The organism is Nonomuraea sp. NPDC049695 (assembly GCF_040674955.1).
In the GTDB taxonomy this organism is placed as follows: Bacteria; Actinomycetota; Actinomycetes; order Streptosporangiales; family Streptosporangiaceae; genus Nonomuraea; species Nonomuraea helvata.
This window is the reverse complement of record NZ_JBFANV010000031.1, coordinates 1-112,717: the sequence shown is the minus strand read 5'-3', so window position 1 is coordinate 112,717 and position 112,717 is coordinate 1. Positions and strand designations below refer to the sequence as shown.

Annotated in this window: 105 protein-coding genes, 2 tRNA genes and 1 pseudogene (1 of these 108 cut by a window edge); 58 read left to right on the top strand and 50 right to left on the bottom strand. The window is 69.6% G+C overall.

Going from position 1 to position 112,717, the window contains the following annotated elements:
* The coding region annotated (locus tag AB0J64_RS26215; RefSeq protein WP_364031815.1) for a hypothetical protein crosses the window boundary (this coding region is incomplete at its 3' end): on the bottom strand, positions 1-3,485 show 3,485 of its 4,416 nt. Its footprint begins 931 nt before the window's first position.
* Positions 3,486-4,974: 1,489 nt separating this feature from the next.
* Between AB0J64_RS26215 and AB0J64_RS26210 the strand changes: the two genes are divergently transcribed.
* The 4 genes from AB0J64_RS26210 (at position 4,975) to AB0J64_RS26195 (ending at position 12,560) form a co-directional block, all read left to right on the top strand.
* Positions 4,975-6,540, top strand: a complete 1,566-nt coding sequence (locus tag AB0J64_RS26210) for a tyrosine-type recombinase/integrase (RefSeq protein ID WP_364031812.1) — start codon at positions 4,975-4,977, stop codon at positions 6,538-6,540.
* 1,024 nt (positions 6,541-7,564) lie between these two features.
* Positions 7,565-8,344 carry a hypothetical protein gene (locus AB0J64_RS26205; protein WP_364031809.1) on the top strand — a complete coding sequence of 260 codons (780 nt, stop codon included), beginning with the start codon at positions 7,565-7,567 and terminating at the stop codon, positions 8,342-8,344.
* A 584-nt stretch (positions 8,345-8,928) separates the two neighbouring features.
* Positions 8,929-10,959: an AAA family ATPase gene (locus AB0J64_RS26200; RefSeq protein ID WP_364031806.1), complete on the top strand. Its 2,031-nt coding sequence runs from the start codon at positions 8,929-8,931 to the stop codon at positions 10,957-10,959.
* Positions 10,929-12,560, top strand: a complete 1,632-nt coding sequence (locus AB0J64_RS26195) for a UvrD-helicase domain-containing protein (RefSeq protein ID WP_364031803.1) — start codon at positions 10,929-10,931, stop codon at positions 12,558-12,560. Before AB0J64_RS26200 ends, AB0J64_RS26195 begins: the two co-directional genes overlap by 31 nt.
* A gap of 600 nt (positions 12,561-13,160) precedes the next feature.
* Here AB0J64_RS26195 and AB0J64_RS26190 read toward each other — a convergent pair.
* The 5 genes from AB0J64_RS26190 to AB0J64_RS26170 all read right to left on the bottom strand — a co-directional run bounded on the left by AB0J64_RS26190 (position 13,161) and on the right by AB0J64_RS26170 (position 17,940).
* A complete protein-coding gene (locus AB0J64_RS26190) occupies positions 13,161-13,670 on the bottom strand; it encodes a Pycsar system effector family protein (protein WP_364031800.1) in 510 nt (169 codons plus the stop codon).
* The gene (locus tag AB0J64_RS26185; RefSeq protein WP_364031797.1) at positions 13,667-14,428 is read right to left on the bottom strand and encodes a hypothetical protein; all 762 of its coding nucleotides are present in this window, start codon (positions 14,426-14,428) and stop codon (positions 13,667-13,669) included. Before AB0J64_RS26185 ends, AB0J64_RS26190 begins: the two co-directional genes overlap by 4 nt.
* On the bottom strand, positions 14,421-16,364 hold the full coding sequence (locus AB0J64_RS26180) for a hypothetical protein (protein WP_364031794.1): 1,944 nt from the start codon (positions 16,362-16,364) through the stop codon (positions 14,421-14,423). The genes AB0J64_RS26185 and AB0J64_RS26180 overlap by 8 nt, the downstream gene beginning before the upstream one ends.
* Positions 16,357-17,172 carry a hypothetical protein gene (locus AB0J64_RS26175; protein ID WP_364031791.1) on the bottom strand — a complete coding sequence of 272 codons (816 nt, stop codon included), beginning with the start codon at positions 17,170-17,172 and terminating at the stop codon, positions 16,357-16,359. The genes AB0J64_RS26180 and AB0J64_RS26175 overlap by 8 nt, the downstream gene beginning before the upstream one ends.
* Before the next feature lie 102 nt (positions 17,173-17,274).
* Positions 17,275-17,940, bottom strand: a complete 666-nt coding sequence (locus AB0J64_RS26170) for a Crp/Fnr family transcriptional regulator (protein WP_364031788.1) — start codon at positions 17,938-17,940, stop codon at positions 17,275-17,277.
* A 197-nt stretch (positions 17,941-18,137) separates the two neighbouring features.
* Here AB0J64_RS26170 and AB0J64_RS26165 point away from each other — a divergent pair, with 197 nt between their 5' ends.
* Both AB0J64_RS26165 and AB0J64_RS26160 read left to right on the top strand, forming a co-directional pair.
* Positions 18,138-18,401 carry a hypothetical protein gene (locus AB0J64_RS26165; protein WP_364031785.1) on the top strand — a complete coding sequence of 88 codons (264 nt, stop codon included), beginning with the start codon at positions 18,138-18,140 and terminating at the stop codon, positions 18,399-18,401.
* A gap of 419 nt (positions 18,402-18,820) precedes the next feature.
* Positions 18,821-20,038, top strand: a complete 1,218-nt coding sequence (locus AB0J64_RS26160) for a site-specific integrase (RefSeq protein ID WP_364031782.1) — start codon at positions 18,821-18,823, stop codon at positions 20,036-20,038.
* Between the two features lie 74 nt (positions 20,039-20,112).
* On the opposite strand, the gene AB0J64_RS26155 is transcribed toward AB0J64_RS26160, so the two are convergent.
* Positions 20,113-20,186: transfer RNA gene (locus tag AB0J64_RS26155), tRNA-Arg, on the bottom strand.
* Positions 20,187-20,240: 54 nt separating this feature from the next.
* Positions 20,241-20,975, bottom strand: coding sequence for a ZIP family metal transporter (locus AB0J64_RS26150; RefSeq protein WP_364031779.1), 735 nt, complete (start codon positions 20,973-20,975; stop codon positions 20,241-20,243).
* A gap of 90 nt (positions 20,976-21,065) precedes the next feature.
* On the opposite strand from AB0J64_RS26150, the gene AB0J64_RS26145 reads away from it, so the two are divergent.
* Together AB0J64_RS26145 and AB0J64_RS26140 are read left to right on the top strand one after the other, a co-directional pair.
* Positions 21,066-21,848, top strand: coding sequence for a phosphotransferase (locus tag AB0J64_RS26145; protein ID WP_364031776.1), 783 nt, complete (start codon positions 21,066-21,068; stop codon positions 21,846-21,848).
* Positions 21,832-22,767: a cobalamin biosynthesis protein gene (locus tag AB0J64_RS26140; RefSeq protein WP_364031773.1), complete on the top strand. Its 936-nt coding sequence runs from the start codon at positions 21,832-21,834 to the stop codon at positions 22,765-22,767. The genes AB0J64_RS26145 and AB0J64_RS26140 overlap by 17 nt, the downstream gene beginning before the upstream one ends.
* Positions 22,768-22,807: 40 nt before the next feature.
* Here AB0J64_RS26140 and AB0J64_RS26135 read toward each other — a convergent pair whose 3' ends face one another.
* Both AB0J64_RS26135 and AB0J64_RS26130 read right to left on the bottom strand, forming a co-directional pair.
* The gene (locus AB0J64_RS26135; RefSeq protein WP_364031770.1) at positions 22,808-23,041 is read right to left on the bottom strand and encodes a hypothetical protein; all 234 of its coding nucleotides are present in this window, start codon (positions 23,039-23,041) and stop codon (positions 22,808-22,810) included.
* An 89-nt stretch (positions 23,042-23,130) separates the two neighbouring features.
* Positions 23,131-23,925: an exodeoxyribonuclease III gene (locus AB0J64_RS26130; protein ID WP_364031767.1), complete on the bottom strand. Its 795-nt coding sequence runs from the start codon at positions 23,923-23,925 to the stop codon at positions 23,131-23,133.
* Positions 23,926-23,983: 58 nt separating this feature from the next.
* Here AB0J64_RS26130 and AB0J64_RS26125 point away from each other — a divergent pair, with 58 nt between their 5' ends.
* Positions 23,984-24,313, top strand: a complete 330-nt coding sequence (locus AB0J64_RS26125) for a DUF4326 domain-containing protein (RefSeq protein WP_364031764.1) — start codon at positions 23,984-23,986, stop codon at positions 24,311-24,313.
* Between the two features lies 1 nt (position 24,314).
* Here AB0J64_RS26125 and AB0J64_RS26120 read toward each other — a convergent pair whose 3' ends face one another.
* Positions 24,315-24,944 carry a hypothetical protein gene (locus AB0J64_RS26120; protein WP_364031827.1) on the bottom strand — a complete coding sequence of 210 codons (630 nt, stop codon included), beginning with the start codon at positions 24,942-24,944 and terminating at the stop codon, positions 24,315-24,317.
* Positions 24,945-24,965: 21 nt separating this feature from the next.
* Between AB0J64_RS26120 and AB0J64_RS26115 the strand changes: the two genes are divergently transcribed.
* Entirely contained in the window at positions 24,966-25,145 is a 180-nt protein-coding gene (locus AB0J64_RS26115; protein WP_364031761.1) for a hypothetical protein, read from the top strand.
* A gap of 74 nt (positions 25,146-25,219) precedes the next feature.
* Here AB0J64_RS26115 and AB0J64_RS26110 read toward each other — a convergent pair whose 3' ends face one another.
* Complete coding sequence (locus AB0J64_RS26110) at positions 25,220-26,779, bottom strand: ABC transporter substrate-binding protein (RefSeq protein ID WP_364031759.1); 1,560 nt, start codon at positions 26,777-26,779, stop codon at positions 25,220-25,222.
* 196 nt (positions 26,780-26,975) lie between these two features.
* On the opposite strand from AB0J64_RS26110, the gene AB0J64_RS26105 reads away from it, so the two are divergent.
* Positions 26,976-28,838: a nitrate- and nitrite sensing domain-containing protein gene (locus AB0J64_RS26105; RefSeq protein WP_364031756.1), complete on the top strand. Its 1,863-nt coding sequence runs from the start codon at positions 26,976-26,978 to the stop codon at positions 28,836-28,838.
* Positions 28,831-29,187, top strand: a complete 357-nt coding sequence (locus tag AB0J64_RS26100) for a DUF742 domain-containing protein (RefSeq protein WP_357608320.1) — start codon at positions 28,831-28,833, stop codon at positions 29,185-29,187. The genes AB0J64_RS26105 and AB0J64_RS26100 overlap by 8 nt, the downstream gene beginning before the upstream one ends.
* Here AB0J64_RS26100 and AB0J64_RS26095 read toward each other — a convergent pair.
* Entirely contained in the window at positions 29,165-30,571 is a 1,407-nt protein-coding gene (locus tag AB0J64_RS26095; RefSeq protein ID WP_364031752.1) for an MFS transporter, read from the bottom strand. The genes AB0J64_RS26100 and AB0J64_RS26095 overlap by 23 nt on opposite strands.
* 74 nt (positions 30,572-30,645) lie before the next feature.
* Here AB0J64_RS26095 and AB0J64_RS26090 point away from each other — a divergent pair, with 74 nt between their 5' ends.
* A complete protein-coding gene (locus AB0J64_RS26090) occupies positions 30,646-31,104 on the top strand; it encodes a MarR family winged helix-turn-helix transcriptional regulator (RefSeq protein WP_364031749.1) in 459 nt (152 codons plus the stop codon).
* On the opposite strand, the gene AB0J64_RS26085 is transcribed toward AB0J64_RS26090, so the two are convergent.
* The 7 genes from AB0J64_RS26085 to AB0J64_RS26055 are packed head-to-tail and all read right to left on the bottom strand — an operon-like array spanning position 31,097 to position 38,855.
* Complete coding sequence (locus AB0J64_RS26085) at positions 31,097-31,966, bottom strand: ABC transporter ATP-binding protein (protein ID WP_364031824.1); 870 nt, start codon at positions 31,964-31,966, stop codon at positions 31,097-31,099. The genes AB0J64_RS26090 and AB0J64_RS26085 overlap by 8 nt on opposite strands.
* Before the next feature lie 2 nt (positions 31,967-31,968).
* Positions 31,969-32,745 (bottom strand): ABC transporter ATP-binding protein, encoded by a 777-nt coding sequence (locus AB0J64_RS26080; protein WP_364031746.1) that lies wholly within the window; start codon positions 32,743-32,745, stop codon positions 31,969-31,971.
* The gene (locus tag AB0J64_RS26075; protein WP_364031743.1) at positions 32,742-33,584 is read right to left on the bottom strand and encodes an ABC transporter permease; all 843 of its coding nucleotides are present in this window, start codon (positions 33,582-33,584) and stop codon (positions 32,742-32,744) included. Before AB0J64_RS26075 ends, AB0J64_RS26080 begins: the two co-directional genes overlap by 4 nt.
* The gene (locus tag AB0J64_RS26070) at positions 33,581-34,597 is read right to left on the bottom strand and encodes an ABC transporter permease (protein WP_364031741.1); all 1,017 of its coding nucleotides are present in this window, start codon (positions 34,595-34,597) and stop codon (positions 33,581-33,583) included. Before AB0J64_RS26070 ends, AB0J64_RS26075 begins: the two co-directional genes overlap by 4 nt.
* Before the next feature lie 3 nt (positions 34,598-34,600).
* Complete coding sequence (locus tag AB0J64_RS26065) at positions 34,601-36,220, bottom strand: ABC transporter substrate-binding protein (protein WP_364031738.1); 1,620 nt, start codon at positions 36,218-36,220, stop codon at positions 34,601-34,603.
* Between the two features lie 21 nt (positions 36,221-36,241).
* Complete coding sequence (locus tag AB0J64_RS26060; protein WP_364031736.1) at positions 36,242-37,804, bottom strand: hydantoinase/oxoprolinase family protein; 1,563 nt, start codon at positions 37,802-37,804, stop codon at positions 36,242-36,244.
* Positions 37,797-38,855, bottom strand: a complete 1,059-nt coding sequence (locus tag AB0J64_RS26055) for a DUF917 domain-containing protein (RefSeq protein ID WP_364031733.1) — start codon at positions 38,853-38,855, stop codon at positions 37,797-37,799. The genes AB0J64_RS26060 and AB0J64_RS26055 overlap by 8 nt, the downstream gene beginning before the upstream one ends.
* Before the next feature lie 128 nt (positions 38,856-38,983).
* On the opposite strand from AB0J64_RS26055, the gene AB0J64_RS26050 reads away from it, so the two are divergent.
* From AB0J64_RS26050 to AB0J64_RS26030, 5 genes are all read left to right on the top strand, one after another.
* A complete protein-coding gene (locus AB0J64_RS26050; RefSeq protein ID WP_364031730.1) occupies positions 38,984-39,418 on the top strand; it encodes an RpiB/LacA/LacB family sugar-phosphate isomerase in 435 nt (144 codons plus the stop codon).
* Positions 39,419-39,433: 15 nt separating this feature from the next.
* Complete coding sequence (locus AB0J64_RS26045) at positions 39,434-39,655, top strand: hypothetical protein (RefSeq protein WP_344990663.1); 222 nt, start codon at positions 39,434-39,436, stop codon at positions 39,653-39,655.
* Positions 39,656-39,761: 106 nt separating this feature from the next.
* Positions 39,762-40,925 (top strand): amidohydrolase, encoded by a 1,164-nt coding sequence (locus AB0J64_RS26040; RefSeq protein ID WP_364031726.1) that lies wholly within the window; start codon positions 39,762-39,764, stop codon positions 40,923-40,925.
* Between the two features lie 27 nt (positions 40,926-40,952).
* On the top strand, positions 40,953-43,463 hold the full coding sequence (locus tag AB0J64_RS26035) for a Tex family protein (RefSeq protein WP_364031723.1): 2,511 nt from the start codon (positions 40,953-40,955) through the stop codon (positions 43,461-43,463).
* A gap of 138 nt (positions 43,464-43,601) precedes the next feature.
* On the top strand, positions 43,602-44,735 hold the full coding sequence (locus AB0J64_RS26030) for a hypothetical protein (RefSeq protein WP_364031720.1): 1,134 nt from the start codon (positions 43,602-43,604) through the stop codon (positions 44,733-44,735).
* Positions 44,736-44,869: 134 nt separating this feature from the next.
* Here the strand turns inward: AB0J64_RS26030 and AB0J64_RS26025 are convergent, their stop codons facing one another.
* From AB0J64_RS26025 to AB0J64_RS26015, 3 genes are all read right to left on the bottom strand, one after another.
* Positions 44,870-46,048, bottom strand: a complete 1,179-nt coding sequence (locus tag AB0J64_RS26025) for an MFS transporter (RefSeq protein WP_364031717.1) — start codon at positions 46,046-46,048, stop codon at positions 44,870-44,872.
* Positions 46,049-46,139: 91 nt separating this feature from the next.
* On the bottom strand, positions 46,140-46,610 hold the full coding sequence (locus AB0J64_RS26020) for an Rrf2 family transcriptional regulator (protein WP_364031821.1): 471 nt from the start codon (positions 46,608-46,610) through the stop codon (positions 46,140-46,142).
* Positions 46,611-46,625: 15 nt separating this feature from the next.
* The gene (locus AB0J64_RS26015; protein ID WP_364031714.1) at positions 46,626-47,378 is read right to left on the bottom strand and encodes a TetR/AcrR family transcriptional regulator; all 753 of its coding nucleotides are present in this window, start codon (positions 47,376-47,378) and stop codon (positions 46,626-46,628) included.
* A gap of 99 nt (positions 47,379-47,477) precedes the next feature.
* Here AB0J64_RS26015 and AB0J64_RS26010 point away from each other — a divergent pair, with 99 nt between their 5' ends.
* Together AB0J64_RS26010 and ilvD are read left to right on the top strand one after the other, a co-directional pair.
* Positions 47,478-48,698 (top strand): saccharopine dehydrogenase C-terminal domain-containing protein, encoded by a 1,221-nt coding sequence (locus AB0J64_RS26010; protein ID WP_364031711.1) that lies wholly within the window; start codon positions 47,478-47,480, stop codon positions 48,696-48,698.
* Positions 48,699-48,747: 49 nt separating this feature from the next.
* A complete protein-coding gene (gene ilvD / locus AB0J64_RS26005; RefSeq protein WP_364031708.1) occupies positions 48,748-50,397 on the top strand; it encodes a dihydroxy-acid dehydratase in 1,650 nt (549 codons plus the stop codon).
* A 382-nt stretch (positions 50,398-50,779) separates the two neighbouring features.
* Here ilvD and AB0J64_RS26000 read toward each other — a convergent pair whose 3' ends face one another.
* From AB0J64_RS26000 to AB0J64_RS25980, 5 genes are all read right to left on the bottom strand, one after another.
* Positions 50,780-51,145 (bottom strand): STAS domain-containing protein, encoded by a 366-nt coding sequence (locus tag AB0J64_RS26000; RefSeq protein WP_344990692.1) that lies wholly within the window; start codon positions 51,143-51,145, stop codon positions 50,780-50,782.
* A 41-nt stretch (positions 51,146-51,186) separates the two neighbouring features.
* Positions 51,187-52,164 carry a phosphotriesterase-related protein gene (locus AB0J64_RS25995; RefSeq protein WP_364031704.1) on the bottom strand — a complete coding sequence of 326 codons (978 nt, stop codon included), beginning with the start codon at positions 52,162-52,164 and terminating at the stop codon, positions 51,187-51,189.
* Between the two features lie 59 nt (positions 52,165-52,223).
* Positions 52,224-53,636, bottom strand: coding sequence for a methionine--tRNA ligase (locus AB0J64_RS25990; protein ID WP_364031701.1), 1,413 nt, complete (start codon positions 53,634-53,636; stop codon positions 52,224-52,226).
* A 163-nt stretch (positions 53,637-53,799) separates the two neighbouring features.
* Positions 53,800-55,110, bottom strand: a complete 1,311-nt coding sequence (locus AB0J64_RS25985) for an APC family permease (protein WP_364031698.1) — start codon at positions 55,108-55,110, stop codon at positions 53,800-53,802.
* A gap of 96 nt (positions 55,111-55,206) precedes the next feature.
* Positions 55,207-55,665, bottom strand: a complete 459-nt coding sequence (locus AB0J64_RS25980; RefSeq protein ID WP_364031695.1) for a universal stress protein — start codon at positions 55,663-55,665, stop codon at positions 55,207-55,209.
* Positions 55,666-55,749: 84 nt separating this feature from the next.
* Between AB0J64_RS25980 and AB0J64_RS25975 the strand changes: the two genes are divergently transcribed.
* Positions 55,750-56,115, top strand: a complete 366-nt coding sequence (locus tag AB0J64_RS25975) for a hypothetical protein (protein WP_364031692.1) — start codon at positions 55,750-55,752, stop codon at positions 56,113-56,115.
* Here AB0J64_RS25975 and AB0J64_RS25970 read toward each other — a convergent pair.
* Entirely contained in the window at positions 56,076-56,705 is a 630-nt protein-coding gene (locus AB0J64_RS25970) for a DUF998 domain-containing protein (protein WP_364031689.1), read from the bottom strand. The genes AB0J64_RS25975 and AB0J64_RS25970 overlap by 40 nt on opposite strands.
* 215 nt (positions 56,706-56,920) lie before the next feature.
* Between AB0J64_RS25970 and AB0J64_RS25965 the strand changes: the two genes are divergently transcribed.
* Together AB0J64_RS25965 and AB0J64_RS25960 are read left to right on the top strand one after the other, a co-directional pair.
* Positions 56,921-57,271, top strand: coding sequence for a MerR family transcriptional regulator (locus AB0J64_RS25965; RefSeq protein WP_364031686.1), 351 nt, complete (start codon positions 56,921-56,923; stop codon positions 57,269-57,271).
* On the top strand, positions 57,268-58,242 hold the full coding sequence (locus tag AB0J64_RS25960; protein ID WP_364031683.1) for an aldo/keto reductase: 975 nt from the start codon (positions 57,268-57,270) through the stop codon (positions 58,240-58,242). The genes AB0J64_RS25965 and AB0J64_RS25960 overlap by 4 nt, the downstream gene beginning before the upstream one ends.
* A 38-nt stretch (positions 58,243-58,280) precedes the next feature.
* Here the strand turns inward: AB0J64_RS25960 and AB0J64_RS25955 are convergent, their stop codons facing one another.
* Entirely contained in the window at positions 58,281-59,204 is a 924-nt protein-coding gene (locus tag AB0J64_RS25955) for a sensor histidine kinase (protein ID WP_364031680.1), read from the bottom strand.
* A gap of 185 nt (positions 59,205-59,389) precedes the next feature.
* Here AB0J64_RS25955 and AB0J64_RS25950 point away from each other — a divergent pair, with 185 nt between their 5' ends.
* A complete protein-coding gene (locus AB0J64_RS25950) occupies positions 59,390-59,944 on the top strand; it encodes a DUF1707 domain-containing protein (protein ID WP_364031677.1) in 555 nt (184 codons plus the stop codon).
* Here the strand turns inward: AB0J64_RS25950 and AB0J64_RS25945 are convergent.
* The 3 genes and pseudogenes from AB0J64_RS25945 to AB0J64_RS25935 form a co-directional block, all read right to left on the bottom strand.
* Positions 59,914-61,005, bottom strand: a complete 1,092-nt coding sequence (locus tag AB0J64_RS25945) for an aromatic ring-hydroxylating dioxygenase subunit alpha (protein WP_364031818.1) — start codon at positions 61,003-61,005, stop codon at positions 59,914-59,916. The two genes, AB0J64_RS25950 and AB0J64_RS25945, sit on opposite strands and share 31 nt — an antisense overlap.
* A gap of 85 nt (positions 61,006-61,090) precedes the next feature.
* Entirely contained in the window at positions 61,091-61,240 is a 150-nt protein-coding gene (locus AB0J64_RS25940; RefSeq protein ID WP_364031830.1) for a hypothetical protein, read from the bottom strand.
* A gap of 65 nt (positions 61,241-61,305) precedes the next feature.
* Positions 61,306-61,398 (bottom strand): annotated as a pseudogene (locus tag AB0J64_RS25935) (NAD(P)-binding protein); the annotation flags it as partial.
* A gap of 132 nt (positions 61,399-61,530) precedes the next feature.
* Between AB0J64_RS25935 and AB0J64_RS25930 the strand changes: the two are divergent.
* Complete coding sequence (locus tag AB0J64_RS25930; RefSeq protein ID WP_364031674.1) at positions 61,531-61,905, top strand: hypothetical protein; 375 nt, start codon at positions 61,531-61,533, stop codon at positions 61,903-61,905.
* 93 nt (positions 61,906-61,998) lie between these two features.
* Entirely contained in the window at positions 61,999-63,462 is a 1,464-nt protein-coding gene (locus AB0J64_RS25925) for a DUF2079 domain-containing protein (RefSeq protein WP_364031671.1), read from the top strand.
* Here the strand turns inward: AB0J64_RS25925 and AB0J64_RS25920 are convergent.
* On the bottom strand, positions 63,438-64,535 hold the full coding sequence (locus AB0J64_RS25920; RefSeq protein ID WP_364031668.1) for a glycosyltransferase: 1,098 nt from the start codon (positions 64,533-64,535) through the stop codon (positions 63,438-63,440). The genes AB0J64_RS25925 and AB0J64_RS25920 overlap by 25 nt on opposite strands.
* Before the next feature lie 38 nt (positions 64,536-64,573).
* Between AB0J64_RS25920 and AB0J64_RS25915 the strand changes: the two genes are divergently transcribed.
* The 3 genes from AB0J64_RS25915 (at position 64,574) to AB0J64_RS25905 (ending at position 69,961) form a co-directional block, all read left to right on the top strand.
* Entirely contained in the window at positions 64,574-65,392 is an 819-nt protein-coding gene (locus tag AB0J64_RS25915; RefSeq protein ID WP_364031665.1) for a PIG-L family deacetylase, read from the top strand.
* 48 nt (positions 65,393-65,440) lie between these two features.
* Positions 65,441-66,499, top strand: coding sequence for a lysylphosphatidylglycerol synthase transmembrane domain-containing protein (locus tag AB0J64_RS25910; protein WP_364031662.1), 1,059 nt, complete (start codon positions 65,441-65,443; stop codon positions 66,497-66,499).
* 66 nt (positions 66,500-66,565) lie between these two features.
* Positions 66,566-69,961 (top strand): BTAD domain-containing putative transcriptional regulator, encoded by a 3,396-nt coding sequence (locus AB0J64_RS25905; protein WP_364031659.1) that lies wholly within the window; start codon positions 66,566-66,568, stop codon positions 69,959-69,961.
* On the opposite strand, the gene AB0J64_RS25900 is transcribed toward AB0J64_RS25905, so the two are convergent.
* Positions 69,938-70,192 (bottom strand): hypothetical protein, encoded by a 255-nt coding sequence (locus AB0J64_RS25900; protein ID WP_364031656.1) that lies wholly within the window; start codon positions 70,190-70,192, stop codon positions 69,938-69,940. The two genes, AB0J64_RS25905 and AB0J64_RS25900, sit on opposite strands and share 24 nt — an antisense overlap.
* Positions 70,193-70,342: 150 nt before the next feature.
* On the opposite strand from AB0J64_RS25900, the gene AB0J64_RS25895 reads away from it, so the two are divergent.
* The gene (locus AB0J64_RS25895; protein WP_364031654.1) at positions 70,343-70,858 is read left to right on the top strand and encodes a VTT domain-containing protein; all 516 of its coding nucleotides are present in this window, start codon (positions 70,343-70,345) and stop codon (positions 70,856-70,858) included.
* Here the strand turns inward: AB0J64_RS25895 and AB0J64_RS25890 are convergent.
* The gene (locus tag AB0J64_RS25890) at positions 70,838-71,044 is read right to left on the bottom strand and encodes a YegP family protein (protein ID WP_364031651.1); all 207 of its coding nucleotides are present in this window, start codon (positions 71,042-71,044) and stop codon (positions 70,838-70,840) included. The genes AB0J64_RS25895 and AB0J64_RS25890 overlap by 21 nt on opposite strands.
* Positions 71,045-71,146: 102 nt before the next feature.
* Between AB0J64_RS25890 and AB0J64_RS25885 the strand changes: the two genes are divergently transcribed.
* On the top strand, positions 71,147-71,983 hold the full coding sequence (locus AB0J64_RS25885) for a serine hydrolase (protein WP_364031648.1): 837 nt from the start codon (positions 71,147-71,149) through the stop codon (positions 71,981-71,983).
* On the opposite strand, the gene AB0J64_RS25880 is transcribed toward AB0J64_RS25885, so the two are convergent.
* Positions 71,953-72,618, bottom strand: a complete 666-nt coding sequence (locus tag AB0J64_RS25880) for an MBL fold metallo-hydrolase (RefSeq protein ID WP_364031645.1) — start codon at positions 72,616-72,618, stop codon at positions 71,953-71,955. The genes AB0J64_RS25885 and AB0J64_RS25880 overlap by 31 nt on opposite strands.
* A gap of 43 nt (positions 72,619-72,661) precedes the next feature.
* Positions 72,662-72,841, bottom strand: a complete 180-nt coding sequence (locus tag AB0J64_RS25875) for a hypothetical protein (protein WP_364031642.1) — start codon at positions 72,839-72,841, stop codon at positions 72,662-72,664.
* 72 nt (positions 72,842-72,913) lie between these two features.
* Here AB0J64_RS25875 and AB0J64_RS25870 point away from each other — a divergent pair, with 72 nt between their 5' ends.
* On the top strand, positions 72,914-73,966 hold the full coding sequence (locus AB0J64_RS25870) for a LacI family DNA-binding transcriptional regulator (RefSeq protein WP_364031639.1): 1,053 nt from the start codon (positions 72,914-72,916) through the stop codon (positions 73,964-73,966).
* Here the strand turns inward: AB0J64_RS25870 and AB0J64_RS25865 are convergent.
* Positions 73,957-74,505, bottom strand: a complete 549-nt coding sequence (locus AB0J64_RS25865; protein ID WP_364031636.1) for a helix-turn-helix domain-containing protein — start codon at positions 74,503-74,505, stop codon at positions 73,957-73,959. The two genes, AB0J64_RS25870 and AB0J64_RS25865, sit on opposite strands and share 10 nt — an antisense overlap.
* Before the next feature lie 73 nt (positions 74,506-74,578).
* Here AB0J64_RS25865 and AB0J64_RS25860 point away from each other — a divergent pair, with 73 nt between their 5' ends.
* Together AB0J64_RS25860 and AB0J64_RS25855 are read left to right on the top strand one after the other, a co-directional pair.
* Complete coding sequence (locus tag AB0J64_RS25860; RefSeq protein ID WP_364031633.1) at positions 74,579-75,370, top strand: LLM class flavin-dependent oxidoreductase; 792 nt, start codon at positions 74,579-74,581, stop codon at positions 75,368-75,370.
* 99 nt (positions 75,371-75,469) lie between these two features.
* Positions 75,470-75,760 carry a hypothetical protein gene (locus AB0J64_RS25855; RefSeq protein ID WP_364031630.1) on the top strand — a complete coding sequence of 97 codons (291 nt, stop codon included), beginning with the start codon at positions 75,470-75,472 and terminating at the stop codon, positions 75,758-75,760.
* A gap of 3 nt (positions 75,761-75,763) precedes the next feature.
* Here the strand turns inward: AB0J64_RS25855 and AB0J64_RS25850 are convergent, their stop codons facing one another.
* Genes AB0J64_RS25850 through AB0J64_RS25835 form a run of 4 tightly spaced genes read right to left on the bottom strand, consistent with a single transcriptional unit; the run spans position 75,764 to position 78,514 of the window.
* Complete coding sequence (locus AB0J64_RS25850) at positions 75,764-76,201, bottom strand: group II truncated hemoglobin (protein WP_364031627.1); 438 nt, start codon at positions 76,199-76,201, stop codon at positions 75,764-75,766.
* A 49-nt stretch (positions 76,202-76,250) separates the two neighbouring features.
* Positions 76,251-76,883 (bottom strand): GNAT family N-acetyltransferase, encoded by a 633-nt coding sequence (locus tag AB0J64_RS25845; RefSeq protein WP_364031624.1) that lies wholly within the window; start codon positions 76,881-76,883, stop codon positions 76,251-76,253.
* A 58-nt stretch (positions 76,884-76,941) separates the two neighbouring features.
* Positions 76,942-77,751 (bottom strand): RNA methyltransferase, encoded by an 810-nt coding sequence (locus AB0J64_RS25840; RefSeq protein ID WP_364031621.1) that lies wholly within the window; start codon positions 77,749-77,751, stop codon positions 76,942-76,944.
* On the bottom strand, positions 77,744-78,514 hold the full coding sequence (locus tag AB0J64_RS25835; RefSeq protein ID WP_364031618.1) for a DUF4184 family protein: 771 nt from the start codon (positions 78,512-78,514) through the stop codon (positions 77,744-77,746). Before AB0J64_RS25835 ends, AB0J64_RS25840 begins: the two co-directional genes overlap by 8 nt.
* 144 nt (positions 78,515-78,658) lie before the next feature.
* Here AB0J64_RS25835 and AB0J64_RS25830 point away from each other — a divergent pair, with 144 nt between their 5' ends.
* From AB0J64_RS25830 to AB0J64_RS25780, 11 genes are all read left to right on the top strand, one after another.
* Entirely contained in the window at positions 78,659-79,297 is a 639-nt protein-coding gene (locus tag AB0J64_RS25830; RefSeq protein ID WP_364031615.1) for a hypothetical protein, read from the top strand.
* Positions 79,298-79,490: 193 nt separating this feature from the next.
* The gene (locus AB0J64_RS25825) at positions 79,491-81,263 is read left to right on the top strand and encodes a substrate-binding domain-containing protein (protein WP_364031612.1); all 1,773 of its coding nucleotides are present in this window, start codon (positions 79,491-79,493) and stop codon (positions 81,261-81,263) included.
* Positions 81,264-81,369: 106 nt separating this feature from the next.
* Positions 81,370-82,908, top strand: a complete 1,539-nt coding sequence (locus tag AB0J64_RS25820; protein WP_364031609.1) for a sigma-70 family RNA polymerase sigma factor — start codon at positions 81,370-81,372, stop codon at positions 82,906-82,908.
* Positions 82,909-83,185: 277 nt separating this feature from the next.
* Entirely contained in the window at positions 83,186-83,551 is a 366-nt protein-coding gene (locus tag AB0J64_RS25815; protein ID WP_344990809.1) for a hypothetical protein, read from the top strand.
* Positions 83,548-84,678 (top strand): GNAT family N-acetyltransferase, encoded by a 1,131-nt coding sequence (locus tag AB0J64_RS25810; protein ID WP_364031606.1) that lies wholly within the window; start codon positions 83,548-83,550, stop codon positions 84,676-84,678. Before AB0J64_RS25815 ends, AB0J64_RS25810 begins: the two co-directional genes overlap by 4 nt.
* A gap of 142 nt (positions 84,679-84,820) precedes the next feature.
* Complete coding sequence (locus AB0J64_RS25805) at positions 84,821-85,654, top strand: glycosyltransferase family 2 protein (protein ID WP_364031603.1); 834 nt, start codon at positions 84,821-84,823, stop codon at positions 85,652-85,654.
* Positions 85,655-85,666: 12 nt separating this feature from the next.
* The gene (locus AB0J64_RS25800) at positions 85,667-86,608 is read left to right on the top strand and encodes a glycosyltransferase family 2 protein (RefSeq protein ID WP_364031600.1); all 942 of its coding nucleotides are present in this window, start codon (positions 85,667-85,669) and stop codon (positions 86,606-86,608) included.
* On the top strand, positions 86,605-87,408 hold the full coding sequence (locus AB0J64_RS25795; protein ID WP_364031597.1) for a polysaccharide deacetylase family protein: 804 nt from the start codon (positions 86,605-86,607) through the stop codon (positions 87,406-87,408). Before AB0J64_RS25800 ends, AB0J64_RS25795 begins: the two co-directional genes overlap by 4 nt.
* The gene (locus AB0J64_RS25790; RefSeq protein ID WP_364031594.1) at positions 87,401-88,717 is read left to right on the top strand and encodes a hypothetical protein; all 1,317 of its coding nucleotides are present in this window, start codon (positions 87,401-87,403) and stop codon (positions 88,715-88,717) included. The genes AB0J64_RS25795 and AB0J64_RS25790 overlap by 8 nt, the downstream gene beginning before the upstream one ends.
* A gap of 8 nt (positions 88,718-88,725) precedes the next feature.
* The gene (locus AB0J64_RS25785) at positions 88,726-91,101 is read left to right on the top strand and encodes a hypothetical protein (protein ID WP_364031591.1); all 2,376 of its coding nucleotides are present in this window, start codon (positions 88,726-88,728) and stop codon (positions 91,099-91,101) included.
* A 71-nt stretch (positions 91,102-91,172) separates the two neighbouring features.
* Complete coding sequence (locus AB0J64_RS25780; protein ID WP_364031588.1) at positions 91,173-92,387, top strand: DUF418 domain-containing protein; 1,215 nt, start codon at positions 91,173-91,175, stop codon at positions 92,385-92,387.
* A gap of 5 nt (positions 92,388-92,392) precedes the next feature.
* On the opposite strand, the gene AB0J64_RS25775 is transcribed toward AB0J64_RS25780, so the two are convergent.
* Positions 92,393-92,842: an ATP-binding protein gene (locus tag AB0J64_RS25775; RefSeq protein WP_364031585.1), complete on the bottom strand. Its 450-nt coding sequence runs from the start codon at positions 92,840-92,842 to the stop codon at positions 92,393-92,395.
* Positions 92,843-92,922: 80 nt separating this feature from the next.
* Between AB0J64_RS25775 and AB0J64_RS25770 the strand changes: the two genes are divergently transcribed.
* Positions 92,923-93,867, top strand: a complete 945-nt coding sequence (locus AB0J64_RS25770) for a helix-turn-helix transcriptional regulator (protein ID WP_364031582.1) — start codon at positions 92,923-92,925, stop codon at positions 93,865-93,867.
* Entirely contained in the window at positions 93,857-94,069 is a 213-nt protein-coding gene (locus AB0J64_RS25765) for a DUF397 domain-containing protein (RefSeq protein ID WP_364031579.1), read from the top strand. Before AB0J64_RS25770 ends, AB0J64_RS25765 begins: the two co-directional genes overlap by 11 nt.
* A gap of 80 nt (positions 94,070-94,149) precedes the next feature.
* Here the strand turns inward: AB0J64_RS25765 and AB0J64_RS25760 are convergent, their stop codons facing one another.
* Both AB0J64_RS25760 and AB0J64_RS25755 read right to left on the bottom strand, forming a co-directional pair.
* Positions 94,150-94,494: a hypothetical protein gene (locus tag AB0J64_RS25760; protein ID WP_364031577.1), complete on the bottom strand. Its 345-nt coding sequence runs from the start codon at positions 94,492-94,494 to the stop codon at positions 94,150-94,152.
* Between the two features lie 219 nt (positions 94,495-94,713).
* Positions 94,714-96,102 (bottom strand): xylan 1,4-beta-xylosidase, encoded by a 1,389-nt coding sequence (locus tag AB0J64_RS25755; protein ID WP_364031574.1) that lies wholly within the window; start codon positions 96,100-96,102, stop codon positions 94,714-94,716.
* Between the two features lie 110 nt (positions 96,103-96,212).
* Here AB0J64_RS25755 and AB0J64_RS25750 point away from each other — a divergent pair, with 110 nt between their 5' ends.
* Positions 96,213-97,247: a transposase gene (locus AB0J64_RS25750; protein WP_364031571.1), complete on the top strand. Its 1,035-nt coding sequence runs from the start codon at positions 96,213-96,215 to the stop codon at positions 97,245-97,247.
* Between the two features lie 194 nt (positions 97,248-97,441).
* Here the strand turns inward: AB0J64_RS25750 and AB0J64_RS25745 are convergent, their stop codons facing one another.
* The gene (locus AB0J64_RS25745; protein ID WP_364031568.1) at positions 97,442-98,191 is read right to left on the bottom strand and encodes an SDR family NAD(P)-dependent oxidoreductase; all 750 of its coding nucleotides are present in this window, start codon (positions 98,189-98,191) and stop codon (positions 97,442-97,444) included.
* A gap of 41 nt (positions 98,192-98,232) precedes the next feature.
* A complete protein-coding gene (locus AB0J64_RS25740) occupies positions 98,233-99,261 on the bottom strand; it encodes a phosphotransferase family protein (RefSeq protein WP_364031565.1) in 1,029 nt (342 codons plus the stop codon).
* A gap of 299 nt (positions 99,262-99,560) precedes the next feature.
* Here AB0J64_RS25740 and AB0J64_RS25735 point away from each other — a divergent pair, with 299 nt between their 5' ends.
* Both AB0J64_RS25735 and AB0J64_RS25730 read left to right on the top strand, forming a co-directional pair.
* On the top strand, positions 99,561-100,502 hold the full coding sequence (locus tag AB0J64_RS25735) for a GNAT family N-acetyltransferase (protein ID WP_364031562.1): 942 nt from the start codon (positions 99,561-99,563) through the stop codon (positions 100,500-100,502).
* On the top strand, positions 100,499-101,620 hold the full coding sequence (locus AB0J64_RS25730; RefSeq protein ID WP_364031559.1) for a DegT/DnrJ/EryC1/StrS family aminotransferase: 1,122 nt from the start codon (positions 100,499-100,501) through the stop codon (positions 101,618-101,620). Before AB0J64_RS25735 ends, AB0J64_RS25730 begins: the two co-directional genes overlap by 4 nt.
* On the opposite strand, the gene AB0J64_RS25725 is transcribed toward AB0J64_RS25730, so the two are convergent.
* Positions 101,601-102,308, bottom strand: coding sequence for a hypothetical protein (locus AB0J64_RS25725; RefSeq protein ID WP_364031556.1), 708 nt, complete (start codon positions 102,306-102,308; stop codon positions 101,601-101,603). The genes AB0J64_RS25730 and AB0J64_RS25725 overlap by 20 nt on opposite strands.
* Positions 102,309-102,486: 178 nt before the next feature.
* On the bottom strand, positions 102,487-103,869 hold the full coding sequence (locus AB0J64_RS25720) for a PLP-dependent aminotransferase family protein (RefSeq protein ID WP_364031553.1): 1,383 nt from the start codon (positions 103,867-103,869) through the stop codon (positions 102,487-102,489).
* 71 nt (positions 103,870-103,940) lie between these two features.
* Here AB0J64_RS25720 and AB0J64_RS25715 point away from each other — a divergent pair, with 71 nt between their 5' ends.
* The 8 genes from AB0J64_RS25715 (at position 103,941) to AB0J64_RS25680 (ending at position 112,550) form a co-directional block, all read left to right on the top strand.
* On the top strand, positions 103,941-104,579 hold the full coding sequence (locus tag AB0J64_RS25715; RefSeq protein ID WP_364031550.1) for a pyridoxamine 5'-phosphate oxidase family protein: 639 nt from the start codon (positions 103,941-103,943) through the stop codon (positions 104,577-104,579).
* A gap of 42 nt (positions 104,580-104,621) precedes the next feature.
* On the top strand, positions 104,622-106,955 hold the full coding sequence (locus tag AB0J64_RS25710) for a protein kinase (protein WP_364031547.1): 2,334 nt from the start codon (positions 104,622-104,624) through the stop codon (positions 106,953-106,955).
* 106 nt (positions 106,956-107,061) lie between these two features.
* Complete coding sequence (locus AB0J64_RS25705) at positions 107,062-108,729, top strand: protein kinase (RefSeq protein ID WP_364031544.1); 1,668 nt, start codon at positions 107,062-107,064, stop codon at positions 108,727-108,729.
* A gap of 20 nt (positions 108,730-108,749) precedes the next feature.
* Positions 108,750-110,090, top strand: coding sequence for a hypothetical protein (locus AB0J64_RS25700; RefSeq protein ID WP_364031541.1), 1,341 nt, complete (start codon positions 108,750-108,752; stop codon positions 110,088-110,090).
* Positions 110,091-110,139: 49 nt separating this feature from the next.
* Positions 110,140-111,357 carry a DUF2510 domain-containing protein gene (locus AB0J64_RS25695; protein WP_364031538.1) on the top strand — a complete coding sequence of 406 codons (1,218 nt, stop codon included), beginning with the start codon at positions 110,140-110,142 and terminating at the stop codon, positions 111,355-111,357.
* Between the two features lie 68 nt (positions 111,358-111,425).
* A complete protein-coding gene (gene orn, locus AB0J64_RS25690; protein WP_364031535.1) occupies positions 111,426-112,019 on the top strand; it encodes an oligoribonuclease in 594 nt (197 codons plus the stop codon).
* A 68-nt stretch (positions 112,020-112,087) separates the two neighbouring features.
* Positions 112,088-112,163, top strand: a tRNA-His gene (locus AB0J64_RS25685).
* A 162-nt stretch (positions 112,164-112,325) separates the two neighbouring features.
* Complete coding sequence (locus AB0J64_RS25680; protein WP_364031532.1) at positions 112,326-112,550, top strand: helix-turn-helix transcriptional regulator; 225 nt, start codon at positions 112,326-112,328, stop codon at positions 112,548-112,550.
* The last annotated feature ends 167 nt before the right edge of the window (positions 112,551-112,717 follow it).

Sequence of the window (112,717 nt, the reverse complement as noted above, 5' to 3'; positions counted from 1 at the left end):
GGCTGCGTGGACGGCAACCTCCATAGTCCTGACGCCTGCTGTCCCGGGGAGGCCAGCATCTCCGACACCACCGGCTTGGAGGTGTCCACCCGTCCGGCCTGCCATTCCGACCACGGGCCGGCCACCTGGTCGCCGGTGGACACGCGCACGCGCCAGCGGACCAGCCAGCCGTCCCTTAGCTTGCCCGCCGTCACCGCGGGAGACTGCAGCCAACATTTGCTCGACGCGTAACAACCGCTGCTCGACAGCGTGCCGGTATCGGACCAGATAAGCCCGGAGCCCTGGCCGGCGGCCGACGGGTCGTGCTCGATCTGCGCCTCAAGGCGCAACTTGCGTGAATCGGGATCGCCGCCGTAGGCGTAGAAGGTCGGCTGCGTGGACGGCAACGTCCACAAGCCCGCTACCTGCTGTCCCGGGGAGGCCGTCGCCTCCGACACCACCGGCTTGGAGGTGTCCACGCGCGCGTACTGCCACTCCGACCACGGGCCCGACACCAGCGCGCCTGCGGTGGCGGTGGACTGCACCACCGCGCGCACCCGCCACCGGACGTGCCAGCCGTTCTGCAGCCCCGTCACCGCGGGCGACTCGTGCGAAGCCCAGCACGTCTGCCCCGTGAAACATGTTTCATCGAACGTCGTGCTCTGCCCGGACCAGATCAGCCCCGTACCCTGGCCGGTCGCCGCCGGGTCGTGCTCGACCTCCGCCTCCAGCACGCCAGGCCGCCGGTCCACGTCCGAGATCGCGGCGGTGAAGGACGGGCTGGTGGTCGGCAGTATCCACTTGCCCGTCACCAACTGGCCGACAGGCGCCGACACCATGCTCACTGCGGGCCCGGGCGGGATCGTCTTGAACACCGTCGTGTCCACGCGCGCCGACACCCACTCCGACCACGGCCCCGACGACCCGGACGTGGTGGTGGCGCGGGCCCGCCAGCGGATCTGCCAGCCGTCGGTCAGCTTCCCTGACGGCACGACCGCCCAGGCATTGGTGCCTGACACGTACGCCTTGTCCGAGGAACCGGACCAGATCAGCCCCGCCCCCTGAGCGGGAACGGCCGGGTCGTGCTCGACCTCCACGTTGAGCTTGCTCGACCGGTTCTCCGGATCGGTCACCTTCGCGAACAGCCACGGCGTCAACGTCCCCGCCGTCCACGACGCGGAACCGGGAAGGGCGGGATCCATGCCCAGTGACTGGATCGCCGGTTTGTTGAGGTCGATGGCGGCAGCGGTCCAGTCGGTCCATGGGCCGAGGGCGCCGGTGGCGGTCTCACCGCGTACGCGCCAGCGGACCTTCATCCCGTCGGTCAGCTTCGCGGCCGGGAGCTGCACCCAGGCGTTGCCACCCGAAGCGTACGCGGTGGCGCCCTTGCCCTCCCAGATCAGGCCCGTACCCTGCGCCGGTACGGCCGGATCGTGCTCGACCTGCGCCCACAGTTTCGAAGCACGCGAATCAGGGTCGCTGACCTTGGCGTACACCCACGGCGTCACCGACGACGCCGTCCACGACGTCGCACCCTTGGTCGCCGGAGTCAAACCGGCGTCGGAGGCAGCGGGCTTCGTCACGTCCACCACGGCGCTCTGCCAGGGCGACCACTCGCCCTCCACGCCCGCCGTCGTCACACCGCGCGCTCGCCAGCGAACCTTCATGCCGTCCGTCAGCTTCGCTGCAGGCACCTGCACCCAGGCATTGCCGCCCGAAGCGTAGGAGGTGGTGGCCTTGCCGGACCAGATCAGTCCCGTGCCCTGCGCCGGTACGGCCGGATCGTGCTCGACCTCCGCGCCCAGCACCAGCTTCGAACCGCCGGCATCGGTCACCTTCGCGTACAACCACGGCGTGACGGACGCCAGCGTCCACGAGTCCGTCCCACGCGTCGCAGGCACCGCACCCAGACCGTTACCCGCCGTGCCGCTCACCGCGACCGTCGACTCCTGCCACTCCGACCACGGACCGGCCACCCCATCGGAAGCCGACACCCGCACCCGCCAACGAACCAGCCAACCATCCTTCAACTTGCCCGACGCCACCGCAGGCGTCTGCAGATAACACCTACTGGTCGTATAACAACCACTGGACGACAACGAACCAGAACCCGACCAGATCAGACCCGTACCCTGCGCCCCGACCGACGGATCGTGCTCAACCTGCGCCTCCAGACGCAACGCCCGCGAATCCGGATCCCCGCCGTACGCGTAGAAAGTCGGCTGCACGGACGACAACGTCCACAACCCCGCCACCTGCTGACCCGGGGAAGCCAGCATCTCCGACACCACCGGCTTGGAGGTATCCACCCGTCCGGCCTGCCATTCCGACCACGGGCCGGCCACCTGGTCGCCGGTGGACACGCGCACGCGCCAGCGGACCAGCCAGCCGTCCCTTAGCTTGCCCGCCGTCACCGCCGCAGTCTGCAACCAGCACTTACTCGTCGTGTAACAACCACTGGACGACAACGAACCAGAACCCGACCAGATCAGACCCGTACCCTGCGCCCCGACCGACGGATCGTGCTCAACCTGCGCCTCCAAGCGCAACGTCCGCGAATCCGGGTCGCCGCCATAGGCGTAGAAGGTCGGCTGCGTGGACGGCAGGCTCCAGATCCCGGACGTCAACTGTCCGGGGGAGGCTATCGCCTCCGAAACCACCGGCTTGGAGGTGTCCACCCGCGCGGACTGCCACGCCGACCAGGCACTCACCACGCCGCCGGACGTGAGCACCCGCACCCGCCAGCGAACCAGCCAGCCGTCCTCCAACTTGCCCGACGTCACCGCCGGAGTCTGCAACCAGCACTTACTCGTCGTGTAACAACCGCTGGACGAAAGGTCGCCGCTAGCGGACCAGATCAGACCCGTACCCTGGGCGGCGACCGAAGGGTCGTGCTCGACCTGAGCCTCCAGGCGCAACGGCCGCGAGTCCGCGTCCCCGCCGTACGCGTAGAAGGTCGGCTGCGTGGATGGGAACGTCCACAATCCCGTCACCTGCTGGGCCGGAGAGGCTGACATCCCCGACACCGCCGGAAGCGCGGCGGCCTGCGTCCGGGTGGCCTTCGCCTCGTTCTGCGTCGCGCTCCCCAAGGACACCCTGTGCATGGCAGCGCTCTCGGCGTGAACACGGGTCTGTCGTCTGTCGTTCTTCGTTGGTGCAGATGCGGCGGGATCGGAGGACGAGTCCCAGGTCAGCGGCGGCGGGCTGTTCAGCCCGTCCGTGGCCGGCTCGTCGAGCACCTCGTGCGCCTTCTCCAGCGGGAGCGAGTCCTTGGGCCGCCTCCCGCCGACGCCCTTCGTCTTGTCCTCGGTCTTCTGCTTCGGCTGCGTGGCGGCCGGGCCGACGAGGTGCGGCAGGTTCGCCGCGGTTCCGGACTGCTGGACGGGGACCGCTCGGGCGGAGCCTGAAGCTGGGGAGCCGGGGATCGCCAGCCGGTTCGGCGCCGGGTCCACGACGACCGCCTGCGCCTGCAGCGCGAGAATCCCCGGCATGAGGATCACGGTCACGACCACGACGAGGCGGCTCAGCCACCGCGATAGTCCATTTCGTCCGATGCCGAACCGAGTCCGGCCCAACACACCCGCACCTGTCCGAGCACGCCGCATGGCCACGCCCACGCTCCCCGCAGACCAGGCGCATCCCCGTAAGCGCCGCATAAAGAACGCCACAGATATACACAGAAAAGTCGAATCAGGAATAGGCCTTGACAAGGTGATCACTGTTGGTGCAGCGGGCCGGAAATAGTCCCAGCGAAGGGGATTCGGCCAGCTCATGCACAGGAGGCCCAAAACAGCAGTGTGACGTAGATCACACAGGAAGTCTTGATTTCCTAAAGGATGTAGACGAATTGTAGACGAATTCTGTAGCGTCACCGTCACCATGCGTCTCACATGGCCAGCACTCGCGCCTGCGCAAGGGACTCCGGGGCAGGCGACCAGGCAAGAAAGCGCGGCGCGTCATTCTGGCGAGAAGCGGCTGAGGCGTTCGTGTAGAGATCGAAGCATTCGGTCCCCGCCCTTACCGGCTACTCACGGCAAGGGCGGGGACCGATTTTCTCTACGGCATCGAGGATCATGCGAGCAGGTCAAAGCCGTTTCGAATTCCTTTGTCGTCGCTCCCGTTTATTGCCCAGCGAGAAGAACTACACAGGCAATTAACTACTTGGGTCGACGACTACAGCTTCCGGCTCGCTCGCCCACCTTCCCGTTACTCCGGCCGCGCGGGGCGAGACCCGAGACAAGGGCACCTTCTCCCTCAGGATGCTCGGCTCGTACGTGGCACCGCGCGGCCGCGTACTCCAACTGTGGTGCAACGACGCCCCTACTCGCACCAAGACCGTACTCAACCGGGCCCTGGCCTACACCATGGCGACCCGCCGGACCGTGCCAGACGTGACGTGAGCGCCCCATCGGACCAGCAGCGACTGCCCGGTCATTCCAGGCCGGCGCCCTGGAAACGGCTTCTCATCTCGCTCGCACGCATTGGCGCGTTCCTGCGGCGAAAGCCGTCCTTGCTCTGTGGCGACTCGAAGCGAAGATCGCTGAGCCGACGGCGCCGTGCGGAGACCGCCGGCGCCGCCGGCCCGGCGTTGACCGTCGGATTCGGCCTTGACCATCGCCATCCAGGTGGGCGTCGATACGCCCTGTCCGGCACGGCCATCGATGCGGCGGGATGACGACCACAGGCGTGCTCGCCCGATCACGCCACCGCATCGGCCGCGCCGGACGCGAACACGGCGACCCGGCGCTCCACGCCGTACGGACGGCGGCACGGGCGACAGGACCGCCGAGCACTCGTAGCCAGCCACCACCGGGGCCATGGCTGAACGGGAAAGCGCGGGATGCGTGTCTGGAACAGGACTACCGAAGGCGCGCCCTTCGAACAGGGCGATCAGTCCTTTCACCGGCCGCTTCCAGGCTGAGCACCACCCCGCCCCTGCTCACCACCCCACCGGCCCCGCCCGACAGCACCAAAGAGAACAGGACAGGCACCACCATGGCCGAGGGACGCACCTTCAAACGCTGCTCCTGCCGCGACAGCGACGGCAAGGAACTCGAGCAGAAATGCCCCAGGCTCCGCCGTTCCGACGGCGGATGGAGCTACCGGCACGGCATCTGGAACTACCAGATCGAACTCCCGCCCAGCCCCGACGGCAAGCGGCGCGGACCGCTGCGCCGCGGCGGCTTCGCCACCCAGGACGCAGCCAAGGACGAACTCGGCCACGTGCGCGACCTGCTCGCACTGGCCGACTTGCGCGAGCCCGCCACCCGCACCCAGATCGCCGACCTGATCAAACGCACGCTGGCCGAGACCAACACCCTCCCGAACGCGGAAACCATCCACCGAAAGATCAAGACCGGGCAGCATCTGACCCAGGAGATCACCGTCGAGCAGTGGCTGACGGAGTTCCTCAACCGCAAGCGGAAGATCGAGGAGACCACCCGACGCTCCTACGAAGGCCACATCCGGCTCTACCTGACGCCGTATCTGGGACAGCTGCGGCTGGATCAGCTCAAGGTCAGCGACATCGCGTTGATGTTCGAGCAGATCGAGGAGTTCAACGACACCATCACCGAACGCCGCGCCGACCCCAATCCGCAGGTGCGCGAGAGCGTCAAGTACCAGCGGCCGATCAGCATCGCCACCATGCACCGCATCCGCGCCACCCTCCGGCACGCCCTCAACATGGCCATGCGCCAAGACCGGCTCATCGACTTCAACCCCGCCGCCGTCCTGGAGATGCCCGCCCACACCCGGCCAAAGCCGCTGGTATGGACCGACGACCGCGTCGGCGCCTGGCAGGCCGACTACCGCAGCTACCGGGAGAGGGAAAAGCAACGCCGGGGTGGACGGCGGGTCGATCCGATCGACGCTTACACCAGCGTGCCGCGCCCCTCCCCGGTCATGGTGTGGACGCCAGCGCACACCCGCTTGTTCCTCGAAGAGGCCCAGCGTCACCGCCTGTTCGCCCTCTACCAGCTGATCGCACTGCGCGGCCTGCGCCGGGGCGAGGCATGCGGACTCCGCTGGAAGGAGGTCGATCTCAACGGCAACACTCTGACCGTGAACTGGCAGCTCGTACAGCTGGCCTGGGAAGTTCACGAGGGCACCCCAAAGACCGACGCCTCGGTCCGGACGATCGCCCTGGACACCGACACGTCCCGAGTGCTGCGTGCCCATCGGCAGCAGCAACTGCAGGAACGGCTGGCCATGGGCAAGGCCTGGGCCGACACCGAGTTCGTGTTCACCCAGCCCGACGGTAACCGATTGCATCCCCAGCACGTCTCCGACCAGTTCCTGTGGCTGGCCTACCTCGCCGGCCTGCCACCCATCCGGCTCCACGACCTCCGCCATGGCGCGGCCTCGCTGATGCTGGCCGCCGGGGTGGAGATGAAGGTGGTACAGGAAACGCTGGGCCACACCTCCAGTGCGTTCACCGCCGACACCTACACTTCCGTCTACCCGCAGGTGGCCACGGCTGCGGCCGAGAAGACCGCCGCCATGCTGTTCGGCAAGAAAGACCAGGCCCAGCCCGGGCAAGTCATCTCGCTGAGGAGCTGACAGTCGGATTAAGCATCCGGCCCCGCGTTCGCCGCCTGCTCGCGGCGAGTCGGGGCCGCTGCTCTTGTACCGAGTGGGAGGACGGCAAATGGATCATGGTGTGTGCGTGTGTGGGGTTGGTGCGCGCGAGCACGTACGGAGCACGCAACCGCTAGACCAAAATTCTAGAACACATCCGATTCCGCATAACCGCAGGTCAGACCATGATCAAAGCGCGCCCTGCAGCATTCGAACCTGCGACCGTCGGATTAGAAGCAAGATCCCTAAGTGCCGCGCCGTGCCGCTGGGTGACGTTTCGTGCCACCTCAATGCGTTTTGCGTGGCGGGCAATGCCGGGCTCTGACGGCGTGTGACGGGGCGTACGAGCACGCACCGAGCACGGCGGACAGCCTATTCGATCATTGCATCGTGGCGTCCGTACGCAAGAGCACGGGACAACACATAGAGACGATAAGCGCTGTGCTCGATACGTGCTCCAACCTCCTGAACGGCTCGCCAGGTGGGCCCTTGGGCAGGAGACTAGTTTGCGACCTGCCTGGAGACGGACTCCGGCTTTACCGACAGTGAGCGTGCCAGCATCATGATTGCCACCGCACCGCCCAACGCAGTCACCTGCGGACAGCCTAGGCTTGTCGGGGATTGAGGTACGGAGGCCCGGCTTTCAATGCGCCCCCGCGGACAGCGCGCTCGACCCGGCCGGCCTCCTTCCCATCGCGGCAGATCAGATACCGGTAGCCGAGATGCTCATGAACGTAGGTTTTGGTCAGCTGGTCCAGGCTGAGGCGGCCAAGGCCAATGTCGGCCTGCTGCTCGGGTGTGAGAGCGGGGATGACGAAGCGGTCGCAGACGTAAGAGCCTGCTGACAAAGGGATTTGGTGTCGCGATTCCAGCCAGGAGACCGCCGGAGCCCGGTGGGAAGCCATCCGGCCCGGGGTGTGCGGGTGGGTTGAGAATGTCAACCGCGCAGCGTTATCGAACCTACCATCGAATAATTTCGATCCAGCTAGCGCTAGCATGGCGTGCCATGTCGATCACCGAGGAGACGATCACAAGACTGCGGGTCGCGGCTGCCGCCGGGGACCCAGATGCCGCTCGCGAGTTGGGCCGCCTGTTGTGCATGCTCAGGACCGACTCCCTGGAAGAGGCCATGGACGCTGATTTCCTGGCTACGTGGCCGGAGGAACCCTGGCTACGCGCCGCCCTGCGCGCCCGCCCTGATGATCAGCTCGCCGCCGTCCTTCTGGCTGGGCGGCTCGTTCAGCAAATCGCTTTCTGGCAGATCGATGACGACCACGCGATGGCGCATGGCGAGGACGACGACACGCTCGCCCGCAGACACGACGAAGCACACGCCCTGTACGCGATAGTGCTGAAGACCGATCCCGGCAATGCCGCCGCGCGCGCCGGGGTCGCCACCCTGAACGCCTGGACCGACGACACTGGCGCCTTCGAGAAGGAACCGCCCTTCTCGTATTACGAGCTAATCATGGAGGCGGGATCGGGCTCGTTCACCCATTCCGAGCATGTGGTCGCCACCGATCCAGACGAGGTGCGCTGGGCTTGCTCCTGGCTCGTGGCTCCGATGGTGGCACAGGTAGAGGGGCCTCCCTTCGGGGTGGACCTCGACCTGTTCACCTACTCGGATGGGCGATTCGACAGCGTCGTCCATCTTGGCCGGCATCTGCACGCCGATGGGACGCTGGACTGGGACGCGATCGAGATCCCGCCGCTCACGGGCGATCCACTCCCCGTCGGCCACCCAGTCGGCATCGGCCACTACGGCTACTTCTGCGACTGGGGGTAACTTGTCATACAAGGTCTGATCTCGCGTTCCACGTTCCCGCTCGAGCTCCGGCACCAAACTCTTTGTCGGCAGGCTCTAAATGTTGAACTGGTCCCCCGAGCGCCTCCCCGACGCGTGCGCCTTCAGCCGTGTCCGCAACCCCAGCGGCTTCTGAATCTGGCCGGGCTCGGCCACCAGGTGCCCTGCTTTCGCCCTCGCCCGCTCATCCCGGCATACAAGAACACATCTCCCCGCCACACGGTGTACGCCCCGGCAGCCAGGCGAGGAATCTGGTCGTTCGGCCACTCGGAGAACTTGAAGAGTGGCCCCTCCTGCAACTCGTTCACCTGCCTGAAGGTACAACTCCGTCACACGATACACATACACCTATTCCGCCCTAATGGTGATCGGCGGCATCATCGCAGCTCACTCTAGGGGCCGCGGTGGTTGCGACGTCATCATCGCCGTACCAGCAGGCTCGATTGCCATCTGAGGGCGCTCTGGGCTCTTCAGTCCCTACGTCATCGCAGGCTTTTATACTTCTCACAAGCACCAGCTATTTCAGGGCCAGCCAAAACGGCCAAGCAGGGACATCCAGGACAAAGATGCGACTTGTATGCGCCAAAGTCACGAACTTCCGCGCCCTCGAATCGGTGATGATTCGCATCGATGACGCGACCACACTCATCGTCGGAAGGAACAACAGCGGCAAGACTTCCTTCGTCGAGCTCTTCGAGAGGTTCTTTGGCGGCGAGCGGCCACGTTTCACGCTGGACGACCTACCGACCTCCCAGATCGACGCCCTCAAGCGCGCTGTCCGCACCTACCGGCAGGCAGAGCGTTTCAGGGATTCAGACCCGGTACAGGCCAGTGCGCTGACCGACCGAGCGATCAAGCTACTGCCGAAGATTCTTTTCCGGCTCACCATCGCCTACCGGGAAGATGAGGACCTTTCAGCAATCAGCGCGATCATCATCGACCTGTCCGAAGACTGCCACGAAGCCGAAATCGAGGCGCGGTTCGAGGCGCGGAGTGCTCTGGACTTTCTCAGGACCGCCATTAAGGCGAAGGCCGACGACAAGCAACTCGCGAAGTATTTCCAGCGCCACTTTCACGCGACATTTTATGCAGTTGGCACAGGCTCGGCAACGGGGACCGAACTTCCCATCGAACGGGCGCTGGCAAGGCAGATCATCTCAACGATGTTTGTCTTTGCCCAGGTCAAGTTCGACGACGTCTCCGCCGACCGGACCAGAAAGCTGTCACGCACCTTCGAGAAGTTCATGGAGACCTACCACCAGGACGAGCAAACAACCGTCGCCAAGTTCGAAAACGCTCTCCTGGGGATGGCTAGAAGACTCGACAGCAACTACGACGAGATCTTCGCTCCGGTCCTTTCCTGGATGGACGCCTTCGGCAAAGGCATCTTCGGCCCGGGACAGCGGCCCCGCATCGTCTCAGAGCTTGACCCCGTGTCCATCGTCAAGAACACCACGCGCATCACCTATGCCAGCAGCGACGGCAGCCGGCAATTGCCGGAAGCGCACAACGGGCTCGGCTACAGCAAGCTGGCTTTCACCGTGCTCCAAGTCATCAGCTTCCTGGAGTCCCATCGGCGCGCGTCACCCAAACCCGCTGTGAGCCTGCTCTTCGTCGAAGAGCCAGAAGCCCATCTCCATCCTCAAATGCAGGAGGTCTTCGTCCGAGGCATCAGAGACCTTCTGGAAGATCAGGACGCAGAAGGCGTTCAAGTCATCGTGACCACACACTCGTCCCACATCGTCGCCAGCGGCCATTTCGAGGCAGTGCGCTATTTCGACTGCACCGGCCCCACACTCGTTGTGAAGGACCTAGCGGAGTTCCGCCATACTACAAAACCCGTACCGGCGGAGGAGACCATGCGTTTTCTCGCCAAGTACATGGTGCTGCACCGATGCGACATGTTCTTCGCTGACAGCGTCATCCTCATCGAGGGGGCGACGGAACGACTCCTCATGCCGGCCATGATCCGGATCTGCGCCGAGCAACTTCGCCGCGACTACGTGTCCGTGGTCGAGGTGGGCGACGCCTATGCCCACCGTTTTCGCGAGCTCCTCACTTTCCTCGGCGTGCGCACCCTGATCATCACGGATATCGACTCTGTCCAGCCGCTTGAGAGCGTCGACAAGAACGGCAGAAAGCGGACGACGTATCTGACCTGCCGGACGGAGACCGGTGGCGCGGTCACATCAAACGCCACGATCAAGGACCGGCTGCCCAACTTGTCGACTATCGACGCGTTGCTCGCCACCACGGCCGAGCAACGCACCTTCGATCGCGTGCGGCTGGCTTACCAGGTGCCCGAAGCACCTGGTATGCGTTGTGGGAGGAGCTTCGAAGAGGCCTTCATCCTCGCCAACGCCGAAATCTTGGCCAAGAACCTCGACCAGCTCGCGCTCAAAAGCACGTTCGAAAGACACCTGGAAGATCCCATCACCGCTGAGGACATCCTTCAGAACGCTTTCGAGATCGCTGCCTCCCTAAATGAGAAGAAGACCGACTTCGCGTTCGACATTCTCATGCTGGATGGCTGGAACGTTCCCCGATACATTATCGAAGGGCTGCAGTGGCTGATCGCGACGTCACCGAACGGGTAATCCTCGCCCTGGACGAGCGGCGTAGCTTTCTCGTCGACGCGGGTGCGGGTTCGGGGAAAACCTACACGCTTGTCCAGGCGCTGCGACACCTCCTCACCGAGCGCCGCGCCGACCTGGAGCGAACCAGCGGCAGGATCGCGTGCATCACCTACACAAACGTGGCGAAGGACGAGATCCGCGACCGGATCGGCGCCGACCCCCTCGTGATCGTCGCAACGATTCACGAGTTTCTCTGGGCTGAGATCGAGCGGTTCCAGACACCGTTACGCGCGGCGCTCATCGCCAGGAACGAGGAGTTCGACGACCCTCAGGATCTGCAGACTCTTACGGAGAGCACCAAGATCCGATACGTCCAGCTGGGCCGGAACCTCGCCCAGGGCCTGATCTCACACGACGATGTCCTGGCTCTGTCCCACCGACTCGTGTCCAGCTCGCCGAAACTGGCACGAATCATCGCCGACCGGTTCCCCTACATCCTCGTGGACGAGTATCAAGACACCTCTCCCTTGACTGTGGAAGTCCTACTCGACCACCTGGCTGGCGCCGTCAGCCGGAGATGCACCATCGGACTGTTCGGCGACTCGATGCAGAGGATCTACCGGACAGGCGTGGGCGAAGTGACGGGCTACCCTGAACTTGAACGCATCACCAAAGACGAAAACCGCCGCTCCGCTCAATCGATCATTAACGTCCTCAACGCCATGCGTCCTGAGCTGCCGCAAAAGCCAGTCGGCCCGCCCCGTAATGGAGAGACTCAGCTCTTCCTGCAACGGGACGTCCCGAAGGAGAAGCGCCTCGAGTCGGCGCTCACCCGACTCAACGACCTTGGTTGGACGTCGGCGACTGCCAAGCGGCTCTACCTGACTCACCGGGCCATCGCCCGGGATCTGGACTACTCCGACCTCAACGAGGCTTATCGAAAGGCCGGCCGGCAGGACGCCCTGCACGACGCGACTGACCTTCTGATTCGCCATGCCCTCGACATTGAGGCCTTTTGCACCGCCTTCGAGTCCGAGGATCACGCGTTGCTGGCCACCCTGCTCGCCAGCAGGAATGTGAAGATCACCAAGCATGCGGACAAGGGCAGAATCTCCGACGCCCTTCAAAGGGTGGTCACCTCACGCGCGACCATGACTATCGGCGCGGTCTTCGATCACGTCCACGAGTCTGGATTGCTGCTGAAGCCCGCGGAGGTCAGCGCGCGCGAGCGGAGCATCATGGCCAAGGACCTCGACAAGCGCGCTCAGCGGAGGGCAGACCTCGCCCGCGCCGTGCTTGCTTGCCCCTATAAGCAGGCCATGGCCTATGGCCTATACAAAAACGAGGAAACACCGCTTGCCACGCAACATGGCGTCAAGGGCGCTGAGTTCGACGACGTCGTGGCCGTGATCGACGACAAAGCCTGGACCATGTACAGCATGAACGAGATGCTGACTGACCCTTCCGGCGTTAAGGACCGCATCGTCCGTACGAAGAACCTCTTCTATGTCTCATGTTCCCGTGCCAGGAACCGCCTTGCCGTTGTCCTCCTGAGTGACCTGTCTCCGGCAGCAGAGCACACAGCACGCACCTGGTTTGCTGGGGGCATGATCCATCCCTGACAGAAGGCCACTTTCGGCTAAGTGCAAACAACATCTCGATACATGGACTGGAACCGAGCTTGCTGGAGGCCGGGGCACCAAAATCTCCACGAAACCGGACTGGTTCAATCGGCGGTCGCGGCAGAGCGTGCAGGGCACGCATGGTCAGGCCGAAGCCTTCCGGCGTGGGCGTTGTGCCTTCAGCGTGAGGGACATAATGCCGGGCGGTGGCATACCAGCCATCCACACTGACCGGCTGGCGTACGGGCAGGGCATGATCGTGGGAAAGCCGTGCGTGGCGAGCCAGCGAGTGACGGTCACAGCGGCGTGCAAATGCCGGGCGATCGCGTTGTTGCCGGGGCGTGACGCAGCCGCAGCACCGCGTCAAGGTCAGGCACATGATAGCCCGTCTAGGCCGAGGATCGTGCACGAGGGCCTGGACGGGAGGTGTGCTGGTCGAAACCGGGACAGTCGTCACGTCCGTGCTGCCGGTCAGTTCTCCAGGTCGGCGCGCAACATATCGGTGAAGTCCCGTACGGCCGTCAGCCGCGCGTGGGGTTTGAGCCGGTCGGCGAAGTCGCGGACGTGCGCGACTGAGCGGGCGGAGGTGTGCTTGGAAGCTCAGCGGGAGATCGCGGAGCCGATGACGGACACGGCCATGAACACCGCCCAACCGGACGCCATCAGCCACAGGCCTCTGTTGAGGTGTCCGTACTTGACCTGGCACAGTCGGCTGACGTGCCAGATCTGGTCCGCGAGCCCATCCAGCCAGTCATCCTGGCGCCGCCGCAACACCGTCGAGAGCTCGCCGGGACCGGACAGGCTGCGGACATCGGCGAAATAGGCGATCCGGGCGCCGAACGGCCCGCGCCGGCGGGAGGCTCGGGGTTTGATCGCCGCGATCAGGAAGCCTGAGCTGACCACGACCGTAAGAACTGCACCCCACCAGAGGATCGCGAGGAACGTGTTCGCGGCGGCGGGGTCGCCGCCGGCGGTGAGCTTGTTCAGCACCGCGCCGACGCCGACGCCATTCACCGTCAGGAGGATTCCGGCCTTGACGTCGGCACGGCTGAGTTCTTCCCTGGCATGTTTCAGGATCGTGGCCGCGTGCGCGGGCGGGTCGCCGGTCATGATGCCCCGTTGAGTCGGGCGGTGGACAGCAGGCGCTCGGCCAATTCCGGCCGCTCGTAGTTGGTGAAAACCTGGGCGAGTTGCGAGATGAGGTACTTTCTCGCCTCCGGGGTCAACCCGCGAACGAAGGCTTCGATGATCGCGGCGGCCTCGTTGCGGGCCGAACCCGCATCGGCGGCCTCTTCGAGGAGTCTTACTGCGGTCTCGAAGGGGTCGGCCTTGCCGCTGGTGGACATGGCAGCAAGGTCAGCCAGGCGGCTGGGGTCTTCGCCCACCCACCACATGCGAGCCATGGCGGGGCTCGCCAGGAAGTGATCTCGTAAGAAGCCGAGCCGCCGGGCCTGCTCCCGGTACTCCATCCGGGCGAGCGTCGTCTTCTGGACGGCCTCCTGGAGCGATCGTGCCGTCTCCATAGCGCTTGCGCCGGCGCTGACCCGCGCCCGGACCCGATCGAGCCGGACGTGCAGGTCGGGCATGGCGACGACCGATTCGCGGTTCAGCTCGATGGTGATCTCAGCAGCGGCCCTGTCCAGATCGAGGACGGACAGCTTGCTGCTGACGACGCGGGCATGGCTCTCCAACTTTCGGTAGACCTGGGCCTCCTGAGCGGGCTGTTGGTGATCGAGCTGACCGTGGACCTCGATGGTCGCGTCGAAGCAGGCACCATCGAGCTCGCTGGGGAGCCGCGTGCGGTATATGTACTCGTTCGAATGGCTCGCCCTGGCTCCCAGCAGTTGTTGCAGGAAGTCCCTAATCACCGACCTGCGCCTCCTGCTCCATCTGGAGCGCGAGGTCGATCGACTCCCTGGTCGAGGTTCCGCTCCTCGCAAGGACGGCGTCGATGACCTGGTGGAAAACGTGCTGGCGTGGGGGCTCCGCCTCGTCCGAAGTTTCGCGTGCCCACTTGAAGACGGCGATGACCAGGAGGCTCTCCTCGACCGCGCTACTGGGAACCGCCCCGAGCACGGTTACCACCGTGGAAAGAGGCGCCTTTGCCTGGGCGGCCGCTTCCAGCCAGTGGGAGACACCCGATCGTATCTCCGCCTCGGGAAGGGGGCTTCGCAGCAGTGACCTCCAGGCCACCGCCAGCGCCAGCTCCCACCCCAGGTCGACGTGCTCGAGTAGCAGGAGCCGGCCGTCGGGATCCTGCAGCAGCAGGACCTTGAGCAGGGCTTCGGCTGCGACGCTTCGTCGCGGTTCCGGCTCGGATCGGTCGAGCCAGCGTACGAGTTCGTCAATGAGCTCTCGGCGGAGTCGCAGGTTCGTCGCCAGGCCTGCCAGGCCGTCCACCAGGTTCTTCCTGATGTCGATGACGTCGGTGAGCGAGACGTGCTTGAGCCGGGTCAGCGCCACGCGAGGGAACGCTTCGGCCAGCGGGCCGGTGCAGGTGGCTACTACTGCGGCGGGACGCCGTGGCGGGGACTGCCGGGACCACTGATAGAGCGTACGGCGAGCGGCGCGGCCGAGTTCGTCGCTCAACGCCGCCCGTGTGAGAAGGGCGACCCCGAGGCCGAAGGTCGCCGTCCCGTCCAGGAATCCGGTCGCCAGCGTGTTCAGCATGGCGAAATGACGCTGACGGATGGCGAGGTCCGCCACCCGCTCGGCGATCAGCGCTCCGTCGTCCGGCAGCTGCTGCGCGAGCTTGCCGAACCAGTCCTGAAGATCCTTGTGCAGCTGCGGCCAGTGGCTCCAGACGAAATCGAGGGTCGAGGCGCCGAACGCCGTTCGTGAGAACACGACACGGCCATGGTCGTAGCCGGCGGAGATGGATTCCAGGCGTTTTTTCGTGCTGGGCCCAACCAGTCCGTGTCCGGCCTCCGGGCGGAGCTCGAGGATTTCAGAGAGCATCCTGGCCGCGGTGAAGACCGACGACGACGTGCTTCCCTCCAGCACCGCGGCGGCCAGCCGGAGTGCTCGCGTCCTGCCTTCCTCGTCCTCCTTTTCGCCTGGCACGGTGGAGAAGATGTGCTCCAGTTCGGCTTCCCAGTTGGTGTAGGCGCCGAGCGCCTCGTCCACCAGGTGCTCGCTGAAGTGGCCTGCCTTGGACATGGCCTCCGCGGCCAGCCTGGCGAGTCGTACGGCGTCACGAGGACCGGCCGGCGACAGGCACTCCTTGATTTTCGGGTGGGTGCTCCAGCCGCCGGCTTCGGTTTCACCCAGGGAGACCGTTAGATGCTTGCCGAAGATGTCGATGGCAGGGGCGGAGACGATGGGGAGCTCAGGAACCCCGTCAAGGGCGACGCGCCGCCAGACGTCGGCGGTCACCCGGATGACGATCGGCAGCCTTCGCTCGCGTGCCGATCCGATGCACGCCTGCAGCGGCTTGGAACTGCCGGCCAGGTCGTCGGCATGGACGATGTAGCCCATATCCGGCGGTCCGAGGAGTTCCCCCGCGTCGTCCTCGTCGAGAGGGACTTCGCGCGGCTGGAGGCCGAGCCCGGCCAGCAGGTTGATCGCGGTGATCCGCCTGCCGCTCCCCTTGGGTCCCACCAGCGCGACGACTCCATACGTCTTGAGACGCTCGGTGAGAGCCTCCATGCCGGCTGTCGGCACGAACATCGCCCGCTGCCGTTTGATCTCTTCCTGGTCGAGCGCGATGGACCGGATCATCGAGCTGCTCGTGTAGATGCGATCCGCGACGTACGCGGTCGTGACGGGAGCCTGAAACACTGCTGCTGCCGTCGTCTCACTCACTGCGGTCTCCCTTGGACTCGCGGCCGAAGAAGTCGGTGGGAAGCGTCTGGCTCACCTGCATGTAATGCGCGGTGTTGCTCTGGCCGACGGGGGCTTGGAAGACCGCCAGCGGCGAGCCACCGGCCTTCTCCGCCTCCGCGGCGGGAACGGCGGGCCGGTCCTGGGTCCGGGCTTGCCAGGAGGGGCGCGGAACGTACAGCCAAGCGGGCTCGGCGAAGTCTTTGCCGGGCACCTCGGCCGTCGCGGAGGTGAGCTCGCTGGGATGCAACGTCGTGTACCCGGGCCGGATGATGTCGTCGAACACCCGCTGGGAAAGCACGGCCGCGGTCTGGGTGACGTCCGGATGAGAGCGCTTCAGCACGTCGTTGATCGGGGTCGAGTTCAGGAGCCGGAACGTGGTGACGGTCGGCTCGCTGATGCGGTCGCGTACCAGGTCGCCGGAGTCCGGGACCGGGCCGACGTGGAGCGCGGCCCGCAGGCGCAGACGGAGGTCGCGGTCGCGCGCGGCCAGTCGGTGATCCACCTCTTCGAGCACGGTCTGCAGGTTCGCCAACAGCGGGCTTACGAGCAGCGGCAACCACGCCGGATCGGTGCCGAAGATGTAGTCGTCTCCCGCGCTGTCGGGGAAGCGGCGCGCGTCCCATACCTCCTGCAGACCGGACAGGTTCATGGCACGTTCCAGGACCTCAGGCACCAGCTCGTGCAGGTCTCCCAAGAACACCCCCTTGGCGGCGCTGAACTTGACGATGTCCACAGCCAGCAGCGCCCGGTAGGGCGGCAACAGCTGGGTCGGGATGGCTCCTTGCATGTCTCTCTCCTCGCTCTCCCCACGTGCTGCTCCTGCTGCTCATGGTCGTGGAGGTCGGGCGAGCGAACTGTCCAGAACTGGACACAGAGCGCAGATTTTCCGTCAACCCTCCAGAAGGATCCGCCGGAGGCCGGCGAGGTCCAGGAGTTCGAGGCGACGGCGGCCAGTGACGACCAGTCCCGCCCTGCGCAGCGCCGACAGCTCGGCCGCGACCGCCGCGCGGGACATCCCAGCAGCGCCTGCCAACTCGCTCTGGCTGATCTCGATCACCTGTCTCGATGAAGAGTCGCACGCCGCGAAGCGGAGCAGCATCGCCGCGACGCGGCGCTGGGCGGAGAGCTGCGCCAGCTCGCTGCGGAGGTCCTCGCCTTCCCTGAGGCGTTCGACGACGTGGCGGACGAGCTGGTCGGTGAGCCGGTGGCCCTCCAGGATCGCGCGAAATCGGGCGGCGGGAAGTGCGTAGGCGACGCAAGGTTGCAGGGCTGTCACCGTGGCCGAGCGCCTGCCGCCGTCGATGGCTGCGATCACGCCGACCACCTCCCCGGGCCCGCGTACGGCCAGAAGCACCTCGGATCCATCCGGCTCGCTGCGGGTGACCTTGATCTTGCCTGCGGTGAGGCACAGTACGAACGCGCCCGTCTCACCCTGCCGTACCAGGACGTCTCCGACGGCGTAGGACCGAGCCGCGCCAGCCCTGATCAGCCCCTCCCACGCCGGCATGGGTAATGCGCCGCCGAGCCCTCGGACGGGTGACTCAACGTTGGCCATCTTCTCCGTATACCTGGGCTCGTGAACTCCATCAAGCCTCAGGCGGAGCATCAGCCGGCTATGAGACGACGTCAGCTACGGGGATTACGGAGTCGACCATCCGGGCACTCCCCCGGCAGACGACAAGTGGTCGCCCCCGAACCTGCGTTACACGGTCGGACGGCAACGATTTCTGTACTACTACAAGTCGCGGCAACATGGGCTTCTTCGAGCTCTACAAGAGGCTGGTTGGTTCCTCGGATTGGCCGACCTATGGTACGGGCTTCTCCTGGGGTGACGAGCAGATCGCGAGGGAGGCGGTCCCGCAACCGGGAGGCGTGTGCTCGCACCGCCTCGACGATGAACTCGGCGACCTGCCGGGAGGGGTGGGCGGCGTCAGCGACTTCGAAGTACAGGGCGTACTGCTCCTCGTCGCCGGCTGTGACGGCCCAGACGCCGTATTCATCCTTATCCAGGTTTGATGGGCCGGGAACGACGGCTTAGGACGCCAGGTCGACAGTACCGATCTGATCAGGAGTAGGAATCGGTGGCTGCATCGCAATCTTTCTTCTGCTCGGACTGGGAAGAGGACGCGTTGAGGGCGGCCTCCCATGGTGGCGGAGGCGGCACGTGATCGCCAGTCTTATCGCTAGAGCGGAGGTCAGGATTCCATCTGACGGCTCGGGACGACCAGGGGTGAGGGCCAGCGCCCGGCTCAACCTGAGTTCCCCGCACCCTGGGCACTTGCCCTGAGGTCATCCCCTGATCGAGTGCGGGCCCTGGCTGGCGCGTCTGTCGTCGCCCACCGTGAGAGGTGGAGGTGGGACAGATGCCGAAGACTCGTGTGCAGGTCAGCAGGCGATGCGGCTGCGTGGATGCGGAAACAGGACGCCAGCGAGGGGTGACGTGTCCGCGTCTGCCAATAGATGACGACCATGGCAGCTGGTACTTCGCGGTGCAGGTGCGCGGCCTGGACGGGCAGCGGCAGCGCGTCCGCCAGGGCGGTTACGCCGACCCCGAGGAAGCCCAAGCGGCAGGCCGCGCCCTGGCCGCTGCCGACCATGACGGCGCAGGGGCCGGATGCACCCTTGGACAGTGGCTGGCACGCTGGCTGGCCACCAAGGACGCCCTGCGTCCGTCGACTCGGCAGGGCTATGCCACCCATATCCGCCTCTACCTCATCCCGCAGCTGGGACGGGTCCTGCTCCGCCAGCTCACCTCTCGCGATGTCAACGGACTGCTCGCGACGCTGGCGTCCCACCCCTCGCCGACCGGCCGTCGGTTGTCGCCCGCCACCGTGGTGCGGATTCACGCCACCTTGCGGACCGCGCTGAACGCGGCGGTGCGCGCCCGGCTGCTCCCCATCAACCCGGCCAACGGCGCCGAACTCCCTCATCCCCGACGACCACATCCGGTCGTCTGGACCGCCGGACGGACCGCCCGGTGGCAGCAAACAGCAGAACGTCCGGCGGTGGCGGTCTGGACCGAACAGCAGCTCGCGGCCTTCCTGACCGGCGTCGCGCAGGACCGCCTGTACGCCGCCTGGTGGCTGGCCGCGCTACGCGGCTTGCGCCGCGGTGAGCTGGCCGGGCTGCGCTGGACGGATGTCGACCTGCAGGCGGCGGAGCTGACAGTGGCGCAGCAGCGGGTGCACGCCGATGGTCACGTCGTGGTCGGCCCGCCGAAGAGCGCCGCCAGCTGCCGGGTGGTGGCCCTGGACGCGGAGACCGTGCGGGTGCTGAGACGGCACCGCGAGCGCCAAAAGGAGCTGAGCGCGACGGCGGGCACACGCTGGCAGGACTCCGGGTACGTGTTCACCACCGCGGACGGCGAGCCGCTGCGACCGGACTACCTCACCGGCCGGTTCCGCCGACTGGTGACGACCTCCGGACAACCGCCCATCCGGCTGCACGACCTGCGACACGGCGCCGCCACCCTCGCGCTGGCCGCGCGCACCGATCTGAAGGTGGTGCAGGCCATGCTCGGGCACGCCAGCATTGTGCTCACCGCCGACACCTACGTCTCGGTGCTACCGGAGGTGGCCCACCAAGCCGCCAGGGAAACGGCCAGGCTGGTGCTGAACGCCGCGTCCGCGCTGGGGCGGCCGCTGGGCGGCTGACTCAGCTTTGCCCCACATTTGCCCCATGCTGCCCCAGCGCACGGGCGTGGCCTGAGTTTGCCCAGGTGGAGAAGCGCGCCCTGCAGGATTCGAACCTGCGACCGTCGGATTAGAAGTCCGGTGCTCTATCCAGCTGAGCTAAGGGCGCTCCCGCCTTATTGTGCATGATCCGGCGACTTGTCACGCACACGTTTTCCACGTGTCAGCCTGTCAGCCCGATCACACCCCACATCACCAGCGTCCCCACGACCGTCGCCGTAAGGGTCCAGCCGGTGGCGCGTCTTGGTGTGTGGGCCTCTGGGAGGATATCGGAGGTTGCCAGGTACAGGAGGAAACCGGAGAAAAAGCCCAGGTAGGCGCCCAGGAGGCCGTCCGGGATCGTGACGAGGGTGGTCAGGGTGGCGCCTGTCACCGGGGCCAGGGCGTCCAGGAGCAGGAGGGTGAGGGCGCGGTGGCGGGCGTTGCCGTACAGGGAGGTGATCGTGTACGTGTTGAAGCCGTCCGTGAAGTCGTGGGCGATCACTCCTATCGCCACGGCCACCGCCAGGGAGGTGTCCGTCTGGTACGCGGCGCCGATGGCGGCACCGTCCAGGAGGCTGTGGACGATCAGGGCCGCGCCGGCGGTGAGGCCGACTCCCGAGCGGGCGTGGCGGTGGGTGGCGTAGTCGGCCTCGTGGGCGTCGTGCATGCCCATCGAGCGTTCGACGACGTGGAGGGCCAGGAACGCCAGGGCGAAGGTCAGCATCGGCAGGGGGACGCCGTACGCCTGCAGCGCGTCGTGGGTCAGGGCCTCGGGGAGGAGGTCGAAGGCCACCACGCCGAGCATCATGCCGGCGGCGGTGCCGAGGAGGAGGTGGCGGCGGTTGCCGACGCGGTCGGCGGCCAGGCCGCCCAGGAGGGTCATGAGGAACGCCGCCAGAGCGAGCAGGATCGGCATGGGAGTCAACGTTAGAGGTGCTGGGGTGCGACGGCCGAGCCGTGAAAAGGCCGGGCGGGGACGGGGCAAAAGGGTCTAAGCTCTCGTGGCATGGTCGCGACGCTCCTGCATGAGATTCCTTTGCAGGGCGGCGACGTGACTGACGGGGTGGTGCGGGTCGGTGACACCGTACGGAGACCGGCCAGTACGTCGACGCCCGCCGTGCATGCCCTGCTCAGGCACCTCGAGGCCGCGGGGTTCGAGGGGGCGCCGCGGGTGTTGGGGATGGACGCGCTGGGACGCGAGATCCTCACCTACGTGCCGGGTACGACGGGGCTGCGGGCCGAGAGCGTGACCGATGAGGCGCTGGCCGCGATCGCCGCGCTGGTGCGGGAGTTCCACGACGCGACCGCCGGGTTCCCGCTGGCGGCCGAAGGGTGGGCGTACGGGTCGAATGATGACAAAGCGCCGGAAGTCATTGGGCATTGTGATTTAACGCCAGATAACGTGATATTTCGCCAAGGCAAGCCCCGCGCGCTGATCGACTTCGACCTGGCCCGCCCGACCACCAGGCTCTTCGACGTCGTCACCGCCCTCCGCCACTGGGCCCCCATCGCCGACCCCGTCGACCGCCACCCTCTCCTCCGCGACCTCGACGTGGGCGCCCGGCTGCGGCTGTTCTGCGACGCGTACGGCGTGCCGCCCCGTGACCGCCGCCGCCTCCTCGACCTGGCCAGGCTGCGCTTCCACCGCTCCTACGCCGTCATGCGCACTCGCGCCTCGTCGGGCGGCAACTGGGCGAAGATGTGGGCCGGCGGCGCCGGCGAGCGCATCCGCCGCGCCTCCGCCTGGCTGGACACGCACGAAGACGCACTCCATGCGCACCTGGTGTGATCCACTGGGGCTCGCCCTCGGGGTGGCCCTCGACCAGGTGTTCGCCGACCCGCAGAGCCCCGCCCACCCGGTCGCGGTCTTCGGGCGTACCGCCGCGAAGATTGAAAAATCCCTGTACGCGGATAAGAAGGCGTACGGAGTCGTACATGTCGTGATGTGCGTGGGAGGCGTGACCGCGCTCGGGGTCATCGCGCAGCGGATACCCAAGGCGCGTACGGCCGTCACAGCCGTCGCCACGTGGGCCGTGCTCGGCGGCACCACGCTCGCCCGCGAGGGCGAGTACCTGGCCGACGCCCTCGAGCGCGACGATCTGGCGCGGGCCAGAGCCCGGCTCCCCCACCTGTGCGGCCGCGACCCCTCGCACCTCGAGGCCGAGGAACTGGCCAGGGCCACGGTCGAGTCGCTGGCCGAGAATACCTCCGACGCCGTCGTGGCCCCGCTCTTCTGGGGAGCGGTGGCGGGGGTGCCGGGGCTGCTGGCGTACCGGGCGATCAACACACTGGACGCCATGATCGGCCACCGTTCGCCCCGGTACGAGCGGTTCGGCTGGGCGGCGGCGAGGCTGGATGACGTCGCCAACTACGTGCCCGCCCGGCTGACGGCCCTGCTGACGGTGCTGACCGGCCCGAGCCCCGGCCGCGCGCTGGCCGTGCTCAGGAGGGACGGCCACCGGCACCCCAGCCCGAACGCCGGCCGGTGCGAGGCGGCCTTCGCCGGCGCGCTCGGCGTCACCCTCGGCGGCACCAACGTCTATCAGGGCAGGACCGAGCACCGCCCCACCATGGGCGACGGACCGGAGCCCGGCGTCAAGGACATCCGCCGGGCCGTACGCCTGACACGCGCGGTGAGCCTGGCCGCCGCCGGGGTGGCCGTGCTGACAGCCTGGGCCCTAAAAAACCGCCGCAAACAGGTCGCCTGAAAGATTGCGGGCCGCAGCGCAATTGCGCGGCAATCAGGTATTACATGACGCGGTTGAGGTTGAGCACCAGCCAGACGACGAATACCGCCACCAAGGTGATCCCGATCATCGACTTCGCGGCGCTGGTCGCCACCTCCTTCCTGGCGACCACCTGCTTGGCGCTCTGCTTCCAGACCTGACGCATAATGATCATGTTCTGGAACCGGCGGCCGAGAGCGAACACGGCGAATGCGATGATGATGAATAAGATGATGCGACCGTCTGCAGGTTCCACGGAGATCCCCCTGTGGCCTTGAAGATTACTCACGCCCCCGAAACTTTGAGAACTCACGATACTCGGCCGACAGCGGTTTGTAATCGCGATTAAGGCTCGAGATCAACCACGATCGGCGCGTGATCGGACGGGCCCGTCCCCTTGCGGGCCTCCCGGTCGACGTACGCCGAGCGCACCCGTCCGGCGACGTCCGCGCTCGCGTAGACCAGGTCGATGCGCATCCCCATGTTCTTGTGGAACATCCCGGCCCGATAGTCCCAGTACGTGAACGGGTGCGGGCCCTTCATCGGCGTCGGCACCACGTCGTGCAGCCCCAGGGCGCGCAGCTCGGCCAGGGCCTGGCGCTCGGCCGGGGTGACGTGGGTGGAGCCGGCGAACAGCGCGGGGTCCCACACGTCGGCGTCCGTGGGCGCCACGTTGTAGTCGCCGCACGCCACCAGAGGCATGGTCATCTCCTCCGCCAGCGCGTCCCGCAGGGCGGCGAACCAGTCGAGCTTGTACGCGTAGTGCGGCGAGTCCACGGTGCGGCCGTTCGGCGCGTACAGGGACCACACGCGCATGCCGGCGCAGGTCGCGCCGATCGCACGGGCCTCGGGCGTGGCCGCCCCCACCCCGTCGAGCTCCCCGAACCCCGGCTCGCCCGGGAAGCTGAGCGTGACGTCGTCGAGCCCGACCTTGGACAGCAGGGCGACGCCGTTCCACCGCCCGTCGCCGTGGGCCGCGGCGGCGTAGCCCAGCTCGGCCACCTCCGCCATGGGGAACGCCTCCGCCGGGCACTTGGTCTCCTGGAGGCAGAGAATGTCCGGCTTCGTCTCGGCCAGCCACTCGAGGAGACGGGGCAGGCGGGCTTTCACGGAGTTGACGTTCCACGTTGCGAGCCGCATGTCTCCACCCTGCCACCCCGTCGCGTCCCGAGCATAATGGTCACGGAGAGGAGGCAGCATGCCACGCCGCGTCAAGGTCGAGGGTGACCGGTTCCATGGCCGCGTGCCCGAGGGAGCCGTGTACGTGGGACGCGAGTTCCCCGGTCACAAGCGCAGCCCGTTCGCCAACCCGCACAGCCTGTCCCCCAAGGGCTGCCGGGTCTGCGGGCAGGTCCACGTACGGTCTCAGGTGATCCCGCTCTACCGGGCCTATCTGCGGGAGCACCCCGAGCTGGTCGAGCGGGCCCGTCACGAGCTCGGCGGCAAGGACCTCGCCTGCTGGTGCCGCCCCGACCAGGAGTGCCACGCCGACGCGCTGCTGGACGTCGTGGCAGGAGAAGCACCGTAGGTCAGGGCCGGCTGCGCTCCACGCCCACCATGATCTCGTTGCTCAGCCTGTGGCCCATGAGCAGCTCGAGATCGTCGCCGCTCCAGAACTTGCCCGGGTCGTACCAGTTGGGGCGCCGGCCGGCGGGCAGCAGGCCCATCGTCTCGTACGTGACGGCCACCACCTCGGCGCAGTACGCGCTCTCGAGCGTCTCCTCCTTGAGGCGGCGGCGCAGCCGCGGGAGGCGGCCCTTGGCCCAGCGGCCGGCCAGGCGGGCGGTGGAGGGGAACGGGGTGCCGTCGAGCCGGGCCACCGTGCGCAGGGCCGCGTCCTCCATCTCCCGCGTCGCCTCCGGCTCGAGCTGGCGCAGCCAGGCCCGCTGGCCGTAGCGGTCGCCCCAGGTGGTCACCGCGTCGCGCAGATCGTGCAGCTGCACCCCGCGGTGGTGGGTGCCCGACCACAGGTCGAGCAGCGACTTGCCGAGCTCGGCGTGCCACATCATCGGCGGCATGTCCTCGATCACGACGGCCATGCCCACGTGGTTGACCGGGCTGTTGGTCATCGTCTGGATCGCGCGGTCGGGCACCGAACGCCCGCGGAAGATCCACAGATCACCGGTCCTCGTCACCCTGACGGCCTCATCGAGAGTCAGCACACCGCTAGCCTAGGCAACATGCGCATGCGCTGGTGGAAGATGCTCGGTCTGGCGGGGATCATGGGGGTCGCGGCCACGGGAGTGGTGATCGCGCGCGCCGAGCGCCGCCGCCGCGCCTACACCCCTGAGGAGATCCGGGCGCGCCTGAAGGAACGCGTCGAGGGAGCGCCGTCGCCTGGAGGAGCGGCGGGAGCGTAGCGACCAGAGCGGGGGAAGGCGACGGCATCAAGGGCGACCGAGACCGCCTCACGAAGTGAGGCCATGAGCACAGTTCAGCCCGACGGGCGCAGGTCGTAGACGAAGACCACGTCCGGATAGGCCGGGTTGTCGTCGTAGCCCTGCACGGCGCCCTGGAAGGCCCGCTGGTAGTTGACCACCCACGGCATCGCGGCGGCCGCCCGCAGGTCGAGCACCCGCTTCGTGGCCTGCTCGTACGCCCGCTGCGCCGCCGCCTTGTCGGTCACGGTCAGCTCGGGCACGGTGTCGAGCAGCGCGTCCAGGGTGTGGTCCCGCAGATAGGTCAGATTGAAGACGGGCGGGTTTGCGCTGTGGAAGACGTTCCCGAACCACGAGTAGCCGTCGGCGTAGTCGGGCCACCAGTACATGACGAAGATGTCCTGGCCACGCTTCTTGCCGAGGTCCCACTGGGCGTTCCAGGGCATGGCCTGGGCGTCGATGGTGACGTTGAGCGGTTTGAGCGCGTACGCGAGCCTGGTGGCGAGCAGGTGCCAGTCCGTGTCGCCCTCCCCGTACGTCAGCTTCAGCCGCAACGGCCGGCCGGCCGGGCCGTATCCCGCCCTGGCCAGCAGCTGGGCCGCGCCCGCCAGGTCCTGCCGGGGCATGCGGCCGGGCACGTGACCCATCAGCCCCTCGGGCACGATGCCGCCGGCCGGGGCGACAGCGCCCTTCAGGTCCTTGATCAGGCCCTGGTAGTCGACGGCCTTCTGGACCGCGCGGCGCACGCGCACGTCACGCATCGGCCCGCTCGCGGTGTTGAACAGCATCATCGCCGTCTGGAACGACGGCCGCTCCGACGTGCGCACCCCCGGCTCGGCGGCGGCCTCGGCGAACAGGCGCGAGTTGAGCCGCGGCACGAAGTTCACCTCACCCCGCTGCAGCAGCCGCCACGCCCGGTCGGGGTCGGGCACGACGCGGAACTTCACCGTGTTGTAGTGCGGCCCCTCCCACCCTCTCCAGTACTTGTCGTACGCGCTGAGCGTGAGCTCGTCCTCCTTGCCCTTCTGCCACTTCGTCACCGTGTACGGCCCCGAGCCGGCGTCCCTGCCGGCCGCGAAGAACTTCCCGAGGTCGGGCGCCGCCTGCGTGTCGTAGATGTAGCCCGCGTACGTGGACGAGGCCACCAGATCCAGGGGAACGGGGTACTTCAGGGCGAACGTCACCGTGGCCGGGCCGTCGACCCTGATGGAGGAGACGGCGTCCCAGATGTAGGAGGCGCCCGTCCTGGCCTGCATGGTGCGCTCGATCGACGCCTTGACGGCTACCGCGTCCAGCTGCCTGCCGGTGTGGAAGGTCACCCCGGGACGGAGGTTGAAGGTCCACGTCCGGCCGTCGGGTGAGGAGCGCCACGACGTGGCCAGGCGGGGGCTGGACTTCTTGGTGACGGGGTTCCAGAAGGTGAGCGTCTCGTAGACGTTCTGGAAGGCGACGATCTCGTTGGAGTAGGACTTGCTCGGGTCCCATTCGGTAATGATGTCCAGGTTCTCGACGTAGACGAACGAGGACACCCCCGCCGGGGCCTGGGGCGGCTCCGGAGGCGTCGAACAGGCCGCGAGGAGCATCAGCGCGGCGGCCGCTGCGAGACGACGGCGCAACGCAACTCCCTCTGTCAGCGATGTACTCGGGAAACCTACTCCAAGATCGATAGGATCGGTGCCCAGGTGTCCAAAAGTCCCGAAAAATTGGGCATTCTGGTGATCGAATTGCTATCCTCGGGGCTTGTCCCGTCCGGGGTTGCCAGCAGGGGACCGACCGGAGTGAGGTGCCATGGGTCGTAGCCGAACGATCCGCATGAAGATCATCGGACTACTACTGGTGCCGCTGACCTCCATGGTGGTCTTGTGGGGGGTCATCACCGCCGTCACCGCCACTGAGAGCTTGGAGCTGCGCGAATATAAGACACTCTGGACGAACCTCCGCCTTCCCGCGTACAAACTGATCAGCGAGATCCAGCGTGAACGTCTTGTCTCGGCCAAGCTCCTGCGTCACGCCGAGAACAAGTCGACCGTGACAGCGCAGCGCTCCCGGACCGACGCCGCCAGGGACGCCTTCAAGCAGCTCTCCAGCACATCCAAGGACCGATCGGAAGAGATCCGCACACAAGTGGACGCGGTGAACACGCAGCTCGACAGGCTCGAGGCGATCCGAGGAGAGATCGACACGAGCCTGTCTGACCGTCTGCACACCGTGGAGGCGTACAGCGCGATCATCGACACCCTGTTCGGCCTGCACAAGCGGGTCGCGCTGATCGACGACATCCCGATCTACGAGCAGTCTCGCGTGGTCATCGACATGGGGTACGCCAAGGAGCTGCTCACCAGGGAGCAGGCCGTCGCGTTCGGGCCGACGACGGCCGGGGAGCGCAGGCTGTTCACGCAGCTCGCCGGCAACCGGCGCTTCCTTGTCGACCAGTCGCTCGGCGAGCTCGACCCCGTCCTGCGCGACACCCAGGTGGCGCTGATCACCTCCCCCGCCTACCAGCGGATGCGGTTGATGGAGGACCAGATCATCGCCGGGCGGGCGCCGCAGGGCTGGCTCGCCACCACGGAGGGCTTGGCGAAGTCGTTCCAGGACGCGCAGATGCAGGCCAGCACGGTGCTGAACGGGCGGGCGGACCCGATCGCCGACCAGGTGCTGTCCAGGGCGCTCCTGCTGGCAGGCACGGCGCTGGGGCTGGTGATCGTGTCGATCGCGTTCTCGCTGCGCATGGGCAACCGGCTCTCCAAGGAGCTGGGCGCGCTGCGCATGGCCGCGCTGGAGGTGGCCCAGGAACGGCTCCCCCGCGTGGTGGCCAAGCTCCGCAAGGGAGAGACGGTCGAGGTGCCGGAGCTCTCCGTGGCGAGCACCACGGTCGAGATCGACGACGTGGGCCAGGCGTTCTCCACCGTCCAGCAGACCGCCGTCGAGGCCGCGGTCGGCCAGGCGCAGCTCAGCGAGGGCGTCGGGCACGTGTTCCGCAACCTGGCCAGGCGCAGCCAGACGCTGCTGCACCGCCAGCGCATCCAGCTGCAGGACATGCAGCACCGGGCCACCGACCCCGACGCGCTGGACGACCTGTTCAAGCTCGACCACCTGACCACCCGCATGCGCCGCCACGCCGAGGGCCTGATCATCCTCTCGGGCGCCACCCCCGGTCGCGGCTGGAGCCGGCCGGTGCCGATGCTCGACGTGGCCCGCGGCGCGTCGGCCGAGGTGGAGGACTACCAGCGGGTCACCGTCGAGCCGATGTCCGGCCAGCGCCTGGCCGGGCCCGTGGTGGGCGACGTGATCCACCTGATCGCCGAGCTCATCGAGAACGCCACCGTCTATTCGCCCGCGCACACCACGGTCATCGTGCGCGGCGAGGTGGCGGCCCGCGGCTTCGCCTTCGAGGTCGAGGACCGCGGATTCGGGATGAGCGCAGCGGAGCTGGCCGAGTTCAACGAGCGGCTGGCCAGCCCACCGGAGTTCGACCTGGCCGACAGCGACCGGCTCGGCCTTTTCGTCGTCTCCCGCCTGGCCGCCAGGCACGACATCCGCGTGACGTTGCGCGGTTCACCATATGGAGGGACCACCGCGATCGTGTTGATCCCGGAAGAACACGTGGCCGAGCCGGAACCGGAGGTCCACGTGAACGAGCCCGCTCGACCCATGCGGGTGGTGCGAAGTGAATGACGAGCGCTGGCTGGACGAGGACGCCGGTCCTATCGTCCCGGCCTACCTGCTGACCCGGGGCCGTACGGTGCCCGCGAGCGAGGCCATCGACCTCATCGCAGTGATCATCACCGCCGGCGGCCTGTCACTGCCGATGGGCCTCGGCCCCGAACATCTGATCATCCTCCAGAAATGCACCAAGCCGACCAGGCTCGTGGACGTCGCGGCCGAGCTGAACCTGCCCATCGGCGTGGTCAGGGTGCTGGTCGGCGACCTGCACGCGCAGCAGCTCGTGCAGGTCGAGCACCCGCCACCTGCCCCCGACGCGAAGGTGCTGCTCGAGGTGATCAGCGGGTTGAAGGCGCTGTGACCGCCCTGCGGTTGAGGCGCCCGTACACGGCCGCGAAGATCGCGGCCACGACGCCTGCCAGGGCGGCTGCCCCGAAGACCCGCTGGTAGCCGCCCACCCCCGGTTGGGCCGCCAGGATGGCGGCGATGGCCGCGCCCGCCGTGCTGCCGCCCACGATGCGCACAAGCGCGTTGACGCCCGCCGCCAGGGCGGTCTTGGCGGGGTCCACGTGCTCGACGGCCATGGTGCCCAGCGCCGCGTAGCCGACGCCCAGCCCGATGCCCATCAGCGAGGTCGCGACGTACAGGTGGGCCGGGCTGCTGTGCTCGACCACCAGCCAGATCGCGGCCAGCGCGGTGACCGCCGAGCCCGCCGCCACCATGGACGAGGCCTGGAAACGACGCATGAAGCGCCCGGCGAACAGCGAGATCACCAGCATGAAGAGCGTGCTCGGCAGCAGGAAGAAACCGACCTCCAGGGTGGACGCGCCGAAGCCGTAGCCGGTCTTCTCGGGAATCTGGGCGAAGCTCGAGATGCCGGTCATGAGGGTGAAGAACGAGAACCCGAGCAGCATCGAGGCCACCGTCGCGCCGATCGTCCCCCTCTGCGCCAGCATCGCCATCTCCACCAGCGGCTCGGCCACCCTCCGCTCGACCAGCACCCAGACGGCCGCCAGCGCCACCGCGGCGGCGAACAGCCCGAGCACGCCCGGCGAGGTCCAGCCCCACGAGCCGCCCTCGCTGATGGCCAGCAGGAGAGCGACCAGCCAGGCGGTCAGCAGCGCGGCACCGACCAGGTCGGGCCGGCCCTTGCCCGCCGGGGCGCCGTCGCGTACGAGGAAGGCCACGATCACGGCGGCCACCAGCGAGATGCCGCCCGTGATCCAGAACACCAGGTGGAAGTCGCCGGACGCGAGCCCGGCCAGGATCATCCCGCCGCCGCTCCCGAACCCCATCGTCGCGCTGATCACCCCGATGCCGGTCGCGAGCTGCTCCCTGGGCAGCACGTCGCGCGCCACCCCGATGGAGAGCGGCACCAGCGCGGCCACCGAGCCCTGCAACACCCTCGCCACGATCAACCAGGTCAGCGAGGTCGCCAGTGCCGCCATGACCGAGCCGACCACCAGCAGGGTCAGGGCGCCGAGGATCATGGGGCGCCTGCCGTACATGTCGCCGAAGCGCGACAGCAACGGCGTGGCGACCGCTCCGACCAGGAGGCTCAGTGTGAGCGTCCAGCTCACGGCGGAGAGCGAGACATGCAGCTCCCGCTGCAGCACGGGAAGCAACGGGACCACCGCGGTGTTCTGCAGCGCGGCGATGGAGGCTGCGAAGGACAGCGCGACCACCGCGGGCCACGGGTTCCTGGTGGGCGTCTCGCGTTCCGCGGGCACGACCACTGTCGCCATGTCGGCTCCTTTAGGTAACTTAGGTAAGTAACAAGCGACGATACTACATACGTAAGTTAGGTAAGTAAATCAGGATGGACGAAGATCTCAACAGGACGGTTGTGGCGTTCCGCACACTCGTGAACTCACTCAACCGCGCCAAGACGCACGAGCGGCTGACCGAGGCCGCCGGCGTCCGGCTCGACCGGCCGGACGTGCAGATCCTCGCCCACCTGCTGGACGCGCCCGAGCCGTGCAGGATCGGGGCGATCGCCCAAGGTCTGCAGGTGGAGAGCCCTCACGTGACCAGGCACGTCGCCTCGCTCGAGCAGCGCAAGCTGGTCGAGCGGGTACGCGACCCCGACGACGGCAGGGCGTGGCGCATCGCTCTCACCGAGGAGGGGACCGAGGCCGCGAACAAGTGCCGCAACGTGACGACCGGCTGGTTCGAGGGCGCGCTCGCCGACTGGCCGACGGCGGATCGAGCGGAGCTGTCCAGGTTGATGGGGAAACTGGCGGACGACCTCCGCTCACATCTGAAAGGCGTTATCTAGGAAGTACGTCCTCCGCGCGGTGGCAGGCGACCTGACGGCCTCCTCCGATGTCCCTGAGCGCGGGCGGCTGCTCGCATTCCGGCACGGCCAGCGGGCAGCGCAGCCTGAAGGCGCATCCGGTCAGGGCGGGTACGGCCTCCGTCCTGCCCTTGGCCTCGGGCGGGGCGCCGCCCAGCTTCGGCACGGCGTCGCGCAGGGCACGCGTGTAGGGATGGGCCGGCTTCGCCAGGAGATCGCCGGTGGGGCCCGACTCCACCACGCGGCCCGCGAAGAGCACGTGCGAGGTGCGGCAGAGCCGGTCCACGACGGCGAGGTTGTGGGTGATGAGGAGGCGCTCGGTCTCCAGGGAGGCCAGCAGGTCGAGGATCCTGGCCTGGACGGTGACGTCGAGCGCGCTGGTGGGCTCGTCCAGGATGAGCAGGCGGGGGCCGACGGCCAGGGCTCTGGCGATGACCACGCGCTGGCGCTGGCCGCCGGAGAGCTGGTGCGGTCTGCGGGCGGCCACGTCGGGGTCCAGGCCGACCTGTTCGAGCAGCTCCTTCACCCTGGAGCGGGCGCTTCTCGGAAGTGCCTCCGCGACGGAGGTGCCGATGCGCATCCTGGGGTCGAGGGCCTCGGCCTGGAAGACGGGCTGGACGTCCTTGCGGAACTTCCGCATGTCCGCTTTTTTCAGGGTTTGGTCGCCGTACCAAATATTTCCGGACATGGGGGTGAGGAGGCCCAGGAACGCGCGCGCCAGCGTCGTCTTGCCCGAGCCGCTCTCCCCGATCAGACCGACACCGCCCTCGGTGATGTCCAGGGTCACGTCGTGCACGACCGGGTGGCGGCCGTACCCGAGCGTCACCCGCTCGGCCCTGAGCATGGTCACGGCAGCGCCTCCAGCAGCTCGCGCGTGTACGGATGGGACGGCTCGGCCAGCACCTTCGCGGCGGGCCCCGACTCCACCACGGCGCCGTCCTTCATGACCAGCACCCGGTCGGCGACCGTCGAGACCAGGGCCAGGTCGTGCGAGACGAGCAGCAGCGCCAGGCCGCGCTCCGCCCGCAGCCTGCGCAGCACGCCGACCACCTCGGCCTGCACGGTCACGTCGAGAGCGCTCGTGGGCTCGTCGGCCAGGATCACCTCGGCGCCGAGGGCGATGGCCAGCGCGATGGCGAAGCGCTGCGCCTGGCCGCCGGAGATCTCGTGGGGGTAGCGGCGCAGGATCTCGCGGTCGAGCATGACCGCCTCCACGGCCTGCCCCATGATCTCTTCCAACCGTGGTGGAGGGATGCTGTCCTTCTGGGGGGAAGAGGGCTTGCCGACGCCGTGGAGCTTGAGTGCGCGGCGCATCAGGACGCCGAGGCGGGTGGCCGGGCTGAGGGCGGCCTGGGGTGACTGCATGACGAGCGCCACCCTGGCACCCCGGATCTCGCGGAGCCGGCGCGGCGGGGCTGTCAGGACGTCTACGCCGCACACCCGTACATGTCCTGAAATTTCGGCATCAGGGGTGAGGCCGAGCAGCGACATCAGCGTGGTCGACTTGCCGGAGCCGCTCTCCCCCACGATCGCGACGCACTCTCCCTGACCCACGTCCAGCTCCGGCACGTCGGCCACGAGCCGCCCGCCGTACCGCACCTGGAGGTCGCGCACCTCGATCATCTGACCGCCCTTCGGGGGTCCAGCGCGTTGCGCAGTCCCTCCCCCAGCACGTTGAACGCGAACGCCGTCACCAGGATCGCGAGCCCGGGGAACGTGACCACCCACCAGTTCGTGGTGAAGAGCGTCTGCCCCTGCTGCACCATCAGCCCCCACTCCGCCGTCGGCTCCTGCGCGCCCAGTCCCAGGTACGACAGCGCCGCCGAGGTCAGGATCACGCCGCCCGCGTCCAGGGAGAGCTGGACCAGGACGGGGGTGAGTGAGTTCGGCAGCACGTGCCTGAGCACGATCAGCGGCGCCGGCACGCCAAGGCAGCGGGCGGCGTCCACGTAGCTGCGGGTGGCGATCGAGGCGGCCACGGAGGCGGCCAGCCGGGTGTACCAGGGCCACCACGTCACCGCGATGGCCAGGATCACCGTGTTCACGCTGGGCTGGAGCACCACGGCCAGGGCCAGGGAGAGCAGCAGCGCGGGGAAGGCCAGGAAGACGTCCGTGACCCGCATGATGACGTCCCTGATCCAGCCGCCCGCGTACCCGGCGACCACGCCGAGCGTGACCCCGACCGCCGACGACACGGCCAGCACTGCGACGGCGATGAACAGCGAGGTGCGGCCGCCGTACAGGATCCTCGTGAGCACGTCCCTGCCGACCTGGTCGGTCCCGAACCAGTGCGCGCCGCTCGGCGGCTGCAGCATTTCCAGCGGCTTGGGCTCGTCCGCGTACGGGGCGAGCCACGGCGCGAAGATCGCGGCCAGCAGGACCAGCACGATGAGCACCGCGCCGAGCGCGGCGAACCGGTCGGGGATCCTGGGCAGCGTGCGGCGCAAAGGAGCTTCGGTCATCGGGCCCTCGTTCGCGGGTCGACGAAGCCCTGGACGATGTCCACGACCAGGTTGGCCAGCACGTACACCAGGGCCACGAGCAGCGTGACGCCCGCGATGGCCGGGGTGTCCAGCGAGCGGATCGAGTCGGCGGCGTAGCGGCCCAGACCGGGCCAGTTGAACACGGCCTCGACGAGGAAGCCGTTGACGATCGAGTAGGCGAAGACCAGGGCGATCAGCGACAGGACCGGGTTCAGCGCGGGTCTCAGGGCGAATCTGGTCAGGATGGACGTCTCGCCGAAGCCGAGGGCGCGTTCCAGCCTGGTGTGGTCCTGTCCGGACTCCTCGATGAGCGCCGCCCTCGTCATCTGGGCGATCACGCCCGTCGGGTACGCGGCCACGACCAGCGCGGGCAGCACCAGGTGCTGGAGCGTGCTGGTGAAGATGGGCCAGTTGCCGGTGATGAGGGCGTCGACGACGGTGATGTTCGTCCAGAGGGTGAGGGGGCTGGTGGTGTCGAGCTTGGCGTCGTACTCGCCCGCGATCGGGAACCAGCCGAGGTTGCTGGCGAAGACCGTCTGCAGGGCCAGGGCCAGCCAGAAGACCGGGACGGAGACGGCCAGCATGCTGCCGAACCGCACCCCTATATCCGGAAATTTCGTCTTGTAGCGGGCGGCGAGCACTCCGACCGGGATGCCCATGATGACCGCGATGAGCAGAGCCGTACCGACCAGCTCAAGAGAAGCGGGAAACGCCAGGTAGAGATCATCACGCACCGGTTGCCTGGTGTGCAGGCTGATGCCCCAGTCGCCCGAGAGCAGGTCGCGTACGTAGTTCAGGAGCTGCACGGGGATCGAGTCGTCGAGCCCGAACTGCCTGCGTGCCGCGGCGAGCTCCTCGGGCGTGGCCTTCGGCCCGGCGAACGCGACCGCCGGATCCCCCGGCACCAGCCGCATGACGGCGAACGTGAGCACGACCACGCCGGCCACGACCAGGAGGGCCTGGCCGAGCCGGCGGGTCAGATAACGCAGCATGGGTCAGCTTGCGCGCTTGAGGTCGTAGAAGAAGACGACGTTGGGATAAGCGGGATTGTCCACATATCCAGCGACGTCGGCCGTCAGTGCACGCTGGTACGTCTGCACGTACGGCACCGCCACCGCCGCCTGCTCCTGGATGATCTTCTTCTGCAGGTTCTGGTACACCATGTCGGCCTGGAGCTGGTCGGTCGCCGTGAGCTGCGGCAGCGAGTCGATCTCCTTGTCGACGGCCGGGTCCTTCAGGTACGAGAGGTTGAACTGCGGCTTGTCCGCGCTCTTGAACACGTTGAGGAACCAGGAGTAGGCGTCCGGATAGTCCGGATACCAGTACATGACGAAGATGTCCTGCCCCTGCTTCTTGCCCAGGTCCCACTGCGCGGCCCAGGACATGGGCTTGGCCTGCAGCGTCACGTTCATGCCCTTGAGCGCCGAGCTGAGCAGCGTGACCAGCAGCTTCTGGTCGTCGTCGCCCTGGGCGTAGGTCATCGTGAGCTTGAGCTCGGGGTTGTCGGGGCCGTACCCGGCCTCGGCGAGCAGCGCCTGCGCCTTGGCCAGGTCCTGCTTGGGCTCCATGTTGTTGGGGTGGCCGAGCAGCCCCTGCGGCACCAGGCCGCCGGCCTTCTGGCCCGAGCCCTTCAGCGCCGCCGTCAGGCCGTCGTAGTCGATCGCGTACTGGAGCGCCTGCCGGATCTTGACGTCCTTCGTCGGCCCCGTGGCCGTGTTGAACAGCACCAGCAGGTTCTGGAACGACGGCGACGAGGACGTCTTCACGTTCTGGGTCATGCCGGCCTGCTCGAACAGCTGCGGGTTCAGGCGCTGGACGAAGTTCACCTCGCCCTTCTGCAGGAGCTGCCAGGCCGTGGTGATCTCGGGCGTGACGCGGAAGGCGACCTTCCTGTACTGCTCCGGCTTCCAGCCGCCCCAGTAGCCGTCGTACGCCTTCAGCGTGAGCTCGGTCTCCTTGCCCTTCTGCCAGGAGCCGATCGTGTACGGGCCGGTGCCGGCGTCCGACTTGCCGTCCTTGTCCACGGCGTTCACGTCGTAGATGTAGGCGGCGTAGGCGGAGGAGGCGACCAGGTCGAGCGGTGTGGCGTACTTGAGCGTGAACTTCAGCGTGGACGGGTCCACCGCGTCGATCTTCTTGACCGCGCCCCAGATGTAGGACGCGCCGCCCTTCTTCTCGATCGTCCGCTCGATGGCCTTCTTGGCGGCCTCGGCGTCGAGCGTGGCGCCGGAGTGGAACTTGACGCCCTGGCGCAGCTTGAACGTCCACTCCTTGCCGCCGTCCGCCGAGCTCCACTCGGTGGCCAGGCGCGGCTCGGCCTTGCGGGACTGGGAGTTGTACCTGGTCAGGCCCTCGTAGATGTTCTGCATGGCCATGATCTCGTTGGAGTACGAGGTCGCCGGGTCCCAGTCGGTGACCACGTCCAGGTTCGGCACGTAGACGAACGTGCTGTCGTTGGCCTGCGCGGCCGGGGAGGCCGCCGGCTGACCGCTGTCGCTCGCCGCCGGCTTGGGAGTCCCTCCGGCGCCGCGCACCTGGCCGCCCGCGCACGCGGATGCGGTCAAGGCCACGGCACCGGTGACCCCGGCGACGAGCAGACGCTTGTGCCAGCGCATGGTGGGGGGATCCTTTCGATCTTACCGGGCGAGGGGTCCGGCTGCTTTGACGTGTACCCGCACGGCGGGCTGGGAGAGGTAGCTCAGCGGCACCTCGAGGAGGTCCACGATCTCTACGCCGGAGGGATCCGCCCCCGCCGCCACGGCTCGCGCCGCCGCTTCCTCCTTGGCCCTTTCGATCGCTTCTGACCGGCTATCTCCCGCTGGCAAGATCGTATCCACTCTGCCGCTCGCCAGCGCGATGGCCGCGCCCACAGCGTTGGCCACTTCGGCGTGCTCCGGGCGGATGACCCGGCTCGCGCCCGGGATGACGTCGGGCAGCAGGAACGCCCCGCCACCCACCGCGACCAGCGGTCTGTCGATTCTGCCGAGCGCCATTCTGTCCACGGCGTCGATGACCCTCTCGTCCGCGATGGCCACCGCTCTTTCCAGGATGTCTTCCATTCTTTCCGACATGTCGGCTTTGGCGGCGGCTTCGAGGCGTTCACGCCACCCGGTCACGCCACGCGGGCTCCGGCCCGCCGCCACGGCCGCGTCGGTCATCGTCACCGTGGCGCCGCCGAACACGAGTGCCTCTCTGACGATCCGGTAACCGACCGAGTCGGGGCCGATGCCGCCGTCCCGCACCACGGTCCCACCGCCGAGCGCGATGGCCAGGATGTCGGGCATGCGGAAGTTGGTCAGCACCCCGCCGATCTCCACCGCCGCCGCCGACTCCCTGGGGAAGCCGCCGGCGAGCACGCCGAGGTCGGTGGACGTACCGCCCACATCCACCACGATCGCGTCCGACACGCCGGACAGGTACGCGGCTCCGCGCAGGGAGTTCGCCGGGCCGGAGCCGATCGTCGAGACCGGCAGCCGCGCGGCGTGCTCGAGCGTCATGAGCGTGCCGTCGTTCTGCGCCAGGTACGGCCGCGCGCCCAGGCCGCGCTCGGCCAGCGCGGTGACCAGGGCCTCGGTCACGTGGGCGGCGACGCCGTACAGGGCGGCGTTGAGCACGGTGGCGTTCTCGCGCTCGAGCAGGCCGAGCGAGCCGATCTCGTGGCTCACCGAGACCGGCAGGCCGTACTCGGCCTTGACCAGCTCCTCGACGAGCCGCTCGTGCTCGCCACCTGCCGGGCTGAACACGCTGGTGACGGCCACGGCGTCGGCCTCCACGCCGTCCAGGAAGCGGCGGACCGCGTCGAGCCCCGGCGGGGCGATCTCGCGGCCGTCGACGTAGTGGCCGCCGGGCACGATCGCCTCCCCCGCAGAGACGGCCTCGCGCAGGTCGTCGGGCCAGCCGGAGAGCGGGGGGACGGAGGTGGTGGCGGGCGCGCCGAGCCGCAGCACGGCGACGCGGCCGAGGTTCCTGCGCTCCAGGATCGCGTTGGTGGCGTGCGTGGTGCCGAGCATGACCCGGCCGATCCGCTCCCATCCGCCCTCGAGCTCGCCGAGTACCGCGTCGAGGGCGGCCCGCAGCCCTTCGGTCACGTCCGGGGTGGTCGGGCGCTTGGCCTTGGCGATCACCTGGCCGTCGGCGCCGAGCACCACCGCGTCGGTGTTCGTGCCGCCGACGTCGATCCCGATCCGAAGGTCAGCCATGCGCCGTCAGCTCCTCGACGGGAACGTAGTCCAGGTCGTAGCCGAAGGCCCGCGGCCCGGCCGTGTCCAGGCCCTTGGGGGTGCGCCAAAGCGGGTCGCACGGCCAGGCGAGCACCGTGACGCGCTGGCCGTACCTGAGGGCCTCGGTCTGGATCGCGCCGGCGGTCTCGGTGTCCACGACGGTGATGAGGTCGGGCACCATGGCCCGCACCCGGCCGTCCTCGAGGGCGACCAGGTTCTCGTTCTGCAGCTCCAGGGTGAGGCGGCGGCCCCGGTCGTCCCCGGTGCCCTCGATCGTGGCCGTCCCCCTGACGAACCCGCCGGTGGTGCGGCGTTCCACGTCCGTGAGCTTGCCGGTGATCAGCCGTACGGCGCCCAGGCTCTCCTGGAGCGCTCCGAGGGGGTCCGGCGTGCCCTCCGTGGCCCTGCCGATCTCGATGGCGCGGGTGACCGTACCCTCGATGACCGCGCCCCTGGCCCGTGCGGTGGTGAGCACGTAGTCGGCCATCAGCGCGGTCGAGCCCGCGGCCACGCACACGGCGCGGGCGAGCCGCTCCGACCAGAGGCCGTCGACGGGGCGGATGGTCACCACGTTGCCCACGATGTCCGACATGATCACCAGGTCGGCCGGGAGTCCCGCCACGTACATGGAGACCATCTGGACCTCGGGGAACGCCCGGCCCATGCCGTCGGCGTCGAGCAGCGGCAGACCGAGCTGGGCGGCCCAGGCGACGGGCGCCACGCCGTTCGAGCCGCCGATCTCGGAGGACATGATCGCGCTCGGGGGCCGGCCGAAGAGGCGTTCGACCTCCTCGGCGATGCGTCCGGGCTCGTCCGCACTGTGGATCATCTCGTGGCTGACGGTCGGGGCCCCGATGCCGGACAGCGGCACGATCAACGCGTCCTCGGGCAGGTCGTCCAGCTCGACCAGCGGCACCTCGCCGTGCTCGCGGATGGCTCTGATCGCCGCCAGCGATCCCGTACGCACGTCGCCGCCGCCTCCGGTGCCCAGAACGGCGCACCCTCGGGCGAGAGCCGGAATGTCGCTCACATCAACGCTGCTCATATGGCGACACAACCAAGCACATTTCATCTCATTTAGCCAGTCCAGGGATGTGCTCGTGCCTTTACCTCCGTTCGCGGCCCTTGGTAGACCTGAGATCGGGTAAGGGAGGGCGCATGCGTATTTCGGTGGCCGCCGACAGCAAGGACGGCGTGGCGGAGCGGGTCGTGTCGGAGCTGCGCAGGCGGGGGCACGAGGTGGTGACCCACGGCGCGCTCAGCGACGAGGAGCGCGCCGACTGGGCGTGGGCCTCCGAGCTGGCCGCCCGCGACGTGAGCGAGGGGCGGGCCGAGCAGGCGGTGGTCTGCTGCTGGACCGGCACGGGGGCGTCGATCGCGGCGAACAAGGTGCCGGGCGTCCGAGCGGCGCTGTGCGTGGACGCCTACACCGCCGACGGGGCCAGGAAGTGGAACGACGCCAACGTGCTGGCGCTCAGCCTCCGGCTCACGTCCGACGTGGTGCTCGACGAGATCCTCGACGCCTGGCTGGACGGGCGTGCCAGCACCGACGCCGCCGACGTGGCGAACGTCTCCCATCTCGAGGCGATATGACTAGCCTGTGTGGGTATGGACTTGCGCTGTACGCACTGCGGTGAAGAGGGGCTGGAGCCCGGGTTCATCATGGACTCGGGCGAGAACTCCCGCGGCTTCGCCAGGTGGGTCGAGGGCGCGCTGGAGCGCGGGATCTTCGGCGGCGCCAAGCTGATGGGCCGGCCGAAGTGGGAGATCGACGCCTACCGCTGCCGTTACTGCCACCACCTGGAGCTTTTCGCGGCCCGCCCCTCGTGAGCCGGACCGACCTGCTCTTGTGAGCGTGACCGAACGACCCTCGTGACCGTGACCGGTCGCGGCCGAGGAGCGGAAATCGTCGGCGCCGCCGTTTAGGGTGCTTGGCATGACCGACGTCCTGCTCCGCGGCGGGCTCCCCTGGGGGCTCGAGGGCCCTGCCGACATCCTCGTCCGCGACGGCCGGATCCACCTCGTCGGCCAGGGCATCGACGCGCCCGGCGCCCGGGTCGTCGACATCGCGGGGCAGCTCGTGCTGCCCGGCCTCGTCGAGGCGCACTGCCACCTCGACAAGACCCTCTTCGGCGGCCCGTGGGTGCCCCACTCGGCCGACGACACGCTGGCCGGGCGCATCGGAAACGACCTCGGCCGCCGTGCGGAGCTGGGCGTGCCGAGCGTCGAGCGGATCGGCGCGCTGCTGGAGCGCATGAGCGCGGCGGGCACGTGCCATGTCCGCACCCACACCGACATCGACCCCGTCGTGGGGCTGCGCGGCGTGGAGGCCGTGCTCGAGGCCGCCGCGGGCTCCCCCGTCGACGTGCGCCAGGTGGCGTTCCCGCAGCACGGCGTGCTGATCAACCCTGGCACAGCCGAGCTGCTCGAAGAGGCGCTGAAGAGCGGCGTCGAGGCGGTCGGCGGCCTCGACCCTGCGGGCATCGACCGCGACCCCGTACGCCACCTCGACCTGATCTTCGGACTGGCGGAGCGCTACGGCGCCCATCTCGACCTCCACCTGCACGACGGCGGCTCGCTGGGCGGGTGGGAGCTCGAGCTCATCACCGAGCGCACCAGGGCGCTGGGGCTGGGCGGCCGGGTGACGGTCAGCCACGCGTACGCGCTCGGCCAGCTCGACGACGCCTACCAGGATCGGCTGGCCCATGGCTTCGCCGAGGCGGGCGTCGCCATCGCGACCGCGGCCGTCTACAGCTTCCCCGTGCCGCCGATCAAGAAGCTGCGGGCCGCCGGGGTCACGGTCGCCTGCGGTCACGACGGCATCCGCGACCTGTGGGGCCCATACGGCAGCGGCGACATGCTGGAGCGGGCGATGCACGTCGCCTACCGCAGCACGTTCCGGAGGGACGAGGACATCGAGCTGGCGTTGGAGGCCGCCACCTACGGCGGGGCCCGCGCGCTCGGGCTGGAGTCGTACGGGCTGGCGCCGGGTGACCAAGCCGACCTCGTCGTCGTGCCGTGCGGGGGCGCAGCGGAGGCGGTGGTCGTTCACCCTGGGCGCACTCTGGTCATGAAAGACGGCGTAGTCCTGCACAATTGACCGGCGGGACCATCGAAAGGCAGGCAAGTGCTCTCTATTCACCAGCGGATCGCGGCAGAGCTGGGCGTACGCGACGGCCAGGTGCAGGCGGCCGTCGATCTGCTCGACGGCGGCGCGACCGTGCCGTTCATCGCGCGATACCGCAAAGAGGCCACCGGCGCCCTCGACGACGCGCAGCTGCGCACGCTCGAAGAGCGGCTGCGCTACCTTCGCGAGCTGGAGGAGCGCAGGACGGCGATCCTCGAGTCGATCGAGTCTCAGGGCAAGCTCGACGACGAGCTGCGCGAGCAGATCATGGCGGCGGAGACCAAGGCCAGGCTCGAGGACATCTACCTGCCTTACAAGCCCAAGCGGCGCACCAAGGCGCAGATCGCCCGCGAGCTGGGCCTGGAGCCGCTGGCCGACCAGCTGCTCGGCGACCCCACGCTCGACCCCGCCGCGACGGCCGAGGGCTTCGTCACCGAGGGCGTGGCCGACGCGGGCGCTGCCCTCGAGGGGGCCAGGGCGATCCTGATCGAGCGGTTCGCCGAGGACGCCGACCTGATCGGCGGCCTGCGCGAGCAGCTGTGGAGCCGCGGTCGGCTGGTGTCGAAGGTCCGCGAGGGCAAGGAGGAGGCGGGGGCCAAGTTCTCCGACTACTTCGAGTTCGGCGAGCCGTTCACGAAGCTGCCCTCCCACCGGATCCTCGCCATGTTCAGGGGCGAGAAGGAGGAGGTGCTCTCCGTCACGCTGGAGCCCGACGACAGCCCCGACTACGAGCTGCGCATCGCCTCCCGCTTCGGCGTCTCCGACCAGGGCCGCCCTGCCGACAAGTGGCTGGGCGAGACCGTGCGCTGGGCCTGGCGCACCCGCATTCTCGTGCATCTCGGCATCGACCTGCGGATGCGGCTGTGGCAGGCGGCCGAGGACGAGGCGGTGCGGGTCTTCGCGGCCAACCTGCGCGACCTGCTGCTCGCCGCCCCCGCCGGGAGCCGGGCCACCATGGGCCTCGACCCCGGCCTGCGTACGGGCGTGAAGGTCGCCGTGGTCGACGCCACGGGCAAGGTCGTCGAGACGGCGACCATCTACCCCCATGAGCCCAAGCGGCAGTGGGACCAGTCGCTGGCCGTCCTCGGCGCGCTCGCGCAGCGCCACGGGGTCGAGCTGATCGCCATCGGCAACGGCACCGCCTCGCGCGAGACCGACAAGCTGGCCGGCGAGCTGGTCCAGCACATGCCGTCGATCACCAAGATCGTCGTTTCGGAGGCCGGGGCCTCGGTCTACTCGGCCTCGGCGTACGCGTCGCAGGAGCTGCCCGAGCTCGACGTGTCCCTGCGCGGGGCGGTGTCGATCGCCCGCAGGCTCCAGGACCCGCTGGCCGAGCTGGTCAAGATCGACCCCAAGTCGATCGGGGTCGGCCAGTACCAGCACGACCTGGCCGAGTCCAAGCTCTCCCGCTCGCTCGACGCGGTGGTCGAAGACTGCGTCAACGCCGTCGGCGTCGACGTCAACACCGCGTCGGCGCCCCTGCTCACGCGGGTGTCCGGCATCGGCTCCACGCTGGCCGAGAGCATCGTCCGCCACCGTGACGCCAACGGCCCCTTCAGGACGCGTGCCGCGCTCAAGGGCGTGCCCCGGCTCGGGCCCAAGGCGTTCGAGCAGTGCGCGGGCTTCCTGCGCATCCGCGGCGGCGACGACCCGCTCGACGTGTCGAGCGTTCACCCCGAGGCCTACCCGGTCGTCCGCCGCATCCTCACCTCGGCCAAGACCGACCTCAAGACCCTGATCGGCAACACGGCGGCGCTGCGGGCCATGAAGCCCGCCGAGTTCACGGACGACACGTTCGGCCTGCCGACGGTCACCGACATCCTGCGCGAACTGGAGAAGCCCGGCCGCGACCCGCGGCCAGCCTTCAAGACCGCCACCTTCAAGGAGGGGGTCGAGAAGATCTCCGACCTGACCTCAGGGATGATCCTCGAGGGTGTGGTCACCAATGTCGCCGCCTTCGGCGCGTTCGTGGACATCGGCGTGCACCAGGACGGCCTGGTCCACGTTTCCGCCATGTCCCGAAATTTCGTGAAGGACCCCCGCGATGTGGTCAAGCCCGGCGACATCGTCCGCGTCAAGGTCCTCGACGTCGACATTCCACGCAAGCGCATCTCCCTGACCCTCCGGCTGGAGGACGAGACGCCGGCCCAGACCTCGGGCGACGGCTCGCGCAGGGGTTCGGGCCGCGGCGACGGCGCACGGGGTGACGCACGGGGTGACGGGCGAGGCAACGGCCAGCGCGACCGCGCCCAGGGCCGGGGCGACGGCCGCCGCGGTGGCGACGGCGGCCGGGGCAGCGAAGCAGGCCGAGGCGGGGACGGCGGCCGAGGCGGCACTGGGGGCCGCGGTGGCGATGGTGGCCGAGGTGGCGACGGTGGCCGAGGTGGCGACGGTGGCCAGCGCGGGCGCGGAGACGGCCAGCGCGGCGGTCGCCGCCAGGACCGTCCGGCACCCACCGGCGCGATGGCCGAAGCCCTCCGCAAGGCGGGCCTCACCGGCAACGATCGCTAGCCTGCCGGCACCCGTCCACGCCGACCGGCCGGCCGCCGGTCTGCCGCACGCGGGTGCCGGCAGAGCCGCCGACGCCCGTCTCGCCCGGCGGTGCGCCGCTTTGCGCGCCCAGCGGGCCGGGAGCGATACGGTCGAAGTGTGAGCAGCACAGCGTTCAGTACGGCAATCGCCCAGGCCCGCGACCTCCTCAGGTGGCGGTCGCCGCTGCGGACCGAGTTGTGGGCTGCGCGGCTCACCGCCGGCCTCGAGCCGGACGAAGTGGAGCCCTTCCTGCGGCGGCTGGTCGAGGACGGCAGCACGGAGGCACGTCTCACCCTCGCGGCCCTGTCCGCGGTCAACGCCTCCGCCGAGGTGAACCCGCCCACCGGCGAGGACGCGGGCCTGTCCGCAGGTGAAGGCGAAGGCCAGGCCCCGCGCGAAGGCACAGGCCCGACTGTGGGCGAAGGCGCAGGTGGCGATGCGGGGCCGACCGCAGGCGAAGGCGGAGGCCCGGCCATGGGCGGAGGCGCGGACGGTGGGGTGTTCGCGCGGGCCGCGACCGGCGTGATGGAGACGCTGCCCGGATGGGTGCGGCGGATGGGGCGGGTGACGTGTGACGGCGCCTGGTACGGCAAGGCCGACCGGTTCGGCGAGCAGACCCTCGCGGCCCTGTCCTTCCGCTACGAGAACGGCAAGGAGCCGCACCTCCTCGTCGTCGCGATCGACCAGGTGAGCGGAGGGCTGGCCGTTGACGCGGTGGTCGAGGAGGTGAAGTTCCTCGACGATCTGGACCTGCGGGCCGAGGAGCCGGGTGTGGTCGCGGGACGGGTGCTGGACGCGTTCGAGCTGGGCGATCGGATCATGGGCGCGCTGGTCGCCGAGACGCTGCCCGCCGTCCGGCCGATCGCGCTCTCGCGGGCTCACGCGGTGCCCGATCTCGTACGGCCGGCGCCCGACGACACGGTGAGCCGGTTCCAGGAGCTGCCGGAGCTGCCCGGCGCGCAGGAGGCGTTCGAGAAGCTGGCCGAGTTCGTTGGCGATCGTCCTTTGTGGTGGAGCCCGGCGCGGGTCACCCAGTTCCTGACATCGTGGCTGCCCAGGGAGGCCATCCTGTCGGAGGCGGGGATCGCGGCGATGCCGGAGGTGGTGCGGGCCTGGAGCCGGTTCGCCGGAGGCCATGCCGAGGTGCTCTCTCGGGTCGAGGCGGACGCGCCCCGGCTGCCCGCCCTCATGGCCGACGACTCCCTGGCCGGCCTGGGTAAACGCATCGCCCAGGCACAGCGCGACCGCTGACCGGTCGATCGTCACCCCGTGCCCCAGGCCGCTGACCGGTCGATCGTCCCCCGTGCCCGAGGCCGCTGCGCCAGGCGGGCCCCTCACCTGACGCTCTGGCGACCGCGAGGCCCCGGAACGGCGGGGTCTCGTCATCAGCCGGTGCGGCGAGTGAGCGCCAGGTAGACGAGGGACAGGACGGCGAGCCCCGCGGCGGCCGCCAGTGCGATGGGGACGCCGACGGGGAGGAGCAGCCCGCCGAGCGCCGTACCGAGGGCGATGCCCAGGTAGAGCGCCGAGGCGTTGAGTCCGACGACCACCGCCGTCTCCTGGGGCGCGGCCGAGATCAGCCGCAGCTGCTGAGCCGGGGTCTGGGACCACGTGCTCGCGCCCCAGATCACCATGAGCGGACCGGCCAGCGGCAGCCAGCGGGCCTCCACCGCCCACGCGAACCCGGCCAGCGTCACCGCCAGCACCGCGTATCCGACCGCCAGGACGCGGATCGGCCCGCGCCGGTCGGCCGCCGCGCCTGCCACCAGGTTTCCGGCCACAGCGCCGACCCCGTACAGGAACAGCATCCACATTTCCGATGTCCCTCCCACGCCCAGCGCGTGCAGGAGCGGGACGGCGTACGCGTACAGCCCATAGCTGGCCGCCAGGCCGAGCACGGTCAGCGGGAGCACCGCCACCACTCCAGGGCGGCGCAGGGCGGCGAGCCGGTCACGTAGGGGAACGTGCGGGCTGCCGGGCAGTGCGGGCATGACGGCGTACACGCCTGCCGCGCACACCAGGCACAGGACCGCGACCAGGGTGAGCGCGGCCCGCCAGTCGAGGAGCCTGTCGGCCAGATTGCCCAGGGGAACCCCCAGCGCGGTCGCCGCGGTCAGGCCCCCGACCACCACGGCCAGCGCGCGGGCCCGCTGCGCGGGGGCGACCAGGGAGGCGGCGACGGCGCCCGCGTTGGGGGTGAACGCGGCGGCCCCGAACGCGGCCAGGACCCTGGACGCCATCAGCCACGCATAGCCCGGCGACAGCGCCGAGCCCAGGTTGGCCACGGCGAGCACGAGCAGTGCGGCCACCAGGAGAGCGCGGCGGGGAACGCGGGCGGCGACGGTGGCGAGAACAGGGGCGAGGACGGCGTAGGCGATCGCGAAGACGGTCGCGGACTGGCCTGCCGCGCCCTCGGAGACGTGCAGGGATCCGGCCATGGCAGGCAGGAAGCCGGCCACCACGTAGGCGTCGGTGCCGACGGCGAACGTGCCGAGGGCCAGGACGAAGGTCGCGCGGAAGCGGCGAGGGGTGGCTTGTTTGCCGGAAATCAGGACCTCAGACATCCCGGTTCCTCTCATCATGGGGAGAAGTGAAGACCGCGTTGGGTGAGCTGCCGGTGCGAACAGAGGAGCTTTGGGAAACGCCCCGCCGGGATCAGCCGCGCATGCGGGCGTAATTACGGCGGGTACGTTCGGCCGCCGCAGGGGCGTGGGCCATCAGGTCGGCGATGGTCTGGGCGGCGAGCTCGCGGCGCCAGGCCAGCTCGGCGCGGCGCATGGCGGCGGCGATGCCACAGGGCCGCCCGAACTCGGCATCCGTGCCGACCGCGCCCGCGCCGCGCTGCCGGATCTCGGTGCACTGGAACGCGTCCGCGGCGCCCTCCATGGCGACGACCACGTCCATCAACGTGATCCGCTCAGGAGCCCTGGCCAGGGAGAAGCCGCCCCGGACGCCTGGCGTGGAGGTCAGGATGCCGGCTCTCGTCAGCGCCTGCAGCCGCTTCTTGAGGTACTCCTGCGGCAGGTCGAACCAGGCCGCGAGCTTGCGGATGGACACCGGCCCCTCGTCGGCGAGCCAGGCCAGCGTCACGCAGCAGTGCAGGCCCCACTCGACGCCTTCTCCCATGTTCACAAACCGGGATCATACATGTCCCGATTTACCGCTCCTCCCCCGGATGGCGCCGGCCGGGCGGACGTTCCGGTTGAGCTGCTCGGACGCGCTGGACAGGAGCATGTCGAGGGCCGTGGAGTAGGCGCTGTCGTTCATCTGGTCCACCAGCAGCGGCGCCGTCGCGGCGATGTTCGGATGGGTACGCGCGGGCAGCCGGGCGTACGTGGCACGCCACACCTCCTCGTCGCCCTCGCGCGCCGCCTTCGGCAGGGCCAGCGTCGCGGCGTCCAGGATGGAGAAGGCCAGCGCCTGGTCGATGAACGCGTGATAGATCCGCACCGCGTCCGCGTCCGCGAATCCGGCCTCGCGCAGGATGCCGAGGATGGTCTCGTCACCGGCCACCTCGTTCGGCCGGCCGGTGACCCGGCTGGCGGTGAGCACCGCGGCCTGCGGGTGCGTCAGGTACGCGTGGTGGATACGGAGGCCCAGCTCGCGCAGGTCGGCGCGCCAGTCGCCCACGGGCCGCCAGTCGGCCATCGCGGTGCCGTACAGCTCGTCGGCGATCGCCAGGACCAGGTCGTCCATGCCGCGGAAGTATCGGTAGACCGTGCTGGCGTCGGCGCCGAGGGCGAGCCCGAGTCGGCGGGCGGTCAGCCCGGTGGCCCCGTGTTCGCGGAGCATGCGCAGGGCGGTCTCCACGATGAGCTGGTGGCTGAGGACCTGCCCCTGCTTGGTGGGACGTCGCCGCCTGCGCGCCGTATCCGGCACCACCCGCTTCGCCACGGTGACCGCTCCTTATGCCAACACCATTGACGTTGAACACCCTATCGGGATTGGATGCACGAAACCCCCCGAAAACCATCAAAAGGGGCCTTATTTATCATGCGTATCCTTCTCATCGGAGCCGGCGGGGTGGGAACCGCCATCACCCGCATCGCCGCGCGCCGCCCGTTCTTCGACCACATGGTCGTCGCCGACTACGACCTGCCCCGCGCCAAGGCGGCCGTCGCCGCGCTGGGCGAGCGGGCGGACAGGTTCACCCCGGCCAGGATCGACGCCGCCGACCGGGCCGCGGTCGTCGCGCTGCTGAAAGAGCACCGGTGCGACGTGCTCATGAACGCCACCGACCCCCGTTACGTGCTGCCGCTGTTCGACGCGGCGCTCGCTGCCGACGCCGATTACCTCGACATGGCGATGTCGATGTCCAGGCCGCACCCGGACCGCCCGTACGAGGAGGTGGGGGTCAAGCTGGGCGACGACCAGTTCGCCCGCGACGGCGAGTGGGCGGCCAGGGGCAGGCTGGCGCTGGTCGGCATGGGCGTCGAGCCCGGCCTGGCCGACGTCTTCGCCCGGTACGCCGCCGACGAGCTCTTCGACGAGATCGAGGAGATCGGCATCAGGGACGGCGCCAACCTGACCGTCGACGGCTACGAGTTCGCCCCGTCGTTCAACATCTGGACCACCATCGAGGAGTGCCTCAACCCGCCGCTCATCTACGAGAAGGAGCGCGGCTGGTACACCACGGAGCCGTTCAGCGAGCCCGAGGTCTTCGACTTCCCGGACGGGATCGGCCCCGTGGAGTGCGTGAACGTCGAGCACGAGGAGGTGGTGCTCGTCCCGAGGTGGATCCCCGCCCAGCGGGTGACGTTCAAGTACGGCCTCGGCGAGGACTTCATCGGCAAGCTCAAGACCCTGCGCGCGCTCGGCGTGGACAGCACCGAGCCGGTCGCCGTCAGGACCGACGACGGCACCGCCCGGGTCGCCCCGCGCGACGTGGTCGCGGCCGTGCTGCCCGACCCGGCCGGCCTCGGCGACCGCATGCACGGCAAGACCTGCGCCGGCACCTGGGTGAAGGGCGTCAAGGACGGACGGCCCCGTGAGGTGTACCTCTACCACGTGGTGGACAACCAGTGGTCGATGCGCGAGTACGGCTCCCAGGCCGTGGTCTGGCAGACCGCCGTGAACCCGGTCGTCGCCCTGGAACTGCTGGCGAACGGATTGTGGAAGGGCACGGGCGTGCTGGGGCCCGAGGCGTTCGAGCCGCGCCCGTTCCTGAACCTCCTGGTCGAGTACGACTCCCCCTGGCAGCTGCGCGAACAGTAGGCGCTGGGATCATTGTGGGGCAACGACCCGCACGACGAAGGACTGCGCCTTGAGCATCGCCGACGATCCCGACCGCGCCCCGGCCCGCTCCCACCTGTACGCCATGGGCTGGTCGGAGGAGGACATGCGCCGCCCCGTGGTCGGCATCGCCTCCACCTGGACCGGCACCATGCCCTGCAACCTCACCCACCGCGAGCTGGCCGCCCACGTCGCCGAGGGGGTGCGCGCGGCGGGCGGCACGCCGATGGAGTTCAACACGATCGCCGTCTCCGACAACCTCACCATGCACACCCCCGGCATGCGCACGTCGCTGGTCAGCCGCGAGGTCATCGCCGACTCGATCGAGCTCATGGGCCGCGCGCACGGCTTCGACGCGCTGGTGGTCATCGTGGGCTGCGACAAGACGGTGCCCGCCGGGATCATGGCGCTCGCCCGCCTCGACGTGCCCTCCGTCGTCCTCTACAGCGGCACGATGATGCCGGGCAGGTGGCGCGGGCGCGACGTCACCATCCAGGACATGTGGGAGGCGCTCGGCGAGCGCGCCGTCGGCCGCATGGACCAGGCGGAGCTGGACGACCTGGCCAGGCACGCCTGTCCGGGCGCCGGCACCTGCGCCGCCCAGTACACCGCCAACACCATGGGCGGCGTCGCCGACTTCCTCGGCCTGGCGCCGTTCGGTGTGGGCGACATCCCCGCCGTGGCCGAGGAGAAGAACGCCGCGGCCCGGCGGGTCGGCGAGATCGCCATGGAGGCGCTGGCCCGCGACGCCCGCCCCTCGCGCGTGCTCACCGAGGACGCCCTGCACAACGCGATCGTCTCGGTGGCGGCCATGGGCGGCTCCACCAACGCCGTCCTGCACCTGCTGGCCATCGCCCGCGAGGCAGGGCTGTCCCTGCGCATCGACGAGATCGGCGAGGTCTGCCGCCAGGTCCCGATCATCACCGGGCTCAAGCCGAGCGGCGGCGAGCACACGGCCCTGGACCTGTGGCGGGCCGGGGGCACCTCGCTGGTGGTGCGCCGCCTGCTGGAGGCCGGGCTGCTGCGCGAGAACGTCACGCTGGTGGACGGCCGTACCCTCGCCGAGGTCGCGGCGGACGCCGAGGAGACGCCGGGGCAGCAGGTGGTGGCGAGCGTGGCCGAGCCGTTCAAGCCGCGCGGCGCGCTGGCCATCCTGCGGGGCTCGCTCGCGCCCGACGGCTGCGTGCTCAAGCTGGGCGGCAAGGACGACTTCCGCCACGAGGGCCCGGCCAAGGTGTTCGACTCGGAGCACGACTGCTACGTCGCCATCCAGGACGGGCGCATCGTGCCCGGCGACGTCATCGTCCTGCGTTACGAGGGCCCCGCGGGCGGTCCCGGCATGCAGGAGATGCTCTCGATCACGGGCCCGCTCGTCGGCCGCGGCCTCGGGAGCTCGGTGGCCCTGGTGACCGACGGGCGCTTCAGCGGGGTCTCACACGGGCGGGTGATCGGGCACGTGGCGCCCGAGGCCTACCACGGCGGGCCGATCGCGCTGGTGCGCGACGGCGACACGATCGTCATCGACAGCGCGGCGGCGACGATCGAGCTGGTGGTGCCGGAGGAGGAACTGGAGCTGCGCCGGGCCTCGTGGAAGCGCCCCGAGAGGGAGGTCGAGCGGGGGGTGCTGACCAAGTACATGGCGACGGTCGGCTCCGCCTCGGACGGCGCGGTCACCGCCTGACGGGGATCAACCAGGTCACCGAGGCCGCTACACTGCGCAGTGACGTTCGCCGGACCCTCATAAGGAGACTTACGCGATGTACAAGGAGTTCGCTGTCGAGGCCGTGATGTGGCTCGTCCCGGTCGTGGTGCTGATCGGGGTGGCACTCCTCGTCACCGCGTGAGCCAGGGGCCCAGCCGGGGGTCGGCCCGACCCCTGGCGGTCACTCAGCGGTAGCGGGACGACACGTACGACCTGGCGTAGGGCTTGAAGCCGTCAACCTGGTCCACCCAGTCGTTCCATGCGTCGCTCAGCTTGGCCGACTGCACGGTGCAGGCGGCCAACTTGGTTTTGCGGGGGCCGATGCTCCGGATGGAGTCATAGCAGGACCCATGCCGCAGGGCTACTCGGTCTCGTTGAGCTCGGCGATGGCCAGCTCGGCCGTGCTGCGGATGTCGAAGAACTTGTCGAGCGCCGTGATCGCGAACAGGTGCTTGCACCTGCCGTTCAGCCCCGACAGCAGCAGCCGCCCGCCCGAGGCGGTGACGGCCTTGTGCAGGTAGACCAGCACGGACAGGCCGGAGGAGTCGCAGACGCTGACGGCCTGCATGTCGATGACGAGCATCGGGGGCTGGGTGAGGTCGAGGGCCTTGGTGACACGGTCGCGGACCTCCGCCGCGGAGCCGAAGTCGAAGTCCCCCGTCAGCCGCGCGATGACGCAGGGTCCCTGGAGTCCCAGGCTTATCGACAAGGCCTGCTCCGAAGTCACCCAGCTCCACCTACCTGCGTTGCTCGACCGATCCAACTACTTTACGAGAAGTAGCGCTTCGGGTTGAACACCAGCATCTGCTCAATCTGGTCGTCGGTCACACCCGAGTCCAGCAGTGCGGCCAAGACATCGTCGTGAATGTGATCGTAGCGCCAGTTCGGTGCGAGCGTTGAGCGGGCCTCGTCCCAGGCGCCGCCGAAGTAGTCCATGAAGCAGGCGGTGTCGTGGCTGAGGACCATGCGGTCGGCGTATCCGCGCTGGCAGAGCGCCGCGACCGTGGCCACCCGCTGAGCGGTCGAGTTGTACGCGTCCAGGCCGAACCGGTCCATCCCCAGCGTCGCGCCGGTGTCGGCCAGGCGCATGAGGTAGTCGAGGTCGTTGCTGTCGCCCGCGTGCCCGACCACCACCTTCGCCAGGTCCACGCCTTCCTTGGCGAACAGGTCGAGCGCGATCAGGCCGCTCTGCGTGAAGGCGTTCGTGTGGACGGTGATCGGCGCGCCGGTGCGCACGTGCGCCTGCGCGACGGCCCGGCAGATGCGCTCGACGCCGGGCGTCAGGCCCTTCTGCTCCACCACGCACTTCAGGAACGCGGCCTTCACGCCGGTGTCGGCGATGCCCTCGGTCAGGTCGCGGACGAAGTCGTCGATCATCGGGTCCGGCATGTCGAGGAACAGGCCGGGGCCTCGGTGCGCGTACTGGTGCGGCAGCTCCTCGAAGGCGTAGATGCCGGTGGCGACGATGATGTTCAGGCCGGGCACCTGCTCGGCGACGCGCTGGATGCGCGGGATGTACCGGCCGAGGCCCCACACCGTCGGGTCGACGATCGTCCGCACGCCCTTCGCGACCACCGCGTCAAGCTTGGCGACCGCGTCCGCCACGCGGTACTCCTCGTCCCACCAGGCACCTTTGCCGTAGTTGTCCAGGTGCTCGGTGGAGAGGACGAACACGTGCTCGTGCATGAGCGTCTGCCCGAGCCGGTCGACGTCCACGGGTCCGCGGACGGTGTCGACAGTGGGCATGAGCGCCTCCGTACCGACTGGGCTGTAGGCGCTCAACGTAGGCTCGTCCACGGCCCCCGTCAACCACCTGCCCCGGCGCGGGCGAGCCGCCGGAACAGCGGCTCCGGGCTGGGCAGCCGCTCACCGCTCACCGCCGCGGCCACGCGCGCCGCCGCGGTCGGCAGGAAGGGCTCGAGCTGTACGGCCAGCTCCCGGCAGGCGCGCACCAGCGTCCCCAGCGAGACCTCCTGCTGGGCCCGCGTCTGGCGCCACGGCTGGGTGCGCTCGACGTACTTGTTGGCCTCCTCGACGAGCGCCCACACGGCCACCGCCGCCCGCCGGAAGTCGAACGCCTCCAGCGCCTCGTCCACCGACACCTCGACGAGCGCCTCCCCGTCGGCGGGCACGTGGCCGTCCAGGAAGCGGTGCACCATGGTGACGACCCGGTTGACCAGGTTCCCCAGCCCGTTGGCCAGGTCCTCGTCGGCCCTGGCGACCAGCCGTTCCTCGGTGAAGTCGGCGTCGCCCACGCGCGGCACCTCGCGCAGCAGCCACCACCGCACGGCATCGACGCCGTACGCGTGGACGAGCGCGAGGGGGTCGGCCGCGTTGCCCGCCGACTTGCTGATCTTCCGGCCGTCCACCGTGAGGTAGTCGTGCACGAAGATCCCCGTGGGCAGCGGCTCCCCCGCGGACAGCAGCATCGCCGGCCAGTAGACCGCGTGGAACCGGATCACCCCCTTGCCCATCAGGTGCACCTTGCGCGGCTCGGAGACCCACCAGCGGTCGTAGTCGTCGCCTTCGAGCGCGGTGATGTAGTTGGCCAGCGCGTCCCACCACACGTACACCACCTGGCTCGGGTCGCCGGGCACCGGGATGCCCCACCCGCGGGCCCGTGCGGCGGACCGCGAGATGCTGATGTCGCCCAGCCCCGCCTCGACGAACGCGAGCACCTCGTTCCGGCGCGCGACGGGCTCGATCCTCAGCCGTCCCGAGCGGATGAGCTCGCTCAGGGCGTCCTGGTACCGGGAGAGGCGGAAGAACCAGTTCTCCTCGGACACGTGCTGCAACGGCGCCTCATGCCCGTCGGGACAGGGGCCTTCCTGGTAGAACTGCTCGCAGCCCACACAGTAGAGCCCCTCGTAATGCCGCTGGTAGAGGTCGTGCCGCGTGGCCTCCCAGATCCGCTCGACCCCGGCGCGGTGCCCGGCGTGGGCGCTCGTCCGGATGAACGAGTCGAACGACAGGTCCAGCGGCCCCCGCAGCCCCTCGAACGCGGCCGCGTTCCTGTCCACCAGCTCCCGCACCGGCACGCCCTCCGCCTCGGCGGCCAGCACGTTCTTCAGCGAGTTGTCGTCGGTGCCCGTCTGGAACCGCACCGGCTCGCCCCGCCGCCGATGGTGTCTGGCCAGCACGTCGGCCTGCACCAGCTCCAAGGCGTGCCCGACGTGGGGACGGGCGTTGACGTAGGGGATGGTCGTCGTGATGTACATCGGTTGCCTCCAAAGGGGCCCCGAACACGACGAGAGGCCCCGGGTCGCAGGGCCTCAACAAGACGTCGCCGGTGAAACCCCCTAGGGGGCCATCATCACCAGGCAGGCGGTCATGACGCTCATGCTAACGGCCTCCGGCCCGCCGGAGCCACCCATATCGGCGTCAGCGCCCGGCGCGGTGGCGTACCAGCCACACCGCCAGGCCGACCGCGAAGACCGCGAGCCCGGCGAGCACCGACGTCAGGGGAAGTGTCGCCGCCAACAGCGCGCACAGCGCCAGCCCGACCACCGGGACGAGCTTCGGCGGCGCGCCCTCGCCGGGGCCGAGCGTGAGCGCGCACGCGTTGGCGATGCCGTAGTAGACCAGCACACCGAACGACGAGAACCCGATCGCCTCCCTCAGGTCGGCGACCAGCAGCAGCACGATCACCGCGCCCCCGACCGCCAGCTCGGCCCGCCGCGGCACCTGGCGCACCGGATCCACCGCGGCCAGCACGCCGGGCAGGTCGCGCTCGCGCGCCATGGCCAGCACGGTGCGCGAGACGCCGAGCAGCAGCGCCAGCAGCGCGCCCAGCGCCGCCGCCGCGGCGCCGACCCCCACCACCGGCACCAGCCACGCGGCCCCGGCCTCCCTGACGACCTCGGCCAGCGGCGCCGGGGACCTGGCCAGCAGGAACGGCCCGAGCGCGCGCAGCGCGGCCAGCGCGACCAGGGTGTAGACGACGAACGCGACGCCCAGCGCGATGCCGACGGCCCGTGGGATGGTGCGGGCCGGGTCACGCACCTCCTCGCCGAGAGTGGCGATCCTGGCATAACCGGCGAACGCGAAGAAGAGCAGCCCGGCCCCCTGCAGCACGCCCCACACATCGACCTGCTCCGGGCCGAGCGGGGTGAGCCCGAGGTCGTGCCGCGCCTTGGCGAGCGCAGGACCGTACTCGGAGAGCGGCGCGTAGACGAACCAGCCGAACGTGACCGTGTCGTCGCCGAACAGGCCCGCGGCCACCACCGCGGCGAGCACGGCCAGCACGAACACCACGATCACCTTGGCGAGCCCCGCCGAGCGCCGCACCCCGTACACGCTGAGCGCCGTCAGCGCGGCCACGGCGCCGACGGCCAGGGGCCGCGCCAGCTCAGGGGCGACGTACGCGCCGAACGTGAGGGCCATCGCCGCGCACGAGGCGGTCTTGCCGACCGTGAAACCCCAGCCCGCCAGGTAGCCCCACAGCGGGCCGAGCCGCCGCCTGCCGTAGACGTAGGTGCCGCCCGACTCCGGGTAAAGAGCGGCCAGCCTGGCCGAGGAGGTGGCGTTGCAGTAGGCCACGACGGCGGCGAGCGCGAGCGCGAGGAGCAGCCAGTGGCCCGCGGCGCCCGCGGCGGGCGCGAACGCCGCGAACACGCCCGCGCCGATCATCGCGCTCAGGCCCACGACGACCGCGTCGGTGGTGCCGAGCCGCCGCGACAGCTCCTCGGGCACGTCCCCGCCTCCCCCTCTGCTTCAGGAGTCCTACTCTGCCGCATCCCACCGACAGTCCACACCGACGCCCAGGTGAACGTTTGTCGGCGGCCCTGGCTACGTGCTCTTCTGCGGCGCGGGCACCACCAGCATCGGCCGGTGCGCGTGGTGCAGCACCCGGTCGGACGTGCTGCCGAGCAGCAGCGAGCGCAACCCGCCCAGCCCCCGGGTGCCGGTCACGATGAGCCTGGCGTCGATCTCGTCCGCCACGTCCACGATGGTCGACCAGACGGCGACGGAGTCCATGTCGCACCGCGCGGTGGCGTCCAGCCCGGCCTGGCGCGCCAGGTCCGCGCCCTGGTGGGCGAGCTCCCTCATCGCCTCCTCGACCGCCTTGTCCTCCTCGCCCAGTTGGTCCACCGCCATCATGAGCCCGGCGGAGGCCCTGGCCGTGGTCATCGCCACCCGCTCCCACACGGTCAGCACGACCGCGGGCTCCCCCGGCATGATCTCCCCAGCCAGGGCGATCGCCGCCTTGGCGTCCTCCGAGCCGTCATACGCGATCAAGATGCTCATCGCAGCCACTCCTTTACGAGGTCAGGGCCTACCTCTTTCCCGCACGAACCGTTTCACGCCTGTTTCACGGGTAGGCCGCCCTTCATGACGGTGACGCGATTCCAGAAACTGCCCCTCGCCGAGCGCGACCGGGAGTGGGACGCCGACGAGGCGGAGAAGCGGGTGCGCAAGTGGGCCGGCGCGGAGGACGGGCCGAACGAGAAGTACCGCAAGGCCTTCATCTGGTACGACGCCGACAACGCCGACGAGTTCGGAGCGTACAAGCTGCCGATCGCCGACGTCGTGGGCGGGGACCTGAAGGCGGTGCCGCGGGCCGTGTTCTCGGCGGCGGCGGTCATGGAGGGCGCCCGGGGCGGGATCGATCTGCCGAAGAAGGACATCGAATCCGTCAAGGAGCACCTGGCGGGCTACTACGCCAAGATGGGTGAAGAACCGCCCTGGGAGCGCTGAGCCAACGGCGTCAGCATCGACAGCGCCGCCAGCGCCAGCACGCCCACCTCGGTGACGACCACCACCCGCTGGGTCAGCCCGGCCGGGATGTCGTCGTTGGTCAGCGGGATGCCGAACATCCGCACCACATACGGAACCACGACCAGCAGCAGGGCGCCCAGGGCCACGGCGCTGAGGATGCGCACCGCCCTGGCGTACCTGATCTTCGCCTTGGCCAGCAACATTCCCGCCGCGGGCATCACCAGGAAAGCGGCGAAAGCGGCGTACCGGTGGATGCCACCGGACAACGACAGCGGCACGCCCGGCCGGTCGGTGGGGAAGGCGCCGATCAGGAACATGCTCGCCCCCCACGCCAGCAGCAGCGCGACGATCCAGCGGCTCATCCCGGCCCGGCGCAGCGCCTCGGCGATCAGCGCGGAGCCCACCGCGAACAAGGTCAGCGAGGCGGGCAGCAGCCAGCCGGACGGCTGGAAGGCGTACTCGCTGATGACGCTGTGCAACGGGTCGAGGCCGGATTCGGCGTGCAGGGTGAGCATGGCGCCGCTTCCGGTGCCGATGGCCGCGAATCCACTGACAAGCAATTCCTTCATGCCCTAAAGCTCGAGGAATGCGGGCTCGCGGAGTATCGGAGATCGGCCCGAAACGGCCCTGAGCCATCCCTTAATACCAAGGTCTGCGCGACCCTGAGAAGCGCCACTTGACCTGGGCGGAAGCGACCCTTGGTAGGGACTCCCCCCTCAGGGTGCGTACGGGATGCACGACCGCGATTTGACTTGGAGTGCACTCGAAGGGCGAACCTGGATACATGACGATCCAGGAGGCCGCCCAGCGGTCCGGACTGAGCGCTCACACGCTGCGTTACTACGAGCGCATCGGGCTCATCCACTCCGTGGGCCGCGACCACAACGGGCACCGCGACTACGCGGAGGAGGACCTCCGGTGGCTGGACTTCCTCACCAAGCTGCGGACCACCGGCATGTCGATCGCCGACATGTGCCGGTACGCGGAGCTGCGGCGCATGGGCAAGCACACCGCCGACGAGCGGCGCGAACTGCTCAAGCTGCACCGTGAGCGGGTCAGGTCGAAGATCGCCGAGCTGACCGAGGACCTGAAGGTGCTCGACTACAAGATCAACCGTTACGGGGACATGGCATGAACAAGCGCATTCTCGGAAAGGGCGGCCCGCAGGTCTCGGCGCTGGGCCTCGGCTGCATGGGCATGTCCGAGTTCTACGGCCCCGGCGACGACAAGGAGTCGATCGCCGTCATCCATCGCGCCCTCGACCTGGGCATCGATTTCCTGGACACGGCCGACATGTACGGGCTCGGCGCCAACGAGGAGCTCGTCGGCCGGGCCATCAGGGATCGGCGGGACGAGGTCGTGCTGGCCACCAAGTTCGGCGTCAAGCGCGGCGGCGGCGCGCGCTCGATCGAGAACAGCCCCGAGTACATCAGGGCCGCCTGCGACGCCTCGCTCCAGCGCCTCGGCGTGGACCACATCGACCTCTACTACATGCACCGGCGCAACAGGAACGTGCCCGTCGAGGAGTCGGTCGGCGCGATGGCCGAGCTGGTCGAGCAGGGCAAGGTAGGCCACCTCGGGCTGTCCGAGGTGAGCGCGGACACGCTGCGCAAGGCGTCCGCCGTCCACCCGATCGCGGCCCTGCAGAGCGAGTACTCGCTGTTCACCAGGGGGCTGGAGGCGGAGATCCTGCCCGCGGCCAGGGAGCTGGGCGTGGCGCTGGTGGCGTACTCGCCGATCAGCCGCGGCCTCCTGTCCGGCACGCTGCCCCCGGTCGACGAGCTGCCCGAGGACGATGTCCGGCGGTGGATGCCGCGCATCGCGGGCGAGGCCGGGGCGCGCAACTCGGCGCTGGTGGCGGAGGTACGGCAGATCGCCGACGCGGCCGGGATCACCACGGCGCAGCTCGCCCTGGCCTGGGTGCTGGCCCAGGGGGACGACATCGTGCCGATCCCGGGGACGAAGCGGCTGACGTACCTGGAGGAGAACGCTGCGGCGGCCGACATCACGCTGACGTCCGACCAGCTCGACGCCCTGGCCCGCGCCATCCCCGCCGACGCCGTCGCCGGCACCCGCTACCCGGACATGTCAGAAATCGAGGCATAACTCCGGCTGCACGCGGGACGTCGGTCAGAGAGCCAGGGTCACGACGGGATGTCGAAGTACGCGCGGATCGTGGTCGCCCCCGCGCGGGTGTGGACGCGTACGAGGTCGCTCAGCAGGTTGACGATCAACAGCCCCCGCGATCCCGCGTGACGGGGATCGACCGGCCGGCGCCCCGCCAGCAGGTCGGTGATGTGTCCCGAGTCGCTGACCTCGCACACCATCCGCCCGTCCTCCACCCAGATCCGGACGGTCCCTGACCCGCCCCCGTGGTCGAGGCTGTTGGCCCCGAGCTCAGCCACCGTCAGGCGGATGTCGTCGAGCCGGTCGCCGGAGAACCCCATCAACGCGGCCTGCCCGGCGGCCAGGCTGCGGGCCTCCGAAAGGTTGGTGCGGTCGAAGCGCAGCGACACGAACTCGGCCGGCTCCTCCAGCGCCCGGTTGTGCCCCGAGATCACCAGCTCGGGCGCGTAGTCGGCGCTGGGCCACTCTCCCATGACGTCCCACATCACGGGATGGGTGCGCTCCGCCTCCTGGATGACCTCGGGCGCCAGCCCCACGACGTCGTACGGGCACAGGATCGTGACCCGCCGCCCCGCGAACGCCAGGTTGATCAGCGCCTCGTGCTGCGCGGCGGCACCGTATTCGGTGTCGGTGCGGCCGGCCCAGATCGGCTCGCCGATGATCCGGACGTGTACGCCCGGGTGCTGGTCGGCGAAGTCGCGGAGCACGGCGGGGATGATCCGCCCCGGATTGCGCCCGGCCTCCTGCATGTTGAGCAGGAGCACCGACTTGGCGTCATCACCCAGCTCGGACTCGATCAACGCGAGATTCGCGGCGGGCACCGCGACCGCGACGGGCTCGCCGAGGGCCAGCCCGGCGCGGACGAACGCGGTGGTGGCAGCCACGTATTCCCGGTCGCCCCGGTAGAGGAGCGCCGGATGTACGAACGGTTCCGCGAACATCAGGCTTCACGCTACCCAACGTTGATGACTTCAAGGCAATCTGTTGGGTACCTAGTATGTGTGAAGAGCAGAATGCCGCTTATCCGCCGCCCCCGCCCCGCACCCAGGCCGCTCCCCCTCGATCTACGCACTCCGTCCGGCCGGATCCTCCCGTTCTGAGCGATGAAAACCCTATGCTCGAGGACATGCCGGAATTGCAGATGCGAGTTTCCGACGATGACCGCGAGCGCGCCGCGCAGCAGCTGCAGCACGCCTTCACCGAGGGCCGCCTCACCCAGCTGGAGCTCGAGGACCGCCTTGAGATCGCCCTGACCGCGAAGACCTACGGCGACCTGCTGGGCCTGATCGACGATCTCCCCGTCGATCAGCCGCAGGTCGACGACGTGGTCGAGCTGGAGTCGAAGAACGGCCACATCAAGCGCTCCGGCGACTGGGCCGTCCCCAGGCGGCTGCGGGCGACCTCCAAGTACGGCGGCGTCGAGCTGGACCTGTCCGAGGCCGTGATCACGCACCCGGTCGTGGAGATCGAGCTCGACCTCGCGTACGGCTCCGCCAAGATCACGCTCCCGGAGGGCGGGGTGGCGAACGTCGACGCGTTCCGGAGCGACTACGGCCACGTCTCGACCTCCGACGTGCCGGGCAGGCAGCGCCCCGGCGCCCTCTACATCGTTATCAGCGGCAGGACGAAGTACGGCGGGCTGACGGTGCGCTATCCGCGCAGGCGCTGGTTCACCCACTGATGGAAGAGCGAGATGTGGTGCTCGCTGGGCACGAGCACCCCTCCGTCGCGGTACGCGCGTGACGACATGCCGGGCTGGGTCCGCTCGCAGGCGTCGAAGTCCTGCTCGTTGACCCGGTGGAACAGCTCGACCGACGGCGACAGGTCGGCGCCGGAGGCCACCACGTCCGGGTGGTAGAGCCAGTCGCATTCGACCACGGTCCTGTCCGCCGCCAGCGGGACCATCCGGTGCAGGATCACGTGGTCGGGCACGAGGTTGACGAACACCTGCGGCTTGACGGTGATCGCGTAGTAGCGCCGGTCCTGGTCCTGCGACACGTCGGGCAGCTTGCCGAACCCCGGGCCGCCGTCCACGGTGAACCCCTCGACCCGCTCGGCGAACTCCGCGCCGTGGCCCACGTAGTACTGCGCCGCGTAGCCGCCCGCGAACTCCGGCAGCACGGCGACCAGCTCGGGGTGGATGGTGGCGCAGTGGTAGCACTCCATGAAGTTCTCGACGACGAGCTTCCAGTTGGCCTTGACGTCGTAGACGATCCTGCGGCCGAGCGCGAGCTTGTCGACGTGATAGCGCTCGATGGCGGCGGGGTCGCCGAGCCGTTCGATCGCCGCGTACGTCACCGTCTCCTCGAACGAGGGCGGCTCCGCGGCCAGGCACACCCACGCGTACCCCAGCCATTCCCGCAGGTGCACGGGCACCAGGCCGTACTCGACGCGGTCGACGTCGGGCATCTTCGCCAGGTTCGGGGCGGCGGCCAGGCGGCCGTCGAGGTCGTAGGACCAGGCGTGGTACGCGCACCTGATCGTCCTCCTGACCTCGCCCTCCGGCTCGAGGCAGAGGCGTGCGCCGCGGTGCCTGCAGACGTTGAGGAAGGCCCGCAGCCGATCGTCGCGGCCGCGTACCACGATCACGCTCTCCCTGCCGACCTGGACCGTCCTGAACGCGCCCGGCTTCGGCAGGTCCTCGCCCCTTACCGCGCAGAACCAGAGGGCCTCGAAGATCTTGGCCTGCTCCTCGGCGAACACCTCGGGGTCGGTGTACGAGCGGCCGGGAAGCGTGGGCATCAAGCTGGACAACCGGCCCCCTCTGTTGCGCATGACGCACCGAGTTGCTCTATATGCGACTTTCTGCGGACATCGTCAGTCGGCCCTAGGACACTGTCAAGAGGTAGGTGCTGTACCTGCGCAACAGCACCGTGTCCAGCCTGGTCACCAGCCTGTCGGGGAGCAGCCCCGCGGCCGGGCGCTGCGCGGTGTTGGTGGGCTCGGCGGCGGCCAGCCGGGCGGGTCTGCGGACCACCCTGGACCGCCCCCGCTCATAGGCACGCAGGTCACCGAGCCGCCGGCCGTACGCGGCTCCGGCGCCTCCTCGTACACCTCGGCCTCGTGACCCGCCTTGAGCAGGCCGCGCGCCAGGGCGAGCCCCGCGACGCCCGCCCCGATGACGATGACTCTCATATGAGACATCGACTTCACCATCCGCGCGGCTTTACACCGGCTTGATACCTATGGTGTTAGCGGGGTGCAAGTGATGGTCAAGGACTGCTCCATAATGTTCCCTTCGTTCGTTAAACCTACGAAGGGCATGAAATGACACCCCCTCGTCGTCGCCTGGCCGTCGCGGCCGCGACGCTGACCCTTGCCGTCCTCACCACCGCCTGCGGTGCCATCGGTCAGGCCGTTGACTGCAACACGGCCGCCAGTGAGGCCAGCAAGATCGCCACCGAGTGGAGCAGCGCGATCACGAGCAACGCCACGGACACGAAGGCCCTCGGCGCGGCCTCGAAGACCGCGGCGGACAAGACCAAGGAGCTCGCCGGCAAGTACGACGGCGACGTCGCCGCCGCGCTGAACGACTTGGCCGCCGGGTTCGAGACCATGGAGAAGGGCGACCTGAGCAGCGTGTCGGAGTTCACCGGCAAGATCGGCGGTTTCCAGAGCAAGATCACGTCTGCCTGCTCCTGACGTCAGGCCCGCGGCCGCCGTCCCGCCTGTGGGGGGCAGGACGGTGCGGCGGCCGCGCCGCGTCGGGGCGGATTCGTTCTAGTCTTGCTGCCCGTGACGGCTGAGACTCTGGCGGCGCGAACGGGGGCGTCCGCCGCCTTCTGGAAGGCCCGGCTCTCCGGCCACCGCGTGCGTGTGGGCGCTATCGCGCTCGCCTCCGCGGTGGCCTACGCCGTGCTCGGGCTGGTCAAGCTGGCCACGTTCCGGGCCACCACGTTCGACCTGGTGATCGTGGACCAGGCGGTGCGCAACTACGCGCACTTCCGCCCGCCGTACATCCCGGTGCGCGGCGTGTTCTCCGACCGCGGCATGGACTACCTCCAGCTCGCCGACCACTTCTCGCCCATCTACGCGCTCCTGTCGCCGTTCTACTGGATCCACGACGGGCCGGAGACGCTGATCGTGGCGCAGGCGGCGCTGTTCGCCGCCGCGATCCCCTTCCTGTGGCGCTACACCAGGCGCGTGCTGGGCGTCGCGCCCGCCTACCTGGTCTCCGTGGCGTACGCGCTGTCGTGGCCCGTGGCGCAGGCGGTCGCGTTCGACGCGCACGAGGTGATGTTCGTCCCGCTGCTCACCGCGATCATGATCGAGCGCTACCACGCCGGCCGGACGCTGCCGGCGTTCCTGGCGATGCTCGGGCTCCTCCTGGTCAAGGAGGACATGGGGCTCATGGTCGCCGGCGTGGGCCTGTGCCTGGTCGTCATGGGCGACCGGTGGCGCGGCGCGCTCTGCGTGCTGTACGGCCTCGGCGCCGTGCTGGTCGCCCGCGCCCTGGTGACCTCGGTGTTCGGGGGCGACGCCACGGACTACTGGGGCTACGGGCACCTCGGGAAGGACCTGCCTGACGCGATCATGGGGATCGTCCGCGATCCCGTCTCCGCGCTCCTGCTCCCGTTCAGCGCGGAGGCCAAGGTCGACACGCTGCTCCTGCTGGCCTGGCCGACGTTGATGCTCTGCCTGCTCTCGCCGCTGTCCTTGGCGGCGCTGCCCCACGTGCTCGAACGCATGCTGTCCGACCGCGACCAGTGGTGGCAGGCCGACTTCCAGTACAGCGCGTTCACCGTGATCATCCTGTTCTGCGCGGGCGTGGACGGGCTGGCCAGGCTGCTGCGCTGGCTCAAGCGCTCCGACGACCGCTCGCTCAAGCTGGCCTGGGCGGCGGCGGCCTGCGCGGTCGCGCTCACCCTGGTGCCCAAGTTCGCGCTGGACCAGCTCTACCATCCGGCCTTCTACCAGGAGCCCAAGGCGGCCGCCGCCGCGGAGGCCGCGAGCAAGGTGCCCTCCGGGGTCACCGTCGAGGCGGTCAACTCCCTCGGCCCCGCCCTGAGCTCCAGGACCACGGTCCTGCTGTGGACGGCCAAGTCGCACGGCGCTCCGTGGGTCGTGGCCGACACCGCACGCTGGGAGTTCCCCTTCGGCTCCCCGGACGAGCAGCTCGCCGTGGTCGGCGGCCTGCAGGCCAACGGGTACACGAAGGTCTTCGAGCGCGACGGCTACGTGGTGCTGCGACGCGACTGAACCGCCTCCTCGTAGGCCCGCTCGAACCCCGCCAGCACCGTGGGCCACGAGCCCGCGGCCGGGACCGTCGCGCGGTTGTGCGCGGCGATCGACTCGCGCAGCCCGGAGTCCGTGCACAGGCGCGCCACCGCGCGGGCCAGGTCGCCGAGCGTACGGCCGAGCAGCCCCTCCGTGCCGTTCCCGACGAAGTCGGCGACGCCGCTCTGCGCCCTGGCCACCACGGGCAGACCCGCGGCCCGCGCCTCGAGCGCCGCGATGCCGAACGACTCGCGCGGCGCGGGCGCCACGAACACGTCCGCGGACTCCAGCACCTTCGCGATCTGCTCCCGGGTGTAGCGGCCGGGCAGGGAGACCCACTCGGCCATGCCGTGCCTGGCGAGAAAGCGTTCCATCTGGCCGCGGGCCGGGCCGTCGCCGACGATCGTGGCGCGCATGGGGATCCGTGCGGGCACGCGCGCCCTGGCCGCCTGGAGCAGCTTCAGCAGGCGTACGGGCTGCTTGCGCGGCGCCAGCCGGCCCACCGCGACGATGTGCACCTCGTCGCGGCGGTCCCGGGTCCCTGGAGGCGGCGCCCAGCCCGACAGGTCGAGGCCGTTGGAGACCACCCGCACGGGCACCTCGGGCCCGGCCACGGCGCGGATCGGGGCCGCCGCCGCGTTGCTGACCGTGGTCGCCACCAGCCCCCACCGCTGCCAGCCGAACGCCAGCCGCAGCAGCCGGTAGACCATCCGCGTGACCGGGTCCCACATGCTGTGCACGGTCACCACGCACGGCGCCCCGGCCTTCGCGGCGGCCCGCACGCCCATCCAGGCGAACGGCGAGACCGCACCCGTGTGGACGTGTACCACGTCCGGGCGCAGGGAGGTGATGCGGCGCGTGAGATGCCCCACGCCGAACGGGTGCACCGGCAGGTCGAACGGCATCCTGGCGACGATCCTGTGGACGCCCGGCAGCTCCTCGCCCCTGGTCGCCGTGGCCACGGAGACGTCGTGTCCCGCCTCGCGCTGCATCCGCACGAGATCGGCCACCTGGACCTCGATCCCCCCGAGTCGCGGCAGGTAACAGTCACTCACGTGAAAGATCCGCACCCCTCCCAGACTAATCTGGGCGTGTGCCTCCACGTACCGCTGTGTTCTTCCATGCCCATCCCGACGACGAGGCCCTGCTGACGGCGGGCACCATGGCGATGCTCGCGGCCGAGGGGCACCGCGTGGTGCTCGTGGTGGCCACCGCGGGCGAACGCGGCCTGGCCGATATGGCGCCGGGCGAGGCGCTCGGCGAGACCAGGCTCAAGGAGCTCTATCAGTCGGCGGCGATGCTCGGCTGCGCACGCGTGGAGTGCCTCGGATACGGCGACTCAGGGCTGAGCCCCAAGGGCGGCGTCGCCGAGGAGCGGCCCGACAACGCCTTCATCGACGCCGACACGGAGGAGGCGGCCAAGGCACTGGCCGCGATCCTGGAGGAGGAGAAGGCGGACCTGCTGGCGATCTACGATCCGGCGGGCGGCTACGGGCACCCCGACCACGTGCAGGTGCACCGGGTGGGCAAGCGGGCGGCGACGATCGCCGGCACGGAGATCGTCCTGGAGGCGACGGTCAACCGCGATCCGCTGGTCAGGCTGCTGCGGCTGGCGGGCCGGTTCTACAAGTTCCCGCCGGAGTTCGACGTGCGGACGTTCGAGAGCGCGTACTCGTCGAACGAGACGATCACCCACCGGGTCAATGTCCGGAAATATACGAAACAGAAGCGGGCGTCCATGGCCGCGCACGCCTCCCAGGCCAGCGGCGGCGACAGCGACCGCACGCTCGCCGTCATGCTGAAGGTCCCCGGCCCGATCTACCGCTTCGTCTTCGGCACCGAGTGGTACGTACGCCGTGACCTGCCGCCCGGCGCCCGGCTGACTCATCCCTTCGACCGGTGGCCCAAATAATCCCCCAGAAGGACGATGTCGCTCCGGCGACCCGTCAGACTGGACCCGATGAAGAACAAGTGGCTCCAGACCGCCTTGTCCGTGCTGTCGCTCGGGCTCGCCGTGCTGCTCGTGGTCTACCTGCCGCAGATCGTGCACACGCTCACCGGCAAGCCCGTCTCCTGGCACCAGATCGGCACGGTCTTCGGCACGCTCGGGGCCGGCGAGATCGCGCTGATGAGCGCGCTGTGGCTGCTGAGCCTGCTGGCGTACACGTTCGTGCTGACCAACTCCCTGCCCGGCCTCAACAACCTGCAGGGCCTCACCATCAACGCGGCGGGCAGCGCGGTCAGCAACCTGCTGCCGTTCGGCGGGGCGGTCGGCGTGGCGGTGACGTTCGCGATGACCAAGGGCTGGGGCTTCACCAGCCGGTCGATCGTGGTGATGACGCTCGTCAGCGGCATCTGGAACACGTTGTTCAGATTCATCCTGCCGGCCGTCGGGATCATCGCGCTGCTGGCCGCGGGCAAGGCGCCCAACGCGACCGTCGCCAACGCCGGGTGGACGGGGGCCATCTCGATCCTCGTGCTCTGCGTGATCGTGGCCGCCGCCCTCTACTGGGAGCGCGCCGCCGACGTGCTCGGCCGCGTGCTCGACGGCATCACCCGGCTGCTCCGGCTGAAGTTCCACGCCTCGGACGCGTTCCACAAGCTGCGCGCCGACACCGCCGGCGTCGTCAGGACCCGGTGGCTCGGGCTGTCGCTCGGCATGGTGTTCTTCCTCGGCTTCCAGTGGGCGATCATGGCGGCCTGCATGTACGCCACCGGCGCCTGGCCAGGACCGGCCGAGTCGATCGCCGTCTTCGCGCTGTCCAGGGTCCTGACCAGCGCCCTGATCACGCCCAGCGGGGCGGGGATCATGGAGAGCGGCGTGGCCGCCCTGCTCATCTCCGCGTTCGGCGTGCCGGCCACTCCGGCCATCGCCACCGCACTGCTTTTCGGCTTCTGGACTTACACTATCGAGATCCCGTTCGGCGGCCTGGCACTGGGCGCATGGGCGCTGCTGCGCAGGCGCAACGGCCGGAACGCCGGCGCGGAGCCCCCGTCCGCGATCTCGAAGGCCCAGTAGTGACAATCCCAAACCCATCAAAGACCTTGTGCGTGATTCCTAGGCCCGCATAGCGTGGCGGCTGACATGGTGGCGTTCCGAGTTCTGGGGCCAGTCGAGGCGTACGAACAAGACGACGAACTCGACCTCGGCGGGTTGCGGCAGCGGGCCGTCCTCGCCCGACTTCTCGTGGCCAGAGGTCAGGTCGTGCCCGTTGACACGCTTCTTTACGATCTGTGGGACGACGACGCGGCAAAGGGCGCGCAGTCGGGCCTGCAGGTCTACATCTCGCGCCTGCGGCGGGTGCTGGAGCCCGGCCGCCCGCGCGGCGGGCCCAACCGGCTGCTGGTGACGGTCGCGTCCGGCTACGCGTTGCGGGTGGCCGCCGACCAGGTCGACGCGCTCAGCTTCGAGCAGCTCGTACGCGCGGCGGGCGAGCGTCTCGAGGAGGGCGATCCGCAGTCCGCCCGCGGCCGCCTGCAGAAGGCTCTGGGGCTGTGGCGCGGCACCCCCTACTCCGACTTCGCCGACCAGTCGTGGGCGGAGGCCGAGGTCAACCGCCTGGCGGAGCTGCGTCTCGTGACGCGCGAGCGGCACGCCGACACCGGCCTGCGGCTGGGCCTGCACGCCGAGACCGTGCCCGACCTGGAGGCGCTGACCACCGAGCACCCGCTGCGCGAGGAGGGCTGGCGGCTGCTGGCGCTCGGCCTCTACCGGTGCGGCCGGCAGGGCGACGCGCTGGCCGCGCTGCGCAGGGCCAGAAACATCCTGGCCGACGAGCTGGGCATCGACCCGGGTCCCGCGCTGCGCAAGCTGGAGTCCGACATCCTCGCCCAGTCGCCGGAGCTGGACCTCGCCGTCCCCGCGCGGCCCGTGCGGCCGGCGCCGGTCACCGACACCTGGCCGCCCAGGCCGGCCGCGGCCGTCGAGCCACCGCCGCTGGAGCCCGAGCCGTTCGTCGGCCGCGACGCCGAGCTGGCCAGGCTGACCACGACCGCCTCGCGCACGGGCAGGTTCCAGGTCGCGATCGTGGCGGGGGTCGCGGGCGCGGGCAAGACCACGCTGCTGCGCCAGCTCGAGGGCAGGCTCTCCGCCGACGGCTGGATCGCCGCGTCCGGCGCGTGCCCCGACTCCAGCGCCACCCCGCCGGGCTGGGCCTGGGTGGAGATCCTGCGCTCGCTCACCGCCGTGTCCGGCGCGGGCGAATACGCCCAGCTGCTCGCGCCGCTGCTCGACGACGCCGCCCCCGACCCCGACGAGGACGAGGCGTCCGGCGGCTTCCGGCTGCACCGCGCGGTCGGCGGCTACCTGGCCGGGGTCGCGCGCCGGGCGCCGGTGCTGCTGACGCTCGAGGACCTCCACTGGGCCGACGACCAGACGCTCGCCCTGCTGCGCGCGCTGCCCAGCCTGCTGGCCACCAGCCGGGTGCTGCTGGTGGTGACGTGCCGGGACAACGAGCTCGACGACCGCCAGTCCGACGTGCTGGCCGCGCTGGCCAGGCTGGGCCCGGTGCGCGTGAGCCTGTCGGGGCTCGACCCCAAGGCCGTGGCCGAGCTGGTCAAGGCGACGTGCGTACGCGAGATCGACGAGGACGCGGTCGAGTCGATCGTCGAGCGCACGGGCGGCAACCCGTTCTTCGTCCGCGAGACCGTGCGCCTGCTCGACTCCGAGGGCGCGGCCGACCGGGCCAGCGCGGCCGAGGTGCTCTCGCAGGTGCCCTCCGGCGTGCGCGACGTGCTGCGGCGGCGGATCTCGCGGCTGCCCTCCGGGGCGCAGCAGATCCTGCTGCAGGCCGCCGTGATCGGGCGCGACGTCGATCTCGACGTGCTGATCGCCGTGTCCGGCGACGCCGACGCCGTGATCGAGGCCGTCGAGGCGGCGCTGCTGGCCGGGCTGGTGACCGAGCCGGGTCCCGGGCAGCTCAGGTTCGACCACGACCTGGTGCGCGACACGATCTACTCCGACGCCTCCAGGCTCCGCCGCACCAGGCTGCACGCGGCCGTGGCGGCGGTCATCGAGCACCACCGGCCGTCCGACGTGGCGGCGCTGGCCCACCACTACTACCTGGCCGACGCGGCCGGCAAGGCGGTCCACTACGCGGGGCTCGCGGCCGAGCAGGCCGAGCGGCGCTTCGCCCACCGCGAGGCGGCCACCCTGTGGGAGCAGGCCATCGCGGCGTTCGACCGCTCGCGCAACGACGAGCAGAGCGGCGCGCAGACGCCGGAGCGCACGAAGGAGCGCCTGCGGCTCATGCTCCGCCAGATCAGGGCGCTGGCCCTGTGCGGCGACATGACGGCGGCCCGGCTGCTGCGGCGCCAGGCCATGGACGCCGCGCTCCCGCTGGGCGACCTGGAGATCACCGCGAAGGTGGCGGCCTCGCTGGCCGTGCCGCACAAGGGGATGGCGCGCGACTTCACCCGCACCGCCTGGGAGATCGTGGACGTCACCGAGAAGGCGCTCATGGAGCTGCCCGAGGGCGAGCAGCGGCTGCGGGCCAGCCTGCTGACCACGCTGGCGCTGGAACTGGAGGGCTCCTCCTCGCCGGAGCGCGGGCGCCAGGCGTCCCTGGAGGCGCTGGAGCTGGCCAGGCAGAGCGGCGACCCGACGCTGATCGCGGCGGCGCTGAGCGGGCGGCTGCGGCAGTCCTATGACATCCCGGCGGTGGACAGCCGCGAGAGCATCGGCAGGGAGCTGCTGGAGGTCGCGCAGCGCTCGGGGCAGATGGCCACGCAGGCGCTGGCCCACCTGGTGCTGCTGGAGTGCGCGGCGGCCAGGGGCGAGTTCGCGGTCGCCGACAGGCACGCGGCCGCCGCCGACGCCCTGGCCAAGCAGTACGACCTGTCGGCGCCCGCCGCGGTCGTGGTCTGGTACTCGGGGCAGCGGCTGATGATCGCCGGCGACTACGCGGGCGCCGAGCGGGCCTACCGCGAGGCGGCCAGGATGACCGCGCGGGCGGGCATGCTGGAAGGCCGCCAGGACCTCCCGTTGATCACGGCGTTCTGCCTGCACCTGGTTGACGGCCGGGCGGCCGAGATGGTCGACCTGCTCGGCGAGAAACACCAGCAGGGCGCCAAGTGGACGCTCGACGCGTACGCGCTGGCCCTGGCCTCGGCCGGGCACCTGAAGGACGCCAAGGCCGTGGCCGCCACCCGTCCGCCGGTGCGTCCCGACTTCCTGTACGAGCTGGCGATGACCTGGCGGGCCCTGGCCGGCATGCTGCTCGACGACCGGGAGCGGATGGTCGACTGCTACGACAAGCTCAAGCCGTTCGCCGACCGGGTGGCGGGCGCGGGCACCGGCGTGGTGGCGCTGTGGCCGGTGGCGCTGACGCTCGGCGACCTCGCCATCCGCCTGGGGCAGCCCGACGCCGCGCGCGCCCACTACACCAAGGCGCTGGAGGTGGCCCAGCGGGTCGGTGTGCCGCGCTGGGTGGAGGCGGCGCAGCGGTCGGTCAGCAGCTCACCTGGCAACGGGCGCTCTTGACGGCCCCGGCGCCTTCGACCGGCTGACCGCCACGGGCCGCTCCGGCAGTGGCTCGGTGACGGGCACCTCGCGGGCCGACAGGGTGACAGTCGTCACAGGTGCGGGCGCGGTGCCGGCGCTGTCATGGGCGAAGACGCCGGCGTACGCGCCGGTGAAGGCCAGGGACGCCACGAGGAGCTTGGCCGCGTTCGTGACGCCGCAGGCCAGGACCGCTGCGCTTCTCCCCGGCATGGCCAACCCCCTTCTGCCTCCCCCCTAGAGTGAGGCTGGGTGGTTGAGTCCTGCTTGTCGCCTGGTTGCCGTGGCTTGCAAGCTGGTGTGGCGGAAACTTTCAGCTTGAACTAAGGTAAGCCTGACCTAAGGCTTGGGAGGGGTGTGCGGATGAGCGGCATTGCCGATCCTCTGAAGCCGTCCTGGTTCGGCCTGCCGCACTGGCTGGTCGGGGCCGTGCTCATCCTCGCCCTGTTCGGAGCGTTCCAGGTCTACTACTGGGTCGGCCGCAGGCTGGGCGAGAAGCTCTACGACTCCCGCGTGGGCGTCCGGCTGGGGCGCGAGCGGATCGCGAAGATCGAGCACGTTGTCGAGAGGTGGGGCGCGCTGGCCGTCTACGGCTGCTTCTGGGTACCCATGCTGCGGCACACGCTGCCGTGGGTGGCGGGGGCGCTGCGCGTGTCCTATCCCTGGTACGTGGTCGCGAGCGCGCTGGGCTGCCTGACCTGGGCGCCGCTGTGGTGGTTCGCCGCGACGGCGGTCGTGTGGGGGTGGCTGGAGCTGGCCGCGCGTTCGCCCGTCACGGCGGCGGTCGTGGCCGTGCTCGCCGTGGCCGCGATCTCCTGGGCGGTGGTGCGGCGCAGGAGGAGGCGGCGCGCCGCCTCCTCAGAGGCCCTGGTCTCCTAGCCGTGTCCCGGTCCGGTCGTCGATGACGGCCTCAGGGGCGTTCCTGCGCACGGTCTCGATGCCGTTCGCGCAGGCGATCTTGGTCGGGTAGCCGCCGCCGACGGCCAGGGTCTGCCCGTTGCTCGCGACGAGCGTGAAGCGGAAGCCGCCCTGCTCGTCCTCATCGATGATGAACCTGCCCGCCACGGCCGCCACTCCCCTCGTCCAGCGTGGATTTACCCCATCCGATCTGGGCCTTATGGCGTAGTTCGGCAAACGGACCCTTGATTTCCTGTCAACATGTTTGGCATGCGTATTGGGGGTTTCATTGGCTCTGCCGTACTCGCGCTGGTTGTTGGGGTCGCCTCCCCGGCCGCGGCGGCGGATGCGCCGGAGGTCGCGGCCAAGTCCGCGTACGTGGTCGACTCGGCCGGAACGATCCACTTCGGCAAGAGCGAGACTCGCCGGACTCCGGTGGCCAGCCTGGTCAAGGTCATGACGGCGTACGTCGTGCTGCACGAGGCCAGGCTGAGCGACACGATCACGATCAGCGCGACCGACGTCAAGTACGCGGCCGGCAACGGCGCGACCACGGCCGGGCTGAAGAAGGGCGAGCGGCTCACGGTCAGGGACCTGCTGTACGGCCTCCTGCTGCCCTCCGGCGCGGACGCGGCCAACGCCCTGGCGCGGCAGTACGGTCCGGGCAAGACGGCGTTCGTCGCCAAGATGAACCGCACCGCCCGCTCCCTCGGCATGTCCGACACCCGCTACGCCAACCCCGACGGCATGCCCACGCCGGGCGACGGCGGCTACTCGACCGCGGTCGACCAGGTCAAGCTGGCGCAGCGGGCGCTGGACGACGCCGACTTCGCGGCCGTGGTGGGGAGCAAGGTGGCCAAGGTGGCCAAGACGTCGTTGCACCGCGCGCACACCTGGCGCAACTCCAACAAGCTGCTGTCGCGTGCCGACGGGGTGCTGGGCGTGAAGACCGGCTACACGAAGGCCGCCGGATACTGCCTGCTCTTCGCCGGGGAGCGGAGCGGCAAGCGCGTGGTGGGCGTGCTGCTCGGTGACCAGAACGAGCGCCGCTTCGCGACCGCCGAGCAGCTCCTGGACTACGCCGGGGAGCAGATCGCGGGCGGCTGACCGAGGCGGTAGGCGCGACCTTCGACGCCCCACTCGCCGAACGGCGGGCGCTCGCCGCGGTCGATCGCCCGAATGGAGGGGCGGCCGATGTGGGCGAGCACCAGCCGCCCCACCCGCAGCTCCTGGGCCTGCCGCGCGACCTGGAGCACGCTCGCGTGCCCGCCCACGCCGCCCGCGAAGCGGATCGGCCGGTCCCAGCCCGCCGCGTCGGCGAACATCAGGTCCACCCCGGCCGCCCAGGCGGGAAAGGTCCAGAACTCCGGCGCCCAGGCGGCGTTCGCCCGCTCCGTCCTGATCAGGTAGCCGTAGGTGGGGTGGGAGGTGTGGGTGACCGGCAGCGGCACGATCTCCACGCCCGCGGCCTCGTAGGCCGCCACCCCGGTGGTCATCCCGAGCGCGCGGGCCGCGCGGCGGATCTGGGGCATCAGCTCGGCGCGTTCGTCGCAGACCAGCCAGCCGTCGAGCCGCTCGCCGCCGGCGGCCTCGCCTCCCCCGTCGAGCAGCACGCGGTGGCCCTCCCAGCCGGCCAGCAGCCCGGCGGGGCGGTAGCGCGGGGAGTTCATCGCGCCGACCCCGACCAGGCGCAGCCGCACGGCCGTCATCCGCTGCTCGAGTTCGATCCCTGTGCTTCTCATGGCACAGACACAGGTGCCCTCAGGCAGGCCGGGCTCACTTCTCTCACATGGTTCGGCAGGCGGGATCCAGTCGGTCGGCCGTCCACCTGAGCGAGTGCGCCACCCGTACGCGCACCTTGGCCCTGGCGCGGTGCGGTCTGCGCGGCGCGCCGGGGAGCGCGTCGCCCAGCTGATCCCGGTAGCCCATCGCCGTCTGGTGAGCGAGGACCTGCATAGCATCCATGACTCCTCCTTAATCAATTAAGACCTTAATCGATTAAGACCGATCGGACAAGCTCTTCGGTACGGTGGGACGATGGCCAGGGTGACACTGCAGACGATCGCCGACCGGCTGGGCGTGTCCCGGGCCACCGTGTCCTACGCGTTCTCCCGGCCCGACCAGCTCAGCGAAGGGCTGCGGCAGCGGATCATGGAGGTGGCCGACGAGCTCGGCTACGCGGGGCCCAACCCGACGGCGCGCTCGCTCCGGCTGGGGCGGGCGGGGGCGCTCGGGCTGATCTTCACCGAGACGCTGGCGTACGCGTTCGCCGACCCGTACTCGATCGGGTTCCTCCAGGGGCTGGCCACGGCGGCCGAGGACGCGGGGGTGGGGCTGCTCATCCTGCCACTGCCGCACGGCGACCGGCGCAGCGACACGGTCAGGGACGCGGTCGTCGACTCGTTCTGCGTGATGTCGCTGTCCGACGGGCACCCGGCGCTGGCCGAGGTGTTCGCGAGGAAGCTGCCGGTCGTGGTGGTGGACGAGCCCTACGTGCCGGGCCATCCGTTCCTGGGGATCGACGAGCCCGCCGCCGCGGCCACCGCCGCGCGGCACGTCCTGCGGCTCGGGCACCGGCGCGTGGGCGTGGCCATGGTGGGGCTGCACGAGGACGGCTACACCGGCTGGGCCTCTCAGGAGCGGCAGGAGAGCGCCGTGTACGAGGCCATGCGGCGCCGGCGGAGCGGCTATCAGCAGGCCTGCGAGGAGGCCGGGGTCGACTGGTCAGGCGTGCCGTTCTACGAGGTCGCGCGTAACTCGCGGGAGACCGGGCGGAAGGCGGGGCACGCGCTGCTCGGGCGCGACCCGCGGCCCACCGCGATCCTCACCAACACCGACGTGCTCGCTCTGGGGATCCTCGACGCGGCGGCCGACCTGGGGCTGGAGGTGCCGAGGGAGCTGTCGGTGGTGGGCTTCTCCGACAGCGCGGCCGAGGAGGCGGGGCTCACCACGATCAGGCAGGCCAAGCAGGAGATGGGTGAGGCGGCGGGTCGGCTGCTGCTGTCGGGGGCCGCGGCCGAGCCGGAGCGCCTGACCTTCCCGTACGAGCTGATCGTCCGCGCCTCGACCGCTCCCCCGCCTCAGGCCTGACGGGTCAGGCCGCGCAGCGAGAGCTCCAGCCAGCGCTCCCTGCGCGCCGGGGGTGTGTCCGTGCCCGGCATGGTGGTCATGAGCAGGGCGAGGTCGTCGACCGTGACGTCGGCGTACAGGTCGCCCTGCCGCTGAGCCGCCTCCACCATCCTGCCGAGCGCCTCCCTCGACCGGCGCTCGGCGTCGGCCAGCGAGTAGGCGCCCAGGTTGGTCGCGGCCTCGCGCAGCGCCCTGTCCTGGTCCATCTCCAGCGCCACCCACCGGAGCAGCGCGGTGATCTCCGCGAGGGCCGCTCCCCCGGCGTCGATCCTGGCCAGCGCGGCGTCGAGGCGTGCCACGATCTCGTCCGCCAGCTCGGCCATGGCGGCGCTCACCAGGGACACCTTGGTCGGGAAGTGCCGGTAGAGCGTGCCGACCGCGACGCCGGCCTCGGCGGCGATCTCGTCCATGCCCACCTCGGGACCGCGCTCGGCGATCAGCTTGCGCGCGGCCCGCAGGATGCCGGCCCTGTTCCTGATCGCGTCCGCTCGCGGTGCCACAGATCTCCCCCTTCAACATGAACTATGGTTCACTATATAACGTGAACGCTGGTTCAGCTTAGTGGAGGTTCTCATGCGTTTCGGGCTCGCGCTGCCGAGCATGGCTTCGCCCCGCCGGCTGGTCGACCTCGCCGTGACGGCCGAACGGTCGGGATGGGACGGGGTCTTCGTCGACGATCACATTCAGATGCCCGCCCCCACCGGTCTCGAGCCGCACGACCCGTGGGTGCTGCTGGGGGCGATCGCGCAGACCACCACGCGGATCCGGCTGGGCGCCATGGTGACGCCGCTCTCGAGGCGGCGGCCGCAGAAGTTCGCCAAGGAGGTGGTGACGCTCGATCACCTGTCGGGCGGGCGGGTGATCACGGGTGTCGGGCTGGGGAACCTGCCCGAGGAGGAGTTCGCGGCCTTCGGCGACGCGGCCTCGCTCAAGGACCGGGCCGAGCGGACGGACGAGGCGCTGGACGTGGTCTCGGCGCTGTGGAGCGGGGAGCGGGTACGGCACCAAGGGGCGCATTTCACCGTGGACGCCGTCATGCGGCCCGTCCCGGTGCAGCGCCCGCGCCCGCCGATCTGGATCGCCTGCGGCTGGCCGAACGCGCGCCCGCTCGCCCGCGCCCGCCGCTGGGACGGCGTCGTGGCGATCGACCGGCAGCGGGGGTTCATGGAGCCGGAGGAGGTGGGGCGTGTCGTCGAGGCGCTGGGGCCGGCCGCGCCGGGGTTCGACGTGGTGGCCATCTGGAGTCCCGGACGGGCAGCCGAGGAGTACGCGAGGGCGGGAGCGACCTGGCTGCTCAGGGCGCTCCCGCCGGCGGACGACTGGCTGACCGCCCTGGAGGCGGCCGCCGCGCAGTCACCCGAGTAGCAGCACCCGCCACCTGGGCCACCTGATCCAGAAACCGCTTTCCGGCGGCCGATCCCGCGGATAGGGTTGGTCTTCGCAGCATCCCGGAGGGGCATCTCCATGGCGGAATTCATCGAGGTCCGGGCCACGGTCGAGGGCCACGAGAGAGCGGCCGCCCTGGCGCACGCCATTCTCGGCGCGGGTCTGGCGACCTCGATCGACATCGCGGAAGTGCCGTCCACGCGCCCCGGCGAGATCACCTGGGAGCTCACGCTCGTCACGACGGACCGCCAGGCGGCCACGCTCGAACAGCACCTCAGGCACGCCGGCGAGGGCTGCTCCATCGTCAGCGCGCCGGTCACCCACGACGTCGACGGCTATCCCGACTGGCTCGGCGACGGCCGGCGCTGACGCCTACTCCCAGTTCCACCGAGGGACCTCGCGCAGGGGGTGGAGCTGGTCGTCGGTCTCCGCGTGGGAGTTCTGCACGGCCACCTCCGTGCCGAACTCCACATGAGAGCGCAGCGCCGCCCTGAACGGCTCGTCGCCGGGCAGCCCGGCCTGGTCGGCCGCCGCCATGTACAGCTCGACGAACCGCCGCCGCTGCTCCTCTTTGATCTTCAGGCCCCGGTGGGCGTCGATGAGCAGCGGGAACCCGCCCATCTCCTTGGAGAAGGTGTCGGGGCCGCCGAACGTCTCCACCGTGAAGGCGGTCAGGTTGTCGATGTGGCTCGGCCGGCCCTCGCCGAAGAGCGGCTGGAGCAACGGGTCGGCCAGCAGGCTACGGTAGAAGATCTCGATGAACGCGCGCAGGCGCTCTTCGCCTCCCGCGTGCTCGAATAGCGTCTCCACGATTACAGCCTCACAGGTGACGGGAGGCCGTGCCAGCCCCACTTTTCCGTCAATCCACCCCGAAATGCGGCAAACAGGGCTCCAGTCCGTGGATCTTCACCGGGACGGGATCGGTGAAGTCGGCCCCATCGAGGCGCAGGCGCTGCTGGACCGCCCGCCTGCCGCGTACCTCTTCGACCGACAGCCCGTCGGGCCGGTAGCCGAGCTTGCGGGAGACGCCCAGCGAGGCGGGGTTGTCCAGGAACGCGCTGGAGACGGCCGTCCGGGCGCCGAGCCCGGCGAAGGCCAGGTGCAGCACGGCGGCACGCATCTCGGTGCCGAAGCCCTGGCCCTGGTGGGCGCGGCCCAGCCACGAGCCCGTGTGCACCTCACGGGTGACCGCGAAGCTGTGGCCTGACAGGTCCTGGGTGCCGATCACCCGCCCTTCGTGGACGACGACGAAGTTGCAGCACCAGCGCTCGCGCTGCCACCGCGACATGATGCCGAGCTGGAAACGGATGACGTTCACCGGCAGCTCGTCGGCGGGGGCGTCGGTCCACGGGACGCCGAACGGCATCCGGTCCGGATCGTGCACGCCTTCCAGCGCCCGGTCGGCCAGCTCGTCGAGATCCTCCAGGGAGGGCAGCCGCAGCTCCAGCCGGGGAGTGGTCAGGCGCAGGTTGAGTACGGGCCAGTGGCGCATACCGGTCCATTGTTCCGAACATCGCGGACGGCATCATCCCCATTTCGCGCGGGCCGGGTCAGCTTGCGCGCATCAGCCCATGGCAGGCGATCGCCGCGGCGGCCACCACGTTGAGCGAGTCCACGCCCGCGGCCATCGCCGCCGCGCTCATCGAGATGCAGACCGCCTGATCCGCCTCGTGCAGCCAGTGCGACGACAGGCCGTCGCCCTCCGAGCCGAGCAGCAGCGCCACCCGGTCACCCAGCTTGACCTCGTCCATGGGGGTGACCGTCTGATCCGGGGTCAGGGCCAGCGTCTGGAAACCCGCCTCCCGCAGTTGCGAGAGCCCGTCGAACCAGTTGTCCATCCGCGCGTACGGGATCGAGAACACCGCCCCCATCGAGACCTTCACCGCCCGCCGGTACAGCGGATCGGCGCACCGGGGCGACAGCAGGATCCCGCCCACGCCCAGGGCGGCGGCGCTCCGGAAGATCGCGCCGACGTTGGAGTGGTCCACCAGGTCCTCCAGGACGAGCAGCCGCCGTGCGTGCCCCTTCAGCAGGGTCTCGACGGAGGGCAGGGGGAGACGTTCCATCGAGGCCAGGGCGCCGCGATGGACCTGGAAACCCGCGATGCCCGACATGGTCTCGTCGCTCACCACGTAGACGAGCGCGTCCCCGAGGACGTCCTCGAGCGAGGTCAGCCAGCGGCGCGTGGTCAGGACCGAGCGGATCGGGTAGCCGGCGCCGATGGCCCGCCTGATCACCTTCTCCCCCTCTGCCAGGAACAGGCCGCGCGAGGCCTCCAGGCTCTTGCGCAGCTCCACGTCCCTGAGCCGGGTGTAGTCGGACAGGCGGGGGTCGTCGGCGTCGGTTACGTACTCAAGCACCTTCCGATAGTGCCATGCGCTGCCTGACCTGCCAGACGGCCGCATAGCAGGTCAGCACCAGGCACAGGCCGATCAAGGTGCCCGCGCCCGTCTTGGTGAGCACGCTGGGGATGCCGAGCTCCGGGGCGGGCTCGTCCACGAGAGGCCAGAGGAACGCGCCCGCGATGGTGCCGATCGAGCACAGCAGGATGACGAGCCCCCGCATGCGCCGGCTGACCCGCAGGCGGTCGGGCACGGGGCTGTCCGCCATCCGGGACAGGCCGCGCCATCCCCACCACAGCACGATGGCCAGGCCGATCACGGACGAGATGTACTGCAGCAGCCGGAAGAGCCTGATCACGCCGAACACCCGGATCGACAGCCAGTCACCCCACTCCCCGGGGCCGCTGGAGTGCGTGAAGGAGTCCCAGAAGACGTGGGAGGCCGCGCCGATCACCGCTCCGACGGCCATGGGGACGAGTTGGGGCCGCGAAGGGGCCAGGACGGCGGCGCGGCCCGCGAGCGACGACGGGAGCAGCGAGATCAGGGGCTCCCTGAAGACGCCGTGGAAGAGCGGCAGCAGCAGCAGGACGCAGGCGAGGTCGAGGGTGACCACGCCGACCCAGGAGTGCCATTTGCCGTAGTCGGGCAGGAACGGCAGGAAGATCGGCAGATCGGGGACCATCGCCCCGAGCGCCAGCGCCCACGGATCGGCGAACCTGCGTACGCGCGGCGACGACATCAGCGGCACCACCGCGGCCATGTGGCTGGGCGTGAACGGCAAACCGGGCCCCCCTCCGTTGCGATCAGCGCTCATTATGCGGGCAAAGTTGTCCATCCTTTGCCGCCCGGACGCTACGTTACGGTACGTAGTGGGTACATTACACATCGCTGTCGACGGCCGGATAGCCGGGGAGTGCGGAGGGTCATGGTGCCTGACCAGCGGATTCATGAGCATCCGGCCGCGTCAGCCGACTGGCTGCGCGCTGCCCGCGCCGCCCGTTCGCTCTCGATGGCCACGCTGGTCTGGCTGGGCATCGAGAGCACGCTGGGCCTGGCAGCCGGCTTCGCGGCGCATTCCCTGGCGCTGATCGGATGGGGTCTGTCGTCGTTCGTGGAGGCGGCGGCCAGCCTGATCGTGGTGTGGCGGTTCACCGGCGCCCGCACGCTCTCGCCGAGCGCCGAGCGCACCGCCCGGCGGGCGGTCGCGGTGAGCTGCTGGCTACTCGCGCCCTACCTCGTCCTGCACGTGGCCTACGACCTGGACGCCGGGCAGCGGTCGGCGCCGAGTGTGCTGGGGGTCGTGGTGACGGCGTTCAGCCTGATCAGCATGCCCGCCTTGGGGATGGCCAAGCGGCGGCTCGGGGCGCGGCTGGCGTCGGCGGCCACCTCGGGAGAGGGCGCGCAGAACCTCATCTGCGCCGCCATGGCGGCAGGCGTGCTGGCGAGCCTGTGGCTCAACACGCTGGGCTGGTGGTGGGTCGATCCGGCCGTGGCGGTGGGGCTGGCGGTGGTCGCCGTACGGGAGGGCGGACGGGCCTGGCGTGGCCACGGCTGCTGCCATTAGCCGCTCCATCCGGCGATCACGCATATCTCTCCGAAAACATCACGCAAATAGGAAACATCACCAACAGACGGTAATCGCCGCATCAAAAGGGCTGTTTTCCCACACTCAGCACACCGAGTATCGTTCCCGGAGTATTGCGGAGCATCTCCCGCTAGGGTCTCCGAGAAGTTCAAACCATAGCTAAGAGGACATCGTGGGGCGACACCGCACAGACGAGCTCGACGGCGGATACAGATCGCACGAACCCCCGGCCCGCAGACGCTCCAGCAGCGGTCGCGGCAGGGTGATCGTGCCGCTGGCCGGTGCCGTCGCGCTGGCCGTGCTCCTCGGCGTCGCCGCGTTCGTCATCTTCAACCGCGATCACGACTGCTCGGGCGGCAAGCTGGCGCTGCGCGTCGTCGCGACCCCCGACATCCAGCCCGCGCTCAACAAGATCGCGGGCAACTACAACAAGGCCATGCACTCGATCGACAGCAAGTGCGTCGAGGTGACGGTGGCCAAGGAGGCCGCGGCCAGGACCGCGAACGCGGTGGCAGCGGGCAAGGTCAACGCCGACTTCTGGGTGGCCGACTCCAGCCTCCTGATGGAGAGCCTGCGCACCACCCCGGCCGGCCAGGCGCTGCCGCAGGTGGACGGCTCGATCGCGGTCTCGCCCGTGGTGCTGGCGGCGGCCAAGTCGTTCGCGTCGAAGCTGACCGGCACCCTCCAGCCGAGCTGGGCCGCCATGATCTCGGCGGCGAACGTGGCCAACGTGGACGGGCCGGGCAAGAAGGTCCGCGTGCTCGCTCTCGACCCCCAGAAGAACTCCGCCGGGCTGGCCGCGCTGCTGGCCGCCGCCGGCGCGGCGAAAGAGGCCAAGCAGGACAAGGCGCTGGTCGGCGCGCTGAAGGAGCTGTCGGGACAGCTCGCGTCCGACTCGACGGCGCTGCTGGCGAGCCTCACGGTGAAGTCGGGCAGCAGGGTGCCCATCGGCGTCGCCTCCGAGCAGGCCATCTACGCCCACAACGCGAAGAAGCCGGAGAATCCGGTGGTCGCGCTCTATCCGAAGGAAGGCACGCTGAGCCTCGACTACCCGGTCACGATCCTCACCAAGGATCCGTCGGTGCTCAAGGCCGCGGCGGACTTCAAGCAGGACCTCGCCACGGAGTCGGCCAAGAAGGTCCTGCGTGAGGCGGGCTTCCGCAGCACGGACGGCAAGGCGGGCGACGCGCTGTCGAAGGACAAGGGATTCACGGCTGAGACGCCGCCGGCCCTGGAGCCGCCGGACGGCGCGACCGTCGCCAGGATGGTGCAGACCTGGTCCAGACTGAACCTCGGCAGCCGCCTGCTCACGCTGCTCGACGTCTCCGGCACGATGGCGCTGCCCGTCCCCGGTACGGGGATGACCCGCATGCAGGCCATCAACAAGATCGCCACCGAGGGCCTCGCCCTGTTCCCCGCCGACTCCGAGCTGGGCCTGTGGACGTTCTCCACGCATATGGACGGACAGGGCAGGGACTGGAAGGAGCTCGTCTCCGTGGGCCCGCTCAGTGAGTCGATCAACGGGACGCTCCGCAAGGACAAGATGGTCCAGACGTTCGCCTCGATCCAGGCCAAGGCCACAGGCGACACCGGGCTGAACGACACGATCAAGGCCGCGTACACGCAGATGACCAAGACGTACGCGGAAGACAAGATCAATACGATGGTCATCCTCACGGACGGCGCCGGCAACGACGACCCGGACGGCGGCGTGAAGAACGGCGAGATCCTGCAGTTCCTGAAGAAGACGTACAACCCGAAGCGGCCCGTCAGCATCCTGCTGATCGCGTTCGGGCCGGAGGCCGAGAAGGGCAAGCAGCAGATGGACGCCGTGGCCAAGGCCACGGGCGGCGAGGCGTACATCGCCAAGAACATCCTCCAGGTGCGCGACTTCTTCCTCCAGGGCATGGAACGCCGCCTCTGCACCCCCAACTGCGACGGGTAATCGACGGGTAATAACCGTTGGGCATGGCGGGCGAACCCGTCATGGCGAGGCCGCGTCCTCTCCGCGTGGGGCTTGAGTGCCCGTTCTACCCGCGGGGAGGGGATCCGTGCCCGGATGGCCGTCCGTCGGTCGCGCCGAGGAGCATGAGCTGGTCGAGGCTCTGCGCCGCGCGCACACCGACGCTCCCGCCAAGCTGTACGACTCCTACGCCGAGCGGCTGCACGACTACGCCAGTTCCTTCGCCGCCGACGTGGCCGCGGACGCCGTGCACGACGCCCTGGTCACCGCGCAGGGGTGCGTGCACCGGCTGAAGGAGCCGGCCAGGCTGCGGGCCTGGCTGTACGCGCTGACCAGGTTCCAGGTGCGGGCCAGGCTGGCGCATCGGACGCCCGCGGAGGGCATGCCGCTGCCGGTGCTCGAGGAGCACGACGACCCCGAGCTGGCCGACCTGGTCCACGAGACGCTGGGCGAGCTGAGCAGGGGCGAGCGCGAGGTCCTGGAGCTGTCGCTGCGCCACGGCCTGACGCCGGCCGAGGTCGGCGCGGTGCTCGGGCTGACCTCGCGGCAGGCGGTGAGCAGGCTCGGCAGGGCCCGTGACCACCTGGAGAACGCCGCCGCCGCCGTGGTGCTGGCCAGGACGGGACGGGCGCACTGCCCTGACCTGTCGGCCATGCTGGACGGCTGCGAGCCCCCGCTCACCCCGCTGCTGCGGCGGCGGCTGTCAGGGCACATCGGCGGATGCGAGGTGTGCACCGAGGGCCGGCACCGGCAGGTCTCGGCGGGGCGGCTCCTGGACATGGTGCCGGTCGCGTACCCGCCCATCTCGCTGCGCCGCCGCGTGATCGACACGTGCGTCAACCCCGAGCGGGACCAGACCCGCACCCTGATCACCGATCGCGGGGACAGCTTCGACAAGGCCGGCTTCCCCGTGGCCGTCGAGCCCCGCTCGCGGCGGCGCAGGCCGCGCCGCCTGGCGCCGGTCCTGCTGGCGGGCGCGTGCGTGCTGGCCGCGACGGGGGCCATGGTCGCGATCAACGGCGGCGGCGCCTCCGATGACACTCCCCTGCGGGCCGAGCCCTCGCCCACCGTCTCCCTCGAGGAGAGCCCTGCGGAGGACGCGCCGACGCCCGAGCCCACGGACGAGCAGGACGAGCAGGACGAGCTCACGCCGACCCCCACGCCCAGCCGCACCCCTTCCGGCCGCGGCACCCCGACGGCTCGGCCGAGCGCCAGGCAGGCGACCGTCCCGACCCCTGCCCGCCGCAGGCCGGCGCCCGGCGCCCGGCTCGGCACGTCGTGCCCGCAGGCGATCGACGGCGCGGCGAAGATCGGGATCAGGGCCCGCAACGCCGCGGTCTCGTGGGTGGCGACCGCCTCGCAAGGGCTGGACGTGTTCCCGGCGAGCGGGTCGATCAAGGCCGGCGGCTCCGTGGCGATCTGGGTGACGGTCCTCGACCCGGACAGCTCGGGCAGGGGCCGCGTCACCTTCACCTCGAACGGCGGCACCGCGAGCTGCTCGCTGGCCTGGAACGGCCGTACGGGGCAGACGTCCGAGCCGACCGGTGAGCCGACGGCCTCCGCCGAGCCCAGCGCGTCGCCCTCCGAGACCGCGTCCGCGGACGACGCCGAAAATCTCGACGGCTAAAAAGATCACCATTGAGTAGATCGGCATTTATAGCCGACATAAATGGATGATTCGGCCCTTCGGTCGAAGATGACTGTCCGCATAGGGCATTGTGGTGTGTCTGGAAGCAGGTCCGAGGCCGAAACCCCTTGACTGCGTGTTGAAACCCCACGAGAAAATCTTTGTATGCCGGTAAACCAGGGTGCGTCGCCAAGCGTCGGCATTGACGGCCCATGGCACAGATTGGTCCCATGAAATAGCGATCAGTAGTGCTTTGATAACAGAGCAGGAGAGAAGCATGCTCAAGCAGCACCGCAGGGTACTGAAGTGGCTGGTGGCTCTCGCCTGCATAGCTGGAGCAGTTGTGGCGCTTTTCGACATAAACACGCCGTTGCGCCCATTTTTGATCTCTCTGTTCCTTCTGGTCGTTCCGGGTGCGGCGGTTGTAGGACTGTTGCGCGATCGTGACCCCCTTGCCGCGTTATCAGTAGGGGCTGCGGCAAGTCTCGTACTCAACGTGCTTCTCGCTCAGGCGATGTTGATGTTCGGCGCGTGGTCGCCCCGGGCAGGCGTCGCGACGGTCGCCGTGCTCGGAGGGTTCATGTACGTGCTTCGCGTGTTGTACCGGGGGAAGAGCATGCAAACGCGGCAGGGGGCCAGGTGAACATCCAGGTAATACGGCCGGGAGAGCTCGGGGACTCCGAGCGGAGCCGATGGCGGGAACTCCAGAAAGCCGATTCGAGGCTGGACAATCCATTCCTTTCACTCGAGTTCGCAGTGGCGATGGACCGCCTGCGCGATTACGTGAGGGTGGCGATCATCTCCGACGCCGACGGCATCGTGGGGTTCTTCCCGCACGAGCGGCACAGCTTCGGCATCGGCAAGCCGCTCGGCGGCTTCCTCACCACCTGCCACGGGTTGATTTCGACCCCCGAACTGCAGCTCGACGCCAAGGCGCTGCTGCGGGCCTGCAAGCTCAGCGTGTTCGACTTCGACCACCTGGTGGCGGGCCAGCCGACCTTCGCCCCCTACGAGCAGGATGTCCGGCCCGCCCCGGTCATGGACTTCACCTCCGGGTTCGACGCCTGGCTCGAGCAGGTCAAGTCCAATTCCCCGAAAAACCTCAAGACCGTCCGCTACAAGGAGCGCAAGCTCGGCCGGGAACAGGGCGAGCTGCGCTTCGAGTGGGCCTCGGCCGACCCCGAGGTGCTGCGCACGTTGCTGACGTGGAAGTCCGACCAGTATCGAAGAACTGGCCGGGTGGATAGATTCGCCCAGCCGTGGATCGTCGAATTGACGGACATGATGCATGCCGAAAAGTCATCGGACTTCGCAGGTGTCCTGACCATGCTTTATGCCGGGGATGTACCGGTTGCCGGGCATTTCGGCCTCCGAACGGCCACCACGCTTGTAGGGTGGTTCCCCGCCTACGACACCGAGTTCGGCCGTTATTCACCGGGTATCGTGCATCATCTCCAGATGGCCGAGGCCGCCGCGAACGACGGGCTGCACATGGTGGATATGGGCAAAGGCGGCAAGGAGTACAAAGACTGGCTCAAGAGCGGAGTCTTGTACGTCGCCGAAGGCCGCATCTCACGACCCTCCGCGACGGCGGCGGTCCACTGGATGGGCCGAACTCCTTTCAACAAGTTCCGAACAATCGTCATGGAACGACCGTCTCTTTATAGGGCGGCCGACCGTGTGCTCAAGGGCTTCGGTCGAATGCGTACCTCGATGCAGCAGCAAGAGTCACCCAACTCAGTAGTGAAAGAACCAACGGGAGCACGCTGAGCGCTTCCGAGTCCCCGGCAGACACCCTCACAGCACAGGACCCTTCGATGCATCGTTCACCGGCTTCGCCATTCCCTCGGCACCCGGGTGTGGCCGCGTCCGGCTCGCGGCGGGGAGGGGTCCCGGAAGGATCTCCCTCGCCATGAGTCCCGAGATAGCCAAGCACAACGGCAAACCGCAAGCAGCACCCTTGCGGTCGATGCCGCCACCCACCAGCTTCACACCGGTCACCCCTCACCTGGCCATTTCCCCGACGGTGAGCGTGGTCGTGCCGGCGATGAACGAGGCAGAGAACCTGCCGCACGTCTTCGCCACGATCCCGAAGTGGGTGGACGAGATCGTGCTCGTCGACGGCAACTCCGTCGACGACACGGTGGCCGTGGCCAGGCGGCTGCGGCCCAACCTGAAAGTGGTCACGCAGACCGGCAGGGGCAAGGGTGACGCCCTGGCAGCCGGTTTCGCGGCGTGCACCAGCGACATCATCGTGATGATCGACGCCGACGGCTCGACCGACGGCCGCGAGATCATCTCCTTCGTGGGGGCCCTGGTCACGGGCGCCGACTTCGTCAAGGGGTCACGCCACGCGGCCGGCGGCGGCAGCGACGACCTGACGCTCAACCGGCGGCTCGGCAACAAGGTCTTAACCACGATCGTCAACGTCCTGTACGGCACCAGATACACCGATCTGTGCTACGGCTACAACGCCTTCTGGGCCCGCCACCTCGACGTGCTCGACCTCGACTGCGACGGCTTCGAGGTGGAGACGCTGATGAACGTGCGGGCCGCCAAGGCCGGGCTGAAGGTGCACGAGGTGCCGAGTCACGAACGCACCCGCATTCACGGCGAGAGCAACCTTCGCGCCGTACGAGATGGCCTCCGCGTGCTCAAGACCATCCTGAAGGAGTGGCGTCGCCAGCCCGCTCCCCTTCAGCCTGAGCCGACCGCCACTCCCGCCGCTGACCGAGGCGTCGCATAAAAGGAAACACTTGTGAACACGTCTGTTGTCATCTGCGTCTACACCGAGGAACGGTGGGAGGACATCAGGCAGGCAGTCGAGTCGGTCGAAAGCCAGACACGCCCGGCATACGAGCTGATCCTGGTGGTCGATCACAACCCCGACCTGCACCTCAAGCTCAAGCACGCGTACCCGCAGGCCACCGTGGTGGCCAACACGCACGAGAAGGGGCTGTCGGGAGGCAAGAACACCGGCGTGGCCACGGCCAACGGTGAGATCGTCGCGTTCCTCGACGACGACGCGGTCGCCGATGCCGGGTGGCTGGAGGCTTTGGAGGAGGGCTTCCAGGTAACCGGCGTGGTGGGCGTAGGGGGTCGGACGGATCCGCTGTGGGCGTCGGGGAGGCGCCCACAGTGGTTCCCGTACGAGTTCGACTGGACGGTCGGCTGCACCTACCGCGGCATGCCCGAGGTGCGTGCGCCGATCCGTAACGTGATGGGCGGCAACGCCGCCTTCCTGCGCGACGTCGTGTCCGAGGTGGGCGGGTTCCACAGCGGGATCGGGCGCAGCGTGCAAGGCCGCAAGTCGCGCCCCCTGGGGTGCGAGGAGACGGAGTTCTGCATCCGGCTGAACCAGCGCAGACCGGGCTCGGTCATGCTCTTCGAGCCGCGCGCGGTGATCGGGCACAAGGTGTCGAGGCAGCGCGAGCGGTTCGCCTACTTCAGATCCAGATGCTACGCGGAAGGGCTGTCGAAGGCCCTGGTGACGCAGGAGGTCGGCACGCACGACGGCCTGGCCAGCGAGCGGGCCCACGCGCTGAGGACGCTGCCGCTCGGCGCTCTGCGCGGCGTCGGCGAGGCGCTGCGGGGCGACCTGGGCGGGCTCGGCAGGGCGGCCGCGATCGTGGTCGGGCTGGCCTGGACGACCTGGGGTTATGTGGTGGGTTCCGCCCGGCTGAAGGCGGCACGGTCATGACCCGGATCCCGATCCTGATGTACCACTCGGTCAGCGACACCCCCAACGACGAGACCAGCCCGCATGCGGTGCGGCCGTCCGACCTGGCCGAGCAGCTCGCGTACCTGTCGGAGAGCGGGTTCACCCCGCTCACGCTGGGGGACCTCGTGGCCTCGCTCAACCACAACAACGGCCGGTCGATACCCGACAAGCCGATCGTGGTGACGTTCGACGACGGTTACGCCGACTTCCACAGCCACGCGCTGCCCCTGCTCGAGCGCCACCGCTTCCCCGCCACGGTCTTCCTGACCAGCGGCTGGGTGTCCGACGCGGGCAGTGACGCGGCGGGTCGCCCCCTCGACAGGATGCTGAGCTGGGGCCAGGCCCGCGAGGCCGCGCAGACCGGCATCGAGATCGGCGGCCACAGCCACAGCCATCCCCAACTCGACCAGCTCCGCACCGAAGAACTCCGGCACGAGCTGCGCAGGAACAAGGGCCTGCTGGAGGAGAAGATCGGCGCGCCGGTCGCCACCATGGCCTACCCCTACGGCTACTCCAGCGCCCGCGTCCGCCAGGAAGTCCGCAAGGCCGGATATTTCGCCGCCTGCGCCGTGAACAACACGATCGCCGCCGACCGCCACGACATACTCGCCATCCCCCGCTTGACGGTCGGAAAGGGCACGACCATCGCCATGTTCAAACGCGCCGTCGAGGGCAGCGCCGTTCCTCTCATCTACCTGCGCGAGCGCATCCTCACCAAGGGGTACGCGGTCGTGCGCCGGACCAGGTACGGGCTGCAGCGGGTGCGCGGAAATGTCTAACCTCTGGGGCAGGATCCTCGGCGACCTGCGTAATCCGCTGTTCCGCCAGGGCTACGCGCTCATGGCGAACACCGTCGTCACCGGTGTGCTCGGCATGGGCTACTGGCTGCTGGCGGCACACCACTACTCGCCCGAGGAGTTCGGCCGCGGGCAGGCGGTGATCACGGCGATGCGGCTGTTCGCGTCGCTGACGGCGCTGGGGTTCGTGGGCGCGCTGGCCCGCTTCCTGCCGGTGGCCGGCCGCCGCACCCCCGAGCTGATCCTGCGCGGGTACGGCCTGGCCGCCGCCACGGGCGGGGTCGCCGCGCTCGGGTTCCTGCTGACCCTGCCGCTGTGGGGGAAGACGTACTCGGTGCTCAGCGGCTTCTGGCCCGGGCTGTTCTTCCTCGCGTCCGTTCTGGTGTGGGCCGTCTTCACGCTGCAGGACGTGGTGCTGACCGGGCTGCGCAGGGCGCCGTTCGTACCCGTGAACAACCTGCTCTTCGGCATCGTCAAGATGGGACTGCTGGTCGCGCTGGCCGGGGCGCTCCCATCGGGCGGGATCTTCGTCTCGTGGGTCATCCCGACCGCGCTCGCGCTGATCCCCGTGAACTGGCTGATCTTCGGCGTCGTGGTGCCCAGGCACGTCGAGGAGTCCCGCGCCGAGCAGGAGCCGCCCCGGCTGCGCGAGGTCGGCAGGTTCCTCGCCGGGGACTTCCCCGGGACGCTGTCGATCCTGGGAATCGTCTACCTGGTGCCCGTGGTGGTGGCCACGCGGGTGGGCGAGGCCACGTTCGGGCGCTTCTCGATGGCGCACACCCTCGCGAGCATGATCGAGCTGCTGGCCATGAACATGGCGGTCTCGCTCACCGTCGAAGGCTCCTTCGACCGTGCCCGGCTGGCCGAGAACTGCCGTCATGCGCTGCGGCGAGCCTTCCTGATCGTCACCCCGATCATCGCGGTGGCGTTTCTCGCCGCGCCGCTGATCCTGACCGTCTTCGGGTCCGATTTCGCGGCCGAGGGCACGACGCTGCTGCGCCTGATGTCGCTGGCCGTGCTGCCGCGGGTGCTGATCGAGGTCTACCTGAGCGCGCTGCGGGCGCAGTCGCGGGCGCGGATGCTGGCGGCCGTGCAGATCGGGCTGGCCGTTCTCGTGCTGGTGTCCACCGTGGCGCTGTTCCCGTACGCCGGCGTCAACGCGGTCGGGTACGGACTGCTCTTCAGCGAGGTGCTCATGGGACTTCTGATCCTTGGGAATCTCCGCAGAATTCTCAGGTTCGGCGAAAGAGGGACGCAGGCTGTTACCCACGGGTCGGCCGGGGTCGCATGATGGTCAACGTGACGCAACGCGAGGGCGACGGCGTTGAGCCGGACGCGGACACGACGGCGGTCGTACGACTGCCTGCCACCTTGCACATCGGGCACCCGCCCGCGGCGGCAGAAGCGCCGTCGGCCGAGGCCGGCCCTGCCGAAGCGCCGGCGGAGGCCGCTCCTCAGCAGGCCGCCCCCGCCGAAGCACCACCGGAAGCCGAGCCTCAGCAGGTTGCCCCGGCAGAGTCGCGCGCGCGGGGCGGGCGGCTCGGGGCGCTGGTCGCCGGTGCGCCCAAGTGGCTGCCCGCGGTGCTGGTCATCGAGGGCCTGGTCATGTACATCCTCGCCCTCAAGGTCCCCCCGGGCCCGCTGCGGGGCCTGGATCCGAACGACATCGACGGCCTGGGCCTGATCTCGGCGCTCCCGCCGACGGCGTTCTTCGCCATCCTGATCATGATCGTGTCGTTCTTCGTCACGGTCGCCCAGAGCAGCGACCGCAAGTTCCTCCTGCTGTTCCAGATCGCCGCCATCACGTTCGCCCTGCACGGCGCCGGGGCCCTGGTGGCGACGGAGCCGCGCTTCCCCACGGCGTACATCCATGCCGGTTTCGTGGAGTTCATCAGCAGGACCGGCGAGTCGGCCATCAGCATCGACGCCCGCATGGGCTGGCCCGGCTTCTTCGCGCTGTTCGCCTTCGTGACGCAGGCGGCCGGCATCACCGACCTCACGACGATCCTGCAGTGGACGCCGCTCGTCTCCAACCTGCTCTACCTGCTCCCTTTCGTGCTGATCCTGCGCCAGGTCGTGGCCACCACGCGGGCCCGGTGGTTCGCGGCGCTGCTGTTCGTGCTGGTGCAGTGGATCGGGCAGGACTACTTCTCGCCGCAGGGCTTCACGTTCGCGCTGTATCTGGCGTTCGTGGCGATCCTGCTCAGATGGTTCGGCCGGGTCGAGCCGCGTAAGAAGCCGATCCCGCCGAAGGGGCTGCGCAAGCTGCTCGGCAAGCTGGACGCGATGACCCCCGGCGAGCTGGCCAACACCGGCACGTTCCGCGCCGACAAGCTGCTCATGCTGCTGATGCTGCTGGCGCTGTTCGTCGCGGCGGTGGCCTCGCACCAGATCACGCCGTTCATGATGCTCGGGGTCGTGACCACGTTCCTGATCTTCAAGCGGACGTCGCTGAGCTGGGCGCTGCCGTTCTTCCTCGGGCTGGTGGTGCTGGCCTGGATCAGCTACATGACGGTGGGCTTCTGGTCCGGCCAGATCGACGCCATCTTCGGCGGGCTCGGCCGGATCCTGCAGAACCTCCGCAGCAACACCGGCGACCGGATCGAGGGCAGCGACCCCGCGCACGCGCTGGTGCTGAAGGCGCGGCTCGGCATCCTGGCGCTGATCCTCAGTCTGGCGGCCACCGGGCTGGTCAGGCGGTGGCGGCGCGGGGTGTTCGACCGGTCGGCGCTGATCCTGCTCTGCGTGCCGGTGCTGGCGCTGGGGCTGCAGAGCTACGGCGGCGAGATCGGGCTGCGGATCTACATGTTCGCGCTGCCGGGGGCGTGCCTGCTGGCCGCGTACGCGTTCTTCCCCAACCTGCCCGCCGACAGCGTGGACGTGCGTGAGGAGACCCAGCCGCTGCGCCCCAGGAAGGTACGCGTCAACCCGCAGTTCACCAGGAAGCTCTCGGTGGTGCTCGCGGCGTGCTTCGCGGTGGTGTTCGCGTTCGCGTTCCTGCTGGCCAGGTACGGCAACGAGAAGTTCGAGCGGGTCACCACGGGCGAGGTGGCCGCCCTCCACTACATCTACGAGCACGACAAGCCGAGCGCGAAGGTGCTCTACCTGGTCCCCAAGAAGGGTCCCGAGGTCACGCCGACCCTGCCGTGGGGCGAGAAGGACGTCGAGCTGGTCAATTTCGGCGTTCAGGCCCTCGTGCACAAGGACCCTGCGCAGATCGCGGACGCGGTACAGGCGCTCAAGGCGGAGCCGCGGAACTCGTACCTGATCGTGAGCCGCGGGCAGGTGAGCTACCTGCAGCTCAACGATGGCTACCCGGAGGACTGGGGGACGAGGTTCCGCGCGGCGCTGGACGCCTCGCCCGACCTGAAGCGGGTGTTCTCCAACGAGGACGCCGCGCTCTACACCTGGAAGAAGTTCGTCAGGGGCACCGAGATCCCCGATCCCCGGCCGTACAAGGGGCGCGGCGACCCCACCTCGCCCTGGACGCCGGTGGGCATCGGCGCGCTGGGCGTGACCTGGGTGGCGCTCTTCGCGTACGAGATCATCTGCTTGAACGGCCGGAAGCGCGCGCGCAGGACGCGCAAGCGCCTGCTGTTCCTGGCGGTTCCCGCTTTTGCTGTGGCTCTAGCAGTGATCGTCGAGAGATTCATCTACATCGCACAAAATAACTGAATTCCCAGGAAACACTCAGCTTGTGCGGGATGATGTAATCCAATCTCAGGACACAGGAGACACTTCCCGCCATGTCCGACGCACGACTCGCGGCCGCGAGAATCGCTTCTGTGGACGCCTTACGGGGTTTCTCGCTCCTGGGCATTCTTGTCGTCAACATCGCCTTCCTGGCCTCCGGTTACCGCATGGCCGGAATGGCGGAGCCCGCGTTCCAGTCCTCACTGGACTGGAGCGTGCGGTGGGTCGTGACGATGCTCGTGGAGAACAAGTTCTACCTGCTGTTCTCCTTCCTGTTCGGCTACAGCTTCACGCTCCAGGTCGACTCGGCGGCGCGGCAGGGGCGGCCGTTCGTGCCGATGTTCCTGCGCCGGCTGGCCGGGCTGCTCCTGCTCGGGCTGGCGCACGCCGTGCTGCTGTTCCCCGGTGACATCCTGACGACGTACGCTGCCGTTGGCCTGGCCCTGCTGGTCTTCCGCAAGATCAAGCCCAGGTCGGCGGTGGTGCTGGCGGTGCTGCTGACCGCGACGCTGGCGCTCGGCTTCGTGCTGCTGGCCCTGCTGGCCACCTTAGGCCTGGACACGGCGGGCACGGTGGCCGACACGGCGACGGAGGCCGCCAGGTCGGACACCGCTCTGATGGCCTCCGTCGGGCAGATCGTCACCGAGCATCTCAGGAAGCTGTCGCTGATCATCCTGTTCCGCGTCTTCTTCCAGGGTCCCGCGGTGCTGGCCGCGTGCCTGATCGGCCTGGCGGTCGGCAAGCTGGGCGCCCTGCGCGACATCTCCGCCCACACCAGGACACTGGGCACACTGCAATGGGTCGGCTTCACGCTCGGGCTCGGGGGCGCGTGCGTCTACACGCTGTCGGCCTGGCACGGCACGATGCACAAGTTCTGGGGCGAGGCCGTGGATCTCGTGACGGCCCCGCTGCTGGCGGCGGCGTACGCGGCGACGTTCCTGCGGCTGCTGCCGTCCATGCCGCGCGTCGCGCGGGTGCTGGCGGCGCCCGGCCGCATGGCGCTGTCCAACTATCTGGCGCAGTCGCTGATCTGCTCGCTGATCTTCACCGGGTACGGGCTGGGGCTCGTGGACCGGGCCAGCCCGATGCTCGAGGTGCTGATGGCCCTCGGCATCTTCGCCGTCCAGGTCGGCTACAGCCATTGGTGGCTCAAGAGCCACCGGTACGGGCCGGTGGAGTGGCTGCTGCGCTTCCTCACGTACTGGCGCAGACCCACCCCCGCCCGCGTGTCCCTGGCCCCTCACTCCTCCGCCGCGCTCCCGGAGTGACCGCGTCAAAGGACGTGGATGGGTACGTGGCACCAGACCACGCGCTCTTCCCGCTCGGTGAGGTGCGTCCCCCAGGCGCCGCCGCAGATCGCGATGACGGTGGCGATGCCCATGCCGCCGGGCTGTCTCATGCGTGGGAGCCAGTCGTTCCAGTCGGCGGGGAGCGGCCTGCACGTCGGCTCGGACCCGGGATTGCCGGGATCTGTCACGACCAGGCGGACGCAGGACGACTCCTCGTCCAGGCTCAGCCGCACCCAGTCGCGGCCAGGGCCCTTGAGCGCGTGTTTGACCGCGTTGGTCACCAGCTCCGAGACGACGAGCTCGGCGTCGTACAGCGCCGGATGCGTCGCTCCCAGCCAGCATCTGACAGCGAGTCTGGCGCGGTGAGGCGCGTACGGATCCTGGTGGAGCCTGGCGCGCCGGAGCCGTGTCGGGGCTGTCCCTCCTGACCGCATGGAATCACCTCGAAGAGCGTTGAAACGGTCAGCGCAGCGGAGAATTGCCTGCGCCTAAAACTCCGGAGCCACTGCACAGCATGGCGTCATGCCGTTACTTTGTGTTGCGAGAACAGGACTCCACTTTCCTCCAAGTGCCGCCGACAGTGTGTGTGAGCTTTGTAGGGGCGCCAGAGCTGGAAGGCAAAGGGCATGACATGACGGCAAACGGGCGGGAGGCCCGCCTACGCGCGCGAGCGGAGTATGGCGCACGAATGCGGAAATTCCGGACAAGTCATGGCCTGTCGCAGGAACGCCTTGCCGCAGCCCCTGGGGTCACCTACAGCGAGAGCCAGATCGGCGCCGTCGAGCGCGGCAAGCGCACGCCGAGCGAGGCTTTCACGGAGGAAATAGAGCGCGTTCTCGGGCTCAACGGCCAACTGAAGGAACTCCTGCCCGATATCCACACGGACCTGGGGCCCGCATGGTTCAGACCATGGCCGGGGATCGAGGCCGCGGCCCACACCATCCGGACGTCCGAGCCTCTGGTGATTCCCGGGCTTCTCCAGACGGAGAGATACGCCGAACAGGTTCTTCTCGGCGAGCCCGGCACCACGCGGGAGCAGGTGCACAAGGCCGTCAAGGTCCGGCTGAAGCGTCAGGCTGTGTTCGACGAGCCGAATCCGCCCATGTATTCGACTCTCATCGACGAGAGCGTGCTATTTCGACCCATCGGCGGGGCAGTGGTGATGCGCAAACAGCTCGCACACCTGGTCACCGTCATGAAGCATCCGCGCATCACCGTACGCATCGTCCCCCTGTCGGCGGGGATGACCACCGGTCTGCTGGGCGCGTTCGAAATCGCGCAGGTGGACGGCTCTCCCGACGCCGCCTATCTGGAGAGCGCGTTAACGGGTGAGGTGATCACGCATATCGACAAGGTCCGAGCCCTTGGGGTGCGGTGGGATGCGCTGAGCAGCATGGCGCATCCGGTGAACGTCAGCGAGAAAGTCATTCGCGAGATGATGGAGAGGTATGGAGACTGACAACGAACTGCTCACGGCCGCCTGGCGCAAGGCCAAGGCATCGGGGAGCAACGGCGGCAGCTGCGTCGAGGTCGCGCCCCTCAGCGGTGGACGCGTCGCCGTGAGAGACAGCAAGGACCGCGGCGGCCCCGCCCTCGTGTTCACCGCGGCGGAATGGGCGGCCTTCCGAGACGGCATGGGCAAGGGCGAATTCAACTTCTAGCAGGGCTTCTAGCCAGAAGAGGGGCTCGATTGGTGTTTCCGAGCCCCTCTTTCCTACGCCGGGACGAATGCCCGGCCAGTTCAGGTCAGCGTGCAGGGCGTGTCGCACACCGGGCAGCGAGCCCGTTTGGCGTTGGAGCTGACCTCGACGTCACACCGTGCGCAGCGCCCGTCCTCCCACAGCCCCTGCTCCGGTCCGAGACCATCGTCGTAGTGCTCCCGATCAGGCCACGCCACCAGCGTCACGTCGATGCCGGCAGGCTCCTGCTCGTAGACGGTGGCCGTGGCCAGGACCAGCGCCGTACGCATTCCGTCGCCGTCCTCGGCGTGCCGGGGCAGGACCCGGCCCAGCACGTCGACCAGTTCGCGCACGGGTAACCGCCCGAGTTGCTGGGCCAGACGGGCACGGTCTTCGTCGGTACTCACCCGAACGACCGTAGCTCGAAATATCGGGCTATAGCCGCCTAGGCAAGGGAGACCTCGCCCGCTACGACACCGGGGAGCAGAGCTCGTAGGCGCCAAGGGGGGCGGCGCGATGCCTCCTGATCGCCGCTGCGGTTCTGAGCAAAGAGGGTGTGAGCCCCCTGGGAGGCGCTGTCTGGAACTCCAAGGCGCGCAGCGCCTCATCCGTGGAGGGCCATGCTTTCAGGCGCCGCCGCGACCTGACCACTTGATCTCGTACGGTTTCAGCGTCACCCGCCGGCCGTCCACCCTCGCGGAAACGGGCCTGTCCGAGGTGTTCACCATGACGACCTGGCGCTCCTGGCCCAGTGCCTTGATCCGGGGGTTCGAGGTGGCCACCTGCTGCACGCGCACCCCCATCGGGAACCACTTCGTGAAGCCGCTGAGCAAGCCGGCCATCGGCATCTCACCGCCGACTTTCGGGGCCCACAGGCAGCCCGAGCACTCGCCCGCGCCCTGCTGCTGCGGGTTCCAGTAGAGAGCGGTCGTCACGCCGCTCCTGGCGAACTCCATCAGCGCCGCCGCCTGCACCGCCGTGCGCTTCCGCTCCGACCAGCCCGAATTCTCCGGCTCGACGTACCATTCGGCCCACCACACAGGCAGGTCATGGCTCTTCTGCCGCAGCCAGGTCGTGATCGCGCCGAACTTGTTCTGGGCCGCGAAATCATCGGGGACGTTGCCCCGGTCGTTCGTCATGGAGGCGCCGTCGACGACGACGAAATCGGCGCCCTTCTTGTGCTCCAGCCAGTATTCGATCGCGTCCAGCGCCCTCTGGTCGACCGTGCCCCACGGCCCGCTCAGTTCGGAGCGGCCGCCTCTGGTGTTGCTCTCGATCGGCATGTACGGGCCACCGACCTGGATGTTGCTGTCCACCTTCTTCAAGGCCGTGTAGACCTTGTTGTACAGCTCGGTGTAGGACTCGGCGTCCCAGCGGTTCCTGGACGGGTCCCAGAAGCCCTTGAACTCGTTCCAGACCAGGTAGTGCTTGACCGTCGGATACTGCCGGGCGACCCTGGCGGCCAGTTTGGCGTAGTCGTCGAAGTGCTCGCGTTTCGGCGCGACCGTATGGTTCCTGCTCCAGTCCGTACGCCCGGCCTGCCCGCCCTTCATCCAGTCGGGCGCGCAGCACAGCGTGATCACCGGCACGGCCCGCGACGACGCCATGAACCTCAGCCGCCGGTTCAGATCGCGGAAGTTGAACTGTCCCGGACTCGGCTCGGGGTTGCCGACGCCCCAGCCCATGATGTGCTGGTTCTGCAGCATCGGGACCCGGCCGAGCATGCCCCTGGCCTGCTCGGCGACCCGCCGCGGCTCGTTGTCGGCGCTGTATTGGGTGTGGGTGACGCCCCAGCGCGGCCAGTTGGCGAGCGCCGGCGGCTGCTCCAGCTGCGGCGCGGGCTCGTTGGGCACCGTCGTGGCGACCTCGTCGCCCCTGAACATGGTGCGGGCCTTGGTGCGCGCCGAGGCGTAGACCATGATGCCCGCCACGAGCACCACCGCCAGAATGCCCGCTCCCAGAGCGAGCGGCCACGGAGATCGTCGCCGCGCGTGCCGGCCGTCAGTCGGAATCACTCGGCACCTACAGTGTGGATGCGCCATCCTTCTGGACAAGCAAGAAACAGAGAGCAGTCGCACATTCCAGCCTCCCGGTTTTGTCGGTGGCGAAAGGTAACTTGATCGGCGTGTCCCGATACCGGCTTCAGCCCGCGCCCGCCCAGGTGGCGGCGCTGCTGGAGCATTGCGCCCACGCCCGGTTTGTATGGAATTTGGCGGTAGAGCAACATGAGCACTGGCGTCCGGGACGCAAGACCGCGCCAGGGTTTGCCGAGCAGTGCCGCCAACTGACCCAGGCGCGAGCGGAGTTCCCCTGGCTGCGCGCCGGGTCGATCATCGTCCAGCAGCAGGCGCTGAAGGACTTCGCCCAAGCGATGGCGAACTTTTTCGGCGGCACGCACCGCCGCCCGACTTGGCGCAGGCGCGGGCGGAGCGAGGGGTTCCGCGTCGTCGCATTCGCGGCGATACCCGAGCCAATTCCCGCGCCGGGCAACCATGAGACGGTCGGCGTGGATCGTGGCGCGGCCGTGCACGCGGCTCTGTCCACAGGCGAGAGGCTGAGCGCATCCGGCCTGCACCCGTTCGAGCAGGCCCGGTTGCGACGGCTGATGCGTAGGCTGGCCAGGAGCGAACGCGGGTCGAGGCGGCACGGCAAGGTCAAAGCGGCAATCGCGAGGCTGAAGGGGCGGGAGGTCGATCGGCGCAAGGACTGGGTGGAGAAGACCTCGACCGAACTGGCGCGGCGTTTCGACGTGATCGCCGTCGAAGACCTGAAGATCGGCAACATGACTCGGTCCGCACGAGGAACGATGGCTGTGCCAGGCAAGAACGTTCTGGCCAAGGCGGGCTTGAATCGGTCGATCCTGTCGGCGGGCTGGGGACAGCTCGTTGAAAGGCTTGAGCAGAAGGCTCCGGGCCGGGTTGTGCGAGTTAGTCCTGCGTACACGAGTCAACGGTGCTCGGCATGCGGGGTCGTGGATGCGAAGGCGCGCGAGAGCCAAGCCGTCCTCCGCTGCCGATCCTGCGGATACGCCGACAACGCCGACGTCAACGCAGCCAGGAACATGAAGCTGGCGGCAGGGCATGCCGTGTCTGCGCGGGAAGGGCCATGGGTTGCCAGGCCGGTGCACCGCGAACCTCAACCTATCCTCCTTACCGTGTGAGATAGGTTGGAATCCCTGGCTTCCAGGCGGGGAGGATGCCAATGGACGCTCCTCATCGTGGCGCAAATGTACAAGGGGCTCACGAGCCGGCGAAGGTTTTTCAGGGCGCGTGAACATAAGGAAAAGCACAAGGGCCGGGATAGCCCCAGCCCTTATTACGCTAATAATCCCACTTGCAAGCGACTTGCCGTTTATCAGAGCGCGGGTGGGCGCTGGCCGCCCGCGGGCCCCGGCACCCCCGCGTAGCGGTACGGCACCGGCTGTCTGCCGGGCTGCACGACCAGGAGCGTGCCGGGGGTGTCGGCGTAGAAGGCGGATTCGACGGCAGCGGCCACGTCCTCCGCCGTGAGCAGCGGGAATCCGGCATCGACGAACATCTCCCGCGACTCGGCCACCAGCGGCGTGTCGGTGAATCCCGGGCATACGGCGTTTATCCGGATGTTCTGCACGGCCAGCGGCTCGGCGAGCGCCCTGACCAGGCCGACGACGGCGTGCTTAGTCATGGTGTAGATCGGGTCGCCGGAGAATGCCACGAGTCCGGCCAGCGACGAGGTGGCCACGATGGCGCCCCCGCCGGACCGGATGAGCAGCGGGAGGCTGGCCCGCACCCCGAACACGACGCCGTCCACGTTCACCCCGACCACCTGGCGGTAACGCGCCACGTCGAAGTCCGCGAGGTCCACCTGCCCGGAGACGCCCGCGTTGAGGTGGACCAGGTCGAGCCGGCCGAAGCGCCGCTCGGCCAGCGCCACCGCCTCCAGGGATGCCTCCTCCTGGCTGACGTCGGCGGCCAGCCACGCGCCGCCCAGCTCCTTGGCCAGCCGCTCGACGCCTTCGCCGTCGAGGTCGACGAGGACGCATCTGGCACCGCCCGCCGCCAGCCGCCGCGCCACGGCGGCGCCGATGCCGCTGGCCGCTCCGGTGATGAGTGCAACAGTGCTCATGGCGCTCCTTGAGGGCTGAGAATCAGGGGTGCCCGTACGGGTCAGGGCTGGTCGAGCATGCGATGTGCGCGGGAGATCAGCGTCGGCACCGCGGAGCCGATGCGGTCGAATCCCTCCCCAACGGTCTTACCTTGCCGGAACCGGGCGTGGATACCCTCCACGATGACCGCGAGCTTGAAGTTTCCAAAAGCCACATAAAACCCAAGATCTGAAATATCCCGACCCGAAACCTTTGCGTAGTGGGCGGCGAACTCCGATGAGTTCATGAACCCGGGCGCCACTGTCACATCTCCCGCCACCGGAATCCCGGCCCGTTCCGAATCCCCCCGATCGTGCCAGTACGTCAAAGTGAGCCCCAGATCGGCGAGCGGATCACCCAGCGTGGACATCTCCCAGTCCACCACGGCCGCGATCTCGGGAGAGTCTCCGAGCTCGATCAGCGTGTTGTCCAGCCGGTAGTCCCCGTGCACCAGCGTGCTGTCGGACGAGGCGGGCAGCCGCTCCCGCAGCCGCCGCACGAGCCGGTCGTACTCGGGCAGGTCCGCCGTCTTCGACCGCTCCCACTGCTGCCCCCACCGGTCGAGCTGCCTGGCCAGGTACCCCTCGGGCCGCCCGAAGTCCCCCAGCCCCACCTCGCGGTAGTCCACCGCGTGGATGGCCGCCAGCACCTCGGCCAGCCGCTCCGACAGCCGCCGCGTCCGCTCCGGCGAGGGCGAGCCCAGCTCTTCCCTGGTCCGTACGGCCGCACCCTCGACGTACGCCATGAGATAGAACGGCGCCCCGATGACGGACTCGTCCCCGCAGAACGCGACCGGCGAGGGCACCGGAACGGGCGTGGGCGCGAGCGCCGAGATGACCCGCCACTCACGCCGCATGTCGTGAGCGGTGGGCAGCACGTGACCGAGCGGCGGCCGGCGCAGCACCAGGCGGCGCTCGCGGGCCTCGACAAGGTAGGTCAGGTTGGACCTGCCGCCCGAGATCAGCGAGACGGACAGCGGCTCGCCCGCGTCGGGCACGTGCCGGCCCATCCATGCGACCAGTGCGGGCCGGTCAATGCCAGGTACGGTCATGGACCAACATTAGAACGTCACTCGGTCCTGAACACCAGCTGGGAGTTCTGTAACGTTCCAGACCTGCGGCAATGACGCTTCTAGTAATAGCCTTTACTCTGACCGTACAGGTCCCCCCTCAATATCAAGAAATAGTGGCATGCCAACGGTAGGAGCCCATGCGCGTCACCCTTGCCCTGCCCCATGAGCTGGGACATTCAGAACTGGCCCGATGGCGCGATCTGCAGGAAGCGGACCCTTCGGTCGACAGCCCCTTCTTGTCGCCAGAATTCACCATTACGGTCAGCACACTTCGAAATATGGTGCGAGTCGCCGTTCTTTACGATGGTCCTAATATCGTAGGCTTCTTCCCTTTTGAGCGACATCCGCTGGGCATCGGCAAACCGGTCGCCGCGGGGCTGACCGACGCGCAGGGGCTGATCCGCGCCAAGGACTTCGAGATCGAACCGCGCAGCCTGATCAAGGCCTGTGGGCTCGCGGTGTACGAGTTCGACCACCTGGTGTCCGGCCAGCCGCTGCTGAGCGCTCGGCATTCGCGGCACCCGTCGCCGATCATCGACCTGCGCGGCGGCTACGACCACTACGCGGAGGAGCTCAGGAAGCACTCCGGCAAGACGTACAAGTCCACCCTGGCCAAGTCCCGCAAGCTCGAGCGCGAGGCCGGGACGGTCCGCCACGACTACGCCACCACCGACCTGGCGCCCCTCCACACGCTGCTCGGCTGGAAGACCGACCAGTACCGCCGCACGGGGCGTACCGACAGGTTCGCGCACCGCTGGATCGTGGAGCTGGTCGAGCGGCTGCTGGCGACCCGCTCGGACAGCTTCGCCGGGGTGCTGGACATGGTGTACGTGGACGACCGGCCGATGGCCGGGCATTTCGGGCTGCGTACGCGTACGACGCTCGCCGGGTGGTTCCCCGCCTACGACCCCCATTTCGCTAAATACTCCCCCGGCCTCATCCACCACCTGGCGATGGCCGAGCAGGCCGCCAAGCACGGCATCCAGGTGATCGACATGGGCCGTGGGGAGAAGGAGTACAAGGACAAGCTGAAGACGGGCCAGCTCGAGGTGGCCGAGGGCCGGGTGGCACGGATCGGCGCGGCGGCGGGCGTCCACTGGATGCTGCGCGTGCCGGTGCGCAAGACACGCGCCACGGTGCTGAGCAACCCGTTGCTGCTCAAGACCGCCGACAAGGCGCTCAAGACGTACGGGCGGCTCCGTACCGTCCTGCAAGGGTGAGGCTCATCCGGGAGCGCACGGGCCGCCGCTGCCTGTCGCTCCCCTCCAACCGTCTCGGCCTCTACCTGGCATTGCGCCACTGGTGCGAGCCGGGGCAGCGGTTGCTCATGTCGCCGGTCTCGGCCGACGAGATCCTGTTCCTGGTGCTCGCGGCCGGGCTGCGCCCGGTGATGGCGCCGCTCTCCCCCCGGGACGGCAACATCGACGTCTCCCGGGCCGACCTCGCCGCGGTGGACGCCGTCCTGACGACCAATCTGTACGGCCTCCCCGACAACGCCCCCGCCTTGTCCGAAAAAATCCTGATCGAGGATGTGGCGCACGCGATGGAGACGAGCATCGCCGGCCGGCCGCTGGGCACGTTCGGCCAGGCGGGGGTGTTCAGCCTGGCCAAGCACCCGGGCGCGGGCTCGGGCGGCGTCCTGGCCGTCGAGCACGAGTCCGACCTGCGTGCGCTCCAACGCGCCCGCGACGCCCTGCTGGCGCCCGGCTCGCTGAGGGCCGACCTGATCGGCGTGGCCACCTCGATGGCCCGCCAGGCGGCGCTCAGGCTCGACCTCGTACGCCCGGCGCTCCGGCTCATGCGGGCACTCGGCATGCAGGAGGAGCGCGAGGGCTACCGCATCCCCCTGGAGCCGGAGGCCCTGAAGGGGGCACTCGAACAGGCCCCGGAGCTGCCGCCCTTCGACCCGTGGGTCCGCGCCGACCTGCACGACTACCGCTCGCGCCGCGGCCCGGTGGCCCGCTGGTACCGGTCCAGACGCCTGGCCAAGGTGCCCGCGGACCGCCGGCGGCGGCTGGCCGGCGTCACGCGTCTGGCCGAGCTGCCCACGGTCGCCCCGGCCGTACGCGACGACGTGCGCCGGCCGCTGTTCCGCGTGCCGCTCCTGGTACGCGACCGCGACGCGGCCATCGCCGCGCTGGAGCGGCGCGGGGTGGCCACCGGCTACCTGTACGACCCGCCGTACGACGACTACGCCCCCGCCTTCACCGAGCCGTCCCCGGACCCCGGCCCCGCGCGCTGGTGGGCGCGGCACGTGCTCCCGGTCGATCCGATGTACGCCGGCCGAGCCCTCCCCGTCCTGCGCGATCTGGAGTCCCCTACGCAGGGTCCGCCCTGACCAGCCGCAGGAACGCCTTCAGCCCCGTGATCACCTCCTGGTTGTCGCTCAGCCCGTCCACCGTCTCGTCGAACCGGCGGGCCATGAGCGTGATCCGCCGGCCGAGATCGTGGTCCGCCAGCTCCAGCGCGCGGTGGTCCGCGGTGAGCTTCTCGACGTCCCGCCGCAGGTCCCGCGCGGCCTCCTCCAGCTCGAACACCTGATCGCGCAGGGTGACCACGTCCGCGCGCGGGTACCGGGCCTCCCGGCCGAGCGTCCTGACACGGTCGCGCAGGTGCGACGTGTACGCCGCGATCGGCCGGAAACCGGTCGCGAGTAGGTAGAACCCGGCGAAGTAGTAGCCGGTCTGGGCCCCCGAGAAGAACGTGACGACCGCGATCACCGCGGCGGACACGACGTGGCCGCAGATCGCGAGGACGAGCATGCGGCGGGCTATGCGCCTGGCCTCGTCCTCGCGGTGCTGGGCCACCTCGATGCCGGCCTCCCTCGACACGTGGATCTCGTGGACGACGTGGCGGGCGGCGAAACACAGGTTCCACGGAACGGTCAGGATGACGACCAGCCAGAGCAGGCTGACCGCTCCTGCGCCCAGCGAGAGGAGCGTGGACAGCGCGACGCCCGCGTAGAGGATCAGCCAGGCGGTGAGCAGCGTGACGAGCAGGGACGCGAGCAGTAGCCACCATTTCATACGGCTCACTGTGCGGTGCCGCTGCTCGGTGGCACGAGGGCTCGGCTACTCAAATCCGGCCTGAGCATCCACCCCCACGGGCGTCCGCCTACGCCCCCTCCCCCGCGTCGTCGGGACTGAGGTCCCTTGCGGAACGGTGTGACGCGCCGTACTCCGGCGCCGAACGTGGGACGGGGCGTCAGCGCGGACGGGCGGCGCGGATCAGGTCGGCCAGGATCCGGCAGCCGCGCCGGACGTCGGCGAGCGAGGCGGAGCCGTAGCCGATGACCAGGCCGTGCAGGTGGGCCCGGCCGTGGTGGTGGCGCATGGTGGAGTCGAGCAGGACGCCGCGCTCGCCGGCCCGCGCGATCACCTCCGGCGCGACGGAGGCCGGCAGCTCGGCCAGGACGTGCAGCCCGGCCGTGTCGCCGCGCAGGCGGCAGACGGGCCCGAGCAGCTCGACGACCGCGGCGCGACGGCGCGCGTACTCCAGGCGCATCCTGCGCAGGTGCCTGTCGAGGTCGCCGTGCTCCAGCAGGGTGATCACGGCCTGCTGTACGGGGCCACTGGTGCGGTCGGCGACGCTGCGGCGCAGGCGGGCGATCGTGGCGACCAGCTCGGGGTCACCGACGAGCCAGCCGACGCCCACGTCGGGCGCGAGGGTCTTGGACAGCGTGCCGAGCAGCACCACCCGGGAGGGGTCCAGCCCGTAAAGTGCGGGCAGCGGGGCCACGTCGTAGCGGAACTCGGCGTCGTAGTCGTCCTCGACGATCGTCGCGCCGGTGCTCCTGGCCCAGGCCAGCAACCGCTCCCTGCGCGGGATCGGCAGCCGCCCGCCCAGGGGGTACTGGTGCGCGGGGGTGGTGTAGAGCACGCGGAGATCGCCGGGGAGCCCGTCCACGATCACGCCGTCCTCGTCCACGGGGCACGGCACCACCTCGGCGCCCCTGGCCGCGAACACCGTCCGCGCCACGTGGTAGCCCGGGTCCTCGACGCCGGCCCGGGCGCCGCCGCCGAGCAGGGCCAGCGCGCACAGGTCGAGCCCGTTGCCGGTGCCCCTGGTGACCAGGATGTTCTCCGGGCCGACGGCCATGCCTCTGGCCCGTCTCAGGTGGTCGGCCAGCAGCTCCCTGAGCCGGGGCAGGCCGTACGGGTTGGGTGCGGCGCCGGGCGGCAGGTCGGCGGCCTTGCGCCAGGCCCGCCGCCACGCCGCCTGGTCGTAGTCGCGCACCCAGGGCTCGCCCGGCGTCAGGTCGATCGAGTCGGCCGGGGCCGGCGGCGGCGCGGGCACGTACATGCTCTCCCTGGGCTGCGGCCTGGTGACCTCCATGTCGGCCACGAACGTGCCGGAGCCGTGCCGCCCGTCCAGCCAGCCCTCGGCGTACAGCTGCTGGTACGCCTCCGTGATCACGGTCCGGCTCACCGCGAGCTGGGCCGCCAGGGAACGTGTGGACGGCAGCCGCTCGCCGGGCGCCAGCGTGCCGTCCAGCATGGCGCGCCGCAGCCAGTCGGCGAGCTGCGCCGTCAGCGGCTCGTCCGAGTCGCGCGAGAGAGATATGGGCAGGTCAACGTGGGTACGCACGGAAGTGGTCTCCGCGAAGGGCTGGATAGTGGCCATACAGGATAGGTCCACTTCGTGGTTACGGTCGAATCATGCTCTCCACCACTCCCCGCACCACGCTCGGCCGCGAGAAGCAGCGCGGCAGCACCGACAGGAACGATCTCTACGAGGTGCTCGACACCGGACTGATCTGCCACCTGGGCGTCGTCGTGAACGGCCATCCCATGGTCGTCCCCACGGGCTACGGCCGGATCGGCGAGACCCTCTACCTGCACGGCTCCACCGGGGCCACGTCGCTGCGCGCGGGCGACGGGAGCGACGTGTGCGTCACGGTCACGCACCTGGACGGCATCGTGCTGGCCCGCTCGATCTTCAACCACTCGGTCAACTACCGCTCGGCGGTCATCTACGGGCCGGCCAGGGTGGTGACGGACCCCGACGAGCGGATGGCGGGGCTGCGGGCCCTGTCCGAGCAGCTCGCGCCCGGCCAGTGGGACTACGTCAGGCGGCCGTCACGTAAGGAGCTGGCCGCCACGGCGGTGCTGGCGCTGTCACTGGAGGAGGCGTCGGTCAAGATCAGGCGCGGCGGGCCCAAGGACGAGGAAGAGGACTACGACCTGCCCGTATGGGCCGGGGTGCTGCCCCTGGTCACCTCATGGGGCGAACCTGAGCCGGATCCGGTGCTCCCAGAAGGTATCGATATGCCCGTTCACATCCTCCGTCGGGAGTAGTTCCATTAAGCAGGCACCACCTGCTCCTGATGGGAGAGGGCGATGGAGTGGAGCGCTCCCGGATATACCGAAGTCAAGCAGCTCGGTGCGGGCGCCAGCGGTCGGGTGGCGCTGGCCCTGCACGACGAGACCGGGGTCAAGGTCGCGATCAAGTACCTCTCCGAGGAGCTGCGGCGCGACCCTGCCGCGCTGGCCAGGTTCCAGTCGGAGGCGCGGCTGCTGACCACGCTGCGCGACCCGAACATCGCCACGATGTGGGAGTACCTCCAGGACGCCGGTGGGGCCTGCATCGTGATGGAGCTGGTCAACGGCGTCTCGCTGCGGGCCCTGCTGCGCGAGAACGGCACGACCGAGCCTGAGGCGGCGCTGGCCGTGCTGAAGGGCTCGCTGCTCGGCCTGGCCAGGGCGCACGATCTCGGGCTGGTGCACAGGGACTACAAGCCGGAGAACGTGATCGTCAGGGACGACGGCGTCAGCAAGCTGGTCGACTTCGGGATCGCGGTGCGGCAGGGCACGGCGGCGCATCCGGAGGGCACGCCGCCGTACATGGCGCCCGAGCTGTGGGAGGGGCTGCCCGCCACACCGGCGACCGACGTGTACGCGGCCACGGCCGTCTTCTTCGAGTGCCTGACCGGGCACCGGCCGTACCGGTCGACCGAGCCGAGCGTGCTCGGCTACCAGCACATTCACGCTCCCGTGCCCTTCCATGACGCGCCGGACCCGGTGCGCGAGCTGGTCAGGCGCGGGCTGGCCAAGGATCCCGCGCGGCGGCCGGTCAGCGCGCACGCGTTCGTGGCGGAGCTGGAGGCCACGGCCAGGGCGGCGTACGGCGAGGACTGGGAGGAGCGCGGCAAGCGGCGGCTGGCGGCGCTCGTGGCCCTGCTCGCGCTCCTGCTGCCCGCGCCGGAAACACCCGCTCCCGAGGCGACGACCTCGCTGGCCAGGACGGTGTTCCGGGGCCTGCGCTCGAACACGGCCCGCGTGGCCATGGGCGGCGCACTGGCCGCGGCGGCCGCCGTGGCGGTGGTGGTGGTCGTGCTGGCCAACCGCCACTCGCCGATGCCCACGGAGCCCATCGGCGCTGCGGCGGCCGTGCCACCGTCGCAGGTCACGACGGAGCCGGCGGCCGATCCGTCGTCCGATCCGTCGTCCGCGCCTGAGGAGACGCCGGAGGCGACCCCTTCGCCGGAAACGACCGCCTCGCCCGAGACGCCCCCGAGCACGCGCGAGGCGGTCGTACCCGTTGAAAGCCCCGCGAAGACCCCGGTCAGCTCCCCGGCGACCACCAAACCGGTGAAGAGCCCCAAACCCACCAAGAAGCCCACGCCGACACCCACCCCCAAGCCGACACCGACCCCCACGCCAACTCCCGCCCCGACCCCGACTCCCACCCCCGCTCCGGCGACCGCGGTGCTCGGGGTGAGCGTGGGCGGCCTCACGGTCGACGAGGACGGGGTCGCCGCCGCCACGGTCACCGTGCGCACCAGCGGCACCGCCGCCGTGGCCGCCACCGCGACCTGGACCGCTCCCGGCACGGACGGCCGCGTCCAGCGCCTGCGCCTGTCCGGCGCCAAGTCCTACACCCGCGCGCTCACCTGGGACATGGGCGAGCGCCCGTGCGGCAGCACGGTCACGGTGACCGTCGCCACCTCCCCCGCGGCCCAGGGCGGCGCCAGGTCGGCCTCGCTCTCGGTGCCGCCCTGCCCGACGAGGGTGAACGGCCTGCGCGTCTCGCTGAACCTCCCCGCCGCGCCAGGCCGTACCGCGAACGCCGTGGTCAGGGTGGCCGCGACCGGCACCGGGGAGATCCCCGTCGAGGCCGAGTTCGCGGTGAACGGCGACCCGGTCGGCACCCGTACCGCGAGCCTGTCGGGCCGGACCTCCTACTCGCGCTCGTTCACGCACACCTTCAAGTCGCGGCCCTGCGGCGCGACGGTGTCGGTGCGGGTGTCCGCGGGCGGCAGGACCGCCACCGCGCGGGCCTCGGCGCCCTGCCCGCCGCAGGTGGAGCGGGTGTCGATCGTCAGGGCCGGTCAGGGTGAGGGCGGTCTCGTCGCGACCGTGTCGGTGGCCACGTCGAACACCCAGCCGGTACGGCTCGTCGTGTCGTTCGCGGCGAGCGAGGGCGGGGGGTCGGAGTCGGTCACCTTGTCCGGCGCGACCTCGTACACCAGGACCTTGAGCCACTCCGTCAAGCTCCCGTGCGGCACCAAGTGGTCCGTGACGGCCTCCACCGATCCGGCGGCGGGCAACGGGAGCGACAGCGCGGGCGGCGCCACGGCGGAGTGTCCCAAGGAGCCCCAGGAGCCCCAGGAGCCCAAGGAGCCGGAGCCCAGCAGGACCCCGAGCCCCCGCTCGGAGGGCACCATCGGGTGAGATTCCTGACTTATATGCATTCCGGTAGCGGGAAAGCGGTTCCCTCTGGTTAAGCTACGCCGGTTGATGAGGGTGGGGGCCCGGAATACTCCAGAGGAGACCCGTTATGCACGGTGATGGGCGGTGGGGGGTCCCGGGCTATACCGAGGTCCGCCAGCTCGGCGAGGGGGCGGCCGGCCGCGTGATGCTGGCCAGGCGCGACCGCGACGGCGCCGAGGTGGCCATCAAGTACCTCAGCGACGAGCTGAGGTCCGATGTGGCGTTCGTCGCCCGGTTCCGGCACGAGGCCAGGCTGCTCGGCACGGTCCAGAGCAAGTACCACGCCCGGCTGATCGACTACGTCGAGACCGGCCAGGGCGCGGCGATCGTCATGGAGCTGATCAACGGGGTCTCGCTGCGCGAGATCCTCAGGTCCGAGGGCCCCACCGGCCCCGAGGCGGCGCTGACCGTGCTCAAGGGGTCGCTCCAGGGTCTGGCCTCGGCGCACGCGATCGGCGTCGTGCACCGCGACTTCAAGCCCGAGAACGTGATGGTCCAGGGCGACGGCACCAGCAAGCTCGTGGACTTCGGCATCGCGGTCAGGGCGGGCGAGGGCGTCAGCGTGGCGGGGACGCCGCCGTACATGGCGCCCGAGCAGTGGTCGGGAGGCCGCCCCGCGCCCGCGACCGACGTGTACGCGGCCACCGTCGTGTTCTTCGAGTGCCTGACCGGCACCCGGCCCTTCCGCGCGTCCACCATCGCGGCCCTGGCCCGCCAGCACCAGAGCGCGGCGCCGCCGGTGGACGAGGTGCCCGCGCCGCTCCAGGGCCTGATCGAGCGCGGCCTGGCCAAGGACCCGGCCGAGCGGCCGCGCTCCGCGGAGGCGTTCCTGGCCGAGCTCGAGGCCGTCGCGGCCGAGGGGTACGGACGCGACTGGGAGGAGCGCGGGCGACGCCGCCTGGCCGCCCTCGCCGGCCTGCTGGCTCTGCTCTTCCCGAGCGAGCTCGCCGAGCCCGCCCAGGCGCAGACCTCACTGGCCGAGACCCGGTTCCGCGGGCCCTCCCGGATCCTCGGCAAGCTGTCCGCGAAGGTGGCCATCGGCGCGAGCGCGGCCGGGGTGCTGCTCGTCGCGGCCGTGGTCCTCGTCAACGTCTCGATGGACGAGCCGGCGCTGCGGGCGCAGACCAGCACGGTCACTCCGACCACGGCCACCCCTGCCACGCTCGAGCCGACCGAGACGGAGGAGGAGGATCCGGCGCCCACGGCCGAGGAGACCACTCCGGAGGCGAGCACGCCCGCGCCGACGCCGACGAGTACGCAGAGCGCCGCGCCGCCTCCCGTCCGGCCGACCGCGAGCAGGCGTCCCACGCGGACCCCCACGCCACGGCCCACGCCCACCCCGGTCAGGACCCCGCCGACCAGGACGAAGAAACCCACCTCGACGCCCACGTCGGACCAGCCTCAGGTCACCGGCACGGCGCAGGACCCCGAGGGCCAGCGGCCGCCGTCCTCGTCCGCTCCCGCTCCGGATCCCACCCCCACCACGTCGACGAGCCAGCCGAGCCAGCCCCCGGCAGACCCCAGCGAGGGCCCCAAGGAGGGCGAGAACACCGGGGGCGAGGCGCCGACGAAGGGCGGTGACGGAAGCGAGCCGACGCCGGAGGAGCCGCGGCTCGACGGCGCGAGCAAGGCGCAGGCCGCGTTCGTCGCCTTCGGCCTGATGACGTCCGGCGCGGTTCCGGTCACACTTGCGGTGAAACGCCGTATGGCGGGACGGCACCGAAGGAAGCGCTAGGAAGCGCCGGGGGGACGGCGATGAGCAACCCTGTAAACGGTATCGCCGGATTCCGGCTCACAGAGCACACCTGGCTGACCGAGGTCGGCAACTGGATCGACGCCATCTCACCCGATGGCCGCAGGGCGGGGGCGCTGCTGTTCGATCCGAGGATCATCGGCCTGCCGGGCGTGCGCGAGCGCGTGGTGCAGACGGTCATGACCGACCAGCGGCTCGTACTGGGCGGGCTGACCGGGCTGATCCCGGTGGCCGACGTGGTGGCGGCGGGTGACCAGGTGTGGCTGCTCACCGCGCAGGCGGTCAGCCCCACGCTGTCCGATCTGCTCGCCGCCGGGCCGATCGACCCGCCGGGCGCGGTGTCCGTGCTGCTGGAGACCGTACAGACCCTGCTCGCGCTGCACGCGGCCGGGGTCACCCACGGCTCGGTCCACCCGGGCACCGTCGTGATCACGGCTGAGGGCGCCGCGCTGCTGTCCGAGCGCGGCCTGTCCGACGCCATCCGCGGCCAGGCCTCCCCGCGCGAGCGGGACGCGGCCGGCTGGGCGTCACTGGCGCGCGGGCTGGCCGCCTCTCTCGGGCAGGGCCGCTCGCGCCTCACCGAGCTGCTGGAACGTGCCGCGGCCACGGCCGGCACCCTGGGCCTCGCCACCGCGCGCGACCTGCTGATCGGCGAGGCGGCCGGCCGGGACGGGCTGGCTCAGGCCGCTCGGGGGAGGTCGGCGTTCGCGCAGGCTCGGGCGTTCGCGCCGCCGCCCGCACTGCCGCCCAGGGACGAGGGTGACATCGTCACGCTGCTGCACGTCCCTGGGCGGGCCTCGGAATCCGTGCAGTTCGGGCCAGGGATCGGCACGCAGGTGCAGCAGCCCGAGACCACCGCCGAGCGGATCTGGCGGTCCGGGCGCGACCAGGCCGCCACCGAGCACCGCCCCGGCGGCAGCGGACCGGCCAAGGCCCTGCGGGCGCGGCGGCGGCGCACGATCCTCTCCTCGGCCCTCTTCGCCGCCATCATGGCGGGGGCGATCCTGGCCTGGCTCTACGCGGGCGACTCGCCGGAACTGGCGGTCATGTCGATCGACGTGGCGGCGCCGAAGAAGACCCAGGGCTGCGGGAAGGCCGTCCTGATCACCGGCACTGTGGTCACCAACGGGGCACCCGGCGAGATCACCTATGAATGGCGCAAGAACCTGGACAAGGAGGTCGTCAAGGGAACCCTGCGCACGAAGTCGGACCAGACGACGTACCAGGTGCCGTTCCGATGGACGTTGCAGGGCAGGAGCAACGTCAAAGCCACCGCCACACTGCGGATCCTGACGCCCGGCCCGGTGCGCACCGACAAGGCGAGCTTCACGTACAAGTGTTGATGCCGTCCCAGCAATGCATATCAATGCGGTTCTTACTAATCTGGCGACCATGACCACGCAGACCCCCGCGGGCTGGTACCCAGACCCCTACGGAGAGCCCCAGCTCCGCTGGTGGGACGGCAACCAGTGGACCGATGCCGTACACGCGCAGCAGCCGGGCTCAGGGCCGCAGCCCGGCTCAGGGCCGCAGTTCCAGCCCCAGCCGCAGTCCCAGCCCCAGTTCCAGCCACAGCCCCAGCAGCCGGGCTCCGGACCGCAGTTCCAACAGCCGGGCTCGGGGCCCCAGCCTCAGCAGCCGGGCCCGGGGCCGCAGTTCCAGGCTCAGCCCCAGCAGCCGCCTTCCGGGCCGCAGCCGCAGTCGGGCGCCGACTGGTCGGCGTCGCCCGCGAACCCCACGCTCCAGTACGGCCAGCCGACCTTCGGCCAGTCGGCCTACGGCCAGCCCGCTCCGACCGCCCAGTGGCCGGGGCCCGGCGGCCCCCTGCCGGGCCCCGGCTACGGCCCGCCACCCAAGCAGAGCAATCCGCTGCCGTGGGTGTTCGGAGGGCTGGCCGCGCTGGTGGTGATCGCGCTGGTGGTGGTGGGAGGCATCTTCTTCATCAACCGGAGCAGCACGGACACCGCCTCGTCGCCGACGCCGGAGGACACGTACGAGCAGCAGCCGCCGCCCAGCAACGAGCTGCCGTCCAGCCCGCCGCCCACCCAGGGCGCCGTCGAGCTGCCGCAGCCGGTCGACGGCCGCATCACCGACAAGCAGGCGGGCCTCTCCTTCCAGGTTCCTGAGGACTGGACGGTGCCTCCGGCCAACGAGGTCACGGGCACGGACCCGACCCAGCAGACGTGGTCGGGCGCGGTGCAGGCCACCGCACAGGAGAAGTACGACGGCCAGGGCGACTGGGTCGGCAACGTCTACACGGGGCTGCTCAACGAGCTCTACCCCTACAGCGGCGCGTCGGGGCTGGGCGAGACGGCCAAGGCGGTCTTCGTCGACTTCTCCACCCGCTACTACCAGATCGCCCACGAGACCAAGGTCGTGCAGGACAAGGCGATCAAGATCGGCGACAAGGACGCCTGGGTGCTGCAGTTCGAGCTCGACTTCACGAAGATCTCGGAGGAGAAGGGCTACAAGTGGAAGAAGGAGAACGGCGCGATCGTGCTCATGGATCGCGGTCAGGGTGAACGACCTGCCATCGTGTACGCGTCCGTACCCGACAATCTCGGCACCGACGTGCTCGGCAAGGTTCTCAGCTCGCTCAAGCCGGCCTGACCGGTGGCACTAGGCTGGTGGGGTAACAAGCGGGCGGATTGCTCCGAGCCGCTGGGCGAGGAGAACGAATGAGTGACTTGCTGGTCTGGATCGACTGTGAGATGACGGGGCTCGACCTGAGCCGCGACGCGCTTATCGAGGTGGCGTGCGTCATCACCGACAGCGAGCTCAATCAGCTGGACGAGGGCGTCGACGTGGTCATCAAACCGCCGCCGGAGTCGCTGGAGCAGATGTCCGACGTCGTGCGTGAGATGCACACGGCGTCGGGGCTGCTGCCCGAGCTGGGCGGCGGGGTGACGCTGGCGGAGGCCGAGTCGCTCGTGCTCGACTACATCCGCCGCCACATCCCCGAGCCGAAGAAGGCGCCGCTGTGCGGCAACTCCATCGGCACCGACCGCACGTTCATCTCGCGCGACATGCCCGGGGTCGACGGCTATCTGCACTACCGGATGATCGACGTCTCGTCGATCAAGGAGCTGGTCCGCCGCTGGTACCCGCGGGTCTACTTCGCCGCACCGGAGAAGCAGGGCGGACACCGGGCTCTGGCGGACATCACGGAGAGCATCAGGGAGCTGCGTTACTACCGCGCGGCGATCTTCGTGGCGCAGCCGGGACCCGACTCCGCGACCGCGAGATCGCTGGCAGAGCGCGTCAGCGGCTAAAGGAGTGGCGTAAAGACTCCTGAACCCCGCTACACTTTTCCTGTGCCGCCACACGAGGGCGGCTCATGGTGGGCGTAGCTCAGTTGGCAGAGCGCCAGGTTGTGGTCCTGGATGTCGAGGGTTCAAGTCCCTTCGCTCACCCCACCGCCCAACGGCCGGTCCTTCGGGACCGGCCGTTGGCGTTTTCTCCCGACAATGGCCCCAAACCATGACAATGCGAGTTATGCTCGCTGTCTAATACCGCTAACGCCGGAGAGCACGGGGGCCATCGGCGATCTTGACCGTCTGCGCGCCCCCGGAGGCCGGATGAGAGTCGACGACGCAGCGTTCGAAAGCGTGTTCACGTCCTTGAGCAAGCGCGAAGCCGAGGTCATGGACCTGATCGCGACCGGCCAGTCCAACGGCCAGATCGCGCAACGGCTCTTCCTCAGCGAGAAGACGGTCAAGAACCACGTCAATCGCATCTACGCGAAGCTAGGGGTGAACTCCCGGGTCACGGCCATCGGGCTGTGGCTGTCCCGCCAGGATTGACCTGCTCCCTGCCCTGAAGGGACGGGGATTCCCGTGCCGCTATGCGGCAGCTCGTGCCGCTTGCGCGGCCTGTGCTGTGGAACGGGGTGCTTGACGTTTCGCGGACCCGGGTGGGTCTCCACGCCCTGAGACGACCAGCCCGGCCGCCTGTCCTTTGGTCTTGATGT

What these genes read in the sequence shown, in the direction of transcription:
- AB0J64_RS26210 (WP_364031812.1), top strand. Translation starts at nt 4,975, where the DNA reads ATGGCCGAGGGACGCACCTTCAAACGCTGCTCCTGCCGCGACAGCGAC.
- AB0J64_RS26205 (WP_364031809.1), top strand. Translation starts at nt 7,565, where the DNA reads ATGTCGATCACCGAGGAGACGATCACAAGACTGCGGGTCGCGGCTGCC.
- AB0J64_RS26200 (WP_364031806.1), top strand. Translation starts at nt 8,929, where the DNA reads ATGCGACTTGTATGCGCCAAAGTCACGAACTTCCGCGCCCTCGAATCG.
- AB0J64_RS26190 (WP_364031800.1), bottom strand. Translation starts at nt 13,670, where the DNA reads ATGACCGGCGACCCGCCCGCGCACGCGGCCACGATCCTGAAACATGCC.
- AB0J64_RS26175 (WP_364031791.1), bottom strand. Translation starts at nt 17,172, where the DNA reads ATGCAAGGAGCCATCCCGACCCAGCTGTTGCCGCCCTACCGGGCGCTG.
- AB0J64_RS26170 (WP_364031788.1), bottom strand. Translation starts at nt 17,940, where the DNA reads ATGGCCAACGTTGAGTCACCCGTCCGAGGGCTCGGCGGCGCATTACCC.
- AB0J64_RS26165 (WP_364031785.1), top strand. Translation starts at nt 18,138, where the DNA reads ATGGGCTTCTTCGAGCTCTACAAGAGGCTGGTTGGTTCCTCGGATTGG.
- AB0J64_RS26150 (WP_364031779.1), bottom strand. Translation starts at nt 20,975, where the DNA reads ATGCCGATCCTGCTCGCTCTGGCGGCGTTCCTCATGACCCTCCTGGGC.
- AB0J64_RS26145 (WP_364031776.1), top strand. Translation starts at nt 21,066, where the DNA reads ATGGTCGCGACGCTCCTGCATGAGATTCCTTTGCAGGGCGGCGACGTG.
- AB0J64_RS26140 (WP_364031773.1), top strand. Translation starts at nt 21,832, where the DNA reads ATGCGCACCTGGTGTGATCCACTGGGGCTCGCCCTCGGGGTGGCCCTC.
- AB0J64_RS26130 (WP_364031767.1), bottom strand. Translation starts at nt 23,925, where the DNA reads ATGCGGCTCGCAACGTGGAACGTCAACTCCGTGAAAGCCCGCCTGCCC.
- AB0J64_RS26125 (WP_364031764.1), top strand. Translation starts at nt 23,984, where the DNA reads ATGCCACGCCGCGTCAAGGTCGAGGGTGACCGGTTCCATGGCCGCGTG.
- AB0J64_RS26115 (WP_364031761.1), top strand. Translation starts at nt 24,966, where the DNA reads ATGCGCATGCGCTGGTGGAAGATGCTCGGTCTGGCGGGGATCATGGGG.
- AB0J64_RS26105 (WP_364031756.1), top strand. Translation starts at nt 26,976, where the DNA reads ATGAAGATCATCGGACTACTACTGGTGCCGCTGACCTCCATGGTGGTC.
- AB0J64_RS26095 (WP_364031752.1), bottom strand. Translation starts at nt 30,571, where the DNA reads ATGGCGACAGTGGTCGTGCCCGCGGAACGCGAGACGCCCACCAGGAAC.
- AB0J64_RS26090 (WP_364031749.1), top strand. Translation starts at nt 30,646, where the DNA reads ATGGACGAAGATCTCAACAGGACGGTTGTGGCGTTCCGCACACTCGTG.
- AB0J64_RS26085 (WP_364031824.1), bottom strand. Translation starts at nt 31,966, where the DNA reads ATGCTCAGGGCCGAGCGGGTGACGCTCGGGTACGGCCGCCACCCGGTC.
- AB0J64_RS26080 (WP_364031746.1), bottom strand. Translation starts at nt 32,745, where the DNA reads ATGATCGAGGTGCGCGACCTCCAGGTGCGGTACGGCGGGCGGCTCGTG.
- AB0J64_RS26075 (WP_364031743.1), bottom strand. Translation starts at nt 33,584, where the DNA reads ATGACCGAAGCTCCTTTGCGCCGCACGCTGCCCAGGATCCCCGACCGG.
- AB0J64_RS26070 (WP_364031741.1), bottom strand. Translation starts at nt 34,597, where the DNA reads ATGCTGCGTTATCTGACCCGCCGGCTCGGCCAGGCCCTCCTGGTCGTG.
- AB0J64_RS26065 (WP_364031738.1), bottom strand. Translation starts at nt 36,220, where the DNA reads ATGCGCTGGCACAAGCGTCTGCTCGTCGCCGGGGTCACCGGTGCCGTG.
- AB0J64_RS26060 (WP_364031736.1), bottom strand. Translation starts at nt 37,804, where the DNA reads ATGGCTGACCTTCGGATCGGGATCGACGTCGGCGGCACGAACACCGAC.
- AB0J64_RS26050 (WP_364031730.1), top strand. Translation starts at nt 38,984, where the DNA reads ATGCGTATTTCGGTGGCCGCCGACAGCAAGGACGGCGTGGCGGAGCGG.
- AB0J64_RS26045 (WP_344990663.1), top strand. Translation starts at nt 39,434, where the DNA reads ATGGACTTGCGCTGTACGCACTGCGGTGAAGAGGGGCTGGAGCCCGGG.
- AB0J64_RS26040 (WP_364031726.1), top strand. Translation starts at nt 39,762, where the DNA reads ATGACCGACGTCCTGCTCCGCGGCGGGCTCCCCTGGGGGCTCGAGGGC.
- AB0J64_RS26025 (WP_364031717.1), bottom strand. Translation starts at nt 46,048, where the DNA reads ATGTCTGAGGTCCTGATTTCCGGCAAACAAGCCACCCCTCGCCGCTTC.
- AB0J64_RS26020 (WP_364031821.1), bottom strand. Translation starts at nt 46,610, where the DNA reads ATGGGAGAAGGCGTCGAGTGGGGCCTGCACTGCTGCGTGACGCTGGCC.
- AB0J64_RS26010 (WP_364031711.1), top strand. Translation starts at nt 47,478, where the DNA reads ATGCGTATCCTTCTCATCGGAGCCGGCGGGGTGGGAACCGCCATCACC.
- AB0J64_RS25995 (WP_364031704.1), bottom strand. Translation starts at nt 52,164, where the DNA reads ATGCCCACTGTCGACACCGTCCGCGGACCCGTGGACGTCGACCGGCTC.
- AB0J64_RS25990 (WP_364031701.1), bottom strand. Translation starts at nt 53,636, where the DNA reads ATGTACATCACGACGACCATCCCCTACGTCAACGCCCGTCCCCACGTC.
- AB0J64_RS25980 (WP_364031695.1), bottom strand. Translation starts at nt 55,665, where the DNA reads ATGAGCATCTTGATCGCGTATGACGGCTCGGAGGACGCCAAGGCGGCG.
- AB0J64_RS25975 (WP_364031692.1), top strand. Translation starts at nt 55,750, where the DNA reads ATGACGGTGACGCGATTCCAGAAACTGCCCCTCGCCGAGCGCGACCGG.
- AB0J64_RS25970 (WP_364031689.1), bottom strand. Translation starts at nt 56,705, where the DNA reads ATGAAGGAATTGCTTGTCAGTGGATTCGCGGCCATCGGCACCGGAAGC.
- AB0J64_RS25965 (WP_364031686.1), top strand. Translation starts at nt 56,921, where the DNA reads ATGACGATCCAGGAGGCCGCCCAGCGGTCCGGACTGAGCGCTCACACG.
- AB0J64_RS25960 (WP_364031683.1), top strand. Translation starts at nt 57,268, where the DNA reads ATGAACAAGCGCATTCTCGGAAAGGGCGGCCCGCAGGTCTCGGCGCTG.
- AB0J64_RS25955 (WP_364031680.1), bottom strand. Translation starts at nt 59,204, where the DNA reads ATGTTCGCGGAACCGTTCGTACATCCGGCGCTCCTCTACCGGGGCGAC.
- AB0J64_RS25950 (WP_364031677.1), top strand. Translation starts at nt 59,390, where the DNA reads ATGCCGGAATTGCAGATGCGAGTTTCCGACGATGACCGCGAGCGCGCC.
- AB0J64_RS25945 (WP_364031818.1), bottom strand. Translation starts at nt 61,005, where the DNA reads ATGCCCACGCTTCCCGGCCGCTCGTACACCGACCCCGAGGTGTTCGCC.
- AB0J64_RS25930 (WP_364031674.1), top strand. Translation starts at nt 61,531, where the DNA reads ATGACACCCCCTCGTCGTCGCCTGGCCGTCGCGGCCGCGACGCTGACC.
- AB0J64_RS25910 (WP_364031662.1), top strand. Translation starts at nt 65,441, where the DNA reads ATGAAGAACAAGTGGCTCCAGACCGCCTTGTCCGTGCTGTCGCTCGGG.
- AB0J64_RS25905 (WP_364031659.1), top strand. Translation starts at nt 66,566, where the DNA reads ATGGTGGCGTTCCGAGTTCTGGGGCCAGTCGAGGCGTACGAACAAGAC.
- AB0J64_RS25900 (WP_364031656.1), bottom strand. Translation starts at nt 70,192, where the DNA reads ATGCCGGGGAGAAGCGCAGCGGTCCTGGCCTGCGGCGTCACGAACGCG.
- AB0J64_RS25895 (WP_364031654.1), top strand. Translation starts at nt 70,343, where the DNA reads ATGAGCGGCATTGCCGATCCTCTGAAGCCGTCCTGGTTCGGCCTGCCG.
- AB0J64_RS25885 (WP_364031648.1), top strand. Translation starts at nt 71,147, where the DNA reads ATGCGTATTGGGGGTTTCATTGGCTCTGCCGTACTCGCGCTGGTTGTT.
- AB0J64_RS25880 (WP_364031645.1), bottom strand. Translation starts at nt 72,618, where the DNA reads ATGAGAAGCACAGGGATCGAACTCGAGCAGCGGATGACGGCCGTGCGG.
- AB0J64_RS25875 (WP_364031642.1), bottom strand. Translation starts at nt 72,841, where the DNA reads ATGGATGCTATGCAGGTCCTCGCTCACCAGACGGCGATGGGCTACCGG.
- AB0J64_RS25870 (WP_364031639.1), top strand. Translation starts at nt 72,914, where the DNA reads ATGGCCAGGGTGACACTGCAGACGATCGCCGACCGGCTGGGCGTGTCC.
- AB0J64_RS25860 (WP_364031633.1), top strand. Translation starts at nt 74,579, where the DNA reads ATGCGTTTCGGGCTCGCGCTGCCGAGCATGGCTTCGCCCCGCCGGCTG.
- AB0J64_RS25855 (WP_364031630.1), top strand. Translation starts at nt 75,470, where the DNA reads ATGGCGGAATTCATCGAGGTCCGGGCCACGGTCGAGGGCCACGAGAGA.
- AB0J64_RS25845 (WP_364031624.1), bottom strand. Translation starts at nt 76,883, where the DNA reads ATGCGCCACTGGCCCGTACTCAACCTGCGCCTGACCACTCCCCGGCTG.
- AB0J64_RS25830 (WP_364031615.1), top strand. Translation starts at nt 78,659, where the DNA reads ATGGTGCCTGACCAGCGGATTCATGAGCATCCGGCCGCGTCAGCCGAC.
- AB0J64_RS25815 (WP_344990809.1), top strand. Translation starts at nt 83,186, where the DNA reads ATGCTCAAGCAGCACCGCAGGGTACTGAAGTGGCTGGTGGCTCTCGCC.
- AB0J64_RS25805 (WP_364031603.1), top strand. Translation starts at nt 84,821, where the DNA reads ATGAGTCCCGAGATAGCCAAGCACAACGGCAAACCGCAAGCAGCACCC.
- AB0J64_RS25795 (WP_364031597.1), top strand. Translation starts at nt 86,605, where the DNA reads ATGACCCGGATCCCGATCCTGATGTACCACTCGGTCAGCGACACCCCC.
- AB0J64_RS25790 (WP_364031594.1), top strand. Translation starts at nt 87,401, where the DNA reads ATGTCTAACCTCTGGGGCAGGATCCTCGGCGACCTGCGTAATCCGCTG.
- AB0J64_RS25780 (WP_364031588.1), top strand. Translation starts at nt 91,173, where the DNA reads ATGTCCGACGCACGACTCGCGGCCGCGAGAATCGCTTCTGTGGACGCC.
- AB0J64_RS25775 (WP_364031585.1), bottom strand. Translation starts at nt 92,842, where the DNA reads ATGCGGTCAGGAGGGACAGCCCCGACACGGCTCCGGCGCGCCAGGCTC.
- AB0J64_RS25770 (WP_364031582.1), top strand. Translation starts at nt 92,923, where the DNA reads ATGGCGTCATGCCGTTACTTTGTGTTGCGAGAACAGGACTCCACTTTC.
- AB0J64_RS25765 (WP_364031579.1), top strand. Translation starts at nt 93,857, where the DNA reads ATGGAGACTGACAACGAACTGCTCACGGCCGCCTGGCGCAAGGCCAAG.
- AB0J64_RS25745 (WP_364031568.1), bottom strand. Translation starts at nt 98,191, where the DNA reads ATGAGCACTGTTGCACTCATCACCGGAGCGGCCAGCGGCATCGGCGCC.
- AB0J64_RS25740 (WP_364031565.1), bottom strand. Translation starts at nt 99,261, where the DNA reads ATGACCGTACCTGGCATTGACCGGCCCGCACTGGTCGCATGGATGGGC.
- AB0J64_RS25735 (WP_364031562.1), top strand. Translation starts at nt 99,561, where the DNA reads ATGGTGCGAGTCGCCGTTCTTTACGATGGTCCTAATATCGTAGGCTTC.
- AB0J64_RS25725 (WP_364031556.1), bottom strand. Translation starts at nt 102,308, where the DNA reads ATGAAATGGTGGCTACTGCTCGCGTCCCTGCTCGTCACGCTGCTCACC.
- AB0J64_RS25715 (WP_364031550.1), top strand. Translation starts at nt 103,941, where the DNA reads ATGCTCTCCACCACTCCCCGCACCACGCTCGGCCGCGAGAAGCAGCGC.
- AB0J64_RS25710 (WP_364031547.1), top strand. Translation starts at nt 104,622, where the DNA reads ATGGAGTGGAGCGCTCCCGGATATACCGAAGTCAAGCAGCTCGGTGCG.
- AB0J64_RS25705 (WP_364031544.1), top strand. Translation starts at nt 107,062, where the DNA reads ATGCACGGTGATGGGCGGTGGGGGGTCCCGGGCTATACCGAGGTCCGC.
- AB0J64_RS25700 (WP_364031541.1), top strand. Translation starts at nt 108,750, where the DNA reads ATGAGCAACCCTGTAAACGGTATCGCCGGATTCCGGCTCACAGAGCAC.
- AB0J64_RS25695 (WP_364031538.1), top strand. Translation starts at nt 110,140, where the DNA reads ATGACCACGCAGACCCCCGCGGGCTGGTACCCAGACCCCTACGGAGAG.
- orn (WP_364031535.1), top strand. Translation starts at nt 111,426, where the DNA reads ATGAGTGACTTGCTGGTCTGGATCGACTGTGAGATGACGGGGCTCGAC.
- AB0J64_RS25680 (WP_364031532.1), top strand. Translation starts at nt 112,326, where the DNA reads ATGAGAGTCGACGACGCAGCGTTCGAAAGCGTGTTCACGTCCTTGAGC.